Origin of the sequence: Amycolatopsis sp. 3B14 (assembly GCF_050958625.1) — a bacterium.
Lineage (GTDB): Bacteria > Actinomycetota > Actinomycetes > Mycobacteriales > Pseudonocardiaceae > Amycolatopsis_E > Amycolatopsis_E thermoflava.
The window spans coordinates 1-112,863 of record NZ_JBHZEN010000036.1 but is presented as its reverse complement, the minus strand read 5'-3'; the positions used below and the strand labels follow the sequence as shown (position 1 = coordinate 112,863).

The 112,863-nt window shown below is 71.1% G+C and carries 112 protein-coding genes (1 of these 112 only partly in view); 36 read left to right on the top strand and 76 right to left on the bottom strand.

From position 1 onward, the window contains the following. The 6 genes in view from ACCP09_RS21180 to ACCP09_RS21155 are tightly spaced (at most 33 nt apart) and all read right to left on the bottom strand, a layout consistent with a single transcriptional unit that may run on beyond the window. Nucleotides 1-228, bottom strand: partial view of an alcohol dehydrogenase catalytic domain-containing protein gene (locus ACCP09_RS21180; protein WP_433749320.1) — the 5' end (the start) only. It extends 876 nt beyond the left edge of the window; only the first 228 of its 1,104 coding nucleotides appear in the window; the start codon lies at nt 226-228; its stop codon lies off the left edge, out of view. After that, nucleotides 228-1,208: an ABC transporter ATP-binding protein gene (locus ACCP09_RS21175; protein WP_433749318.1), complete on the bottom strand. Its 981-nt coding sequence runs from the start codon at nt 1,206-1,208 to the stop codon at nt 228-230. The genes ACCP09_RS21180 and ACCP09_RS21175 overlap by 1 nt, the downstream gene beginning before the upstream one ends. Further along, nucleotides 1,208-2,191, bottom strand: coding sequence for an ABC transporter ATP-binding protein (locus tag ACCP09_RS21170; RefSeq protein ID WP_433749315.1), 984 nt, complete (start codon nt 2,189-2,191; stop codon nt 1,208-1,210). The genes ACCP09_RS21175 and ACCP09_RS21170 overlap by 1 nt, the downstream gene beginning before the upstream one ends. Beyond that, nucleotides 2,188-3,078 carry an ABC transporter permease gene (locus tag ACCP09_RS21165; protein WP_027930158.1) on the bottom strand — a complete coding sequence of 297 codons (891 nt, stop codon included), beginning with the start codon at nt 3,076-3,078 and terminating at the stop codon, nt 2,188-2,190. The genes ACCP09_RS21170 and ACCP09_RS21165 overlap by 4 nt, the downstream gene beginning before the upstream one ends. Next, a complete protein-coding gene (locus ACCP09_RS21160; protein ID WP_433749312.1) occupies nt 3,065-4,153 on the bottom strand; it encodes an ABC transporter permease in 1,089 nt (362 codons plus the stop codon). Before ACCP09_RS21160 ends, ACCP09_RS21165 begins: the two co-directional genes overlap by 14 nt. Nucleotides 4,154-4,186: 33 nt before the next feature. Then, nucleotides 4,187-5,779 carry an ABC transporter substrate-binding protein gene (locus tag ACCP09_RS21155; RefSeq protein WP_433749309.1) on the bottom strand — a complete coding sequence of 531 codons (1,593 nt, stop codon included), beginning with the start codon at nt 5,777-5,779 and terminating at the stop codon, nt 4,187-4,189. Nucleotides 5,780-5,970: 191 nt separating this feature from the next. On the opposite strand from ACCP09_RS21155, the gene ACCP09_RS21150 reads away from it, so the two are divergent. Beyond that, nucleotides 5,971-7,596, top strand: a complete 1,626-nt coding sequence (locus tag ACCP09_RS21150) for an AMP-binding protein (protein ID WP_433749307.1) — start codon at nt 5,971-5,973, stop codon at nt 7,594-7,596. 47 nt (nt 7,597-7,643) lie between these two features. After that, the gene (locus ACCP09_RS21145; protein ID WP_433749304.1) at nt 7,644-8,441 is read left to right on the top strand and encodes a sugar phosphate isomerase/epimerase family protein; all 798 of its coding nucleotides are present in this window, start codon (nt 7,644-7,646) and stop codon (nt 8,439-8,441) included. 105 nt (nt 8,442-8,546) lie between these two features. Here ACCP09_RS21145 and ACCP09_RS21140 read toward each other — a convergent pair whose 3' ends face one another. The 11 genes from ACCP09_RS21140 to ACCP09_RS21090 all read right to left on the bottom strand — a co-directional run bounded on the left by ACCP09_RS21140 (nt 8,547) and on the right by ACCP09_RS21090 (nt 20,329). Next, nucleotides 8,547-9,728 carry a flavin reductase gene (locus tag ACCP09_RS21140; protein ID WP_433749301.1) on the bottom strand — a complete coding sequence of 394 codons (1,182 nt, stop codon included), beginning with the start codon at nt 9,726-9,728 and terminating at the stop codon, nt 8,547-8,549. Between the two features lie 10 nt (nt 9,729-9,738). Further along, on the bottom strand, nt 9,739-10,080 hold the full coding sequence (locus tag ACCP09_RS21135) for a VOC family protein (RefSeq protein WP_027930164.1): 342 nt from the start codon (nt 10,078-10,080) through the stop codon (nt 9,739-9,741). After that, nucleotides 10,073-11,074 (bottom strand): phosphotriesterase family protein, encoded by a 1,002-nt coding sequence (locus ACCP09_RS21130; RefSeq protein ID WP_433749298.1) that lies wholly within the window; start codon nt 11,072-11,074, stop codon nt 10,073-10,075. Before ACCP09_RS21130 ends, ACCP09_RS21135 begins: the two co-directional genes overlap by 8 nt. Continuing rightward, a complete protein-coding gene (locus ACCP09_RS21125) occupies nt 11,071-11,874 on the bottom strand; it encodes an SDR family NAD(P)-dependent oxidoreductase (protein ID WP_433749296.1) in 804 nt (267 codons plus the stop codon). Before ACCP09_RS21125 ends, ACCP09_RS21130 begins: the two co-directional genes overlap by 4 nt. After that, complete coding sequence (locus ACCP09_RS21120; protein WP_433749294.1) at nt 11,871-13,595, bottom strand: hydantoinase B/oxoprolinase family protein; 1,725 nt, start codon at nt 13,593-13,595, stop codon at nt 11,871-11,873. The genes ACCP09_RS21125 and ACCP09_RS21120 overlap by 4 nt, the downstream gene beginning before the upstream one ends. Beyond that, nucleotides 13,592-15,697 carry a hydantoinase/oxoprolinase family protein gene (locus ACCP09_RS21115; protein ID WP_433749291.1) on the bottom strand — a complete coding sequence of 702 codons (2,106 nt, stop codon included), beginning with the start codon at nt 15,695-15,697 and terminating at the stop codon, nt 13,592-13,594. Before ACCP09_RS21115 ends, ACCP09_RS21120 begins: the two co-directional genes overlap by 4 nt. Nucleotides 15,698-15,708: 11 nt before the next feature. After that, a complete protein-coding gene (locus ACCP09_RS21110) occupies nt 15,709-16,542 on the bottom strand; it encodes a mycofactocin-coupled SDR family oxidoreductase (RefSeq protein ID WP_433749288.1) in 834 nt (277 codons plus the stop codon). Between the two features lie 16 nt (nt 16,543-16,558). After that, the gene (locus ACCP09_RS21105) at nt 16,559-16,981 is read right to left on the bottom strand and encodes an NUDIX domain-containing protein (protein WP_157360570.1); all 423 of its coding nucleotides are present in this window, start codon (nt 16,979-16,981) and stop codon (nt 16,559-16,561) included. Further along, a complete protein-coding gene (locus ACCP09_RS21100) occupies nt 16,974-17,813 on the bottom strand; it encodes an SDR family oxidoreductase (RefSeq protein WP_433749284.1) in 840 nt (279 codons plus the stop codon). Before ACCP09_RS21100 ends, ACCP09_RS21105 begins: the two co-directional genes overlap by 8 nt. 139 nt (nt 17,814-17,952) lie before the next feature. Beyond that, a complete protein-coding gene (locus ACCP09_RS21095) occupies nt 17,953-19,419 on the bottom strand; it encodes an MFS transporter (RefSeq protein WP_433749281.1) in 1,467 nt (488 codons plus the stop codon). 103 nt (nt 19,420-19,522) lie between these two features. Then, complete coding sequence (locus ACCP09_RS21090) at nt 19,523-20,329, bottom strand: MaoC/PaaZ C-terminal domain-containing protein (protein WP_433749278.1); 807 nt, start codon at nt 20,327-20,329, stop codon at nt 19,523-19,525. 103 nt (nt 20,330-20,432) lie between these two features. On the opposite strand from ACCP09_RS21090, the gene ACCP09_RS21085 reads away from it, so the two are divergent. The 4 genes from ACCP09_RS21085 to ACCP09_RS21070 are packed head-to-tail and all read left to right on the top strand — an operon-like array spanning nt 20,433 to nt 24,275. Further along, nucleotides 20,433-21,503: an LLM class flavin-dependent oxidoreductase gene (locus ACCP09_RS21085; protein ID WP_433749275.1), complete on the top strand. Its 1,071-nt coding sequence runs from the start codon at nt 20,433-20,435 to the stop codon at nt 21,501-21,503. Nucleotides 21,504-21,509: 6 nt separating this feature from the next. After that, a complete protein-coding gene (locus ACCP09_RS21080) occupies nt 21,510-22,631 on the top strand; it encodes a hypothetical protein (RefSeq protein ID WP_433749272.1) in 1,122 nt (373 codons plus the stop codon). Between the two features lie 4 nt (nt 22,632-22,635). Continuing rightward, nucleotides 22,636-23,397 carry an SDR family NAD(P)-dependent oxidoreductase gene (locus tag ACCP09_RS21075; RefSeq protein ID WP_433749269.1) on the top strand — a complete coding sequence of 254 codons (762 nt, stop codon included), beginning with the start codon at nt 22,636-22,638 and terminating at the stop codon, nt 23,395-23,397. After that, on the top strand, nt 23,394-24,275 hold the full coding sequence (locus ACCP09_RS21070) for an SDR family NAD(P)-dependent oxidoreductase (protein ID WP_433749266.1): 882 nt from the start codon (nt 23,394-23,396) through the stop codon (nt 24,273-24,275). The genes ACCP09_RS21075 and ACCP09_RS21070 overlap by 4 nt, the downstream gene beginning before the upstream one ends. On the opposite strand, the gene ACCP09_RS21065 is transcribed toward ACCP09_RS21070, so the two are convergent. The 5 genes from ACCP09_RS21065 to ACCP09_RS21045 all read right to left on the bottom strand — a co-directional run bounded on the left by ACCP09_RS21065 (nt 24,272) and on the right by ACCP09_RS21045 (nt 30,321). After that, nucleotides 24,272-25,357, bottom strand: a complete 1,086-nt coding sequence (locus tag ACCP09_RS21065; protein ID WP_433749263.1) for an alcohol dehydrogenase catalytic domain-containing protein — start codon at nt 25,355-25,357, stop codon at nt 24,272-24,274. The genes ACCP09_RS21070 and ACCP09_RS21065 overlap by 4 nt on opposite strands. Before the next feature lie 74 nt (nt 25,358-25,431). Then, a complete protein-coding gene (locus tag ACCP09_RS21060; RefSeq protein ID WP_433749260.1) occupies nt 25,432-26,931 on the bottom strand; it encodes a dihydrolipoamide acetyltransferase family protein in 1,500 nt (499 codons plus the stop codon). 14 nt (nt 26,932-26,945) lie between these two features. After that, nucleotides 26,946-27,947 carry an alpha-ketoacid dehydrogenase subunit beta gene (locus ACCP09_RS21055; RefSeq protein ID WP_433749257.1) on the bottom strand — a complete coding sequence of 334 codons (1,002 nt, stop codon included), beginning with the start codon at nt 27,945-27,947 and terminating at the stop codon, nt 26,946-26,948. Then, a complete protein-coding gene (locus tag ACCP09_RS21050; protein WP_027930177.1) occupies nt 27,944-28,888 on the bottom strand; it encodes a thiamine pyrophosphate-dependent dehydrogenase E1 component subunit alpha in 945 nt (314 codons plus the stop codon). The genes ACCP09_RS21055 and ACCP09_RS21050 overlap by 4 nt, the downstream gene beginning before the upstream one ends. After that, nucleotides 28,885-30,321: an MFS transporter gene (locus tag ACCP09_RS21045; protein WP_228685268.1), complete on the bottom strand. Its 1,437-nt coding sequence runs from the start codon at nt 30,319-30,321 to the stop codon at nt 28,885-28,887. Before ACCP09_RS21045 ends, ACCP09_RS21050 begins: the two co-directional genes overlap by 4 nt. A gap of 146 nt (nt 30,322-30,467) precedes the next feature. On the opposite strand from ACCP09_RS21045, the gene ACCP09_RS21040 reads away from it, so the two are divergent. Then, nucleotides 30,468-31,118, top strand: a complete 651-nt coding sequence (locus ACCP09_RS21040) for a TetR/AcrR family transcriptional regulator (protein ID WP_433749253.1) — start codon at nt 30,468-30,470, stop codon at nt 31,116-31,118. 4 nt (nt 31,119-31,122) lie between these two features. Here ACCP09_RS21040 and ACCP09_RS21035 read toward each other — a convergent pair whose 3' ends face one another. The 3 genes from ACCP09_RS21035 to ACCP09_RS21025 form a co-directional block, all read right to left on the bottom strand. Beyond that, entirely contained in the window at nt 31,123-32,334 is a 1,212-nt protein-coding gene (locus ACCP09_RS21035; RefSeq protein ID WP_433749250.1) for an acyl-CoA dehydrogenase family protein, read from the bottom strand. 9 nt (nt 32,335-32,343) lie between these two features. Then, entirely contained in the window at nt 32,344-33,360 is a 1,017-nt protein-coding gene (locus ACCP09_RS21030) for a phosphotransferase family protein (RefSeq protein ID WP_433749247.1), read from the bottom strand. A gap of 95 nt (nt 33,361-33,455) precedes the next feature. After that, nucleotides 33,456-34,031, bottom strand: coding sequence for a TetR/AcrR family transcriptional regulator (locus ACCP09_RS21025; RefSeq protein ID WP_433749244.1), 576 nt, complete (start codon nt 34,029-34,031; stop codon nt 33,456-33,458). Nucleotides 34,032-34,089: 58 nt separating this feature from the next. Between ACCP09_RS21025 and ACCP09_RS21020 the strand changes: the two genes are divergently transcribed. The 3 genes from ACCP09_RS21020 (at nt 34,090) to ribB (ending at nt 36,405) form a co-directional block, all read left to right on the top strand. Continuing rightward, on the top strand, nt 34,090-34,764 hold the full coding sequence (locus tag ACCP09_RS21020) for a Coq4 family protein (RefSeq protein ID WP_027930179.1): 675 nt from the start codon (nt 34,090-34,092) through the stop codon (nt 34,762-34,764). 1 nt (nt 34,765) lies between these two features. Continuing rightward, the gene (locus ACCP09_RS21015) at nt 34,766-35,056 is read left to right on the top strand and encodes a 4a-hydroxytetrahydrobiopterin dehydratase (protein ID WP_433749241.1); all 291 of its coding nucleotides are present in this window, start codon (nt 34,766-34,768) and stop codon (nt 35,054-35,056) included. A gap of 74 nt (nt 35,057-35,130) precedes the next feature. Next, a complete protein-coding gene (gene ribB / locus ACCP09_RS21010) occupies nt 35,131-36,405 on the top strand; it encodes a 3,4-dihydroxy-2-butanone-4-phosphate synthase (RefSeq protein WP_433749238.1) in 1,275 nt (424 codons plus the stop codon). A 4-nt stretch (nt 36,406-36,409) separates the two neighbouring features. On the opposite strand, the gene ACCP09_RS21005 is transcribed toward ribB, so the two are convergent. Genes ACCP09_RS21005 through ACCP09_RS20995 form a run of 3 tightly spaced genes read right to left on the bottom strand, consistent with a single transcriptional unit; the run spans nt 36,410 to nt 40,337 of the window. Further along, complete coding sequence (locus ACCP09_RS21005) at nt 36,410-37,618, bottom strand: cytochrome P450 (protein WP_433749235.1); 1,209 nt, start codon at nt 37,616-37,618, stop codon at nt 36,410-36,412. Continuing rightward, complete coding sequence (locus ACCP09_RS21000) at nt 37,615-38,808, bottom strand: LLM class flavin-dependent oxidoreductase (protein ID WP_433749232.1); 1,194 nt, start codon at nt 38,806-38,808, stop codon at nt 37,615-37,617. The genes ACCP09_RS21005 and ACCP09_RS21000 overlap by 4 nt, the downstream gene beginning before the upstream one ends. A gap of 14 nt (nt 38,809-38,822) precedes the next feature. Further along, nucleotides 38,823-40,337, bottom strand: coding sequence for an MFS transporter (locus tag ACCP09_RS20995; protein ID WP_433749229.1), 1,515 nt, complete (start codon nt 40,335-40,337; stop codon nt 38,823-38,825). Nucleotides 40,338-40,447: 110 nt separating this feature from the next. Between ACCP09_RS20995 and ACCP09_RS20990 the strand changes: the two genes are divergently transcribed. After that, complete coding sequence (locus ACCP09_RS20990; protein WP_228684685.1) at nt 40,448-41,233, top strand: SDR family NAD(P)-dependent oxidoreductase; 786 nt, start codon at nt 40,448-40,450, stop codon at nt 41,231-41,233. Here ACCP09_RS20990 and ACCP09_RS20985 read toward each other — a convergent pair. The 14 genes from ACCP09_RS20985 to ACCP09_RS20920 all read right to left on the bottom strand — a co-directional run bounded on the left by ACCP09_RS20985 (nt 41,221) and on the right by ACCP09_RS20920 (nt 55,151). Continuing rightward, nucleotides 41,221-42,132 carry an alpha/beta hydrolase gene (locus ACCP09_RS20985; RefSeq protein WP_433749225.1) on the bottom strand — a complete coding sequence of 304 codons (912 nt, stop codon included), beginning with the start codon at nt 42,130-42,132 and terminating at the stop codon, nt 41,221-41,223. The two genes, ACCP09_RS20990 and ACCP09_RS20985, sit on opposite strands and share 13 nt — an antisense overlap. A gap of 14 nt (nt 42,133-42,146) precedes the next feature. Next, nucleotides 42,147-42,881 (bottom strand): SDR family NAD(P)-dependent oxidoreductase, encoded by a 735-nt coding sequence (locus ACCP09_RS20980; protein ID WP_433749222.1) that lies wholly within the window; start codon nt 42,879-42,881, stop codon nt 42,147-42,149. Then, nucleotides 42,881-44,041 carry an LLM class flavin-dependent oxidoreductase gene (locus tag ACCP09_RS20975; protein WP_433749219.1) on the bottom strand — a complete coding sequence of 387 codons (1,161 nt, stop codon included), beginning with the start codon at nt 44,039-44,041 and terminating at the stop codon, nt 42,881-42,883. The genes ACCP09_RS20980 and ACCP09_RS20975 overlap by 1 nt, the downstream gene beginning before the upstream one ends. Nucleotides 44,042-44,120: 79 nt before the next feature. After that, nucleotides 44,121-44,606 carry a hypothetical protein gene (locus ACCP09_RS20970; protein WP_433749217.1) on the bottom strand — a complete coding sequence of 162 codons (486 nt, stop codon included), beginning with the start codon at nt 44,604-44,606 and terminating at the stop codon, nt 44,121-44,123. A gap of 98 nt (nt 44,607-44,704) precedes the next feature. Then, complete coding sequence (locus tag ACCP09_RS20965) at nt 44,705-45,313, bottom strand: TetR/AcrR family transcriptional regulator (RefSeq protein WP_027930187.1); 609 nt, start codon at nt 45,311-45,313, stop codon at nt 44,705-44,707. Nucleotides 45,314-45,387: 74 nt separating this feature from the next. Beyond that, nucleotides 45,388-46,845 carry an aldehyde dehydrogenase family protein gene (locus ACCP09_RS20960; RefSeq protein WP_433749213.1) on the bottom strand — a complete coding sequence of 486 codons (1,458 nt, stop codon included), beginning with the start codon at nt 46,843-46,845 and terminating at the stop codon, nt 45,388-45,390. Continuing rightward, nucleotides 46,842-48,002 (bottom strand): acetyl-CoA C-acetyltransferase, encoded by a 1,161-nt coding sequence (locus ACCP09_RS20955; RefSeq protein WP_433749210.1) that lies wholly within the window; start codon nt 48,000-48,002, stop codon nt 46,842-46,844. The genes ACCP09_RS20960 and ACCP09_RS20955 overlap by 4 nt, the downstream gene beginning before the upstream one ends. 18 nt (nt 48,003-48,020) lie before the next feature. Next, nucleotides 48,021-48,878 carry an LLM class F420-dependent oxidoreductase gene (locus tag ACCP09_RS20950; RefSeq protein WP_027930190.1) on the bottom strand — a complete coding sequence of 286 codons (858 nt, stop codon included), beginning with the start codon at nt 48,876-48,878 and terminating at the stop codon, nt 48,021-48,023. Further along, a complete protein-coding gene (locus ACCP09_RS20945; RefSeq protein WP_433749206.1) occupies nt 48,878-49,363 on the bottom strand; it encodes a nuclear transport factor 2 family protein in 486 nt (161 codons plus the stop codon). The genes ACCP09_RS20950 and ACCP09_RS20945 overlap by 1 nt, the downstream gene beginning before the upstream one ends. After that, nucleotides 49,360-50,199 carry a mycofactocin-coupled SDR family oxidoreductase gene (locus ACCP09_RS20940; protein WP_433749203.1) on the bottom strand — a complete coding sequence of 280 codons (840 nt, stop codon included), beginning with the start codon at nt 50,197-50,199 and terminating at the stop codon, nt 49,360-49,362. The genes ACCP09_RS20945 and ACCP09_RS20940 overlap by 4 nt, the downstream gene beginning before the upstream one ends. A gap of 2 nt (nt 50,200-50,201) precedes the next feature. Further along, nucleotides 50,202-51,752: a class I adenylate-forming enzyme family protein gene (locus ACCP09_RS20935; protein WP_433749200.1), complete on the bottom strand. Its 1,551-nt coding sequence runs from the start codon at nt 51,750-51,752 to the stop codon at nt 50,202-50,204. A gap of 27 nt (nt 51,753-51,779) precedes the next feature. Beyond that, nucleotides 51,780-53,285 (bottom strand): AMP-binding protein, encoded by a 1,506-nt coding sequence (locus ACCP09_RS20930; protein WP_433749198.1) that lies wholly within the window; start codon nt 53,283-53,285, stop codon nt 51,780-51,782. An 11-nt stretch (nt 53,286-53,296) separates the two neighbouring features. Next, nucleotides 53,297-54,355 carry an LLM class flavin-dependent oxidoreductase gene (locus ACCP09_RS20925; RefSeq protein WP_433749195.1) on the bottom strand — a complete coding sequence of 353 codons (1,059 nt, stop codon included), beginning with the start codon at nt 54,353-54,355 and terminating at the stop codon, nt 53,297-53,299. 25 nt (nt 54,356-54,380) lie between these two features. Further along, nucleotides 54,381-55,151, bottom strand: coding sequence for a hypothetical protein (locus tag ACCP09_RS20920; RefSeq protein WP_433749192.1), 771 nt, complete (start codon nt 55,149-55,151; stop codon nt 54,381-54,383). 145 nt (nt 55,152-55,296) lie between these two features. Between ACCP09_RS20920 and ACCP09_RS20915 the strand changes: the two genes are divergently transcribed. From ACCP09_RS20915 to ACCP09_RS20905, 3 genes are read left to right on the top strand one after another with little or no spacing between them, the layout of a single operon-like run. Further along, on the top strand, nt 55,297-56,457 hold the full coding sequence (locus ACCP09_RS20915; RefSeq protein ID WP_433749189.1) for a thiolase C-terminal domain-containing protein: 1,161 nt from the start codon (nt 55,297-55,299) through the stop codon (nt 56,455-56,457). Continuing rightward, on the top strand, nt 56,454-56,858 hold the full coding sequence (locus ACCP09_RS20910; RefSeq protein WP_037322474.1) for a Zn-ribbon domain-containing OB-fold protein: 405 nt from the start codon (nt 56,454-56,456) through the stop codon (nt 56,856-56,858). The genes ACCP09_RS20915 and ACCP09_RS20910 overlap by 4 nt, the downstream gene beginning before the upstream one ends. Nucleotides 56,859-56,890: 32 nt before the next feature. Further along, on the top strand, nt 56,891-57,544 hold the full coding sequence (locus tag ACCP09_RS20905) for a TetR/AcrR family transcriptional regulator (RefSeq protein ID WP_433749185.1): 654 nt from the start codon (nt 56,891-56,893) through the stop codon (nt 57,542-57,544). On the opposite strand, the gene ACCP09_RS20900 is transcribed toward ACCP09_RS20905, so the two are convergent. Continuing rightward, on the bottom strand, nt 57,545-58,294 hold the full coding sequence (locus ACCP09_RS20900) for an enoyl-CoA hydratase/isomerase family protein (RefSeq protein WP_433749182.1): 750 nt from the start codon (nt 58,292-58,294) through the stop codon (nt 57,545-57,547). Further along, the gene (locus ACCP09_RS20895) at nt 58,291-59,487 is read right to left on the bottom strand and encodes a thiolase family protein (protein WP_433749179.1); all 1,197 of its coding nucleotides are present in this window, start codon (nt 59,485-59,487) and stop codon (nt 58,291-58,293) included. The genes ACCP09_RS20900 and ACCP09_RS20895 overlap by 4 nt, the downstream gene beginning before the upstream one ends. A gap of 478 nt (nt 59,488-59,965) precedes the next feature. Here ACCP09_RS20895 and ACCP09_RS20890 point away from each other — a divergent pair, with 478 nt between their 5' ends. From ACCP09_RS20890 to ACCP09_RS20870, 5 genes are read left to right on the top strand one after another with little or no spacing between them, the layout of a single operon-like run. After that, complete coding sequence (locus tag ACCP09_RS20890) at nt 59,966-60,346, top strand: hypothetical protein (RefSeq protein ID WP_433749176.1); 381 nt, start codon at nt 59,966-59,968, stop codon at nt 60,344-60,346. Further along, entirely contained in the window at nt 60,343-61,359 is a 1,017-nt protein-coding gene (locus tag ACCP09_RS20885; protein WP_433749173.1) for an FAD binding domain-containing protein, read from the top strand. Before ACCP09_RS20890 ends, ACCP09_RS20885 begins: the two co-directional genes overlap by 4 nt. Further along, nucleotides 61,356-61,838, top strand: a complete 483-nt coding sequence (locus ACCP09_RS20880) for a (2Fe-2S)-binding protein (RefSeq protein ID WP_433749170.1) — start codon at nt 61,356-61,358, stop codon at nt 61,836-61,838. Before ACCP09_RS20885 ends, ACCP09_RS20880 begins: the two co-directional genes overlap by 4 nt. Next, the gene (locus ACCP09_RS20875; RefSeq protein WP_433749167.1) at nt 61,835-64,165 is read left to right on the top strand and encodes a xanthine dehydrogenase family protein molybdopterin-binding subunit; all 2,331 of its coding nucleotides are present in this window, start codon (nt 61,835-61,837) and stop codon (nt 64,163-64,165) included. Before ACCP09_RS20880 ends, ACCP09_RS20875 begins: the two co-directional genes overlap by 4 nt. A gap of 12 nt (nt 64,166-64,177) precedes the next feature. Further along, nucleotides 64,178-64,738 carry an SRPBCC family protein gene (locus ACCP09_RS20870; RefSeq protein ID WP_433749164.1) on the top strand — a complete coding sequence of 187 codons (561 nt, stop codon included), beginning with the start codon at nt 64,178-64,180 and terminating at the stop codon, nt 64,736-64,738. A gap of 96 nt (nt 64,739-64,834) precedes the next feature. On the opposite strand, the gene ACCP09_RS20865 is transcribed toward ACCP09_RS20870, so the two are convergent. From ACCP09_RS20865 to ACCP09_RS20725, 29 genes are all read right to left on the bottom strand, one after another. Next, on the bottom strand, nt 64,835-65,041 hold the full coding sequence (locus tag ACCP09_RS20865) for a hypothetical protein (RefSeq protein ID WP_433749161.1): 207 nt from the start codon (nt 65,039-65,041) through the stop codon (nt 64,835-64,837). Nucleotides 65,042-65,046: 5 nt separating this feature from the next. Then, complete coding sequence (locus tag ACCP09_RS20860) at nt 65,047-65,268, bottom strand: hypothetical protein (RefSeq protein WP_433749158.1); 222 nt, start codon at nt 65,266-65,268, stop codon at nt 65,047-65,049. Between the two features lie 114 nt (nt 65,269-65,382). Then, nucleotides 65,383-66,153, bottom strand: a complete 771-nt coding sequence (locus tag ACCP09_RS20855; RefSeq protein ID WP_433749155.1) for a maleate cis-trans isomerase family protein — start codon at nt 66,151-66,153, stop codon at nt 65,383-65,385. A 10-nt stretch (nt 66,154-66,163) separates the two neighbouring features. Next, nucleotides 66,164-66,991: a GntR family transcriptional regulator gene (locus ACCP09_RS20850; protein WP_433749152.1), complete on the bottom strand. Its 828-nt coding sequence runs from the start codon at nt 66,989-66,991 to the stop codon at nt 66,164-66,166. Beyond that, on the bottom strand, nt 66,988-67,269 hold the full coding sequence (locus ACCP09_RS20845) for a hypothetical protein (RefSeq protein WP_433749149.1): 282 nt from the start codon (nt 67,267-67,269) through the stop codon (nt 66,988-66,990). Before ACCP09_RS20845 ends, ACCP09_RS20850 begins: the two co-directional genes overlap by 4 nt. Continuing rightward, nucleotides 67,266-68,126: a nitrilase-related carbon-nitrogen hydrolase gene (locus ACCP09_RS20840; RefSeq protein ID WP_433749146.1), complete on the bottom strand. Its 861-nt coding sequence runs from the start codon at nt 68,124-68,126 to the stop codon at nt 67,266-67,268. The genes ACCP09_RS20845 and ACCP09_RS20840 overlap by 4 nt, the downstream gene beginning before the upstream one ends. Next, nucleotides 68,119-69,222: a hypothetical protein gene (locus ACCP09_RS20835; RefSeq protein WP_433749143.1), complete on the bottom strand. Its 1,104-nt coding sequence runs from the start codon at nt 69,220-69,222 to the stop codon at nt 68,119-68,121. Before ACCP09_RS20835 ends, ACCP09_RS20840 begins: the two co-directional genes overlap by 8 nt. Beyond that, the gene (locus tag ACCP09_RS20830; RefSeq protein WP_433749141.1) at nt 69,219-70,229 is read right to left on the bottom strand and encodes a 2,5-dihydroxypyridine 5,6-dioxygenase; all 1,011 of its coding nucleotides are present in this window, start codon (nt 70,227-70,229) and stop codon (nt 69,219-69,221) included. The genes ACCP09_RS20835 and ACCP09_RS20830 overlap by 4 nt, the downstream gene beginning before the upstream one ends. Before the next feature lie 27 nt (nt 70,230-70,256). Then, on the bottom strand, nt 70,257-71,048 hold the full coding sequence (locus ACCP09_RS20825; RefSeq protein ID WP_433749138.1) for an SDR family oxidoreductase: 792 nt from the start codon (nt 71,046-71,048) through the stop codon (nt 70,257-70,259). 2 nt (nt 71,049-71,050) lie between these two features. Next, nucleotides 71,051-71,245 carry a ferredoxin gene (locus ACCP09_RS20820; protein ID WP_433749135.1) on the bottom strand — a complete coding sequence of 65 codons (195 nt, stop codon included), beginning with the start codon at nt 71,243-71,245 and terminating at the stop codon, nt 71,051-71,053. Beyond that, complete coding sequence (locus tag ACCP09_RS20815; RefSeq protein WP_433749132.1) at nt 71,245-72,453, bottom strand: NADH-ubiquinone oxidoreductase-F iron-sulfur binding region domain-containing protein; 1,209 nt, start codon at nt 72,451-72,453, stop codon at nt 71,245-71,247. Before ACCP09_RS20815 ends, ACCP09_RS20820 begins: the two co-directional genes overlap by 1 nt. Beyond that, the gene (locus ACCP09_RS20810) at nt 72,453-73,070 is read right to left on the bottom strand and encodes an isochorismatase family protein (RefSeq protein ID WP_433749129.1); all 618 of its coding nucleotides are present in this window, start codon (nt 73,068-73,070) and stop codon (nt 72,453-72,455) included. Before ACCP09_RS20810 ends, ACCP09_RS20815 begins: the two co-directional genes overlap by 1 nt. Continuing rightward, the gene (locus ACCP09_RS20805; RefSeq protein WP_433749126.1) at nt 73,067-74,449 is read right to left on the bottom strand and encodes an aromatic ring-hydroxylating oxygenase subunit alpha; all 1,383 of its coding nucleotides are present in this window, start codon (nt 74,447-74,449) and stop codon (nt 73,067-73,069) included. Before ACCP09_RS20805 ends, ACCP09_RS20810 begins: the two co-directional genes overlap by 4 nt. A 28-nt stretch (nt 74,450-74,477) precedes the next feature. Further along, nucleotides 74,478-74,987: an aromatic-ring-hydroxylating dioxygenase subunit beta gene (locus ACCP09_RS20800; RefSeq protein WP_433749123.1), complete on the bottom strand. Its 510-nt coding sequence runs from the start codon at nt 74,985-74,987 to the stop codon at nt 74,478-74,480. Nucleotides 74,988-75,061: 74 nt separating this feature from the next. Continuing rightward, entirely contained in the window at nt 75,062-76,987 is a 1,926-nt protein-coding gene (locus ACCP09_RS20795; RefSeq protein WP_433749121.1) for an FAD-dependent oxidoreductase, read from the bottom strand. Between the two features lie 66 nt (nt 76,988-77,053). Then, the gene (locus ACCP09_RS20790; RefSeq protein WP_433749118.1) at nt 77,054-77,881 is read right to left on the bottom strand and encodes an SDR family oxidoreductase; all 828 of its coding nucleotides are present in this window, start codon (nt 77,879-77,881) and stop codon (nt 77,054-77,056) included. A gap of 35 nt (nt 77,882-77,916) precedes the next feature. Continuing rightward, on the bottom strand, nt 77,917-78,693 hold the full coding sequence (locus ACCP09_RS20785) for an SDR family NAD(P)-dependent oxidoreductase (protein WP_433749115.1): 777 nt from the start codon (nt 78,691-78,693) through the stop codon (nt 77,917-77,919). Then, nucleotides 78,690-79,496 carry an SDR family oxidoreductase gene (locus tag ACCP09_RS20780; RefSeq protein WP_433749113.1) on the bottom strand — a complete coding sequence of 269 codons (807 nt, stop codon included), beginning with the start codon at nt 79,494-79,496 and terminating at the stop codon, nt 78,690-78,692. The genes ACCP09_RS20785 and ACCP09_RS20780 overlap by 4 nt, the downstream gene beginning before the upstream one ends. A gap of 57 nt (nt 79,497-79,553) precedes the next feature. Further along, nucleotides 79,554-81,107, bottom strand: a complete 1,554-nt coding sequence (locus ACCP09_RS20775) for a purine-cytosine permease family protein (RefSeq protein ID WP_433749110.1) — start codon at nt 81,105-81,107, stop codon at nt 79,554-79,556. 306 nt (nt 81,108-81,413) lie between these two features. Beyond that, nucleotides 81,414-81,773 carry a putative quinol monooxygenase gene (locus ACCP09_RS20770; protein ID WP_433749107.1) on the bottom strand — a complete coding sequence of 120 codons (360 nt, stop codon included), beginning with the start codon at nt 81,771-81,773 and terminating at the stop codon, nt 81,414-81,416. 8 nt (nt 81,774-81,781) lie between these two features. After that, complete coding sequence (locus ACCP09_RS20765; RefSeq protein WP_433749104.1) at nt 81,782-82,834, bottom strand: Ldh family oxidoreductase; 1,053 nt, start codon at nt 82,832-82,834, stop codon at nt 81,782-81,784. Beyond that, complete coding sequence (acnA, locus tag ACCP09_RS20760; RefSeq protein WP_433749101.1) at nt 82,831-85,461, bottom strand: aconitate hydratase AcnA; 2,631 nt, start codon at nt 85,459-85,461, stop codon at nt 82,831-82,833. The genes ACCP09_RS20765 and acnA overlap by 4 nt, the downstream gene beginning before the upstream one ends. Continuing rightward, nucleotides 85,458-86,087, bottom strand: coding sequence for a 3-oxo-tetronate 4-phosphate decarboxylase (gene otnC / locus ACCP09_RS20755; protein WP_433749099.1), 630 nt, complete (start codon nt 86,085-86,087; stop codon nt 85,458-85,460). The genes acnA and otnC overlap by 4 nt, the downstream gene beginning before the upstream one ends. Then, nucleotides 86,084-87,313, bottom strand: coding sequence for a 3-oxo-tetronate kinase (gene otnK, locus ACCP09_RS20750; RefSeq protein WP_433749096.1), 1,230 nt, complete (start codon nt 87,311-87,313; stop codon nt 86,084-86,086). The genes otnC and otnK overlap by 4 nt, the downstream gene beginning before the upstream one ends. Then, nucleotides 87,310-87,918: an aspartate/glutamate racemase family protein gene (locus ACCP09_RS20745; RefSeq protein WP_433749094.1), complete on the bottom strand. Its 609-nt coding sequence runs from the start codon at nt 87,916-87,918 to the stop codon at nt 87,310-87,312. Before ACCP09_RS20745 ends, otnK begins: the two co-directional genes overlap by 4 nt. Nucleotides 87,919-87,994: 76 nt before the next feature. After that, nucleotides 87,995-89,083 (bottom strand): isocitrate/isopropylmalate dehydrogenase family protein, encoded by a 1,089-nt coding sequence (locus ACCP09_RS20740; RefSeq protein ID WP_433749091.1) that lies wholly within the window; start codon nt 89,081-89,083, stop codon nt 87,995-87,997. A gap of 30 nt (nt 89,084-89,113) precedes the next feature. Then, entirely contained in the window at nt 89,114-90,241 is a 1,128-nt protein-coding gene (locus tag ACCP09_RS20735; protein ID WP_433749088.1) for an ABC transporter ATP-binding protein, read from the bottom strand. Next, the gene (locus ACCP09_RS20730; protein WP_433749085.1) at nt 90,234-91,997 is read right to left on the bottom strand and encodes an ABC transporter permease; all 1,764 of its coding nucleotides are present in this window, start codon (nt 91,995-91,997) and stop codon (nt 90,234-90,236) included. Before ACCP09_RS20730 ends, ACCP09_RS20735 begins: the two co-directional genes overlap by 8 nt. A 29-nt stretch (nt 91,998-92,026) precedes the next feature. Further along, a complete protein-coding gene (locus tag ACCP09_RS20725) occupies nt 92,027-93,199 on the bottom strand; it encodes an ABC transporter substrate-binding protein (protein ID WP_433749082.1) in 1,173 nt (390 codons plus the stop codon). 157 nt (nt 93,200-93,356) lie between these two features. Between ACCP09_RS20725 and ACCP09_RS20720 the strand changes: the two genes are divergently transcribed. The 17 genes from ACCP09_RS20720 to ACCP09_RS20640 all read left to right on the top strand — a co-directional run bounded on the left by ACCP09_RS20720 (nt 93,357) and on the right by ACCP09_RS20640 (nt 111,094). Then, complete coding sequence (locus tag ACCP09_RS20720; RefSeq protein WP_433749079.1) at nt 93,357-94,049, top strand: GntR family transcriptional regulator; 693 nt, start codon at nt 93,357-93,359, stop codon at nt 94,047-94,049. A 17-nt stretch (nt 94,050-94,066) separates the two neighbouring features. Then, nucleotides 94,067-95,251, top strand: coding sequence for an MFS transporter (locus tag ACCP09_RS20715; RefSeq protein ID WP_433749076.1), 1,185 nt, complete (start codon nt 94,067-94,069; stop codon nt 95,249-95,251). A 110-nt stretch (nt 95,252-95,361) separates the two neighbouring features. Further along, nucleotides 95,362-96,438: an isocitrate/isopropylmalate dehydrogenase family protein gene (locus ACCP09_RS20710; protein ID WP_433749073.1), complete on the top strand. Its 1,077-nt coding sequence runs from the start codon at nt 95,362-95,364 to the stop codon at nt 96,436-96,438. Further along, a complete protein-coding gene (locus tag ACCP09_RS20705; RefSeq protein WP_433749070.1) occupies nt 96,438-97,811 on the top strand; it encodes an NAD-dependent succinate-semialdehyde dehydrogenase in 1,374 nt (457 codons plus the stop codon). The genes ACCP09_RS20710 and ACCP09_RS20705 overlap by 1 nt, the downstream gene beginning before the upstream one ends. Beyond that, nucleotides 97,808-98,230: a cupin domain-containing protein gene (locus tag ACCP09_RS20700; protein ID WP_433749067.1), complete on the top strand. Its 423-nt coding sequence runs from the start codon at nt 97,808-97,810 to the stop codon at nt 98,228-98,230. Before ACCP09_RS20705 ends, ACCP09_RS20700 begins: the two co-directional genes overlap by 4 nt. A 33-nt stretch (nt 98,231-98,263) precedes the next feature. Then, complete coding sequence (locus tag ACCP09_RS20695; RefSeq protein WP_433749064.1) at nt 98,264-99,559, top strand: CitMHS family transporter; 1,296 nt, start codon at nt 98,264-98,266, stop codon at nt 99,557-99,559. Between the two features lie 13 nt (nt 99,560-99,572). Next, nucleotides 99,573-99,869, top strand: coding sequence for an antibiotic biosynthesis monooxygenase family protein (locus ACCP09_RS20690; RefSeq protein ID WP_027930218.1), 297 nt, complete (start codon nt 99,573-99,575; stop codon nt 99,867-99,869). A 36-nt stretch (nt 99,870-99,905) separates the two neighbouring features. After that, entirely contained in the window at nt 99,906-100,787 is an 882-nt protein-coding gene (locus ACCP09_RS20685) for a GntR family transcriptional regulator (RefSeq protein ID WP_433749061.1), read from the top strand. A gap of 611 nt (nt 100,788-101,398) precedes the next feature. Continuing rightward, nucleotides 101,399-102,517, top strand: coding sequence for a LuxR C-terminal-related transcriptional regulator (locus ACCP09_RS20680; protein ID WP_433749058.1), 1,119 nt, complete (start codon nt 101,399-101,401; stop codon nt 102,515-102,517). Nucleotides 102,518-102,637: 120 nt separating this feature from the next. Continuing rightward, nucleotides 102,638-103,963: a cytochrome P450 gene (locus ACCP09_RS20675; RefSeq protein ID WP_433749055.1), complete on the top strand. Its 1,326-nt coding sequence runs from the start codon at nt 102,638-102,640 to the stop codon at nt 103,961-103,963. Continuing rightward, the gene (locus tag ACCP09_RS20670; RefSeq protein ID WP_433749052.1) at nt 103,960-105,177 is read left to right on the top strand and encodes an NAD(P)/FAD-dependent oxidoreductase; all 1,218 of its coding nucleotides are present in this window, start codon (nt 103,960-103,962) and stop codon (nt 105,175-105,177) included. The genes ACCP09_RS20675 and ACCP09_RS20670 overlap by 4 nt, the downstream gene beginning before the upstream one ends. A gap of 2 nt (nt 105,178-105,179) precedes the next feature. Then, the gene (locus ACCP09_RS20665; protein ID WP_433749049.1) at nt 105,180-105,497 is read left to right on the top strand and encodes a 2Fe-2S iron-sulfur cluster-binding protein; all 318 of its coding nucleotides are present in this window, start codon (nt 105,180-105,182) and stop codon (nt 105,495-105,497) included. 35 nt (nt 105,498-105,532) lie between these two features. After that, complete coding sequence (locus ACCP09_RS20660) at nt 105,533-106,642, top strand: NAD(P)-dependent alcohol dehydrogenase (protein ID WP_433749046.1); 1,110 nt, start codon at nt 105,533-105,535, stop codon at nt 106,640-106,642. Beyond that, entirely contained in the window at nt 106,642-108,096 is a 1,455-nt protein-coding gene (locus ACCP09_RS20655) for an aldehyde dehydrogenase (RefSeq protein ID WP_433749043.1), read from the top strand. Before ACCP09_RS20660 ends, ACCP09_RS20655 begins: the two co-directional genes overlap by 1 nt. Nucleotides 108,097-108,235: 139 nt before the next feature. Beyond that, nucleotides 108,236-109,030, top strand: a complete 795-nt coding sequence (locus ACCP09_RS20650; protein ID WP_433749040.1) for an enoyl-CoA hydratase-related protein — start codon at nt 108,236-108,238, stop codon at nt 109,028-109,030. Between the two features lie 15 nt (nt 109,031-109,045). After that, on the top strand, nt 109,046-110,182 hold the full coding sequence (locus ACCP09_RS20645) for an acyl-CoA dehydrogenase family protein (protein WP_027930225.1): 1,137 nt from the start codon (nt 109,046-109,048) through the stop codon (nt 110,180-110,182). 12 nt (nt 110,183-110,194) lie between these two features. Then, nucleotides 110,195-111,094 carry an SDR family oxidoreductase gene (locus ACCP09_RS20640; RefSeq protein WP_027930226.1) on the top strand — a complete coding sequence of 300 codons (900 nt, stop codon included), beginning with the start codon at nt 110,195-110,197 and terminating at the stop codon, nt 111,092-111,094. Nucleotides 111,095-111,544: 450 nt separating this feature from the next. Here ACCP09_RS20640 and ACCP09_RS20635 read toward each other — a convergent pair whose 3' ends face one another. From ACCP09_RS20635 to ACCP09_RS20625, 3 genes are all read right to left on the bottom strand, one after another. Further along, entirely contained in the window at nt 111,545-111,616 is a 72-nt protein-coding gene (locus ACCP09_RS20635; protein WP_433749371.1) for a hypothetical protein, read from the bottom strand. A gap of 29 nt (nt 111,617-111,645) precedes the next feature. Beyond that, nucleotides 111,646-112,011, bottom strand: a complete 366-nt coding sequence (locus ACCP09_RS20630; RefSeq protein ID WP_433749035.1) for a hypothetical protein — start codon at nt 112,009-112,011, stop codon at nt 111,646-111,648. Continuing rightward, nucleotides 112,008-112,863: phosphotransferase family protein (locus tag ACCP09_RS20625; protein ID WP_433749032.1), on the bottom strand; the 856-nt coding region annotated here is incomplete at its 5' end. The genes ACCP09_RS20630 and ACCP09_RS20625, both read right to left, overlap by 4 nt.

Below are 112,863 nucleotides of genomic sequence, written 5' to 3'. Positions count from 1 at the left end.
CACGCCCCGGCCGACCGCGTCGACGACCCCCGCGCTCTCGTGCCCCAGCACGACCGGCGGGCTCGGGTACAGCGGGTTCCGCCCGGACTGGACCTTGGCGTCGGAACCGCAGATCCCGGACGCGAGGATCCGGACCCGCACGTCACCCTCCCCCGGCTCGGCCACCTCGACGTCCCGCACCTCCAGCGGGGCGCCGAACTCGGTCAGGGTCGCGGCTCTCGTGCGCATCAGCTCTCCCCCGCGTGGTGGCACGCCACGAAGTGTCCGGGCGCCGACTCGCGCAGCTGGGGTTCCTCCGCCGCGCACCGCTCCGTCGCCAGCGGGCACCTCGTGCGGAAGCGGCAACCACTCGGCGGGTCGACCACCGAAGGCAGCTCGCGGGCGGCCGGCACCGGCCCCGGCGCGACCTCGGGATCGGGCACCGGCACCGACTCCAGCAACATCCGCGTGTACGGGTGGGCGGGCCGGGAGTAGAGGCTCTGGGTGGGCCCGATCTCGCACACCTTGCCGAGGTAGAGCACCATCACGCGGTCGCTGACCACCTTGATCACGCCCAGGTCGTGCGAGACGAACAGCACCGTGATCCCGTACTTCTCCTTCAGGTCCTCGATCAGGTTGAGGATCTGCGCCTGGACCGACACGTCCAACGCGGACACGGGCTCGTCGCAGATCAGCAGCTTCGGCTCCAGCACGAGGGCACGCGCGATGCTGATGCGCTGGCACTGCCCACCGGAGAACTGCCCGGGCCTGCGGTCGCCGACCGCCGTGGCGTCCAGCCCCACCGCGTCGAGCATTTCCGTCACCCGTGCCGACGCCGCCCGCTCGCCCCACACGCGGAGGCCTTCGGCCACGATGTCGCGCACTCGCCGCCGGGGGTTGAGCGCCGAGACCGGATCCTGCTGGATCACCTGCAACCGCTGCCGGACTCGCCGCAGACGGCGGCCGGCCAGGCCGGTGAGATCGACGCCATCGAACCGCACCGATCCCCGCGTCGGCGGCGGCAGCTGGAGGATCGCCCGCGCGGTGGTCGATTTGCCGCACCCCGACTCGCCGACCAGTCCCAGCGTCTCGCCCTCCCGCACGTCGAAGCTCAGGCCCGACACGGCGTGCGCGACCTTGCCGCGCGTCAGCGGATACTCGACGTGCAGGTCCTCCACTCGCAACAGCGCATCGCCCTCGCGCAGCGCCGCGGTTCCGGAACCGGCCATCAGGCGTCCCCCTTCCCGGCCGGGTTGTGACAGGCGACCAGGTGGCCCCCGCCGATGTCCGTCAACTGGGGAACCCGCTCGCGGCAGCGGTCCAGCGCATGCGCGCACCGTGGCGCGAACCGGCAGCCCGGTGGTGGGTCGACCAGGTCGGGCGGCCGGCCCGGAATGGCTTCGAGCCGGGTGTGCGGCGCGAACTCCACCCGCGGGGTCGACCGCAGCAGACCGTCGGTGTAGCGGTGCCGGACCGCCCGGAAGAGGTCCTTCGTCTCCGCCGACTCGACCATGCGCCCGGCGTACATCACCGCCACCCGGTCGGTGTGGCCGGCGACCACGCCGAGGTCGTGGCTGATCAGGATCATGGACATCCCCCGTTCCTGCTGCAGGGTGCGCAGCAGCTCGAGGATCTGCCGCTGGACCGTGACGTCGAGCGCGGTGGTCGGCTCGTCGGCGATGAGCAGCCGCGGCTCACACGACAGCGCGATCGCGATCATCACGCGTTGCCGCATGCCGCCCGACAACTCGTGCGGGTACTGCCGGAGCCTGCGCACCGGATCGGCGATGCCCACCTGGGCCAGCAGGTCCGCCGCGGCCTCCCGGGCAGCCTTGCGGCCGCGCCCCAGGTGCTGCCGTTGCGGGTCCGCGATCTGATCCCCGATGCGCCGCACCGGGTTCAGCGACGTCGCCGGGTCCTGGAAGATCATCGCCAGCTGCGGGCCCCACAACTTTCGGGCCTCGGCGGGCGGCAGGGAGAGGATGTCCCGGCCCCGCCACTCGATGCGCGATCCGGCACCGACCGACGCGGTGACGGGAAGCAGGTCCATCACGGTCCGCACCAGCACCGACTTGCCCGATCCCGACTCCCCGACGATGCCCAGGCACTCCCCCTCGTCGAGTTGGAACGACACGCCGTCCACAGCGCGCACCGCACCTCGCGGCGTCCGGAAGACGGTGTGCAGGTCGTGCACCGCCAGCAACGGGTTCACCGGACCTCCCCTGCGCTGCGCGGGTCCCAGTGCCGGCGCGTCCAGTCGCCGACGCGGTTGAGGGCCAGGACCGTCAGGAACAACACCGCGCCCGGGCCGAAGACGAGATGCGGGTGGTCGCGGAAGTCCTGCTGCCCGGCCGCGATCATGTTGCCCCACGTCGGTTCCGGTCGCTGGATGCCCAGCCCCAGGAAGCTTAGCGACGCCTCCGCCACGACCAGCACCGCGACCACGATGAAGGCGTACGACAACGCCGACAGCGCGACGTTGGGCACTAGTTCGCGGAACAGGATGCGCGACCCGCGCGCACCGAGCGCCCTGGCCGCGAACACGAACGGCCGTTGCGCGTAGACCATCGTGTTCGCCCGGGCGATCCGGAAGAACGTCGGCACCGCGAGCACGCCGAGCACGATCGTCGTGGTGCCCACCGCCGGATGGACGACCGAGGCGAGCGCCAGCAGCAGCACCAGTGGCGGGAAGGCCAGCAACGCGTCATTGCCGAGGTTGAGGACGCCGTCGACCTTGCCCCGGTAGTAGCCGGCCACCACGCCGAGCAGACCGCCGACCACCAGGCCCAGTGCCGCCGCGCCCAGCCCCACGACCAGTGACACCCGGGCGCCGAACACCACCCCGGTCAGCACGTCCAGCCCCTGCCGGTCCGTGCCCAGCGGATGCGCCGAGAACAGGTCGACGCCCTGCAGGATCGGCTCATCGAGGGCGCGAGCCGGGTCCCGCCCCTCGGGCAGCGGCAGGACGTCGGCCAGCGCCGCGGCGAACGCGACGATCCCGAGCCAGACCACGGCGGGCCAGACACCCAGGCGCGGTAACCGCCGCCACTTCGCTGTGGTGCCGGCGGTGGACGAGGGGGCGAAGTCAAGTGCGGCCATGACGTGTCCTCGGGTCAAGTGCGAGGTAGGCGAGGTCGACGAGCGCGTTGACCACCACGTAGAGCGTGGCGATCAGCAGCACCGCGGCTTGCAGCACGAGGTACTCCTTCTTGGCCACCGCGTCGACGATGAGCGTGCCCATCCCCGGCAGCCGGAAGATGGTTTCCACGATCACCGTGCCGCCGAGCAACCGGCCGAAGCTGATCCCGGCGACCGTGATGAGGGAGAACGACGACGGGCGCAGCGCCTCCTTGACCAGGATGTGCCGCACCGGCATGCCCTTGGCCCGCGCGGCGAGAACGAAGTCCTCCTGGAGAGTCGTGGCCATGTCGTTGCGCAGCAGCCGGGTCAGCTGGGCGCTTTCCACCAGCGCCAGGGTGAGCACCGGCAGGAACACGCTGCGCAGGTTGTCACCGATCCCCGCGGTGCCGATCCGGGCGAAACCCTGCCGCGGGAACGACGGAAGCACCAGGACCAGCACGATCCCGCCGGCCAGCACCGCCCCGGCCAGCGCCACCCGCCGCCACGGCGCGTTGCGATGGCGCCCGGCCACCGCCGCGTAGGCGATCGAGAACGCGGCGATGGCAGCCACACCCACGATCAGGCCCTTCACCACCCCCGGCCGGAACACCACGAAGAAGATCAGCAGCAGCGCCAGCAGGAAGCTCGGCACCGAGATCAGGCCAAATGACGCCGCGGTCGTGACCCGGTCGAACCCGCGCCCGAACCGATGGGCCGACCAGGACGCGACCGGCACGCTGATGACCAGCGACAGCATCGTGGCCAGCACCGCGATCTCGACGGTGACCGGTAGCCGGGCCGCGATCAGGTCGGCGACGTCCTGCACGGGCGGCACGAAGGTCCGCCCGAAGTCGCCGTGCAGCAGACCGCCGAGCCAGTCCAGGTACCGGGTCACGGCCGGGCGGTCGACTCCCAGCGCCGCCCGCACCTGCGCGTACTGCTCCGGCGTGCCTTCAGGTCCCACCACGGCGACCGCGGGATCGCCGGGCACCAGGTCGATGAGCACCGCCGTGCCGATGCTGACCAGGACCAGCACCGGCACGACGCGGAGCACGATCCTCGCAACTCCACCGATCATCGCCGGCCCTCAGGACCCGTCGCTGACGAAGGCCTTGTCGAACCGGACGATGCTGCCCCGGCTCAGCTGCAGACCGCCGACGCGGTCACGGTGGACGACGGACTCCTCGACCGCCGCCAGGTTGGCCGCGAAGGGGTCTGCGTTGAACGCCAGCTGCATCCGGCCCAGGACGGCCTTTTTCTCGTCCGTCGACGCCGCGGCCCGCAACTCGCCCAGCTCGTGGTCGATGTCCGGATTGCGGTAGCTGTAGTAGTTCGCGGGCGACGCGCTGTTGAGCTGGCGGTTGATCGACGCCCAGGTCCCTTCCGCGAAGAACTGCGGCCCCCACAGCGCGAGCTCGTAGTCCCGATCGACGGTCACCCGCTTGATGACGTCCTGCAGCGGCTGGGAGGTGTCCATGCGAACGGTGAAGCCGACCGATTCCAGTTGAGCCTTGACCGCGATGGCCTCGTTCACGCGTGTGGGCGTGTTGTCGGCGACCAGGCCGATCGTGCCGTCCCACCCGGCGGCCCGGCCCTGCGCGACCAGCTGCCGGGCGAGCGCCGGGTCGTGGGCCGGACCCTGCTCCCCGCCGTAGAGACCGGGTGTATCCGGGTGGACCAGCGCCGAAGTGGCCGGTGCGGTGCCGTTGAAGACGCGCTGGTTGACGCCCTGCGGGTCGACGGCAGCCACCACCGCCCGCCGCACGGTCAGGTTCGCGGTCGCCTTGCCCGCCGCGCTGTTCATGATCACGCCCTCGCCGTAGTTGATCAGCGTGGACAGGTCGTGGTACCCGGCCTGCCGGGCCTCGGCGATCACCTGCGGCTCCCGGAGGAAGGCCACGTCGAGCTCGCCGTTGGCCAACGCCTGGTAGGTCGCCTCCGCGCCGGCGACACGCACGAAGCGCAGCGTCTGGACGCACACCGGGCCACCCCAGTAGTCCGGTTTGGCCTTGAGCACGATCTCCTCACCAGGCGCGTAGCGCTCCACCTCGTACGGCCCGACGCCACCCCCGGCGGGGTTCTTCGCGAATCCGTCCGCACCGCGCTGCTGCACCACGCGCGGGTTGGTGATCATGCCGACGTCGGTCGCGAGCACGTGCGGGAAATCGGGGTACGGCGCGTTGAGCGTGAACCTGACCGTGTGCGGGTCGACGACGTCGACCGCGGAGACGACCGCGACCTCGCCCCGCGAGGCCTGGGCGTTGTCCGGCGCCTGGTGGCGCGCGATGCTGGCCTTGACGTCGTCCGCGGTCAGGGGATCCCCGTTGCCGAACTTGACGCCCGGGCGCAGCGTCAGGGTCCAGTGGACGAATCCGGCGTCCGGTTCGAGTGACTGCGCCACCCGCGGTTCGTAGGCCTGCTTGGTCGCGTTCCAGTCGATCAGGGTGTCGAACAACGCGGTGATTTCCGTGCCGCCGGTCACGGCGTTGCCCGGCTGTCCCACCGGGTCGAGCCCGCGTGGTTCGGAGTAGGTGCCCATCGTGACGGTCCCGCCGGCCCGGTCCGGCGTGCACGTGCCGTCTGCCGCGGCCGAGCCGCCGTCCTGGCCGCTCCCACACGCGGTGGCGAGTGTGACCAGTACTGCCCCCGAGAGTGCCGCGACGCTGCGTTTGCCTCTCATGGCTGCCTCTTCCTGTCAGCCGCCGAGCCCGGCGGCGCGGAGTTGAGCAAGCATGCGCTTGGTTGAGTAGGAAGAATCCGCGATGGAGGGCCGCGCGTCAACAGTCGCGACCCAAGCTTGACCTTGCCGCCGGGCCATCCGCCGCCTACGCTAACCAAGCGAGCGCTTGGTTTCTCGACGAGGAGGGCCGCTTGAAACCGATACCCAGCTGGGGAACCGTGCCGCGGATGCTGCGGGCGACCGCCGAGGAACGTCCGGACACCGTGGTCTGCCTCGACGGCGACGTCCGGCTCACTCAACGGGATCTTCGCGCATTCGCCGCGCGGGTGGCCAGGTCACTGATCGCACTCGGCGTCGGCCCCGGTGACCGGGTGGCGGTGTGGGCGCCCAACACCTGGGAGTGGGTCGTCACCGCGTTCGGGATCTGGGACGCCGGGGCGATCATCGTGCCGCTGTCCACCCGCGGCAAGGGCATCGAGACCGCCGAGCTGCTGCGCCGGACCGGGTGCTCGGTGCTGGTCACGACCGAGGGGTTCCTCGGCCGGTCCTCGGTGGACATGCTGGCCGAGGTCGCCGGTCCGGCGCGAGGCGAACTGCCCTTCGCGGACCTGCCGGAGTTGCGCCACGTCGTCGTGCTGGGCACCCCGCGCACCGGGCCGGGGCTGCTGCCCTGGCCCGAGTTCCTCGCCGCGGGCGAGGCCATCACCAGCGCCCACGCCGAGGATCGCGCGCTGGCGGTGGAACCGGGCGATCCGTTCGAGATCCTGTGCACCTCCGGGACTACCGGCGCACCCAAGGGCGTGGTTCTCGACGGCAGCCAGATCATGCGCGCCTACTGGGACTGGGCCGAGGTGATCCGGCTCGGGGCAGGCGACCGGTACCCGATCGTGAGCCCGTTCGCCCACGGGTTCGGCATCAACGCCGGGCTGCTGGTCTGCGTCCAGCGCGGCGCCACGATGGTGCCGGTCCCGGTCTTCAACCCCGACGCCGCCTTCGACCTCATCGAGGACAACCGGCTGAGCGTCCTGGCCGGACCGCCGAGCTTGTTCGCCCGCATGCTGGGCCGCCCCGACCTCCCGCGGCGCGACCTGTCGTCGTTGCGGGTGGCGGTCGTCGGCGCGGCCACCGTCCCGACCGAGCTGGTGCGCGCGATGCAGACGACCATGGGTTTCGAACAGGTCGTCAACGCCTACGGCCTGATCGAAGGTTCGTGCGTGACGATGACCCGGGCGGAGGACCCACCGGAGACGATCGCAGCCACCGCCGGGCGCCCCATGCCCGGCGTCGAAGTACGCATCGCCGGCGACGACGAGCAGCCCCTGCCCGCCGGGGAACGCGGCGAGATCCTTGTCCGTGGCTACGGGGTCATGCACGGCTACTGGAACGCGCCGGATCTGACCGCGGCCGCGATCAACGACGACGGCTGGCTGCGGACGGGCGACATCGGGGTGCTCGACGAGGCAGGGAACCTGTCCATCGTGGACCGGAAGAAGGAGATGTTCATCTGCAACGGGTTCAACGCCTACCCGGCGGAGATCGAGAACCTCCTGCTGCACAATGACGCCCTCGACCAGGTCGCCGTGGTCGCGGTCGACGACGCGACGCAGGGCGAGGTGGCCTGGGCCTACGCGGTGCCGGCGCCGGGCGCGGATCCCGACGAGGAAGCCGTCATCACCTGGGCCAGGAACACGATGTCGAACTACAAGGTCCCCCGGCGGGTGGTGTTCGTCCCGCAACTCCCGACGACGCCGAACGGCAAGATCGACAAGGCGAAGCTGCGCGAGGCGGCGAGGGCGAACCTGACACCGGCAACGTGAGGTTGCGAACGGCATCGACTCTCTGGATGGGCACAGTCGGTACGGCTGTGCCCATCGGTGAACGACTGCGCCTGGCGGCCGCGTGCGGCTACGACAGCACCTCCGCGCTTCCCACCGAAATTGCCAAGAACCCGCGCCGCTTGCGGACGCTCGCCGAGTCCCTGGGAATCGAGCTGATCGCGCTCGATCCCCTGGTCTCGTGGCTGCCGGACTGGGAGCCGCTTCCCGGGGCGTGCGGCGATTCCGTCCGGCAGGCCTTCATGACCGCCATGAACGGGCTCGACGTGAGCCGGGTTCTGCAGATCGCGGCGTCCTCCGGGTGCACGGGAGTGTCGGCCGTGGAGCCATACGGCCGGCGCGTACCGGTGGACCGGGGCGGTGTGGCGTTCGCAGCGCTCTGCGACCAGGCGGCCGAACACGGCCTCGTGGTGCGCCTCGAGCCGATGCCCTACAGCGGAATTCCCGACTACGAGTCGGCGTTGTCGATCATACGGGCAGCAGGTCGCGCGAACAGCGGGCTCGTCCTGGACACCTGGCACTTCTTCCGTGGCGGCTCCAGCCTGCCGTTGCTGGATGACCTTCCCCTCGAACACCTCGTGGTCCAACTGTCCGACGCCCCGGCCGCGCCGGAGCCCGACCTGTGGGCGGAAGCCTCGCAGCGCCGGTTGTTGCCGGGCGCGGGCGCGCTCGATCTGCGAGGCGTTCTCAAAGCTCTGCGAGAACGCGGGTTTTCCGGTCCGGTCGGGCCCGAGGTCGTCTCGACCGGCCTGTGGTCGTTGGGGGCCGCCGAAGCGGCCCGGCAGGCGGCTGCGGCCTGCCGGGCGCTGCTCGATGCATCGCCCTGACCGGGCGAGCCGGCCGCTCACGGCTCAGTGCGGCCGGCAAGGGGTCCGGTGGCCGCCGGGCGCTGGCGGGATCGCCCCCGTCAGGCGATCCCGCCGGCATGGTCGTCACCCGGCGGCCACCGGAGTCTTCGCGCCGATGCGGTCCATCACCTCGTCAGCCACCTCCGCGAGCGCGTCGCGGTAGCGGTGCACCTCCTCGACCGTGCTGGTCTCGGGGAGGCCGTACACGCTCAGGCTGATCGCGACCGCGCCGGTCTCGTCGAACACGGGGACCTGCACGTTCCGCACGTCGTACGCCTGTCCGGGCGCCAGCTCCGCCGGCTCGTACAAGCCACCCAGCGCGCTGATCAGGTTCCGCACCTGCTCCCGGCGTTCAGCCTCGGCGGTCATGCCCGCGCCGTAGGTGCGCGCGAGCTCCGCCTCCACCCGCGAGTGCAGGTCGCTCCCGAGACCGACCGACCAGCGACGACGGCGCACCCGCTCGAGTGCCGTGGCGAACTCGGCACGCTGCTCCGGGGACACGGTCGCGAGCCGCGCCGTGACCTTCTCCTCCGGTTCCCACGCGAGGTAAATCGCGCCGAGCGGCGGGACCAGCGGGATGCGCTGCCCCACCCGCGTCGGCGGGTGCGTCCCGTGCGGGCGGATTCCCGCGCCGGCCAGCAGCACGATCTCCTCGCCCGCGACCGTCGCCGCATTGCACTCGACGCCGAAGCGGTCGGCGATCCGTTCCATGCCCGGGCGGGCGAGATCGACCACCCGCAACTGATTGGCCAGCCCCGGTTCGATCGGCGCGGCCAGTGAGGCCGAGTGGAACCTGCCGTACCCGCCCTGGAAGAACACCAGCGGCAGGTCCGTACCCGGCGCCTCCAGGGCACGCACCCGGCCGAGCACGATGTAGTGGTCCCCCGCCTCGATCACCGACTCCAGGTCGCAGTCGATCCAGGCCAGCGCACCGTTCAGGACGGGGGACCCACTGGGCGCGGGCTGCCAGCTCAGGGCCGCGAACTTGTCCGCGCCGCGGGTGGCGAAGGTCCGGCACACGGTTTCCTGCTCGTGGGTGAGCACGTTGACGCAGAACCGTCCCGCCTCCCGGATCCGGGGAAAGCTCGTGGACGACTTGTCGGGCAGGAACGCCACCAGCGGCGGGTCGAGCGACACCGACGTGAACGACCCCACCGCCATGCCCGCCGGCTCACCCTGCGGGTCGATGGCCGTCACAGCCACGACCCCGGTCGGGAAGTTGCCCAGCACACGCCGGAAATGCCGGGGATCGAACGACTCCGCCATCACACCCACCTCATTTCGGGCCGTACACGACGAACGGGTTGCCCCACGGATCGGTGAGCACGGCACGGATCTCGTGCGGCCCCTCCGCCGGTTCACGCACCACCGTGGCGCCGGCCTCCGACAGGGCGCGCACCGCGGCGGGAACGTCGGTCACTTTGTAGGACGCCGCGGGCCGCCCCTGCGTCACGTCCTCCTCCGGGCCGGCCAGCGCCAGCGTCGCGCGGCCGCCGTCGAGCGCGGCATACCGGTCGCCGTCGGCGAACTTCAGCGGCAGCCCCAGCGCGTCGCGGTAGAACGCGACTGCCTTGGCCACATCGGTCACCGGGTACAGGACGTTGCCGATCTCAGTCATCTGCTGTGCCTTTCTGGTAGCCGCCGCCGTGCGCGAAGATCTCGCGCGGGTTGACGACGAGCATCTGGTCCACCTGCTCCCGGGTCACCCCGCGCGCCAGCAGCGCGGGCACCACGTCCTGGCTGATGTGCAGCCAGTGCCAGTTCGGGTGCTGCCTGCGGCGCTGCTCCGGATCGGACATGTCCGACCAGCACGACGTGTCGTGCGAGAGCACCATCCGGTTCGCGTGCCCGCGCCGGCACATCTCCACGACGATCTCGACCCGCTTGTCGAACGGGACGGTCTCCAGCCCGAAGCGGTCCATGCCGAGGTAGGACCCCGCCGCGACCAGCTGTTCGAGGTAGTCGAAGTCGTCGGTGTCGCCGCAGTGGCCGATGACCACGCGCGACAGGTCGACCCCCTCCTCGGCGAACACCCGCTGCTGGTCCAGCCCGCGCCGGGTGCCGGCGTGGGTGTGCGTGGTGATCGGCACGCCGGTGGCCAGGTGCGCCCGCGCGACCGACCGCAGGGTCCGTTCCACGTCGACGGTGAGACCGTCCACATCGGTCACGCACTTGAGCATCGCCGCCCGGATCCCGGTGTCCCCGATGCCCTCGGTGATGTCCCGCACGAAGTACTCGAACAACAGGTCCGGACCGCCGAGCGGTGCGCCGGGGCCGCGGAAGTGGAAGTACACCGGCAGCTCGTGCAGGACGTAGGCGCCGGTCGCCACGACGATGTTCACCTCGCTGCGCCGGGCGACCTCGGCGACCCGCGGCACGTACCGCCCGAGGCCGAACACGGTCAGGTCCACGATCGTGTCGACGCCGGCCGCCTTGGCCGCCGCCAGCCGCTTCACCGCCTCCTCGATCTGCACGTCCTCGTCCCACCCCGGGGCAGGCCAGTTCTCGCGCACCTCGGGGCTGGTGACGAAGACGTGCTCGTGCATCAGCGTCGTGCCGAGCTCGTCCACCGGCACCGGGCCGTTCGCGGTCGGCACCGTCGGCGCGCTCATCGCACGGTCTCCGGATGCACGATGTGGTTCTGCGCGTGCCACGGCTGGTGCGCCTGGAACCCGCCGTCCACGATGATGGTCTGGCCGGTGATGTACTTCGCGGCGGGCGAGGCGAGGAACACGATCGTCTCCGCGAGATCGCGCGGCTCGGCGAAATCGGGGACGAGCAGGTTCGCGTCGTAGGCCTCGAGCTTGTCCCGCGACAGGTTCTTGCGCGCCGTGGGACTGAGCACGAGACCGGTCGCCACGGCGGCGCACCGGATACCGAGCTTGCCGTGACTGGTGGCGATCGACCGGGTCAGCGAATACTTCGCCGCCATCGACGCCGCGTAGGCGACGTGCACGGTGTCGCCGCTGAAACCCGAGGTTGAGCCGACGTTGACGATCGACCCGCCCCCGCTCTCGATCATGACCGGGATCGCGTGCCGCGCGCCGTACACCGCGCCGTAGAAGTTGACCGCGAACGTCCGGTCCCAGTTCCACTCCGGCGTGCTGACGATGTCCAGGTCGGTGACGTGGATGTCGTGGTCGTAGACGACGGCGTTGTTGACCAGGACGTCGATGCGGCCGAACGTCGCGGCGGTCTCCTCGACCATCCGGCGCACCTCGTCCTCGACCCCGACATCGGCCACCACGGTGTGCGCCTGTCCCCCGGCCTCGGTGATCTCGGCCGCGGTCTGCTTGGCGCCGTCGCCGTTGATGTCGTTGACGGTCACCGCGTACCCGCGTGCCGCGAGCAGCAGTGCGGTCTCCTTGCCGATTCCCTGGGCCGCCCCCGTCACGATGGCCACCTGGTTCACGAGCGCCTCCTCGCCAGTGTCGCAGCCGTGTCGATTTCGAGGTCGTCACCGAGCACGACCCCGTAGGCGGACTCCGCGGCCGCGCGCGAGACCTTGCCCGCCAGCACGTCCGCGCGGACCGCCTCGGCGGGCCGGTCGTGCGGATCACCCAGGCCGCCGCCCCCGGTCGTCTCCACGACGAACGCCTCCCCCGCCCGGAAGGGCTCGTTGTTCACCTTCGACTCCAGGCGTTCCGTCACCCCGTCGGCGGTCAGCCGGTAGAACCCGCCCGGCACCCCGGGGCGTCCACCGTCGCGTCCCGGCGGTCCCGTCCGCAGGCGGTCCCCGCGGGTCGTGACGTAGGCGTCGGCGAGCAGCCGGAACACCGTGCGGGTGCCCAGACCGCCGCGCCACCGCCCGGCGCCGCCGGAGTCGGGCAGGTATTCCACCGCCTCCACCACGAACGGGCACCGCACTTCGACCGGTTCCACCTGCGGCACCGAGTTCCGGCCCAGTCCGAAGTGGACTCCGGTGGCGTCGGGGCCGTCCTTGCCGTGCCGCGCGCCGACGCCGCCGTACTCGTAGGCCAGGTGCACCCAGTAGGGCGCCTGCTGGGCGGCGATGGAGAACGGCTGCAGGATGCCCGAGGCGGCGATGGCCCGCTCGGGCACCGCGTCCGACATCGCCTGGAAGACCGCTTCCATGGCCGCGTAGGCCGGCAGGAACCGCCCGCCGCACGGGTAGGGCGAGGTGGCGTTGAGGAGGCTGCCCTCCGGCAGGCGCACGTCCAGCACCCGCAGGCACCCGTCGTTCATCGGGATCGTCGGATCGAGGAAGCAACGTGCGGCGAACACCGCCGCTGCCAGTGACTGCGACAGGCTGGCGTTGACCGCCGCGGCCACCTGGTCGTCGGTGCCGGCGAAGTCGAGCACCAGGCGGTCACCCTCGGCGGTGACCGCGACCTGCACCGTGTAGGACTGCCCGGGATGGATGCCGTCGTCATCGATCACGTAGGACGAGCGGTACTCGCCGTCCGGGAGCTCGGCGATGGCCGCCCGGGTCCTCGCCTCCGTGTAGGAGAGGTAGGACTCGACACCGGCGGCGAACCGGGCGGCACCGTGTTCCTCGATGAGGGCTTCCACGCGGCGGGCGGCCGTGGTCGCGCCCGCGATCAGGGCACGCACATCCCCGAGGACCTTCTCCGGTGTCCGGCTGTTGAGCGCGAGGATGCCGGTGATCGACTGCTCGAGCCCGTCCGCGGTGGCGATGCGCACCGGCGGGAGTTGCAGACCCTCCAGGAAGATCTCCGTGGCCAGCGAGGCCATGCCGCCCGCCGAGGCCCCGCCGATGTCGGACACGTGGATCAGCGTCGCGGTGAAGTACTCCACGGTTCCGTCCACGAACACCGGGCGGAAGATCAGCAGGTCGTTGGTGTGGATTCCGCCCTTGTAGGCGTCGTTGGTGACGAACACGTCGCCGGGCCGCATGGTCTCGACCGGGATGTCGGCCAGCAGGTAGGGCACCGCCACCGACAGGGCCATGCTGTTCATCAGCGTGGTCGCCATCGAGTGCGCGATGAGCCTGCCGTCCTTGTCCAGGATCGCGGCGGAGGCGTCCGAGCCCTCCACGATGAAGGTCGAGTAGGCCGACTTCACCACCACGATGCTGGCCTCTTCGGCAGCCACCACCAGGGCGTTGCGCAGCACCTCGGCGGTGAGGTCGTCGGCGATCACTCCGGTCATCGGGTGGCCTCCTTCCGGGTCAGAACCACGGTGAACGTCTCGTCGACCTGGGCCGACCAGTTCGGCGGGACGACGATCGTGGACTCGTGGTCGCCGATGATCGCCGGGCCGTCCACGCGGGTCCCCGGCGCCACGGCATCGCGGTCGAGCACCGGGGTCTCCCGGTACTCGCCGTACTCGGCGAACCACACTGGCCGGGTGCTCGCGGGAGCGCCGGTCCCGGCGGGTCGTCGCCCGAGCGGGACCCTCGGCACCTTCTTCGTCACCCGCACCCGGAAGCTCACCAGCTCGAGGGGGCCCCGAAGGGCGATGCCGTAGGCCTGGCGGTAGCTGTCGAAGAACACTTCCCTGAGCTCGCCGAACGTCTCGCCGGTGAGCGGCCAGGACGGCAGGTCGACCCGGATCTCGTGCGCCTGGCCGACGAACCGGACGTCGACCGACCGGCTCACCTCGACGTCACCGGCGTCGAGCGCCACCCCGAGGTCGTCCGCCGCGCTCCGTTCCAGATCGCCGAAGATCAGCTCCAGCTCGCCGAAGTCGCCGCGTGGCTCCGGCAGGACGCGGGTCACCACGCCGTCGGTGCTCAGGTCGGTGGCCAGCAGTCCGACCGCGGAGCCGACACCGCACGAGGGCGGCACGATCACGGTCGGGATGTCGAAGCGCTCCGCCACCCGGGCGGCGTGCATGGGGCCCGCTCCTCCGGAGGCGACCACCGCGAACCCGCGCGGGTCCACCCCGCGCTGCACCGTCACGACGTGCACCGCCGAACCCATCGTGGCGTTCGCGATCTCGTGGACGGCGTTCGCCGCCTCGGCCACCGACACGCCGAGCGGCCCGGCGAGCCGGTCGGCGACCGCCTTCTCAGCCAGTTCCGGGTCCAGCCGCATCGTCCCGCCGGCGAACGTCGCCGGGTCCAGGTAACCCAGCACCAGGTTCGCGTCGGTCACCGTGGGCTCGGCGCCGCCGAGCGCGTAGCAGGCCGGCCCGGGCGACGAACCCGCCGAGCGGGGGCCGACCCGCAGCGCACCGCCGTCGTCGACCCACGCGATGCTGCCGCCCCCCGCGCCGACCTCGGCCAGGTCGATAGCGGGGACCTTGATCGGCACCCCGGTGCCGGCGCGGCGGCCGCCGAAACTGCCCTTCCCGCCGACGTGGAACTCGTGGGTGATGTCGGGCACGCCGTCGCGGACCACGCACGCTTTCGCCGTGGTCCCGCCCATGTCGAACGAGATGACGTCACGGTGCCCGGCCGCGAGCCCGGTGAAGCGCGCCGCGATGACTCCCGCGGCCGGGCCGGACTCGATTGTGGCCACGGCCCGCCGCCCGGCCAGGTCCGCCGACATCACCCCGCCGCCGGACTCCATGACCTGCACCCGGCACCGCACACCGAGATCGGCCAGCCGCGCCTCCAGGCCGGCCAGGTAGGAAACCATGATCGGGCCGATATAGGCCGACATCAGCGTGGTGGTCGAGCGCTCGTACTCGCGCATCTCGGGCCAGATCTCCGACGAGGCCACGACCGTCGCTCCGGCCGGCAGCTCCTCGCGCAGGATCTCGGCCACACGGCGCTCATGGACCGGATTGGCGTAGGAGTGCAGCAGCGACACAGAGACGGAGCGGATGCCCCGGCTCGTGATCCGGCCCGCGATCGCCCTGACCGCGCCCTCGTCCAGGTCACGGAGCACCTTGCCATCCGCACCCACCCGCTCCGGCACCTCGAAGCAGTCCTCCACCGGGACCGGCGAGGCGGGCGGGTCGAAGCGCAGGTCGAACCGGTCCTCCTCGACCCGGGCGTAGCGGCCCAGCGGCAGCATGCTGCGGAACCCGAGCGTGGTGACATGGGCGACGCGCACGCCCTGCCCCTCGAGGATCGCGTTGGTGGCCAGTGTCGTGGCGTGCACGACGCGGCCGACCTGCTCGGGCCGCACCCCGGCGGCGTCCAGGGCCGACCGGACGCCGGTGACGATGCCCCGGGCCGGGTCGTCGTGGGTGCTCAGGGTCTTGGCCACCGCGGCCTGCCCGTCGGGCCCGGCGAGCACGACGTCGGTGAAGGTTCCACCGACGTCCACGCCGAGCGCGTAACTCTGGTCCAAGATGTCCACTCGGGTCGCTCCTACTTCGCGTTCATTCCGGCGTCGACCGGCAGGACGACCCCGGTGACGTACTTGGCCTCGTCCGACGCCAGCCACAGGACGGCGTGGGAGATGTCGCGGGGCTCCACCCACGGGATGGGCAACAAGTTGGTGGCGGTGAAGCTGTCTTCGACGTCGCTCTTGGCCGGATGCTCCAGGTCCGGCCGGAAAACGCGGAACGTGGTGTCGTTGATGATCATGTCGGTGTCGACGTTGCCGGGGTGGATCGTGTTGACGCGGATGCGGTGCTCGGCGAGTTCCATCGCCAGCGTCCGCGCGAGGCCGACAACCCCGTGCTTCGACGCGGCGTAGTTCCCGTAGTTGGGCACCCCCTTGAGCCCGGCGGCGGAGCTGGTGATGATCACGGATCCGCCCTCGCCCGTGGCGAGCAGGTGGGGAACCGCGGCCCGGATGGTGTGGAACACGCCGGTGAGATTCACGTCGATCGTGGTCTGCCACAGCTCGTCGGACATCTCCCAGAGCTTGCCCGGCATGCCGAAGATCCCCGCGTTGGCGACGACCACGTCCAGCCGTCCCAGCTCTGCCACCCCGTCGGCAACCGCCCGGGTCAGCGCGGCCCCGTCCCGCACGTCGGTTCGCGACGTCACGATGCGGCGACCGAGCTTCTCCACCAGCGCCTGGGTCTCGGCCAGGTCCGCCTCGGTAGCCCCCGGGAACGGCACCGTCGCCACCGGTCCCGCGATGTCGACGGCGATGATGTCGGCGCCCTCCTCCGCCAGCCGGACGGCGTGCGCCCTGCCCTGGCCTCGAGCCGCTCCGGTGACGAGTGCGACCTTTCCTGCCACACGTCCCATGACTGCCTTCCTTCCTTCAGCCGCAACCGAGTGCGCGGGCCACAGCCGGCATCCAGCGCACGATGGGGTAGGACTCCCAGCGCGGCGGCTCGATCCACAGCACGTCGTCGTTCTCCCAGTTGAGCGTCACCCGCGGGTGCGCGGTCTCGCACCGGTACGAGTGCACCCGCCAGAACCCGCCACGCGGGTCGGGCAGCCGGAGCACGGGACCAGCCACAAAGGACTCCAGATCGGCACGGCCCAGCCCCGTCTCCTCCCGCACCTCGGTCACCGCCTGCGCGACCGGCGGGGCGCCGGCCGGGACGAACCCGGTGACGCAGTGCCAGCGCCCGCGGTCGGACGCGACGGCCATACTGCGCCGCAGCAGGCACATCCGGCCGCGGTGAGTGAGCATCACCGCGACCACGTCGCCGCGCGGACCGATCACGGCGCTACCCACCCAGACCAGTCAACCGCTCGACCATGCGGCGGCGCAGCGAGTAGGGCGTGAACTTCGCGAGCCACGAAGCCACCACGTCATCGGCGCCGAGGCGCGTGCGCAACGGGGGCCGGGGACCATCCAGGACATCGCAGATCCGCAGGGACGCCTTGTAGCTCCCCCTGCTGTAGCGGCCCAGCCCGGTGAGCTTCGGTAGCGCGCGCTCGGCGAACCCGCGGTAGGCGCTCGACGGCGGAAGCACCGGCACGGTCGCCCCTCCGAAGCCCGTGTCGTGGTTGCCGGGCTGGAACACCACCACGTCGACCCCGAAGGGTCGCACCTCGATCGCGAGCGCCTCACACCAGCCTTCCAGCGCCCATTTCGTCGCCGCGTAGACCGAGAACATCGGGTGCGGAACGTTGACCGCGTTGCTCGACACGACCCCGATGCGCGCGGATCCGTCGGCGCGCAGCGCGGGCAGGACCCGCTGGGTCAGGTCCATGACACCCACGAGATTGGTCTCGAGCACGTGCCGGTACACCTCGGCGGGAAGGTCCTCGAAAAAGCCGGTGGTGGTGTAGCCGGCGTTGTGCAGGATCGCGGTGAGCCGTCCACCGGTGGCGTCGAGGAGGTGCCGTGCGGCCTCGGACCGAGAGGCTTCCGAGGCCACGTCGAGGGGCACGACCTCGAGGGCGGACTGCGGCGCGCCCACCCGGTCGGCCAGCTCGCGCAGACGGTCCTGTTTCGCCGTGTCCCGCATGGACGCGAAGACCTGCCACCCCCGCTTCGCGAGCATGACCGACACCTCGCACCCGAAACCGCTGGAAGATCCCGTGACCAGGATCGTCTTCATCGGCGCTCTCCCATCGCGACGGCGGGAACGGGACACACTCATTCTCAACCCAACCAAGCACTTGGTCAAGTGCCGATCCGGTGCGGACATGGGAAAGCCCGCCTGCCGCGGCGGCAGACGGGCCTTACCAGACGGTGGGTCAGTGCGCGGAGACCGCCGGCGCCTGCTCGACGGTTTCGGCCATCGCCTGCCTGCCGTGCCGCATCGCGATCGCGGCGATCAGGCCGGCCAGGCAGATCAGGGCTCCGAAGGCGTAGGCCCAGGTGAAGGCCGTGCTGCTGTAGATCGGAGAACCCTCCACCACGGTCAGCACACTCGACGCGAGGATGACGAACACCAGCTGGACCACCACGGCGGCACCGAGGGATCCGACCACCCCGACCGTTCCGGCGCTCACCGCCTGGTGTTCCGGCGGCACGGCCGTGACCACCAGGTTCGGCACCGCCGCGTTGAGCATGCCACCGCCGATGGCGAACACGAACCAGCCGAGCAGGACCTGCCAGGACAGACTGTGCATGAACGCCAGCAGCAGGCAGCCCGCGATACCGAAGACGAACGCGAACACCAGCGGGTTGCGGGCTCCGCGCCGGTTGGCGATGAAGCCGACGGCGAAGCCCATCAGCATCGAGATGACCGCACCCGGCGACGTGAACCACGCCAGCCCGCTCGCGTCCTGACCGAGGCCGTAGTCACTGCCGACCGACCGGGGCACCTGCACGACATAGGCCAGCAGGACGAACTGGAGCGCGATCACACCCTGCGCCGCGAACTGCGCGACCATGGTGGTCATCAGCGGCCTGCGCCGCGCGAGCGCGACGTCGACCAGCGGGAACCGCGCGCGCTTCTCGAATGCGACCCAGGCGCCGAACACCACGGCACCGCCGAAGAGGCAAGCCAGGGTCGCCCCGGAACCCCATCCCCACGTCGCGCCCTGGGAGACGCCGGTGAGCAGCAGGCCGATCGACGCGCCGAGGAGCAGCGCACCACCCCAGTCGATGCCCGACCGGACGCGCACCGGCGACTCGGGCACGACGAGCATCACCAGGAACCCCAGCACCACCGGGAACGCGGCGAGGAAGTAGAACACGCCGCGGTAGCTGAAGTTGTCGATGAGGAAGCCCGCGATGATCGGGGCGAGAATACCGGTGAGGCCGATACCGGAGGTGACCACGCTGACACCGATGGCGACCAGGCGGCGCGGGAAGATGTCGCGCATGATCGAGTAGGCCAGCGGCACGATCGAGATGGCCACGCCTTCCATCGCCCGCCCGATGAGAACCACGGCCAGCGACTGCGCGAACGCGACGGTCAGGGAGCCCACCGCCATCACGGCGATGGTGGCCAGCAGGACGCGCTTCTTGCCGTAGATGTCACCCAGCTTGCCCACCAGTGGTGCGGTGACCCCGCCGACGAGGCTGAACAAAGTGGACACCCACACGATGTCCGCCGTCTGGAGAGCGGCCGCCATGTGCGGTAGCGCGGGGGTTACCAGGTTGTAGGCGTACGCGGTCTCCTCCGACAGGAGCGTCAGGACGAGCAGGACACCGATCCAGTAACCCGTCGACCGCTGCTTGACCGCGTCCGGAGATTGTTCCTGATGGACCATCGAGCACTCCCTTGTGCGGGTCCGGCCGGGACTTCCCCGGCGTGTGATGGCGACCACCGTAAGCCGATCAAGTGATCGAATCAAGTGTTCGTTGCACTTGATTTCATCCGGCCCGGAAGGTCGCCCGGCCGGCCTTGAGCACGGTGGCACCATCCGTGAGCGCCTGGAAACGGACCGCGTTGTCCTCGGGTACCGGTTCGGCTTCGACCTCGAGCGTCCCGCCCGGCAGGACCGGAGCCGAGAACCGCGCCTCGATCGAAGTCAGATGCCACGGCTCGCGTTTCACGGCAGCGGAGACCTCTCGGGCCACCAGACCCAGGGTGCAGAGCCCGTGCAGGATCGGTCCCGGCAGAGCCGCCGCCCGGGCCGCCGCGGGATCGATGTGGATCAGATGCCGGTCACCGGTGAGCCGGTAGAGCGCGGCCTGCTGCGGCAGAATCGGCACCGCCGCCCGCCAGGCCGGCTCACCGAGGTCCCCGCCGGCCTGACGCGGACCAGGATCACCACCCCAGCCACCTTGTCCCGGCAGGAAGATCGAGTAGGTGGCCGTGAAGTACTCGCACTCGGCGATCACGTCGACCACCGCCGAGCGGCCCTTGTCCCAGATGCCGCCGATGCGGCCGGAGATCGGAAACCGCCCCGAGGGCGGCAGGGCGCAATGGACGACGAGAGACTGCGCGCCGTGCAGGGCCGACTCGGGCCGGAACACGCCGAGTTCACCGGCCGCGTCGGCCACCCACAGCCCCTGCGTCAGACCGAAGGTCGGCAGCACCTTGAGGTCGCGTTCGAAGACCAGGTCGAGGTCGTGTTCGCGGGCACCCACCGCGAGCGCGTAGAGGATCGCGTCACGTTCCCCGTACTCCGCGACCCGCGTGCCGAGATCCGTGCCGGTGAACTGCGCCAGTGTCATCGGAAAGTCCTTTCCGGGGCGGCTCGCGAGGGTTGAACCGGTGTCCCCGCTGCGGTAGCTTACTGACTTGAGCAAGCGCTTGGTATAGAGAGGGAGACCGCGGATGGCACCGATTCGGGTGGGGATGGGCTACGAACTGGAGGTTCGCGGCCGCTCCCGGAAGGTCGAGCAGCGCGCCTTCGAAAACGTGCTCGAACAAGTCGTGCTGGCCGACGAACTCGGCTACAGCACGGCGTGGTTCGTCGAGCACCACTTCACGCGGGGGTTCTCCCATTCCTCCGCGCCGGACCTGGTGCTGGCCGCCCTGGCCCGGATGACCGAGCGGATCCGACTCGGCCTGGGCGTGGTGCTGCTGCCGTTCCAGCACCCGGTGCGCACCGCAGAGCGGGTCGCCACCCTGGACATCCTGTCCCGCGGCCGCGTCGAGTTCGGCACCGGCCGGGGAGCGTCCCCACTGGAGTACCAGTCGTTCCAGCGGCCGTTCGAGCAGTCCCGGCAGCTGTGGGAGGACAACCTCGACACCGTGCTGCGGATCTTCGAGGCCGACGGCGCCCCGGTGACCGCCGAGCACGAGTACTGGAGCGTGCCCGACGTGGGCGTGTACCCGCGGCCGGTACAGGAACCGCATCCGCCGGTCTGGGTCGCGTCGACCTCGCTGGACGGGTACCTGCAGGCCGCCAAGCGCGGCTACAACCTGCTGGGCATGACGATGCTCAAGGGGCTCGACGACGTCGCCGAGGACATCGCCGCCTACCGCAAGGCTCTTTCGGACAACGGTTTCGACCCCGACTCCCGCCGGGTCGCGCTGATGATCCCGTGGCACGTGGCACCGACCCGCGAGGCGGCCTACGAGAACGCGGCCGACGCGATCATGTGGTACATGCGCCGCCAGGTGAACCTGGTCGCGCCGCCCGACTACTACGACGCGCGGCACGCCACGCACCGGGTGCTCGGGCAGGAGGCCGTGGGCCGCAGCGCCGAGGACGCGCTCGAGATCCTGCGCGACCACCACATGATCGTGTGCGACGACGTGGACGGCTCCCGCAAGGCGCTGCAGCGCCTCCACGAAGCCGGAGCCACCGACCTGATCTGCCAGTTCCAGGTCGGCGGACTGGCCCAGGAGCACGTGCTCGACACCATCAAGTTGTTCGCCTCCGAAGTGGCAGGGATGTAGGGACACATGACGACGAACCTGGCCGGCGCCGAGGCCGGCACGCTGACGTGGGGAACGCGGGCGGACCTCGCCGCCACCGTGCTCGACCCGTCGAAGGCGACCGGCCTGCTCGCGGGGACCCCCACCGCCGACATCGCGGTTCCCCTGGGGCCGGTCGCACGCAAGCACGCCCACCAGCTCACCAAGGCGACACTCGCCGATGCCGGTCTCGGCGCCGGGGACCGGGTCGTGGTCGCGCTCAACAGCGACGGCGACCTCGCCGGCGCCCGTGTCGCCGAGGCGGCCGCCGACATCGCCGAGTCCGCGATCTCGGTCGGTCCGAGGGGCCGCATGCGGCTGCTCGAAACGCTCGAACGCACCCGGTCCGATGTCCTCGTGGCGACTCCCACCGGGGTCGCCGACCTGCTCGCGCGGCTGCACCTGGAGTTCCTGGTCGACCCGCTCGACCTGGAACTCCGGCTGATCCTGCTCACCGGCGAGATCACCGACGACAAGACCCGACGGCACCTCGCCCGCGAGTTCGGGGCCACCGTCGTCGAGCTCTACACCGATCCGGTCACCGGCATCCCGGTCGCCCACCGCGACGACGCCGGACGGCTCGTCCCCGCCGAGCCCGGTCTGCTCGCCCTCGCGGCGCTGGACGACAACACCCTGCTCGACCCGCCAGTGCCCGGTACGCGCGCGGAAATCGTCGTCCGGCACACCTGGCACCCCGAACTGTCCACAGTGGCCATCCGGACCGGGCACGTGACCATCGCCGGTGAGGCCGGGGTGGTGCCCGCACCGCTGCACACGGTGGGCGAGTCGGTGCTGGTGCGCGGCCGCTGGCTGTCGCTCACCGCGGTCAGGAAGGCACTCGCCAAGATCGACGGCATCTCGCGGTGGCGGTTCGAGATCTCCCGGGACGGCACGCTCGACGCCGCCCTGCTGACGGTGAGCTTCAACCGGGACAGCCTCATCCGCAACGGCATGTGGAAGTCCCGGATCGAGCAGGCGCTCACCGCCCTGACCCCGGTGAAGATCGAGGTCGCTGTGGACGAGCAGGTCCAGGAGGAGCCGCTGCCGCCGGAGGTCGTGGACCATCGCGGGCACCACCTCGGAACCGACCGGTCGGCCCTCGCGCGGTAACGCGATGACGCCTGCTGACCTGGATGGCCGGGTCGCTGTCGTCACCGGCGCGGGGAGCGGGATCGGCCGGGCGACCGCGATCGCGCTCGCCGAGGCCGGCGCTGTGGTCGTGTGCACCGACCGCGACGGCGACGCCGCCCGGGACACCGCTGACAAAGCCGGAGCCGCAGCCAATGGCGTGCACCTCGACGTCACCGATCTGCCCGCGGTGCGGGCGCTGGTCGCCGACGTCACCGCACGGTACGGCCGTCTGGACGTCTACGCCAACGTCGCGGGCGCCGTCACCTCGCGCGGGCCGGTCGCCACGGTCACCGAGGACGAGTTCGACCGCGGAGTCGCGGTGAACCTCAAGAGCCTCGTGTTCGGCTGCCAGGCCGCGGCCTCGGTCATGGCGCGCGGCGGCTCGATCGTCAACGTCGGATCCGGCACCGTCGACGCGGCAGTCCCCGGTCTGGCGGCCTACAGCATCCCGAAGGCTGGGGTGCCGCAGCTGACGCGGAGCCTCGCGCGCGAGCTGGGCCCAGCGGGGATCAGAGTGAACGCCGTCTCCCCCGGCTACATCCTCACCGCCATGACCGGCGCCCATTTCCGCGATGCCGACGACGCTCGGCGGGTCGTCGAGGAGCAATCGGCGGCCATCCCACTGGGCCGGCCCGGCGAGGCCGCCGAGGTCGCCTCGGTGGTGGTGTTCCTGGCCGGCGACGGCGCCTCGTACATCACCGGCCAGGTGATCCGCGTGAACGGAGGCAGCGTGATGCCGCTGTGACGCCCCTGCCGATCCCACCGGTTCCCGATCACTGCTTTCCCGGGCTGGCCGGGCAGACCTCGGTCGTCGTCGGCGGGGCTGGTGGCGGCGTCGGGACCGCTGTGGTGGCCATGCTGGTGCGCTCGGGCGCGCGGGTGCTCGTTGCCGACAAGGCCGCCGACCGCCTCGCGCAGCTGGAGGACCGATTCGCCGAGGTCACCGGTGTCAGGGCGGACATCACCACCGACGAGGGAATCGGCGACCTGGAGCGGGCGATCGCCGCCACCACCGTGCATTCGCTCGTCAACGTGGTCGGCGGCGTGACCCCGGACGACATCGGCCACTTCCTCGACCTGACGCCGGATCAGTGGCGGCACAGCCTCGGGCTCAATCTCGAGTACGCCGTGCGGACCTGCCAGATCACCGCTCGCCGGATGGCGGTGGGGCGAGGGGGCGCACTGGTGAACCTGTCGGTCGCCGGCGCGCGGCGGGCCATGCCGTGGTTCTCCCCGTACGGCGCCGCCCGGAGTGCACTGGAGGCAGTGACGCGGACAATGGCCGTCGAACTCGGTCCACTCGGGATCCGCGCGAACAGCGTCGCCTGGGGACTCGTGGACAGCCCACGCGCCCACTCCGGCGCGGGTTCGGACGGCCGTCTGGAGCGCGACCTGATCCCGCTCGGCCGCCGGGGCGCGGTCGCGGAGGTGGCCGCCACGGTGATGTTCCTGCTCTCCGATCTGAGCAGCTACACCACCGGACAGAACCTGGTCGTCGACGGCGGCCTGTCGTTGCGCGCAGCGACCGACGGTCCGCACGACAACATCCCCGCCTTCCTGGAGCACGAACCCACCCGCCGGAAGTTGCGTGACACGTTCGAGCGGACCACCGGGCACCTCTAGGCGGGCAGGATCCCCGGCTCGGTGATGTCGTGCCGCACCAGGACCTTGACGTGCTCGATCGCATGCGCGTCGGCGGGACGGAGGGCGGCGAAGACGTCCGCGACGGCCTCGAGCCCGGCGTAGCCGGTGACGACGGTCGCCGGATCGAACCGGCCCGCCACGATGTGCTCGAACATCACCTCGAAGGCCCGGTACCCGGTCTCCCCCTTTCCCGGCCCGCCGACGAACTCCAGCGACACGTTGGTCAGGATGCCGACCACCGGGCGGATCGGGTCGGGCACCATGCCCGCGCCGACGATCAGGATGCGGGTGAACTTCGGCACCGTCGCCATCAGACGGTCCAGCAGCCCGCGTGCTCCGGCGGCCTCGATCACGTGCAGCTGCGTGTCCGCACCCGCGTTCGCCTTCCACACCGCGACCGGGTCTTCCCGCAGCGGATCGACCACGAAGTGCGCGCCACACTCGGACGCGATCGCGCGCCGCACGGGCGAGGGGTCCGAAGCCACGATCGGGTACACCCCGCGGTGCGCCAGTTCTACGACGGCACCGAGCCCGACCGGGCCGCACCCGGTCACGATCGCACCGTCCGCCGCGGTAGTGCCGGCCCGCAGGACGGCATTGACCCCCGTCGCCATCGGCTCGGTCACCGCCGCGTGCACCGGGGACACCGAGTCCGGGATCTCGAGGTGACCGTAGGCCTGGACGACCACCCGTTCGGCCAGTCCGCCCGGGTAGTCGGTGCAGTAGCCGACGGTGTGCGGAAGACCTTCCCGGTCCACCACCGCCGGCAGGACTACCAGCTTCTGGCCCGGCCGGTACCCGTTCACGCCGGTTCCGGTGCTCAGCACCTCGGCGGTGAACTCGTGGCCCAAGACCAGATCGCGGTCCGGGTCGAACATCTCACCGGGCACGTCCGCGTCGGCATGGGCACGGAGGAAATCGTCCGTGTGCTGCCAGGCCGACAGGTCGCTGCCGCAGATGCCGGTCGCGATCGGCCGCACCAGCAGCTGCCCCGGCCCGGGTTCGGGCTCGGGCACCTCCGCCACGACGAGTTCTCCCTTGCGCAGTACCGCTGCCCGCATCGGCTGTCCCTTCTCACGAGTGCTGGGGCCGGACGGCGGGCAGGCAGCCGACGCTCCACCCGCCGTCCGGAGTTTCACAGGTAGGCCTCGGCCGACCAGGTTTCCAGCTTGTGCTGGATCGCCTGCAGGGCGCGCAGTGCGGCGACCCCGTCGAACGCGCGGTGATCGAAGGTCAGGCCGAACCGCGCGACCGGGCGGATCGCGACGTACTCCTCGCCCTCGGGTGAGGTGACGGCCACCGGGGTGCGGACGATCGCCGGGATCCCGAGCGAGGCCACCTGCGGCCGGGTCAGGATCGGCGTGGCGGTCACCCCGCCCGCGCTGCCCGAGTTGCTGATCGTGATCGTGCCACCCGTCAGGTCGGCGGCGCTCACCTGCCGGTCACGAACGAGACGCGTCAGGTCCGCCATGGCGTCCCCGAGCGCGGGTGCCGTGAGGCGCTCGGCGTCCCGGATCACCGGGACCAGCAGCCCCTGCGGCGCGTCGATGGCGACGCCCAGGTTCACCGGACGCCAGCGCAGCAGGTGGTCCTCGGTGAAGGTGGCGTTCAGGTCCGGGTGCTCGGCCACCGTCGCGCACAACGCCCGCGCGATGAAGGGCAGGAAGCTCAGTTTCGTCTCACCCCGGGCGAGCCTGCGCTCGTTCACCTGCGCGCGCACCCGCGTCACGGCGGACATGTCCACGTCCACCTGGGCGGTCAGCTGCGGCGCGGTGCTCACCGACTCCAGGAGGTTGCGGGCGATGGCGCGGCGTTGCGGCGTCAGCGGGACGGCCTCGTGGGCGACCTCGTCATAGCCCCGGGGCAGCTCCACTCCCCCGCTGCGGACGGCCGCCGGGCGGGCCGGTTGCGGCGCCGGTGTGGCGGGCTGCGGCGCCGTTTCCCGCGCCGCCGTCGCGGCCTCGATGTCCTTGCGCGTCACCCGCCCGCCCGGGCCGGTGCCGTCGATCCGCGCGAGGTCCAGGCCGCGCTCCTTGGCCAGCTTCCGCACCAGCGGAGTGGCCGGTTTGCCGCGCCCGGCCACTGGTGCGGCGAACGCGGGCAGGGGCAGCCATCCGGCCCGGAGGACCAGGGACGCGTCCTCGGGTGGCTCGGCGACGGCGAGCGGTGCCGGCTTCGCCTCGGTGGCGCCGGGGGCGTGCCCGTTGACCGACGGTTCCGGTCGCACTGGCGCGACCGGCTCCGGCTCCGGCGCGGGCGTGGCGGCCGGCGCGGGTGCGGGCGTGGCGGCCGGCGCGGGTGCGGGCGTGGCGGCCGGCGCTGGTGCGGGCGTGGCGGCCGGCGCTGGTGCGGACCCGCCGCGGATCGCCTCGGCGATCTCGTCGTCGGTGGCCTCCGGCGGCGCGAAGCGGGCGATCACGGCGCCGACGGGCACCTCGTCGTTGATCTGGGCGACGTAGCCGACGAGTACGCCGGACACCGGTGACACCACTTCGGTGTCGACTTTGTCGGTCGACACCTCGCACAGCGGCTCGTCGGCCTCGACGCGGTCGCCGGGCGACCGCAGCCAGGAGGTCAGCACGGCCTGTTCCACCACACCCATGTGCGGCAGGTGGACATCGATCAGGGTCGTCATGGGAGATCTCCGGATCAGGCGCGAGCGAGCCGTCGGGCCAGCTCGACGATGTCGGTGACGCTGGGGAAGCAGAGGTCTTCGAGGAAGCGGCTGGCCGGGATCGGCGCGTCGACCGCGCCCAGCCGGGCCACCGGCGCCTCCAGCGCGTAGAAGCAGTGCTCCTGGATCAGCGCGGCGATCTCCGCGCCGGGGCCGGCGGTCCGGGGCGCCTCGTGCACGATCATCGCGCGCCCGGTCTTCGTCACCGAGGCGAGGATCGTGTCCCGGTCCAGCGGGACCAGGGTGCGCAGGTCGATCACCTCCAGGTCGATCGACTCCGCCGACAGCGCCTGCGCCGCCTCGAGAACGCGCGGGACCATGCAGCCGTAGCTGATCACGCTGACCGTGGTTCCGGGCCGCGCGATCGCGGCCTGGCCCAGCGGGATCACCAGGTCCGGGTCGGAGGGCACCGGGCCGCGCTTGAAGTTGAGCTGCTTGCTCGGGTAGTACAGCACCGGGTTCGGATCCCGGATGGCGGCCTTGAGCAATCCCTTGGCGTCCGCGGGATTCGACGGCACGACCGCCTTGAGCCCCGGGAAGTGCATGGGCAGCATTTCCATCGAGCCGGAGTGCTCCGGACCCGCACCACCGCTGGGGCCGATCGGCATGATGATCACGGCGGGCAGTTCGAACTGGCCGCCGTGCATGTGCCGCCACTTGCCGAGCTTCTGGAAGATCTCGTCACCGGCGATCAGGCTGAAGTCGGCGAAGCCGAGCTGAATCACCGGGCGCATGCCGGTCATCGCCGCGCCGGCGGCGGCGCCGACCATGAAGGCCTCGGTGATGCCGGTGTTGCGGACGCGTTCCAGGCCGAACTCCTCGACCAGGCCGCGGCCGCCGCCGAAGAAGCCGCCCATCGCCACGTCCTGCCCCATCAGGAACACGGTCGGATCGCGCCGCATCTCCTCCGCCAGCGCCGCACCCTGGGCGGCGTCGTAGCTGATCACGGCGGTGTCGGGCACCGTTTCCACGCTCATGCGAACACGTCCTTCAAGATCACGGTGGGGTCGGGGTAGGGGGCCGCTTCGGCCTCCTCGAGCGCGGCGGCCACCTCGTCACGGGCCTCGGCCACGATCTTGTCGGCCAGATCGCCGTCCACGCGGGAGCGCATGATCTCCAGCGGATCCCGGTAGTCCGCCAGGAAATCGGCGGGGCGGTACTGCTGGGCGTCGCCTTCCCAGTGGCCGCCCACGCGGGTCACCGTCGCTTCGATCAGCGTCGGCCCTTGCCCGGCCCGGGCCCGTTCCACGGCCTTCGCCACCGCGTCGTACACCGCGAGCGCGTCGTGGCCGTCGACGACCTCACCCGGAACGCCGTAGGCTGCGGCGCGTTCGGCGATCGTCTTGGTCGGGCTGACGTCCTCGAACCGGGTGGAGACCGAAATACCGTTGTTCTCGCAGAAGTAGATCAGCGGCAGGCGCCACACCGAGGCCTGCAGCAGCGTCTCGTGGAAGGTGCCGCGTGCCGAGGTGCCGTCGCCGAAGTCGGCGAGCGCCACCTGCGAGGTCCCCCGCATCTTCGCCGACAGCGCGGCGCCGGCCGCGATGTGGAAGACGCTGCCCAGGGAGGCACCCTCCCCCATGATGCCCAGCGACGCGTCGGCCCAGTGCGGAACGCCGGCGCCCTTGCCGCCGGTGGATCCGGTCGCCTTGCCGAGCAGGTCACCGATGATGGGGCCAAGCCCCATGCCCTTCGCCAGCGGCCAGGTCACGCCGCGCCCCTGGTAGAACAGGTAGTCGTCGCGTGCGAGCGCGGCGGCGGCGCCCGTCGCGGCCGCCTCCTGGCCCTTGCCCGGATGCCAGTACCCCGCGAAACCGTGGTCGCGGATGTGGACGGCCAGGGCGTCCTCCACCGCGCGGGCCCGCGCGATCGTGGTGAACAGCGCCACCGACAACTCGGTGCGGTCCACTGTGGTCATTGCCCCTCCTCGTGTGCTTTCCGCCTCGTTCCCGCGGCGAGGACCGCCACCACTGCCACCAGCGACAGCGCGGCGACCAGGATGAACGCGATGGTGTAGGACGATCCGGCGTAGATCGGCTGGCCGCCAGCGACGGCGACGACCTGCAGCGCCAGGACGATGAAGATGATCTGCACTCCGGCGCTGGATCCCAGGCTTTGCAACAGGCTCACCACACCGGCGGTCACCCCCTGCTGGTCCGGCGGGACCGCGGCGATCACCAGGTTCGGCACCGCGCCCATCGCAAGTCCGCTGCCGGCGCCGCTGATCAGGTACCCGGTCACGACCTGCCACGGTTCGCCGTGGAGGAACGCGAGCGCGACCGAGCCGACGGCCATGAGGGTCGCCCCGAGCACCAGCAGTCGGTGCGGGCCCAGCTTGCGGGCCAGCGCACCGATGGCGAAGCCGCCGAGCATGGTCGCCACTCCCGCCGGTACGAGGTACAGCGGCACGTCGCTCGCCGTCGCGTCGAACCCGTAACTGCCTGCCAGCGCCCTCGGCGTCTGCACCATCAGCGGGATCAGTACGGCCGCGGCCGTGACGGCCGTCATCACGGCCGCACCCGCGACCATCACCGTCCACACCGGACGGGCGCGGACCACCCGCAGGTCGACCAGCGGCTCATCGCCGCGCCGCTGGTGCCACCACCACAGCACGCCCGCGAGCACACCGCCGAGCAGGGGCAGCAGGGCCGCGAGGGACCCCCAGCCGTGCTCCGGGCCGAAGGTCAGGCCGAGCAGCAGCAACGCCACGGCTCCGCCGAGCAGCACCCCGCCCAGCACGTCGAGGCGAGCCGGCAGCCGCAGGGGCGACTCCGGCACGAGGACCAGCAGGGCCACGAGCGCGAGCGCCCCGAGGCCCGCCAGGAACCAGAACACACCCCGGAACCCGAAGTGGTCGATCAGGAAGCCGGACAGGAACGGGCCCGCCACGGTCACCAGCCCGATACCGGTGGTCGAGATGCTCGCACCCAGCGCGAGCATGCGGCCGGGCATGACGTCGCGCATCAGCGAGTAGGTCAGCGGGCCGGCGGCGATCATCAGGCCCTGCAGGGCGCGGCCGGCGAGGACGACGCCGAAGGTCGGCGCGAGGGCCACGACGATCGAGCCGACGATCATGGCTGCCGTCAGCCACACCATGACCTTCTTCTTGCCTCTGATGTCGGCCGACTTGCCCGCCAGCGGGACCGCGATGGCGCCCACCAGGCTGAGGATCGTGACGACCCAGCCGATCTGGGCCGTCTGGAACACGGCCGACATCTCGGTCAGCGCCGGCGTGACCAGCTGGAAGGACAGGGCCACGACCTCGGTCACGAACACGAGGACCGTGAGGACCGCGATCGCACGGCCGAGCCCGAGCTCGGCGGCGCGCACTGGGGCCTCGGGCGGCTGCACTGCCGTCAAGGATTCACCTCCGCTTCGTTGCGGAACCACCGGGAGGTGGCCTCGCTCACGGGCAGCCTATTCCGATCAACTGATCGAATCAAGTGTTCGGTTCACTTGCTCGGTAGACTGACCTGAATCCGGCACGAGGAGGACCGATGGCCCGGCGGAGTGGACCGCGCGACGGTGAGGCGACGCGCGCGGCGCTGGTCGACGCGGCGGCGAAACTGTTCGCCGAGCAAGGCGTGGACGGGGTATCGATCCGAGCCGTGAACACCGAGGCCGGGCTCGCGCCCGCGGCCGTGCACTACCACTTCGGCAGCAAGGACGCCCTGCTCAACGCCGTGCTCCTGCGGGACGGCGAGCCGGTGCGCGAGCGGATCCACGGCCTCGCCGAGGAGCTGGCGGCGCGGGAGACGGTCCCGACCGCGCGAGATCTGGTCGGGCTGCTCACCATCCCCTACCGGGAGCTGATCGAACGCGACCCCGAGCGAGCGGCGCGGTGGCTGGCGATCTGCGGGCAGCTGAGCCTCGCCCACGACGAACGCCTGCTCGGCACCGCACCCGCCACGAACAAGCTCCTGCACGAGCTCGTGTCCCGGGCTTACCCGGACGTGCCCGCCGACGAGCAGGAGCTGAACTGGAGCATCGCGGCCAACACGTTGATCCAGATGACGGCGCGATGGTCGTGGGCCATGGGCGGCGTCCCGTCGGAGGAGACCGAGCGCCAGCTGACGGCGCTGGCGGAGTTCGTGGCCGGCGGGCTGGACCACGCCATGGCTGTCGCCGCGGCGCGGTCCAGCGCCTGAACAGTCAGTCCGCCGGGCGGTGGCGGGCGAGCTCGCGCCGGGCCACCACCATGCGGTGCACTTCGTCCGGGCCGTCGATGAACCGCATCGTCCGCGCCTGGACCCACAGCTCGGCCAGCGGCGTGTCCTGCGACAGGCCCGCGGCGCCATGCACCTGGATCGCCTTGTCCAGCACCCATTCCGTCATCGCGGGCGCGGCGACCTTGATCGCCGAGATGTCGGTGCGCGCGGCACGCGCGCCTTCCCGGTCGATGAGGGAGGCGGCACGCAACACGAGCAGCCGGACCTGGTCGATGCGCACCCGCGCTTCGGCGATCCATTCCTGGATCACCCCTTGGTCGGCGAGCCCCGTGCCGAAGGTCTGCCGTTCGAGCGCCCGCCGGCACAGCAGTTCGAGCCCGCGCTCGGCCATCCCCACCATGCGCATGCAGTGGTGAATCCGCCCCGGCCCGAGGCGGGCCTGGGCTAGTGCGGTGCCCGCACCCTCCTCGCCGAGCAGCGCGGTCCGCGGCACCCGGGCGCCGTCGAACTCGACCTCACCGTGTCCGCCGCTCGCGCCGTGGGTGTAGCCGAACATCCGCAGCCCGCGCACCTTCCGCACCCCGGGGGTGTCCGCCGGCACGAGGACGATGCTGTAGCGCGACTTCGGCGGCGCGGCAGGATCGGACACCCCCATCACGACGAGCAGCTCGCACTCATCGGCCAGCAGCCCGGTCGACCACCACTTGCGGCCTCGCAGGACGTACTCGTCGCCGTCCCGTTCGATCGTGGTCGTGAGGTTCCCCGGATCGGACGAGGACACCCCGGGTTCGGTCATGCAGTACGCCGACCGGATGGCGCCGGCCAGCAGCGGGTGCAGCCAGCGCCGCTTCTGCTCGTCGGTGCCGAACAGGGCGAGCAGCTCCATGTTGCCGGTGTCCGGGGGCGCGCAGTTGAGCGCTTCCGGCGCGATCGCGGGACTGCGCCCGGTGATCTCCGCCAGGGGCGCGTACTGGACGTTCGTCAGCCCCGCACCGTGCTCGGGATCAGGCAGGAACAGGTTCCACAGACCACGCCGCTGCGCCTCGGCCTTCAGGTGCGCCATCACGGCAGGCCGCCGGTTGCCCGCGGCCACCTCGTCCGCGAACTGGTCCTCGACCGGGTAGATCTCCTCGTCCATGAAGTCGAGCAGTTCCCGCCGCAGCTTCTCGGTGCGCTCGTCGAAGGTGAAATCCACTGCCCCTCCTCAGACCAGGTCCAGGCCGCGCGACACGAGCGGCTCGACCATGTCGCCGATGCTGGCGAACCCCTCGCCGACGGTGAGCCCCTGAGCATGGCGGTAGTGGATGCCCTCGAGGATCACCGCGAGCTTGAAACACGCGAAGGCCTGGTACCAGGCGAAGTCGTCGAGACGCAGGTCGGAGCGGCGCCGGTACCGCTGGGCGAGCTCACCCCAGGACGGGTAGCCCTCGTGCGTCCCGGCGGTGCCCGCGATCGGGTTGTCGATCCCCCGCCAGCCTTCCCAGAACAACCACACCAGCCCGAGATCGGTCAGCGGATCGCCGAGCGTGGACATTTCCCAGTCCAGGACGGCGCGCAGCTCCGGGGCGCCGGACAGGTCGAAGATCATGTTGTCGAGCCGGAAGTCACCGTGGACGACCGCGCCGCGCTGGTCCGCGGGCACCGCGTTCGCGAGCCGGGTCGCCAGCTCGTCCAGTCCGGGCAGGTCGCGAGACCGCGAGCCCGCCAGCTGTTTCGACCAGCGCGCCACCTGCCTGCCCGCGAAACCGGCCGGGCGACCGAAGTCGCCGAGCCCCACCGCTCCGGGATCGACCGCGTGCAGCGCGGCCAGAGCGTCCACGTAGGCCTCCCCCAGCGCGCGACGCCGGGCGACCGGAACTGCCGCGAGGTCGGCATCGGTCCGCAGCACCGTGCCCGGGACGCGGGCCATCACGTAGAAGGATGGATCCGCGGAGGTGACCACCACCCGCGGCACCGGGAACCCGGCCCTGCCGAGGGCTCGCTGTACGCGTGCCTCACGGTCCATGTCGTGGGCGGTCGCCAACACGTGACCGAGCGGCGGACGGCGCAAGACCCACTCGGAGGCGCCGTCGGTGAGCACGAAGGTCAGGTTGCTGCGACCACCGGACAGCAGGTCCGCGCGGAGCGGGCCGGCCGGTTCGATGCCCGCCTCCCGGAACAGGCGGCTCACCAGCCCGAGGTCGATCGCCTCGGCGTGGTCCTGGAGGGGCGGGCTTGCCATGCGGATTCTCCTCGTCGAGACGCTTGTCCGATCAGTTGTTCAAATCATCTGATCGGATAGCGGCCTCGTCAAGCGGCCGCCTGGCACGTCACAGCTCACGACCCGGACACCAGGGCTTCCAGCACTGCCAGGACGGGCCCCGGATCCGCGCCGAGGACAACCGTCCGGTACATCGCGGCTCCCACGAGCAGATGCGTGAGGGCCTCCACGTCGTCCGGAACTCGTTCACCCCGCCCCCGCGCCCGCCGCGCGACCTCGCCGAGCGCATCGCGTGTCGCCGCGTCCACCCGCGCCACGAACCGCTCCCGGAGATCCCCGTCTCCCCGGGAATCCGCGATCAGGCCGCCGATCACCGCGGCGACCTCCGGCCTGCCGAAGTCGTCGGCGAACGCGGCGAAGATCGCTGCCAGATCGCCGCCCAGACTGCCCGTGTCGGGCACGACGAGATCGGGCGCTCCCGAGAACACGACGTCGAACACGAGTTCCGCCTTCGACGTCCACCGGCGGTAGAGCGAGTTCCGGCTGACGCCGGCACGCGTGGCGAGCGCGTCGAAGGTCAGCTTGCCGTACCCACCCTCACGCAGCAGTGCCAGTGCGGCGTGGCGGATGCGCTCGTCGACCTCGGGGCTGACCGGACGCCCGCGCCTGCGGCGACCTTCATCGCTTGACACGGCTCCAGCATATACGGAACATTCTGCTCACTAATTCGCGACGACGCGAGGAGCCCCCATGGATCACCGAGTGCTCGGCCACGCCCTCACGATGATCGACCGGCCCACGCCGGAGAAGGCGATGGAGCTGGACCGCATCCTCCGGGACGCACAGTCCGAAAAGGACCACGAACGGATCGAAAACATGTGGCGCGGCAGTGAGTACGCCGCCGAAGCGCTGCGCTCGCGCTACCAGCCGAAGCCGTGTGACATCACCGGACTCGCCCGCATGCCCGAAGACACCCTGGGTGGCGCCTACGGCAGACACATGACCAGGCACGGCCTCCGGCAGGACTTCTATCCGGAGGTTCCCCCGTCCGACGACACGCTCTACCTCCGGCAGCGGATCTACCAGACGCACGACATCATGCACACCCTGCTCGGCTACTCCACGAGCGTCGCCGACGAAACCGGGATCACCGGCTTCTACCTGGGCCAGCAGGACCGCTACCTGCCGGCGGAGGGAGGCCTGGCGATGATCCACAGTGTGATCCAGGAATCGACCGTGCTCCTGCACCACGTGCTGGCCGACCCCGAACAGGCGCGGCGACACCTGCACGAGCTCGCCACCGGATTCGCGCGAGGGCGCGCCGCCAAGCCGTTCCTGTCCTTCGCGCTGGAAGAGATGTGGGAGCGTCCCATCGCCGACGTCCGCGCCGACCTCGGCATCACCCCGCGGACCATGGAGGTCTGACGTGGCAGCGCTCCTGACCCCGGCGGCAGTCGAGTCCGCGCTCGCCCGCCTGCCCGGGTGGATCGCCGACAGCACCGGCCTGGAACGCACGATGTCGTTCGGCACGTTCCCGCTCGCGATCGAGGCGGTCAACCGGGTGGCGGAAGTGGCCGAGAAGATGAACCACCACCCCGACATCGACATCCGCTGGCGCACCGTCCGGTCCCGCCTCACCACCCACACCACCGGCGGCATCACCACGCAGGACGTCGAGCTGGCCGAAGCGCTGCAGATCCTCCTCGACGGCGCCTGATCCGACGTCTCCGGCTTTGACAGCGGGGCCGGCGGTGCGCCACAATCCAAGCAAGCGCTTGGTTGGAGGACAGCATGGCAACCGAACCGGCCGTCGTCGCCCTTCCCGGGCGCCGCGGATTCGACACCGTCCAGGCCGCCCTGGACGCCCTCGCCCGCGGCGGCATCGTGCTCGTGGTCGACGACGAGGACCGCGAGAACGAGGGTGATCTGGTGATGGCGGCCGAGTTCGCCGACGCGCGGTCGCTGGCGTTCTTCGTCCGGCACACCTCCGGGTTTCTCTGTGTGGCCATGCCCGCCGACCGCGCCGACCGGCTGGACCTCCCCCCGATGGTCCCGCCGGCCGCGAACGCCGACTCGCACGGGACGGCGTTCGCGGTGGCGTGCGACGCCGCCGAGGGCGTCAGCACCGGGATCTCGGCCGCGGACCGGGCGCGCACCGCCCGGATGCTCGCCGCGGAGACGACCCGTCCCGCCGACCTCAGGCGCCCCGGGCACGTGATGCCGCTGCGCGGCCGGCCCGGCGGTGTCCTCGAACGGCCGGGGCACACCGAAGCGACGGTCGACCTGTGCCGCCTCGCCGGGCTGTCCCCCGTCGGCGTGCTGTGCGAACTGGTGTCGGCGGATGGATCGATGGCCCGCAGGCCCGAACTGCTGGCCTTCGCGCGCGAGCACGATCTGCCGATCATCACCATCCGGCAGCTGATCGCCCACCGGCGACGCCACGGGCTGGCGGCCGTGGCCGTCACCACGATGCCCACGGCGGAGGGCACCTTCACGGCGCACGCCTACCGCGGCGTGGACGGCGCCGAGCACCTCGCACTGGTGATGGGCGAACCGGACAAGGCGCCGGCGCCGCTGGTCCGGGTGCACAGCGAATGCCTCACCGGCGACGTCTTCGGCTCCCAGCGCTGCGACTGCGGCGCGCAGCTGCGGCACTCGCTCCGGTCCGTCGCACGGGAAGGCACCGGCGTCGTGGTCTACCTGGGCGGCCACGAGGGCCGCGGCATCGGCCTCACGGCGAAGATGGCCGCGTACGCGCTGCAGGAACGCGGGTACGACACCGTCGACGCCAACCACGAGCTGGGCCTGCCCGCCGACCTCCGGGACTACACCGAGGCCGCCGCGATCCTCCACGACCTGGGCGCGGGACGGGTGCGGCTGATGACCAACAACCCGGCCAAGTGCGCCGCGCTGGAGTCCGGTGGCATCGGGATCGCCGAACGGGTGCCGATGCCGGCCGCCGTCACGCCGGACAACATCGGCTACCTGCTCACCAAGAACGTCCGGATGGGGCACCGGATCGCCGGGATCAGCGAGACCCGCGCGTACGGAACGGCCGGCGGCTGACGCCTCACCCGAGCCCGCTCCCCACGGTCATGGGGATCCGCTCGGCACCGCTCATCGCCGACAGCCCGGCGGGCACGGCCGGTTCCCCGGCCAGGGCGAGGCCCGGGAACCGGTCGAGGAACAACCGCAGGGCCTCGCTCATTTCGGTCCGGGCGAGCAGGTGCCCGAGGCACATGTGCCCGCCGACCCCGAACGTCAGGTGCCTCCCCGCGTCCACCCGGCGCAGGTCGAACCGGTCCGGGTCGGCGAACATCGCCGGGTCCCGGTTGGCCGCGAAGGTGTTGAGGATCAGCGCCGTGCCTGCCGGGATCGTCAGGCCGGCGTACTCGACGTCCTCGACCGCCTGCCGCAGCAGCACGTGCAGGGACGGTTCCAGCCGCATCGACTCCTCGACGGCCGCCGGGATCGCCTCCGGCGCCGCCCGCAAGCGCGACCACAGCCCGTGTTCCACCAGCAGTTGTATGGCCGACCCGAACTGGTACCGGGTCGTGTCGTGGCCGGCGAAGAGCAGGTTCAACAACGCCCCGCACAGTTCGTCCGGGGTCAGGGTGCCGGTTTCCCGCTGCGCGGCGATCACCGTGCTCACGAAATCGTCGCCGGGTTCCGCCCGTCGCCGTTCGATCAGCTCGCCCAGGTACTCGCGCAGGCCGCGGATCGCGGCGTCGATTCGCGCCATGTGCGGCTGGAGCGGGAACTTGGCCAGCAGCCCGAGGTCGACCGTCCAGCCGCGGAAGCGGGCGATGTCCGCCTCGGGCACGCCCATCAGCGCGCACAGCACCTCGATGGGGTAGATGTCGGTGAAATCGCCGACGAGGTCGAAGGGATCGCGATCGGTCAGCCGGTCGAGGAGACGGGCCGCGATCTCGCGCATCCGGGGACGCAGCCCCTCGATGCGCGGTCGCGTGAAGCCGTACTGCAAGGCCTTGCGGATCCGCGCGTGCCGGGGCTCCTCGATCATGGGCAGGGACGCCTGCGTGGCGTACCACATGATCTCCCCGGACGCGCCGAGGTCCCGGTAGTAGGACGGCCCCACGCTGTCCAGCCGGCGATCCACGCTCAGCTCGCGGCACGCGGCGTAGGTGATCACCTCGTACCCGCGCACCGTCCGCACGATCCACGACTCGTCCCGTGCGGCGGCGAAGGCAGCGGAGGGATCGCGCCGGCACTCGTCTCCCAGGAGGTCGAAGTCCGGCACGCTCGGGCCCACCGTCACGACTCCAGCGACCGGGAGGCGTCGTAACGTTGCTGCGCCCGCTGGTTGGCCGCGGTGAGCGCCTTCTGGAACTCGCCTTCCGACCCGGAGAACGTCCGCCAGTTCTCCACCCTGCGGGTGGCCGAATCCTGGAAGTGCGGCGCCACCTCGCGCGCGAACAGCTCGTAGGAGTCGAGCGTGTCCCGCGGACTCGCCCAGTCGAGCACCCGGATCAGGTGCGTGCCGTACCCGCCGGAGATCTCCTGCATGTACTCGATGTGCTCGATGACGTCCTCCGGCGAACCCACCACGCCCAGCTGCGAGGCGCGGAAGACGTCCAGCCAGGGCGCGTCTTCCGGCAGGCCCGATGTCTCGTACACGGCCTTGAGGAAGCTCGCGTCACGCAGCGCGTAGCGCGCCGCATGGTCGATGCCGTAGGCGACCTGCCGTTCGGCCTCCTCCCGCGTCGGCGCGACATGCACGCAGCTGACCAGACGCCAGTCGGCGCGGTCGGGTTCGCCGAAACCGTGTCGAGCGAGTTGTTCGGAGTACATCTCCCAGTGCTTGGCCAGCACCTTGCTGCCCGCCGGACTGGCAGCCGCCAGCGCCAGCATCGGCAGCCCGAACCGGCCGGCCAGGTTCGCCCCGGCCGGGGACACCACAGCGGTGACGGCGATCGGCGGATGCGGTCGCGTATAGGGCAGCATCTGCAGCTGCGCCCGCCGCAGTTCGAACCAGTCGGTCTTGCGGTCGATCACCCCGTCCTCGGTGAACAGGGCGAGGATCGCCTCCAGCGACTCCTCCATCCGCTCCCGCAGCTGCGTGTACTCCAGACCCATCATCGCCGCGTCCGACGGCAGCGCCCCGGGCCCGACCCCGACGATCAGCCGGCCGCGCGTGAGGTGGTCGAGCATCGTGATGCGCTCGGCGACCATCAGCGGGTGGTGGTAGGGCAGCGAGATCACGCCGGTGGCGAGCTTGATGTCACGCGTCCGCTGGGCCGCGGCCGCAATGAACAGCTCCGGGCTCGAGATGATCTCCCAGCCGCTGGAGTGGTGCTCACCGATGAACGCCTCGTCGAACCCGAGGCGGTCCAGGTGCTCGACGAACTGCAGGTCGCGCTCCAGGTCCCAGGTCGGGTTGTTCCCGGGTTTGTGCTCCGGCCCGAGGAAGACACCGAACCGCATCCGGCTCGACACACTGCTGGTCATCAGACTCCGATCCCTCAATCCATCACTCGCTCGGTCTGGTGGGCGCCGGCCGTGGCGTCCGCGCCGGTGCGCACACCCAGCACGTCCTGGCGCCGGCCGTGCGGCAGCAGGACCGCGAGCAGCAGGCTCACCAACCCACAGCCGGCGGCCACCGCGAAGGCCACCCGGTATCCGGTCTCGCTGTAGAACACGCCGCCACCGGCCTGGACGACGTTCGCCGTCAGCGCGGCGAAGGCGACCTGGATCAACACGACGGTGCCGATGTTCTGCCCCTCCAGCGCCATGATCGACGCGATCCCCTGCTGCTCCGGTGGTGAGGCCTGCACGACGAGGTTCGGCAGACCTCCGTACGTCGCACCCATGCCGGCACCGAACAACACGAGCAGACCGGCGACCTGCCACGCGTGGGAATGCCAGATCGCCAGGCCGAGCGCGGACCCGGCCAGCAACACCGCGCCGGTGATCATCGGCGTGCGGATGCCCCAGCGCGCGGCCTTGGCGCCGCACAGGAAGCCCGCGACGACCATGGCCGCACCGAGCGGCGAGAGGAAGTAGGCGACGCCGATGGCGTCACTGCCGAAACCGTAACCGCCGCCGACCTCACGCGCGGTCTGCAGCATGCTCGGCACGATCGACGACACGATGCCCGTGGCGGCGTAGACGGAGGCACCGAGCAGGAGCGTGGTCCACATCGGACGACTGCGCAGCAGCGGGAGGTTGATCAGCGGCTCGGGGAACGACCGGTCCCACCACAGCCATGCCGCGAAGCACACGACCCCGCCGATCAGCAGTCCGAGCACCGCGGGCGAACCCCAGCCCCACTCCGGGCCCTCCCCGAGCCCGAAGACCAGCGCGGCGCCGCCGAGCCCGAGCAAGACGGCTCCCGGCCAGTCCAGCCTCGCCTTCACGCGCAGCGGCGATTCGGGAAGCAGCGCCAGCACGGCCACGATGCACACGGCCTCGTAGATCGCGACGAACCAGAAGATCGACAACGCCCCGAAGGAGTCGATGAGCCACCCGGCGAGGAACGGCGCCAGGATGAACGTGATTCCGGAGCCGGTGAGGGTCACGGCGACTGCGAACGCGATGATGCGCTTCGGGAACACGTCGCGGATCAGCGAGTACGCGAGCGCCGGCGTGATGTAGAGCAGCCCCTGCAGGGCCCGGCCGACGATGAACAGCGCGTAGTTCGGCGCGAGCGCGGACAGGACCGCGCCGAGCGCCGCGAGCCCGGTGGCGACGAGCAGCATCAGCCGCTTACCGCGCAGGTCGGCGAGTTTGCCGACGACAGCCATCACCACGGCCGCGGCGAGGTTCGCGATGGTGATCGTCCAGCCCACCTGGTCGGTTCTGTAGTGCGCGGCGATCCCCGGAAGCGCGGTGGCCACCAGGTTGTATGAGAACGCCGCGAGTTCGGCGAGCAGCACGATGGCGAGCAGCCCGAGGACACGACGTGGCGTCCAGGTCCGGTCCACGCTGTGGTGGCCGGGACCGGCGGTGTCGGGGTGGGAAGACGATTCGGCGACCACTACGGACCTCCTGCGGTGCGTCGGTGCACTCCAGAGACTCCGGTCACACTAGACAACCAAGCGCTCGCTTGGCAAGGGGTGCTAGCGTTGCGGCACAAGGAGTCATCACAGTGGAAGGCGGGACAATGTCGGACTTCTCCGCCAGGACCGGAGCGGCGTTCGTCGCCGGCGGCACCGGTGGCATCGGCCAGGCGATCGTCCGCACGCTCGCGGCACGCGGCAGCGACGTCGCGTTCACCTACCGGTCGAACCACTCCGCCGCCGACGACCTGGCCCGCGAGGTCAAGGCCCTCGGCCGCCGGCAGAGTGCCCTCCGGCTCGACCTCGCCGACGAAGCGGCGACAGCCGACGCCGTCGGGCAGGTCGTCGCGGAGTTCGGCGGGCTGCACACCGTGGTGTACGCGGCCGGCCCGCACGTGCCGATGGTGCATCTGAGCAAGGTTTCCCCGGCCCAGTACCGGGCGCAGCTGGACGCCGACGCCGCCGCGTTCTTCAACCTCGCCCATGCCGCCCTGCCGCGCTTGCGGGAGAGCAAGGGCAACATCGTTGTCGTCACCACGGCGGCCACGCGCCGGTTCCCGGTGCGCGACGGACTGTCCTCGGGCACGAAGGGCGCGGTGGAGGCGGTCGCGCGGGCACTGGCGGCCGAGGAGGGGCGGTTCGGGATTCGCGTCAACTGCGTCGGCCCCGGCATGCTGACCGACGGCATGGCCGAGCGGCTGATCTCCTCCGGCGAACTCGACGACGCCGCCCTGGAGGTCACCCGCCGCAACATCCCGCTGCGCCGCTTCGGCGATGCCGAAGACATCGCCGAAGCGGTCGCGTTCCTCGCCTCGGACCGGGCCGACTTCATCACCGGCCAGTGCCTCGACGTCGACGGCGGCTACGGCGTCTGAACCGGGGCCGGTTCGAGGAACCGGCCCAGCACCGCGAGCAGCTCGGCGCGGATCCGGCGGCTGACCGACGCGCCGGGCTGCATCGCGGTGAACGCGTGCGGCACACCGGGCACGACGTGCAGTTCGGCTGCCACCCCTGCGGCCTGCAGGCGCAGCGCGTACTGCACGGCCTCGTCCCGCAGGCAGTCCGCCCCGGCGGCGAGCACGTACGCCGGCGGCAACCCGCGCAGGTCCTGGGCCACCGAGGGTGATCCCCACACCGGCGGGGCTCCGACCAGCGGTCCGAGGTAGTGGCCCCAGCACAAGCGCGCGTCCTCGGCGTTGAAGACCGGCGCCGCGGACAGCGCGGCCATCGACTCCGCGCCCATGGTCGCGTCCAGGAAAGGGCAGAGCAGGACCTGCCCGTTGATCACGGGACCGCCGGTGTCACGGGCGCGCAACGCGAGCGCCGCCGCCAGGCCCGCCCCGGCCGACATGCCCGCCACCACCAGGGGCGCCCCGGACGCGAAGTCCAGCAACGCGGCGTAGCAGTCGTCCAGCGCCGCCGGGTAGGGGTGCTCCGGGGCGAGCCGGTAGTCGACGGAGACGACCACCGCGCCGGTGTCGGCGGCGAGCCTGGCGCAGAACGGCTCGTCCTCATCCGGGTGTCCGATGCAGTACCCACCGCCGTGGATCCACAGCACGACGGGAGCCGCGTCGCCGGCACCGTCCGGCACGTACCGGCGAACCGGCACCGGATGCGCGGCGGCGACCGTATGGTCCGTCCTGGCGACGCCGTCCGGCCACGGCACTTCCGGCCACTCCGCACGCGCCTTCGCGCTCAGCTCCCGTTGCGCGGCCGGGTCGGCGAACTGCAGGGGCGGCATCGCCGCCAGGAACTCGGTGAATTCGGGATCCATGCGTATCCTTCCGATCATCCGGTGCCCGTGGCACCGCCATCGACGACCAACTCGGTTCCGGTGAGGTAGCTGGAGTCGTCGCACGCGAGGAACAACGCGGCTTGCGCCACCTCGTCCGGGCGGCCCGCACGGGCGAGCGGGGTGCCCGCCCAGTGGGCGGGGTCGGCCAGCACCTCCGCGGGCACGCTCTGCTCGAGCATCGGTCCCGCGATGGCGCCCGGGATCAGGCAGTTGACGCGGATGCCCTGGGCCGCGAGCTCGGCCGCGGCGACCTTGGTGAGGCCGCGCAGCGCCCATTTGGTCATTCCGTAGGCGCCGTGCCCGGGATAGCCCGTCGTGCCCGCGGTCGAAGACACGTTGATGATCGACCCGCCGCCGCTCATCCGCTTCGCGGCCGCGCGGATACCGAGGAAGGGCCCGTGCAGGTTGACCGCGAAGATCTGCCCCAGCCCGGACACCGACTCCTCCATCAGTGGCCGGGTCCAGTAGCGAGCCGCGTTGTTGACCAGGACGTCGAGCCGGCCGTGGCGCGCCAGGACACCGTCGAGGACCTCCTCCCACGCGGCCTCGTCGCTGACGTCCATGCGTGCGAACTCACCGCCGAAGCCGGCGGCCGTCGCGCGGCCACCGGTTTCGTCCACATCGGTCACCACCACGCGCGCGCCCTCACGCGCGAACAGGGCCGCCTCGGCGGCGCCCTGTCCGCGGGCGCCGCCGGTGATCACCGCGACCTTTCCGGCCATCCGCATCAGGCGCGCTTCTCCTTCGCGCGGAAGTGCGGGATGACGTGCTCGCCCCAGTTGCGGATGGTCTCCAGGCACACCTCCTGCGGGACGGTGCCCATCTGGATCAGGCACAGCACCTCGTCCACCCCGACCCGCTCCAGCTCCGTCACGTAGTCGATCGCGGTCTCCACGGTGCCGTAGGCGTGGTCGATGTTGTAGTTCGCCGACGCCAGCGAGCGCTCCGAGTACTGCGGAAGCTCGCCGCGGTCGTAGGCCGCTGCCCGCGACTCGGCGCGCTCCCGCATGAAGGCCACGTTGTCCTCGTTCACCGTGTCCCCCGTAGGCGGCTTCTCCCCGCCGAGATGCCAGTAGCCGATCGACTCACCGAAGAACCGCTGGCCGCGAGCGCCGATCTCCTTGGCCTGCTCGGCGTCGTCGAGCACGATCGTCGGGCACAACGCCACGAACTGGTCGTTGGTGACGTCGGAAACGAGCTTCTCCCCGGTCCGCGTCTCGCACCGCTCCCGGTAGAGCTTGTGCTGGTGCGCCACGCTGTCGAGTCCGGCGAACCCGAAGATCAGCGCGCCCACGCCGAGGTCGGCCGAGTGCACGACGGTGTCGGGCTTGGTGCTGGCCAGGTAGAGCGGCGGGTGCGGGCGCTGGATCGGGCGCGGCAGGATGCGCAGCGGCGCGTTGCCCTTCGGCGCCTGCAGGTCGAGCAGCTTGCCGTGCCATTCGAAGTCGTCCGAGCGCCAGGCGGCGCTCACGATCCGCAGGGCTTCCTCCACCTCGGCAGCCGTGCGCTCGGGATCCACGTTGCACAGCGCGGCCTCCTGGAGGGTGCCGCCACGCGCCGCACCGAGGTTCAGGCGCCCGTTGGACAGCACGTCGAGGAAAGCCGCCTTCTCCGCCACGCGGGTCGGGAAGTTGTAGTTGAACGGCATGCACACCGCGCCGTGGCCGATCCGGATGCGCGTGGTCTTCGCCGCGACCGTGGCGAGGAACAGCTCCGGAGCCGACATGTGGGAGTAGTGCTCGAGCCCGTGGTGCTCGACGGCCCAGATCCCGTCGAACCCCATCTGTTCGGCGAAGACGGCCTGCTCCACCGAGTCGAGGATCACCTGACGCTCCTTCTCCGGCGTCGGATCGGCGATCTGGGCCTCGAAGATCATCGAGAACTTCACGGGTCGTGCCTTTCTGTCGGTCTATCGCTTGCTTGGTTGCTGCGCGCAGGGAGATGCCCTGCCGGAATGCGGGGTGGGGTCAGGCCGCGCGCAGAACGCGGCGGCTGCGGGCCATGGTGTCGACGCGGCGGCCCAGCAGGGCAAGCCGGGCTGCCACGGTGACGTCGGCGAAAGCCGGTCCCCGCGCCGAGTGGACGATGTCGGCGGCGTCGACGCACACGCCGGCGCCGACCGGCAACCCGCCGTGCCTGCGAACCAGGAGCCGGACCTGGGTGAGGACCCGGGCTCCGTGCGCGAGGTCGGCCGCGACGGCGATCAGGCCGACGGTCCGTCCGTGCAGACGAGCCCGGGCCAGCGACTCGGGCACCCGGCCGGGAAGGTCGCCGTCCGGCCAGTCATCGCAGGCGATCAGGACCGCGTCCGGGTCAGACCGGTCGTCCGATGTGGACATCGCGGCGTCGAGAACCAGCGGCAGCGCCGGAGAGTCGCCGAGACACAGCGCGGAACGGGCGGCGACGGGAGCGCGCCGGGCGCGGACGGCAGGGATGTCGAGGATGGAGGTCATGGCCATCTCCCACTTCGCTGTAGGGGGCACGACCGATGTAACCGCGCTCACGCGCGGCGGTCAAGAGACTCAGAGTCTCTTTCTTTACCTAGATCGGTTCAGTCGGTCTCGAGCGCCGCGCTCCACATCCGGGTGAGCACCTCGAGGATCTCCCCGCGATCGACGTCCCAGCCGTGCAGCGACCAGCGCAGGAACATCTGCTGCAGCTGGCCGAACAGCAGCACCGCCCGCGCCTTGGCCTGCTCGGGATTCCAGCGCCCGCCCTTCTGCAGGGCGGTGCTCAGCATGTCGATGTCGCGTTCGAAGCTCGTCTGCTGCCGCTCCCGGACCGGATCCTCCAGCAGGGCCGCCTCGGTCACCGCGGCGGAGGCGATCCGGGTGCGCTCCCACACCCGCAACGTGGTGTCCAGCCATTGGGCGATGCGCTCGCGGGTGGGTTCCTCGGCCAGTTCGGCGAGCGCGGTGTAGACCGGCTCGTACTGCTCGTCGAGGTGCCGCAGCACCTCCATCACGACGTCGGCCTTCGACTTGAAGTGCCGGTAGAACGTCGCCCGGGTGGTGCCCGCGGCGGCCGTGATGTCCTCGATCGACGTGGCCACGTATCCGGTCAGCGAGAAGCAGTCCACGGCGGCCTCGGCGAGCCGCGACCGGGTCTGCTCGCGGCGGGCTTGGCGAGCACCGCCCTGTCGCGTCGCTTCCTCCGGCATCCGGCTCCCTCGTCTCGTCGGCTGGCCCTGCTCCAGCAAACCAAGACCGCCCGCGCGGACACAACCCGGCGGTCTCACCCGTGCTCGATCCACACGCTCTTGTGCTCCAGCCACTCGTCCAGCGTGTGCGGCCCGTTGGACGTCCGGTTGCCGCTCTCCTTCTGGCCGCCGAAGGGCAGCGCCCAGTGCAGCCGTCGGTAGGTGTTGACCCAGACCGTGCCCGCGCGCAGGCCCGCGATCATCCGGTGGGTGCGGGACAGGTCGTTCGTCCACAGTCCGGCCGCGAGGCCGTAGACCGTGTCGTTGGCCAAGTCCAGGGCATGGCTGTCCGAGGAGAACGGCAGCGCGACCGCGACCGGGCCGAAGATCTCCTCCTGGCAGACCCTCAGCCGGTTGTCCGGGGTCGCGAACAGCGTCGGCTCCACGAAGTAGCCCCCGGCCAACGGGGATGCCGGGTCGAACAGCTCCTTGCCGCAGCGCCCGCCGAACACCCGACGGGCGCCCTCGGCCTCGGCGAGGTCCAGGTAGCCGCGCACCTTGTCGTACTGCGTGTCGAACGCGACCGGTCCCATCGTGGTCTCCGGGTCGAGCGGATCGCCCAGCCGGATCGCGGCGGCCTGCCCGCGCAGCCGCTCCACGAACTCGTCGAAGATCGAGTCCTCGATCAGGATGCGTGAGCCCGCGATGCACGCCTGCCCGGCGCTGCCGGTGAAGATCCCGGCGGCCACGCCCGCCGCCGCCGCCTCCAGGTCGGCGTCGGCGAAGACGATGTTGGGTGACTTGCCGCCCAGCTCCAGCCCCAGGACCTTGAGGTTGGTCACCGACCGTTGGGTGATGCGGCGACCGGTCGCCGTCGAGCCGGTGAAGCTGATCTTCGCCACGTCCCGGTGCTCGACCAGGGCCTCACCGGCAGTCGCTCCCTCGCCGCACACGATGTTCACCGCGCCCCGCGGGATCCCCGCCTCGCTCAGGTGGCGGGCCGCGGCGAGGATCGACACCGACGCCCGCTCCGGTGGCTTCACGACGACGGTGTTGCCCGCGGCGAGCGCCGCCGACACCTTGGCCAGGAACATCGCCAGCGGCGCGTTCCACGGGATGATCACGCCGACCACGCCGAAGGGTTCGCGCACCGAGTAGGTGTGGGCGGCCGGTGAGATCGACACCGTTTCCGCGGTGATCGTCTCCGCCAGGCCCGCGTGGAACTCGATCTGCGCGGCACCACCGAGCACCGCGGGCCGCGCCTCGGTGCTCGCCCGGCCGTTGTCGGTGGCGTCGAGCCGCCACAGTTCCTCGGCGTGGTCGCGGACCGATCGCGCCCAGGACCGCAGGATCGCCGCGCGCTCCATCGGCGGGGTCGCGGCCCACCCCGGTGCCGCCGCCCGTGCCGCGGCCACCGCATCGTGCACGTCGAAGGCTTCCCCGGCGGGAATGCGGGCCCACACCTCCCCGGTGGCCGGGTTGACGCTGTCGAGCCACTGGCCGCCGCGGGCCGGGCGGAATTCGCCGTCGATGTAGTGGGGGTGGTCGCTCACGCGTGCTCCAGCCGCTCGATGATCGTCACGTTCGCGGTTCCGCCGCCTTCGCACATCGTCTGCAGGCCGTAGCGGCCTCCCGTGCGTTCCAGTTCGGCGAGCAGGGTCGTCATCAGGCGCGCCCCGGTGGCGCCCAGCGGGTGGCCGAGCGCGATCGCGCCCCCGTTGACGTTGACCCGCGACGGATCGGCGCCCGTTTCCGCCAGCCAGGCCAGGACCACGCTGGCGAACGCCTCATTCACCTCGAACCGGTCGATGTCGCCCAATTCCAGCCCGGCGCGCTCCAGTGCCGCCGCGGTCGCCGGGATCGGCGCGGTCAGCATGAAGATCGGGTCCGCGCCCAGGACCGACATGTGGTGGATCCGGGCGCGGGGCGTGAGCCCGTGCCGCTCCACCGCGCGTTCCGAGGCGATCAGCACCGCGGCCGCGCCGTCGGAGATCTGGCTCGACACGGCCGCGGTGAGCCGGCCGCCCTCGGTCAGGGGCTTGAGCTGCGCCATCTTCGATGTGCTCGTGTCCCGCCGCGGCCCCTCGTCCGCGGTGACCCCTGCCAGCGGCAGGATCTCGCCGGTGAAGCGGCCTTCGTCGGTGGCACGCACCGCCCGCCGGTGGCTCTCCACGGCGTAGGACTCCATGGCCTCCCGCGTGATGCCCCATTTCTGGGCGATGAGCTCGGCTCCGTGGAACTGGTTGACCGGCTGGTCACCGTAGCGTTCGCGCCAGCCGGCGGATCCACTGAACGGGTTCTCGAACCCGAGTTCCCGGCCCGCCTTGCGGGAGGTGCCCATCGGGATGGCGCTCATGTTCTGGACACCGCCGGCGATCACCAGGTCCGCGTTGCCGGACTGGACGGCCTGCGCCGCGAAGTGCACGGCCTGCTGGGACGATCCGCACTGCCGGTCCACGGTGGTGCCGGGCACGTGCTCGGGCAGGCCGGCCGCGAGCCAGGCGGTGCGGGCGACGTTGCCGCCCTGACCACCGACCGTCTCCAGGCAGCCGAAGATCACGTCCTCGACCGCGCCCGGATCCACGCCGGCGCGCTCGACGAGTCCCGCCAGCACGTGCGCGCCGAGATCCGCCGGATGGATAGCGGCGAGCCCGCCGCCCCGCCTGCCGACCGGGGTGCGGACGGCGTCGACGATGTAGGCCTCAGCCATGTGGTTGTCTCCCTTGCTTCACAGCGACGCGGCGAGCGCGGCCAGCCCGTCCAGACCGCGCAAGGTCGTCGCTTCGTCCGAGGTGGTCAGCCAGAACACGACCCGGTCGATGCCCATGTCCGCGTAGCGGTCCAGGGCCGCCGGGTGCGGGCAGGCGTTGAACAGCGTCACCGGGATGTCCGCACGCCCAGCGTCCCCGGCCCGCTTTCGCAGCTCCTCGACGCGCCGCGCGAGGACGGGCTCGAAGTCCTCGACGGCTCCCGGTGGCGGGTCGGTGACCTGGTCGGTGCCGGCCCGGTAAGGCATCCAGCCGTCGGCGAAGGCGACCACGCGCTCCAGCACCCGCGGCCCCATCCCGCCGAGCAGTACCGGGGGTCGTGGCCGCTGCACCGGCTTCGGCCACGACCACAGTGGACCGAAGCGCACGAACTCGCCGTGGTAGGCCGCCTCGTCCTGGGTCCAGATCGCGGTCATCGCCGCCAGCCGTTCGCGCAGCACGGCGAACCGGCGGCCGGGATCGGTGCCATGGTTGCGCAACTCGTCGGCGTCGGAGCCGGCTCCGACACCGAGCAGCAACCGTCCGCGCGAGAGCTGATCGAGGGTGGCGATCTGCTTGGCGAGCACGACCGGATCGCGCTGAGGCACCAGGCAGACGGCGGTGCCGATCCGTATCCGGGTGGTGGACGCCGCCACCGCGCCGAGCGTCACGAGCGGATCGAACACCGTGCGGTAGTAGCCGGGGCTGTCCGCGCCCACCGGAACGTGGGTGTGGTCGGGGAAGAAGACCGAGCCGAACCCCCGATCCTCGGCGGCCCGGGCGAAGCCGACCGGGCTGATCGAGTCCGCGGACGGGAAGAACTGCACGCCGGCCTCCATCAGGCCCGCTCCCAGCGCTGGGGCAGCACGTCGTCGCGCGCGGTCATCGGCTCCAGCAGGTGGCGGCTCAGATCGCCGAACAGGTCGTTGCCGATGCGCCGCTCGGTGAACCGCCAGCGGCCGTCCACTTTGGCGAACCGGTCGAGGTAGTCCCCGGCGATGACGGGCTGCAGCGGGAACGTCCCGGCGTGCTGGACCACGAGCACGGAGGAGTACGCGCGGGCGCGGTCCGGGCCGTCGTCGTCGACGAGGAGGTTGCTCACGATGTGCCGGGTCCGCGGGGTGCCGTTGGGGTGGACCCGCACGAACCGTTGCCACAGCGCGGTGACGGCGGCCGGGTCCCGCTGGGCGACCAGGTCCTCCCCCACGTAGAGGTCCGCATCGGCGAACAACTCGCCCAGCTCGGTGAACCGGCCGTCGTCGAGGTAGTACGGGTAGAGGTGGACAAGTCGCTCGATCTGGCGGTGGTCGTCGCCGCCGATCACGCCGTGTACCTCGCGGCCGAACCGGCGTTGACGTCGATCACCGAGCCCGTGATGTGCGGCGTGGCGGGTCCGATGAGGAACAGCACCGCCGCGGTGATCTCCACCGGCTCCAGCAGGGCGACCGGCTGGACGTGGTGTTCCCGGAGCAGCGCTTCGACGTCCTCCCACCCGGGCGCCGCCAGATCCGGCCGCAGCGCGCGGTAGAGCGGGTCGTTGTGCACCATCGGGGTGGAGGTGTTGCCCGGCGCGACCGCGTTCACCGTGATGCCGAACGGCGCGAGGTCCAGAGCCGCGGCCTTCACCAGGCCGATCACGCCCCACTTCGAGGCGACATAGGGCACCGAGCCCGGCACGGCCATCCGCGCCTGGTTGGACGCGGTTGCCACGATCCGGCCGTAGCCGCGCTCGATCATGTGCGGGGCGACCGCCCGCAGGGACTGGAAGACCCCGGTGAGGTTGGTCGCGACCACCTCGTCCCACACGGCCCGGTGGGCGTCCTGGATGGACCCGCCGCCGTGTACTCCGGCGTTGGCCAAGAGTACGTCGATCTTCCCAAACCGGTCGATCGCCGCGTCGACGGCCTTGCCCACAGCACCTTCGTCACCGACATCGCCGGTGAGCGCGAGCACGTCGCGGCCGTGGGCCCGCACGAGGTCCGCGCTCTCCGCCAGGTCGGCCTCGGTGGCGAGCGGATACGCGACGTGCGGCGAGTCGGCACAGCGGTCGAAGAGGACCACGTCGGCGCCCTCGCGCGCGACCGCCTCGGCGTGCGACCGGCCCTGCCCCCGCGCTCCCCCGGTGACGAACACGACCTGTCCGTCCAGCTGCCCGGCCATGCTCACTCCCCTCCGGCGAGGTGACCCCAGCGGTTCAGCACCTCGCGACGCAGCAGCTTGCCCTGCCCGCCGGACCCGTCGTTGGCGTGCGGCAGCTCGTCCGCCACCACGACGACGTCCGGACGCGACGGCGGCGGGAGCTTGTCCGCGACCGCCGACCGCACCACCTCCGGGTCGAGGTGGTGTTCCAGATCGGGGCGCACGACCAGCAGGATCTTCGGCTCGCCATCGGCGCCCGGGACGCCCACCGCGGCGGCCTCCGCGACGCCGTCCACTGCGGACGCCGCGTCCTCGACCTGGATCGGCAGGGTGAACGAGCCGCCGCGCGCGATCGCGTCGGCGCGACGGCCGAGCACCGACACCCGGCCCTGGTCGTCGACGAGGCCGAGGTCGCCGCCGGTGAACCAGCCGTCCCGGAGCGCTTGCCCGGTCACCTCGGGCTGCCCGTCGTAGCCGGCTGTGACATGCGGCCCCGCGAGCTGGATCTCCCCGATTTCCCCGGTGATCCGCCGCCCGTCGGCATCGACCACCCGGACGGCCCCGCCGGTGCGCGCCCAGCCCACCACGCCATCAGGCACCTCGTCGCGCCGCGCGATCACGCTGTAGGGCGCCTCGGTCTGCCCGTAGTAGCCGTAGAGGGCCAAGTCCGGCAGCCTCCGCCGGATCCGCTGCTGCAGCGACGGCAGGATCGGCTCACCGCCGAGCATCGCGACCCGCAACGAGGACAGGTCGGCGTTCTCGTGCCCCGGCGTGGACAGCAGTTCGACGAAGAAGCTCGGCGTCACGCTGATGTGTGTGACGCGCTCCCGCGGCACCGCGGCCAGGAACTGTTCCGGTCCGAACCCGTCCTCCAGCACCAGCCGCGCCCCACCCGCGAGCGCGGGCGCGGCCACGGCCAGGAACCCGATGCCCCAGATGATCGGCCCGGTACCCAGAACCGCGTCCCGTCCCAGCGGCACGTCCAGCCACAGCTTCTCCGCGATCGCCAGCCCGCCGGCGTGCGTGTGCACCACCGCCTTCGGCAGGCCCGTGGTGCCGGAGGTGAAGAACAGCGCGAGCGGATCGTCTCCCCCGGCCCCGAGAGCCGGCTCGCCGTCGCCCGCGGAGGCCGTGAGCGCGTCGAGATCAACCGAACCGCCGGCCGGGCCGCCCACCCGGATCCAGGTATCGATACCCGGGAGGCCTGGCCGCAGTCCGGCCACGAGGTCGTCGAACCGCGCGTCGTAGACGAAGGCGGTGGTGCGGCTGCGCTCCAGGACGGGCGCGAAGGTCTCCGCGGCCCAGAACGGGTTGAGCGCCGCCAGCACCGTCCCCAGCTTGGCCTGCGCCAGGTAGATCTCGGCGACGGACAACGGTGAGTCGAGCAGGGTGGCGACCCGGTCCCCGGGTTTCAGCCCCGCGGCGGCGAGTGCGTGGGCGCGGCGGTTGACCCGCTTGTTCAGCTCGTCGTAGGTGAGGTGATCGCGGCCGGCGAAGGTCACGGCGATGTCCTCGGGCGCCCGATCACGGTGGGCGGTCAGCACAGCGTGCCCGAAGTTGGCGTAGCGCGTCATTGCGTCTCTCCTGCGGTCGAACAGGTGTCAGGTGCCCGGGTATCCGCCGCCGCCGTACCGGGCGTCGAGCAGGTCGTAGTCGGGAGTGAACCCCCGTCGTGGGAGCTCCTCGGCGAAGATCACGGTCTTCGGCTTCTTGTAGGAGGCGACCTGGGTGCGCACGTGAGCGATCAGATCCTTCTCCGACACGCTCGCGCCGTCGGCGAGCACGACGATCGCGACGACGTTCTGGCCCCACACCGGATCCGGCCGTCCGATCACCCCCACTGCCTCGACGTCGGGATGCGTAGTCAGGGCGCGCTCGACCTCCGCCGGATAGACGTTCTCGCCGCCGGACTTGATCATCCGCAGCTTCGGCCCGAGGAAGCTGATCGTGCCGTCCTTTTCACGGCGGCCCAGGTCGCCGGTGTGGTGCCAGCCGCCGCGGAACTTCGCCGCGTTCAGCTCGGGCCGGTCGAAGTACCCGCTGAACACGTGCGGGCCGCGGGCCACGATCTCGCCCACCTGCCCGTCCGGCACCTCCTCGTCGTCCGGGCCGACGATGCGCACCTGCGCCAGTGGGCTCGGCCGCCCAACGTTGCCCGCGCCGTCCGTGCCGAGCCCGTGGTAGGTGAGCATCCCGGCCACCTCGGTCTGTCCGTAGCCGACGAACGAGCGTCCCCAGGGACTGGTGTCCGGTGTGATCATCGCGTTCCACGCCTCGTCGCCCGGCGCCGCCCGCAAGCTGGACAGGTCGTAGCGCCGGTCGGCGTTCGCCTTCACCAGCTGCGCGATCATCGCCGGGAAGAGCATCGCGGCCTGGCAGCGTTCCCGCTCGATCAGCCGGCACGCCAGCTCCGGGTCGAAGGTCGGCAGCACCACGTTCGTGCCACCGAAAACCAGCGTGGTCAGCGCGAACATCGTGGTGCCGATGTGGAAGAGCGGCCCGGAGTCCAGGCAGACGAAGCCCTCCTCGACCTGACGGACGACACCGAGCACCAGACTGTGCGAAACGAGCGCGCGCTGCGACAGCATCGCGCCGTGCGGGCGGCCGTCGAACGCCGCGGTGTACAGCACGAGGACCGGCGCGTCCTCGTCCACGTCCAGGCCCAGGGGGGTGGCGGGGTACTCCGCCAGCCACGCCTCGTAACCGTCGTCGGCGTTGTGGCAGACCCAGCGCGCGGTCGTCCCGCTCCGGAGTGGACCGAGCGCGGCGTCCAGCGGTCCCGACTCCCAGACGACCACCGCGGGCCTGAGGTCGTCGAGCACGAACTTCAGCTCGTCGCTGCTCTGCCGCCAGTTCGCCGGGCACAGCATGGCCCCGGTCTTGGCGCAGGCGATGAGCAGCTCGATGATCCGGAACGAGTTGACGCCCAGCCACAGGACCCGCTCCCCCGGCCCGGCACCGGCGTCGAGCAGGGCATGGGCGAGGCGGTCGGTGCGCTCGTCGAGATCGGCGTAGGTCAGCCGGTGGTCGCCGTCGACCAGGGCGGTGACGTGGGCGCGGCTGCGCCGGTGCTCCCGCACCACGTCGGCGAGGGTGAACTGGTGCATGGTGACGCCTTTCAGCGGAAGGCCGGGATGACTTCCTTGGCGAAGAAGGTGATGGCTCGCTTCATGTCCTCGAACGGCACGTGGCGCGTGCTGCCGAAGTCGCACATCAGGTGGCCGAAGCCGAACTCCTGGAGCATGGCGACCTGGCCGATGACCCGCTCCGGGTCGCCGATGACCTCCAGCTGCTCCCAGCGGAAGTCGGTGCCCACGCTGCCGCCCTTGAGGTAGCGGCCTTCCCAGAACTCGAAGCCCTTCGCGATCTCGCCCGTACGCGAGTCGATGGGGGCGCTCTTCTCGTTGAAGATGCGGGCGCGGTCGAACGTCTTCTCGAACGCCTCCTGGTCGGCTCGCGCCTGCTCCACCGTCGGGGCGAGCCACACCGAGCGGGACACGACCAGCTCGACGTCTTCGACGGCGTGCCCGGCCTCCGCGGCGACCGACCGCCACGTTTCGGCAGCCTTGTGCACCTTGCGGAACGGCGCCGCGGGATCGGCCAGAATGGGCAGGCCGCGCCGGGCGTAGCGCTCGACGGTCTCCGGGCTGACCGCCGCCACGTACAGCGGCGGATACGGCCGCTGCAACGGTTTCGGCGTCAGTTCGACCTCGCCCGTGCGGTAGAACTTCCCGTCGTGCTGGAACTGTTCGTTCCCGAGCAGGCCGGTGATCACCTCCAGGGACTCGTCGAACCGCTCGCGTGCCTCGGACAGCTCCTGGCCGAACCCGTCGAACTCGATGCTCTGGTACCCGCGGCCGACCCCGAGGTCCAGGCGGCCGCCGGAGAGGAGGTCGACCTGCGCGGCCTCTTCGGCGACGTGGACCGGGTTGTGCAGCGGCAGCACGACCACTCCGGTGCCGAGCCGGATCCGCTCGGTGCGGGCAGCGAGGTGGCTGAGCATCGTGAAGATGTTCGGGACCGTGCCGTAGTCGCGGAAGTGGTGCTCGGACACCCAAAGCCCGTCGAAGCCCAGCTCCTCGAGCAGTTCGGCGACCCGGATGTTGTAGTCGTAGACCTCTTTGATGCTGCGCTGCCGGTCGGGCCGGTGGAACAGCAGGAACGCGGAGAACTTCATCGCGCGGTGCTCCTCTTTTCCGTTGTCAGGCCTGCGAAGGCGCGAGCACCGAACCGGGGAACGGCGCGAGCAGCGTTTCCCGCCACGGGCCGTCCAGGTACTGCCGGGCCGTCTTGCGCCAGTCGAGCAGCCTCGGGTCGGCCTTCGCCTCGGCGTCCAGGCCGACGGCCGCGTCATACGCGCGCTGCGTCTCCAGGTGCGAGTCCATGTCGGTCCCCCAGAAGGTGACGACCTCGCTGTCGGACATCAGCACCTCGTACAGGCCGACGAGGCGGTGCCCGTGGTCGGCGAGGATGGGCGCGCGTTCCTCGCGGACGGCCGCCAGGTAGTCCAGCGCCGCGCCCGGCCGGACGTGGGCGACCTCGTGCAGGAAGAACGGCGCGGTGTACCGCTCGTCGCGCAGGGCCTGCAGATCCGGGGTGCCCGGAACGCCGCCCATCGGCCGGGAGAACGCCTTGTGCCTGAGATCGTCGATCGAGGACAGGAACAGCTCAGGCTTGACGTTGTCGTAGATGTCGAGCATCTGCCGCCAGCCACCCTCCCAGCCACCGTGGCAGTCCCACAGCGTGACCGCCTTGAACTGCTCGTGGCCGGTGATGCCGATGGCGTAGAACGCGCCGATCAGGTCGATGGCCCGCGAACGCACGGACAGCCCGGAGGTCAGCTCCGCGGAGGCGTCGCCGCGCTGCTCGTCCTCCTTCTTGTAGTTCACCAGCCACTGCAGGTATTCGCGCGGGTTGCGCGAGTTCATCGGGTGGAAGTACACCTCTTCGAGCAGATAGATCCCGCGCGCCACAGTCTCTCCCTCACTCCTACTTGAGCAATCGCTTGGTCAAGACTGTAAGGCCGGGCGCATCTGCCGTCAACAATCGCGCCCGTTGACAGCGGGACCGCGACGTTCGTACTGTCCAACCAAGTGCTCGCTTGGTGAAGGAGGTGCCGTGGCCGCGCTCCGCGACCGCGCCGCGATCGCCGGCGTCGGCTGGACCCCGTACTCGAAGAACTCCGGGGTGAGCACCCTGGAGCTCGCGCTCCGGGCGATCACCGCCGCTCTCGACGACTGCGGGCTCACCCGTGCCGACGTGGACGGCTTCGTCACGCATTCCGTGGGTGACGCGACGCCCGCGGCGGTCGTCGCCGCCTCACTCGGAGTGCCGGACCCGCACGTCCTGCTCGACCTGTGGGGTGGCGGCAGCGTCTCCGCCGCGACGGTCGGCGCGGCCGCGATGGCGGTGGCGAGCGGCCAAGCCGAAACAGTGGTGTGCTGGCGCGCGCTCAACGCGCGATCGGAGTTCCGCATGGGCGGCACCGGCCGGGCGGCGCCCACGCTCGTCGAGTTCCAGTACCAGGTCCCCTACGGGCTGCTGGCCCCGCCGCAGCAGTACGCCCTGGTCGGCCGCGCCTACCTCGACGCTTGCGGCGCCGGCGAGGAGGACCTCGGCCGAGTCGCCGTCACCCAGCGCCAGAACGCGTTGCGCAACCCACGCGCGATGATGCGCAAGCCGCTGTCGATGGACGAGTACCTCGCCGCACCCTGGATCGCCGAGCCGCTGCGACTGTTCGACTGCTGCCTGGAGACCGACGCGGCGATCGCCCTCGTCGTGACCTCCGCCGAACGGGCCCGGGACCTCCGGCAGCCGCCCGTGCTGATCAGCGGAGCCGCGACGGGCGGGGGCCACAGCCTGTTCTCCGGCGCGCGACCGGACCTGTCCGTCAGCGCGGCCGCCGACATGGCACCGCGTCTCTACGCAGGTGCGGGCATCGGCCCGGAGGAGATTCAGATCGCCGAACTCTACGACGCGTTCACCCCGCTCGTCCTGATGCAATTGGAGGACTACCGCTTGGCACCCCGGCGCGGCGCCGCCGACTTCGTCGCCTCCGGCGCCACCGCACTGGACGGCAAACTGCCCGTCAACACGCACGGCGGGCACCTGTCCGAGGGCTACCTGCACGGCCTCAACCACGTCGGCGAGGCCGTGACACAGCTGCGCGGCCAGGCCGGTGACCGCCAGGTGCCGGGCGCCGAGGTGGCACTGACAACGGGCCAGCCCGGCTACGTCTCGGGCACCACGTCGGCCCTGATCCTGCGAGCGGACCGATGACCCGCCCGCTCGCGGACCGCGACTCCACCGCGTGGTGGGAAGGACTGGCGGAGCACCGCCTGCTGCTGCAGACCTGCGGCGCATGCGGGAGGCATCGGCTCGTCGCCCGGCCCCTGTGCGCCTCGTGCGGTTCCTTCGCCTGGCGCTGGACGGAGGCGTCCGGCGAGGGCACGATCGCGAGCTGGGTCGTGTCGCACCGCGCCTACCAGCCCGACCGGACCGCGCCCTACACCGTGGTGATGGTCCGGCTCGCCGAGGGAGACGACCTGTTGCTGCCCGGCGGATGGACCGAAGGTGCGGACCTCGCGGTGGGCCTCCCGGTCCGCGCGACCTACCAAGATCTGCCCGGCGATCCACCCGCGGCACTGCTGCGGTGGCAACCTACCGGCGAGTCAACCTAGCACTTGCCCAAGCATGGGGGATACTGGCGACCATGGCAGCCACGAAACGCCAGGCGGGCAAGCCCGCCGCCCGAACGGGAGCCCGCGGCAACGGCAGCAGGGGCGGAGGGTCCGAGCGCCGCCAGGCGCTGGTCGACATCGCCGCCGAACTCTTCGCCGAGCGCGGGTTCAAGGCGACCACCGTCCGCGAGATCGGCGACGCGGCAGGGGTGCTCTCGGGGAGCCTCTACCACCACTTCGACTCCAAGGAGACGATCGCCGACGAGATCCTGTCCACCTACCTCGACGGGATCGTGCAGACCTACAAGCGGATCATCGACGAGCATCCCCGTCCCGGGGACGCACTGCGCGAATTGGTGCGCTCGGCGTTCGCCTCGCTGGGGCCCCACCGCGCCGCCATCACCATCCTGCAGAACGAGCGCAGCTACCTGGCCGAACTGCCCCGGTTCGCCTACCTGACCAAGATCGAGAACGACGTGCGCCGCATGTGGGTCAAGGTGATCGAGGCCGGGATCGCCGAGGGCACGTTCCGCGACGATCTCGACCCGAAGCTGACCTACCAGTTCCTGCGTGACGCGATCTGGGTGGCGGTGCGCTGGTTCACGCCGTCCGGGCGGCTCAGCGTGGACCAGCTCGCCGACCAGTACCTCAAGCTGGTGATGGAAGGTCTCGAGACCGGGCGCTGATCACCGGGCCGTGAAGCGCTCGATCAGCTCCCGCGCCTCGGGCGTCGTGACGGCCGCGGCGATGGTGTCGGCCTCGTCGGCCGCACTGTCCTGGCGCGCGGCCTCGAAGGACGACCGGATCAGCCGTTTGGCCTGGCCGAGCGCGGACGCCGGTCCGGTCGCGAGCGACGTGGCCAGCTCTTCGGCACGGCGGTTTAGCGCGTCGTCGTCGGCGACCTCGGTCACCAGACCCCAGTCGCGGGCCTCCTCGGCGGTGAGCGTGCGCCCGGTCAGGGCCAGCTCCAGGGCGCGCTGGGTGCCGACCGCGCGCGGGAGCAGGTACGACACGCCGCAGTCCGGGGTGAGGCCGATGCCGGAGTAGGCCATCCGGAACTTCGTCGACCGCGCGGCCACCACGACGTCGGCGTTGAGCACGAACGCCAGCCCCGCCCCGGCCACCGCGCCCTGCACGCCCGCCACGACCGGCTTGGGCAGCTCGGACAGCCGCCGCAGCGCGGCCTCCAGCTCGGAGGCCAGCTGGTGCAGGTACTTCGGCGGCTCCTCGGCGGCCAGGAACGACCGGACGTCCCCGCCCGCGCAGAACCGGGCTCCCGCCCCGGTCAGCAGCACCACCCGGACCTCATCGGACTCCGCAGCGGTCACGGCCTTCGCCAACGTCTGCGCAGTCGGCAGATCGACCGCGTTGGACACGTCCGGCCGGTCCAGGGTGATCCGCCCGACTCCCCCGCTCAGCTCCCAGCGCACGCTCACGCGACCCTCCGCAGCAACGCGACCAGCGCCTGCCCGCCGCCGATGCACATCGTCACCACACCCAGCTCCTGGTCGTTCCGCACGAGGTGCTTGGCCGCCCGCAGCGTCAGGATCGCCCCCGTCGCCCCGACCGGGTGTCCCAGCGCGATCGCGCCGCCGTAGGGGTTGGTCTTCTCCGGATCCAGCCCGGCGTCGCGGATCACCGCCACCGCCTGCGAGGCGAACGCCTCGTTCAGCTCCACGACGTCGATGTCGGCCGGCGTGGTTCCGGTCTGCGCGAACAGCTTGTTCAACGCAGGCACCGGCGCGTAGCCCATCAGCTCCGGTTCCATCGCCGCGGTCGCCACGGCCTCCAGCGCGACCAGCCCGGTCAGCCCTCGCTCGGCTGCCACGGACTCCCGTGCCAGCACCACCGCCGCCGCCCCGTCGTTGATGCCCGACGCGTTCCCCGCCGTCACGGTGCCGTCCTTTTCGAACGCCGGCCGCAGCTTCGCCAGCGCCTCCAGCGTCGTACCGGGCTTGGGGTGCTCGTCCTCGGTCACCGTCACCGGACGCCGTCCACCCACCTCGACCGGCACGATCTCCTCAGCGAAGGCCTCCTTCGCCGCCACCGAGGCCGCCCGCCGCTGCGACTCCAGCGCGAACTCGTCCTGCGCCTGCCGCGAAATCCCGTACTCCCGGGCGACGTTCTCCGCGGTCACTCCCATGTGGACGTTGTGGAACGGGTCGGTCAGCATCATCACCGTGCCGTCGGCCAGAGTCCGGTCGCCAAGCCGGTAGCCGGAGCGGGCGCCGAAGTCGTAGAACGGCATCCGGCTCATCGACTCGTCGCCACCGGCCAGCGCGAAGTCCCCCCCACCCCAGCGCATCTGCATCGCGGCCGACCAGATCGCCTGCAAGCCCGAGCCGCACAACCGGTTCACCGTGTAGGCCGGCGTCGTCACCGGCAGCCCCGCGGCCAGCGCCACGCGGCGCGCGTTGTAGGCGTCCGGACCGACCTGGCCGATGCAACCCATGACGACCTCGCCGATCGCTTCAGGTTCGACCCCAGATCGTTCGAGCGCCGCCTTCGCCGCCGTCGCACCCAGCTCGAACCCGGGCACGTCCTTGAACGCGCCACCGAAACTGCCCACCGGCGTCCGCGCGCCATCCAGCAGCACGATCCTGTCCTGGCCCATCCGCACCTCACTCACCCCGGGACTACCTCTCGCCAAATAGTAGGTCTTCCGACTATTTAGCGAGTGATAGCCGCGTCACAGTCCCGCGCAGTTCCCGCCACTGTGCATCTGGGTGCCGCGACCCGAGCTTCATGTTCCGTGCTCAATCCGGCTACTGCCTCCGCCCCTACGGCAGCTCGAACTGTGTCCGCCGGTAGAGCGCGTGTGCGTAATGGTCAATACGCCCCTCGGACACAGTTTCGTGGCAGATCTGCCACATCTGACGTACCAGTGCTTGAGTGCACTCCACCACCTGACTGCGGCATGTAGGCCGCGTCTGTGGGTCTCCTGGCGGTGGTCCTCGTGACCGGCGCCGTGATCAAGCCGGTCACCTTCCCGGAGGCTCCTCCGCGGCGCGGTGGTCACGCCGCCACCCGTCGAACGCTGCCACTTCCGGCGATCGCGGCGCCGGGCACGAGCCACCCCATCGGAGATCAAGCAGCTGGTCGAGCACGTGAAGATCAACGTAGTCCCGCGGCGCAATGCTCGCGGCGGACGCAGCGCCGGCGAACACCTCATCGCCGCACTGCGCTGCCTCTACCGCCACGCCGAAGACGACCGACTCATCGATCCAGCCGAGAACCCGGCCAGCAAGGTCGCCAAACCCCGCCGCCTGTTCTCCACCCGCCGCGCCGTCGCCGCCACCACCGGCAACGACCCGGCACTCGACAGCCTGCTCCTGCGCCTGCACACCGAAACCGCGTGCCGCCGCGCCGGCGCACTCGCCCTCAGCCCCCAACACCTCGACCCCGACCAATGCCTCATTTTCCTCCGCGAGAAAGGCGAAACGGTGCCTGCCCTGCTTCGGCGACCACTCGGCCCCCTCTTGACGTGACCGGCCGCACGATGCTTAGGTTGCGTGCATCCACAACTGGATACACTTATGAGTCCCACGTGGACCGCGTCACCCCGGGAGCGGCTCGGACGCGCCGTCCGGCACGGGCTGGCGCGGTCCATGCCGCATCGATCTCCCTGGGAGGGATCATGAAACCGCCGCCGCTGTCGTATCGTTCTCCGCGGACTGTCGACGACGCGCTGGACCTGCTAGCCGAGCACGGCGAGGACATGGCGGTTCTGGCCGGCGGGCAGAGTCTCGTGCCGCTGCTGAACATGCGGTTCGCCCGGCCCGCGTTCCTGCTGGACGTCAACGGGGTCGACGGGCTGAACCGGATCTCGATCACCGACGACGTCGTAACGCTGGGAGCCACCGTCCGGCTCGCCGCGGTCGAGCGCGACGCGCGGCTGGCGGAGGCGCTGCCGGTGCTGGGGACCGCCGCCGGTTACGTCGCGCACCCGCAAATCCGCAATCGCACCACTGTCGGCGGCACGCTGTGCCACGCCGATCCGGCCGCTGAATTCCCGACGATCGCGGTGGGGCTCGGCGCGCGGCTGCACCTGGTCTCGCGCTCCCGCGGCGCGCGAGTCGTGGCAGCCGAGGACTTTTTCCAGTCGGTATTCATGACCAGCAAGGAGCCCGACGAGTTGCTGGTTTCCGTCGACTTTCCCCGGCTGCCGGGCCACCGGATCAGCTACGCAGAGATCGCGCGGCGGCACGGGGACTTCCCGTTCGCCGGGCTGTTCCTGGCCACGCGGATGGAAAACGACGTCGTCACGGCGGCGCGCGCGTCGGCGGCGGGCGTCGCCGACCGTCCGGTCCGGCTACCCGGCTGCGAGGCGGCGCTGACCGGGAACCCCTTGTCCGGCCCGGCGATCGAGCAGGCGGCGGCGGCCGCGTCGGCCGAGATCGACCCGCCGTCGGACAACCACGGTTCCGCGGCGTTCCGCCGGGGCCTGATCCGCACCCTTGTCCGGCGACAGGCCAGGCAACACCAGGAGGTGGCCGCATGAGCGAGGAAACCCACACCGTGACCGCGATGGTCAACGGTGCCGAGACCACCGCCGACGTGCCGGCGCGCACACTGCTGAGCGACTTCCTGCGGCACGACCTCAATCTCACCGGCACGCATGTCGGCTGCGAGCAGGGCGTTTGCGGGGCCTGCACGGTGCTGGTCGACGGCGAGCCGATTCGGTCGTGCCTGATGTTCGCCGTCCAGGCCGACGGACGGCAGGTCGAGACGGTCGAATCGCTGGCTCAGGACGGCAAGCTGTCGCCGTTCCAGCAGGCGATGAAAGACGAACACGGCCTGCAATGCGGGTTCTGTACCCCGGGAATCCTGATGAGCGTGACCGCCGCCGAACGGCACGGGCAAGCCGTCGAAGAAACCGAAACCGAGGTGCTCGGCGGACATGTCTGCCGCTGCACCGGATACGTCGGGATCCGCTCGGCGATCCGCCGATGCTGGAGCGAAGGAGCGACGAGCGCATGACCAGCCACATCGGTGCCCGCATGGCGCGGGTCCAGGACGACCGCCTCCTGGCAGGCGACGGGCGCTACGTCGACGACCTCGACGAGACCGGCGTTCTGCATGCAGCGCTCGTCCGCAGTCCGATCGCGATGGGCGAACTGACCCGCTTCGACGCCACCGAAGCACGTGCCGTGGACGGGGTCGCCTTAGTGCTCGGGCCGGACGAGATCGCACCGCTGGTGGACGACGTCCCGCTGAGCTGGCTTCTTTACGGACAGCGGATTCCGGCCTGGCAGGTCGTCGACACCACGGTCCGGTTCGTCGGCCAGCCGCTCGGCGTCGTACTCGCGACCAGCCGGGCCGCAGCCGAGGACGCCGCCGAACTGGTTGACATGGACTTCGCCGAGAAGGCAGCCGTCGTCGGGATCGCCGGCGCCCGGGCCGCGGACGCGACGCTGCTCTACCCGGAGACCGGCAGCAACCAGATCGGCAGCTTCCATTTCGGCACCGCGGTCGAAGAACTCGAGGAGGTCTTCGCGAACGCCGAGCACGTGATCGAGCGCGACCTCGTCGTGCCGCGGATCAGCCACAGCCCGATGGAACCGCGCGGGCTGGTCGCCGAGTACACCAGGGCCACCGGCGAACTTCTGGTCGTGAGCAGCACGCAGGTGCCGCACCTCGTCCGGCAGGAACTCGCGCAGGCCCTGCGGCTGCGCCAGGACCAGGTGCGGGTCGTCGCACCGGACGTCGGCGGCTCGTTCGGGCAGAAAGCGTCGCTCGCGCCGGACGAGGCGATCGTGTGTCTCGCGGCGAAACTGCTGGGGCGCAAGGTCAAGTGGATCGAAGACCGGACCGAGGCACTGGTCGCCGCGTACCAGGGCCGCGGCACGTTCTCCCGGTCCCGTCTCGCCCTCGACGCCGAAGGCCGGTTCCTCGCACTTCACGCCGACCTCCACGGCGACGCCGGGGCGTTCTGCAGTTCCGGCACCGGTGGCACCGGCCCGTTCCAGGTGGCGGCGCTGATGCTGGAAGGCCCGTACCGCTACGACAAAGCCGGAGCGACCGTCACCGGCTGGTACACCAACGCCACACCCACCGCCGCCTTCCGAGGCTACGGCATGCAGGAAGGCACCTGGATCCGTGAGCGGCTCGTGGACGAAGCCGCCCGAGTGCTCGGCATCGATCCGATCGCGCTGCGGCACAAGAACATGCTCCGGTCCGATGCGCTCCCTCATCTCACCCACACCGGGGTGCCGTTCGACAACGGCGACTACCCAGACGTCCTCGCTCGAGCGGCGGCGATCGCCGAGCAGAAGCGGAAGCCCTCGACCGGCCAGATCCGCCACGGCGTCGGGCTGGCGTCGATGGTCGAGATCACCGCGTTCGCGCCGAGCGCGCTGCTGGAAATGTTCCACATCCATTGGAGCGGCTACGAAACCTCGACGATCCGGGTCAACGAGGACGGCACCGTCACGGTCTTCTCCGGCGTCACGAGCGTCGGCCAGGGCATCGAAACCGCGCTGACCCAGGTCGCCGCCGAACGGCTGGGCGTGCCCTGCGACTGGATTCGCGTCCGGCTCGGCGACACGGCAGTGACGCCCTACTCGAACATCGGCTCCCAGGCGAGCCGGGCGCTCGCGCTCGCGGGCGGCGCACTCTGGAACGCCGCGGACAAACTCGCGCACCGCATGCGCTCGCTCGCTGCCGCCTACCTCGACGTCGCCCCCGACCAGGTTCGCCTCGACGGCGGCACGTTCCATGCTGAAGGCGGCGCGTCGATGCCCTGGCGTGAAGTCGCCCACCGCGGCTGGCTGGGCTGGGGCCGCGGCGAATCGCCTACCATCCGGCTCGAGGAGACCGTCGAACTCGACCCGGCGAGCATCACCTTCGGGTACGCGACACACGGCGCGCAGGTCGCGGTCGACCTCGACACCGGCCAGATCAAAGTGGAGGATTACTGGATCGTCCATGACTCCGGCGTGATCGTGAACCCGACCATCGCCGAGGGCCAGATGCTCGGTGGGTTCACCATGGGGCTGGGCAGCGCCCTGCACGAGCAGGTCACCTACGACCCCAACGGCCAGCCGACCGCCACGACCTACCTCGACTACCTCGTCCCACTGTCCGAGGATGTCCCAGACGTGGTGCTGGAGCACGTCGAAACGCCGAGCGACCTGATCCCCGGCGGGTTCAAGGGCCTCGGCGAGAGCGGCACCATCCCTCCGCCGGCCGCGATCGGCAACGCGGTCGCCGCCGCCGTGCCGGAGATCGCCGAGCAGATCACCACCACTCCCCTACACCCGTCGCGCGTCTGGTCCTGGCTGGACGACGCGAAGCTCACCCGCTGACCGAAGGAAACCATGGAACTCCAGCACACCTTCCGCGTGCCGGCCCCGATCGAGCAGGCCTGGACCGCGCTGCTCGACGTCGACCAGGTCACCGGCTGCCTCCCCGGCGCGAAGCTGACCTCCTACGACGGGGAGACGTTCGCCGCAGCCGTCAAGGTGAAGATCGGCGCGATCCAACTCGCCTACGCCGGACAGGGCCGGTTCGTCGAACGGGATCCGGACGCGCGCCGGGTCGTCATCGAAGCGGCGGGCAAGGAACGCCGCGGCGGCGGGACCGTCGCGGCCACCGTGACCTGCGCGCTCGAAGCCGACGGCGGTGCGACCGTCGCAACGGTCCGCACCGACCTGACGATCACCGGGAAACCGGCCCAGTTCGGGCGCGGGGCGATCGAAGACCTCAGCGCAAGATCATCGACGAGTTCGCGCGGAACCTCTCCGCCCGGATGGCCGCCCCGGTCCCGCCTCCGGTCACACAGCCGGAACCGCGGCCGGAGAAGGACGACGCGCTCGATCTTCTCGCCCTCACCAGCCCGGCTCTCAAGCGAAACACGACCGCCGTGGGCGTCCTCGTGATCGCGCTGCTGCTGATCACGGTACTGCGCCGACGCCGCTGAGACAGATCGGGAAAGGGCCCGGCGGATGTTCCGCCGGGCCCTTTCTCGATCATGGTCAGCGGCCGACCCGGCCGCCCGGACGCGCCAGCCCGCGCACCCCCAGACCGCTGTCCACCGGCACCATCGTCCCGGTCATGGCGCGCGGCTGGTCCGAGGCGAGCAGGGTGAAGACCCCGTTGAAGTCGCTCAGCGCGGGCACCTCCTGCGTCGGCAGCGCCGCCGCCGTGCCGTCCAGCACACAGTCCGCCGGTTCCTGTCCCAACGCCGCTACAACGCAACCCCGCCAGAGGCGTGACAAGTCGCGAAAGAACCCGTGAGAATCACGCAACCCCACGAAGCAATGAGATGTGGCAACGCCGCTCGCACGCCGAGCAGCGGGGCCAGCACGTTGACGCCCATCATTTCGCCGAACGCGGCGGGCGGCGTCGCCAACTCCATCTCTTCCACAGGCTCGGCCCCGCCGTAGACCCCGGCATTGCCCGCGAACACGTCGAGCTTCCCCGCGCCGAGACCGCGGCGTCCACGGCGGACTGACTCACCGTCGGGTCGCGGACGTCACCGACGATCGGTGCCACCCCGTCCCATCCAGCAAGCCCATTGACGTCACGCACCCGCGAGCAGCAGGCCGGCGTCCGGGACCACCGGTTCGAGTCCGAGGGTCTTCAGCGTCTGCCACACCGTGGCCGTCGACGCCGACAGCACCGGGATGTCGAAGCGGTCCTGCACCGGCTGGATCGCGGACAGCGAAGGCATCTGGACACAGGCGCTGAGCACCAGCGCGTCCACCCCGCGAGTGTCCACTTTGGCCGCCAGGTCGAGCAGTTGTGCGGGATCGAGCCGGCCGACCTCGAGGTTGTCCGGCACGCCCAGCGAGATCGAATCGTGCACAGTGATGTCCTCGGCCTCGATGTAGTCACAGACCAGCTTGGTCAGCGACTCGACGTACGGCGTGATCACCGAGATCCGGCGCGCCCCGAGATGCCGCAGCGCGCTGATCAGAGCACCAGCCGAGGACAGCACCGGGACATCCGACACGGTCTGTGCCCGCGCGCACCCGGCGAGCCGGGCCTCGGACTCGCGGTGGTAGCCCGGGCCTTGCGCCATGATCGCGACCAGGCAGGCGTAGGCCATCACGTCGACGTCCGCGTCGCCGAGTTCGACCGCGCAACGCAGCGAATCGTCGTCCATCGACTTCAGCTCGGCCGGGGTCACGTGCTGCATGCGCATCCGGCTGGAGTGGAAGGTGAACCGGTCGGGCCGGATCGCTTCGCGGGCGTGCAGCATCGCCGGGATCTCGGTCTCCATGGTCGTGTTGGAACTCGGCACGATCAGGCCGACGCGGTGCGCGGCGGGACCGGACAGGGGGAAGGTCACGGGGCCTCTTTCACGGTTGGGTCTCCGACCTCGGCTCGTACACGAGGTTGGTGGTGGTGATGGCGGGCATCCGCGCGGCGTCCGAGCGGGCCCAGCCGACGCGGGCGGGCCGCGTGACGCGGCCCTTCTCGTCGTGGTCCAGGGTGATGCCCAGGCCGCGCAGCGCGAGCAGGATCGCGTCGAACCGGTGGTCCGGGTCGAAGTCGAGGACCAGGCCCAGCGCGGCGTCGAGCAGGTGGAATTCGAGGAGCTGGCGCACCAGCCCCGCGTCCCTGGCGGCGATCGCGGCCAGGAACGCCTCGTCGGTGCGCAGGATCTCCTCGGGCGCGCGCGGACGGGAGAAGTAGGCCCGCTGATGCCGGTAGATCATCACGTGCAGGGAGCGGGTCAGCTCGGCGATCGTCGGCGGGTACCGCACCAGGGCGACGTCGTGGAAATGCCGGTGCGCTTCCTGGAACTCCCGGGTGCGGTCGACCACCGCGGACATCCGGTCGAGGACCTCGCGCATCGCGTCCAGATCGGCCTCGGTGAACTCGCCCACGAGCGCGGCGATCACCGGAGGCTCGACCAGCAGCCGCATCGCGTAGTGCTGCTCGGTGTCCGCATTCGCGATCGGCGCCACCTGCATGCCCCGGTTGGCCTCGGACACGAGCAGCCCGTCCGCTTCCAGCCTGCGCAGCGCCTCGCGCAACGGGGTCCGGCTGACGTCCAGCTCCTCGGCCAGGTCCCGTTGGGACATCCGGGTCTTCGGCCCGTAGGTGCCTTCGATGATGCGTTCACGCAGCACCTGGTAGATGTCGTCGACGGTCGTGCCCGCCCGGACCTTCGCCTCGGTCATCCCGCGTCCCCCTGCTCTTCGTCGGCATGCGAACCCAGCCGCCGGGCGATCAGCTCGGTGAACGTCTCCGGAGTGAGTGTGGAGATGATCTCCAGCTGCATCGCGTCGAGCAGGACCCGGTGGCCGTGCCTCGGCGTCGTCACCTCGAGCCGCTCCCCGTTGCGCGTGCGGACCTTCTGGATCCGCACCCCGGTGAACTCGTTGGCGATGCCGATCGGCTCGCCGACCGGCTGCACCGTCTCGTCCTCCGGCGGGCGGGCGGCCTGCTCGTCGGTCATGACTCCCCTCCTTGGTTCGCGGAGATCGTCACCGGCTGCCGCGCGTAGGCTCCGGGACGGACCCCGCGCAGCACCGGGAGCTTCGCTCTCGTCCGGACCACCGTAGCGAGGTCGAGCCCGATCACGCGGCAGGCCAGCGGTGCGGTCCCCAAATCCGCGAGCACCTCGCCCCAGGGGCCGACTGCCAGCGCGTGCCCGTAGGTGGGGAACGCGTCGTCCGGCGAGCCCGCGACGGTCGCCGACGCGACCACGTAAGCCGCGTTCTCTATCGCCCTGGCCCGCAGCAACGTCTCCCAGTGCGCCGCTCCGGTGACCGCGGTGAACGCCGCGGGCACGAGCAGCACCTCCGCACCGGCCGCGGCGAGTGCGCGGAACAGCTCGGGAAACCGCACGTCGTAGCAGATCGTGAGGCCGACCGTGACGCCGCCGACGCGCAGCAGGACGGGCTGATCGCCCGCTCGCTCGACGCCGGACGCCTCGAAGGACTGGCCGCCGACGTTCGCGTCGAAGAGGTGGATCTTGTCGTATCCGCCGACGACGGTCCCGTCCGGGCCGAACACGACCGCGGTGTTCCGCACGATCCCGTCGTCGCCGATCAGCTTCGCGCCGCCGAGCACCACCGGGACCCGCGCGGCCGCCGCGGCCGCCCCGAGCCGGGCCAACTCCGGTCCATCGAGCCGCATCGCCGCGGCCCGCATTTCGGTGTTGGTCCCCAGCATCAGGCCGTTCTCGGGCAGCAGCACCAGATCTGCCCCGTCCGCCGCGCACTCGTCCACGAGGCGGCACGCGACGCCGAGATTGTGCTCGACGTCGCGCGTCGCGTGCCACTGCGTGAGGCCGATCCGGAGGCTAGTCATGGTCCGGGAGCAGCATGTTGACCACCGTCCATCCTCCGCCGGAGGCTTCCATCGGCTCGTAGGCGAACACATCGCCGCGAATCCCCGGCCCGGCGAGCGCGAGCATGATCAGCCAGTTCAGGAACTCGTACTGGCCGTGGCTGAGCAGCGCGAACGGTTCGAGGTCGGCCAGCTCGAGACCGCGCCCCTCCTGCAGCGCGCGGAGGATGTGGGTGTCGAACTCGACGTCCACGTGCCCGAAGTGGCCGGGGTCCAGCCAGTGCGAGAGACCGCCGGTGGCGAGGAACGCGATGCGTTTGCCGCTGCCGGCCACGACGTCGCGCAGGACCCGGCCGAAGGCCCGCGCGCCCCACGGGGAGAACGTCCGCGCCGGTTGCGTGATGATCGGCACGACCGGCAGGTCCGGCCGGGGAAGCACCTGGCGCAGGGGGACGATCAGGCCGTGGTCGAGCTGCACCTCGGGCGCGGGTTCGACCTCCAGTCCCGCCCCGCGCACCGCGGAGACGATCCGCTGGGCGAACTCCGGCTCGCCGGTCAGCGTGATGTCCAGGTCGGGCCGGCCGAAGAACTCCATCGACCCGGTGTGCTTCGCGGCGGTCCCGACGACGAACGCACCGGTTTCGAAGCTCTGGAAGTGGCAGTCCGCGGTGGTCAGCAGGAGGTCCGGTTCGGCCGCCGCGAGCGCCTTCCCGAGCCGGGCGTAGCTGTCCGACAGCCGGTCGACGCCGTCGGCCGGGTCGATCTCCGGCCGCGCCAGCAGGTCGGGCACGTGCGAGCAGCCGCCCGCGAACACCAGCCCGGCGGGCACGTCCGGGGCGGGCAGGGGCGCGTCGCTCAGGGTGAACGCGCCCGAGCTGGCCGAGTCGCCCAGGTCGGCCTTGAACCAGCGGCTGACCAGGATCGTGATCCCGTCGTTGACGCCCGCCGAGCGCAGCCGGTCCCGGTCGCCCTCGGCGATGCTGCGGGCCCAGCCCGCGTCGAGGCCGACTGAGTCCGCGACGCCTTCGGGGTCCGCCTGGAACGCCTCCAGCAGGGTCCGGTCACGGGCCAGCCGCAGAATCGCGGCTTCCAGCCCGGCCCGGTCCACGGCGCTCACGATTCCGCCAGAACGCCGTCGACGGTCATCGCTTCGCCGTCGATCTCGACCGTGCACCCGCGCATCGGGATGTCCAGGTGCGCCGGGGTTTCCCGGCCGGCGAACCGGTTCGGGCCGGTTGACCACATGAAGTTGCCCGGCGTGGACCGCAGTTCCTGGCCGTAGAGCGAACGCGGTTCGTAGACCTCGAACGCCGACCAGTTCGCGATCGGGTGCAGGCCCCATCCCATGTGGGACACCGCGTAGACCTCCGGGTCCTGCCAGGCCTCGAAGTAGTCGCGCAGCACCTGGGCGTCGAGCCCGCCGTCGATGCCGGTGATGAAGCCGTTCTCGATCGTGAAGGCGACCTCGTCGCGCACATACCGCTGCCACGGGATCAACGCGTCGCCGGGCTGCAGCACGATGGTGCCCTGCGCGCTGCGGTCGCGCGGGAAGCACGCGACGAACCCGCTCGGCCAGTGGTCCCACCGGCCGGGCTCGTCCACGTAACCCCACTGGTGGGTCACCGGCAGGTCGTCCCCGCTGATGTCCGCGACCAGGTCCGTGCCCGCCTTGCTGGTCACGCGCAGCTGCTCGCCCGCCTTCAGCTTGCGCCCGCCCGCTTCCACCTGCGCACGCAGCTCCTCGTCGCCCATCAGCCGTTCGAGGACCGCGGCCGGTTCGGCGACGAACAGCATCCGCTTGCCGTTGCCGGTGATCCGGGTCCTCACAGTCGAATGGATCAGGCCGCCGACGGTCACGTCGACGACGAAATCCGCCTCCCCCGCCGCGGCCAGCAGCGCCGGGACCTCCCGGCCGTCGCCCTGGTACGGCGGCAGGGTCGGCTCGGACAGGCTCGACGCGGTCAGCACGAGAGCGCCCGCGCCGAGGTCCTGCGCCGCGCCGACCGCGGCATCGACGTACTCCTGCTTCTTGCCGTGCTCGCTGATCACCGCGACGGTCTCGTCGGCGGTCAGCCGGCACCGCCGGAACTGGTCGACGAACAGCTGGCGAAGGGTCTTCGGCATGTGTTTTCCCTTGTCTACTCGAGGTTTTCAGATCGTTGCGCGCACCGCGCCGCCGTCCAGCGACAACGCGTGTCCCGTGGTGAACGCCGAGCGGGGCGAGGCGAGGAACGCCACGGCGTCGGCGACTTCCGACGGCTCGGCCCAGCGCCCGACGGGGATCGCGGAGACGACCGCGGCGATTTCCTCCTCCACGGTGGTCCCGTTGCGGGCGGCCTTCGCGACCGCGATGTCGCGCATCCGGTCGGTGGCCGTCGCGCCGGGGAGAACCTGGTTGACCCGCACGCCGGCACTGGCCAGTTCGACCGCGTACTGCTTGCTCAGCGACGAGATCGCCGACCGGAACGCCGCGCTCAGGCCTCCGCCCGCGGCGGGCTGGCGGACCCAGGTCGAGGTCAGGAAGACGATGCTGCCCTCACCGCGCTCGGCCATCTGCCGCGCCGCGGCGCGGGACAGCTGCACGGCCGGGCGCAGCAGCGTCCGGTACCCGGTTTCCCAGTCCTCGTCGGACAGGTCGAGCACCGGGCTGATCCGCGGTCCCGGCGTGTTGCTGACGAGGATGTCCAGCGCCCCGAGCGTTTCGCTCGCTTGCGCGACCAGTGCGGTGCCCGCGCCGTCCTCGGTGAGGTCCGCGGGCAGTTCCCAGACGCGATCCGGTGCCTGCGCCCGGAGCCGTTCGGCCGCGTCCTTGAGCGCAGGGCCCGGGCGCGAGCTGATCGCGACGCGGGCGCCTTCGGCGACGAGCCGCTCGGCGACCGCGTAGCCGATGCCTTTGCTCGCGGCGGTGACGAGGGCGGTCTTGCCGGCCAGTCCGAGGTCCATGCTCAGCCCTCGACCCGGATCGCGCCTTCGGGGCAGGCCGTCACCGCCGCGCGGGCCTGGTCCTCGTCCCCGGCGGGCACCAGGCCGTCGCCGATGACCGCGCCGAAGCCGAACTCGTCGATCTCGAACACGGACGGGCAGGCTTCGGCACACGCGCCGTAGCCCGAGCACTTGGTCGAATCGAGGAACGCTTTCATCAGGTGGCCCTTCCGGAAATAGATGGGGAAACCGGGATTTCGAGCAGCGGGAGACTGGTCCGGGCGAGGTTGGCGGCACCGTCCAGGAATGCGCACGCCCCCTTCCCCCGCAGGCTGGTCCCCCACCGCACCAGGTTGCCGAGGTCGCTGCCGTCGGCCGTGCCGTTGTCGATCCGCGCGAGCGCCGCGGCGATCGCGTCGGTGCCCTTGCGGCACACACCGCACTGCTGCGCGGACTCCTGCGCGTACCAGCGGGCCAGCCGTGCCGCCACCGTGCCGACCCGCTCGTCCGAGCCCAGCACGGTCACCGAGCCGCATCCGACCGCGGTCTTCGCTCCGGCCAGCGCGTCGAAACACCACGGCACGTCGAGCACGTCCTCGGGGCGTGCGATACCGGCGAACCATCCGCCCATCAGCAGCCCGGGAGCGTCCGCCGGATCGGTTTCCGCGCATGCGCGGAACAGTTCGCGCAGCGTCGGCCCGAACGGGACTTCGTACACACCGTGGTTTCCGTCCGCGCCGGTCAAGGTGATCAGTGCGGTGCCGGGCGATGATTCGGTGCCGTACCTGCGGAACGCGTCAGCGCCGTGGCGGGCGATCCACGCGGCGTGGACGAGCGTCTCGACGTTGCTGACCAAGGTGGACAGTCCCTCGACGCCCGATTCGAAGACCCGCGGCGGTTTGGCCGTCGGCAACGGCGGCCCGCCGTTGATCGCCCGGACGACCGCGCTCTCCTCCCCGGCCACATACCGGTGATCGACCACGAAGACCTCTACCCGGGCGGCGACCCCGGACGGCAACTCCGCCAGTGCGCCGCGGACGGCTTCGACGGTTTCGGGGTGCGACAGGTAGACGATCGCCCGGTGCGCGCCGAGCACGTCCGCCGCGACCAGCAACCCGTCCAGCACCGCGTGCGGCCGGTGAGTGAGCAGCCAGCGATCCTTGAACGACGCCGGTTCGCCCTCTTCTCCGTTGGCCACGACGACGCACCGATCGGCCGCGGCGACCGTCCGCCATTTCACCGCGGCCGGAAACCCCGCGCCACCACGGCCGCGCAGGCCGGAACGCTCCAGCTCCGCCAGCACCTTCGCGGGTTCCACCGTGGTGTAGGCACCTCGCTCGCGCTCCTCGGCCGCGCTCAGCCGGCGCGTCGCTGAAGCACCGATGACCAGCCGGGGCTCGATACCCGGATAGGTTGCCGTCCGCATCAGGCCGCCTCCAGCCGCTCGAAGAGGTCCGCGAGCGCGACGACATCGGCGTATTTCGCTTGCAGGTCGAACAGGTTCGCTTCGTGCGCGCCGGCGTGCCGGTCGCCGACGCACTCGCGGGGAACGACCGTGCGGTAGCCGGCCATGCAGGCGTCGACCACTGTCGCCCGGACGCAGCCGGATGTCGTCGCGCCGGCGACGATCAGGCTGTCCGCGCCGAGTGACACCAGCAGTGCGGGCAATCCGGTGCCGCCGAACGCCGATGCGGTGCGCTTGACGACCAGCGGCTCGTCCGGCCGCCGCGCAAGCCGTTCGTCGACCTCGACCGCTGCCGAGCCCTCTGCCAGGCAGTCGAGCGCGGGCATCTTCTGCCGCCACACGCGTCCTTCGACGCCGTCCGGCGCGAACGCGACCGTCGTGAAGACGACCGGCAGCCGCCTCGCGCGCGCCCGGTCGAGCAACGAGCGCGTCGCGGTGACGACCCCGGCGAGGTCCGCGCCGGGCGGGTAGGCGGGGTCGGTGAACCCGGCGACGAGGTCGACGACCACGACGGCCGGGCGAGCACCGATCCCGACCGTGCCGCCGAACAGCGCCGCGTCGTAGGCGTGCACGGTCATTCGTCCTCGAACTTCAGCGCGGGCCACGAGCCCGGCTCGGCGGTCATCATGTCGTGGTAGAAGCGGAACATGTTGCGCTGCACGCCTTCCTCGTACCGCGTCCAGTACACGGTGCCCGGCCCCGGCCATTCGCTCACCGGGTGCGCTATGCCGACGCCCGGCATACCCATCTGGTAGTTCAGCTTCATGCCGAGCACCTCCGCGGCGGTCGAGCGACCGGTGCGCGCGACGGTGATCCACGGTTCGGTGTCGTCCATCTCGAACGCACCGCCCATCGAGAACGTGCCGAGCCCGGCGCGGTAGGACCGGTCCTTCTCCTCGGCGGTCATGTTCTTGTAGCCCAGGAACCAGTTCCAGATTTCGAACTTCGACTCGCTGATCGGCTGCCACACCCGGACGGTGAGCACCGCGGTCGGCGGGTAGTGCGATCCGTCCTCGGTCATCGGCAACGCGAGGATGGAGAAGTTCGGGAAGACGTTGCCGACGAACACCCGCGAACGGCGGGCGACGTCGAGCTGGTGGTCGCTGATCCGGTCGCTGGTGAAGGAATTCGCGAGCCGTTCGGGGAAGCCGAAGAACCGCGGGCCGGGCTCGTGCTCGTCGGGCGCCATGGAGAACGACAGCGAATGCCCGGGCGAGGCCTGGATGTGGTAGCCCATCATGTTGGCGGCGAACGGAACCGGGAACGCCCCGATCTCCCAGACGGACTTGTGCAGGGTGCCCAGGTGGTAGTCGTCGCCGGAGAAGTTGTCCGCGCCGGACTTCCAGTTCGCGTCGATGACGAACCGCTGCGGCGCCCCGAGCACCTCGACGCCGTGCTCGTTGAGGCCGAAGATCAGGTCGAGGTACCAGGCCATGCCGCCGAGGTACTCCTTGAGCGGCGGCGCCGAGGGGTCGAGCGTCGCGAACACGAGGCCGTGGTAGCTCTCGACCTTCGCGGCGCCGACGAGGCCGTTCTTGGACTTGTCCATTCCGCCGAACGCGTTCTTCCACAACGGCGCGCCGACGAGATTGCCTTTGGTGTCGTAGGTCCAGCCGTGGTACGGGCAGCGGAAGTGCGACGTGTTGCCCGAATCCGCGCGGCAGATCTGCACGCCCCGGTGCCGGCACGCGTCGAACAGCACGTTGACGCCGCCGTCCTCGTCGCGCACGACGACGAAGTAGTCCTCGCCGATCTTGCGCAGGACGTAGTCCCCCTTCGCGACGATCTCGGACTCGTGCGCGAGATACACCCAGCAGCGGGCGAAGATGTTGCGCTTCTCGCGCCGGTAGAGCTCGGCATCGCCGTACAGCGTCGCCGGGATCTCGCCCGCCGGAAGCCCTTCGGCGAGTTCGGCCAGGATGCGGTCCGCCGTGGAGGGAGGGGTCGTCTGGGTCATCGCGGCATGCCTTCCGTGGGGGGCCGGATCAGAAGAAGATGGACAGGTTGTGCGTGCCGATGGCGGTGAGGTCGAGCAGCACCCGCCGCTCGAGCAGGCGCAGGACGCCGTCCTCGCGGCGCAGTGTGTCCCAGCGCTCGCCGGCCAGCATCTGCGGAACGACTGCGTCCTGCCTGGTGCGGTAGACCAGCAGGTTCGTCCGCGCCCGGACCAGCCCGTCCGCGTCCTCGCGGACCCGCAGATTGGTGACGAAGTGCCGGATCCGCGACGGCGGGTCCTCGGCCCAGGCGTACTGCGTCTCGTTGCGCGCGACCCGGGTTTCCAGCGACCCGTAGCGCTCGTCGAGGTGGTAGGTCCCGTCGACCCAGCCCGCCCCGCGAGCGCGTTCGACCGTCTGCCGCAACGGAACTTGGTACACGATGTCCTTGCTGACCATCGTCTCGAGCCACTTGCGCTCGAAGCCGTCGTCGAGGAGCTCGGCTTCGGCGTACATCCAGTCGCGCGTCTCCGCGTGGAGATCAAGGGTGGGGCCACTCATGCGGATTCCCTTCGCCGGTTGCGGTCCACTCTAGTGGATACACTTTTGGATGCCAACCCTCACGGGCTGAGGAGTCAGAGCCGCCGCGCGACGAAGAACGAGCTGTGCAGGGCGTCGAGGACGCGCCCGGGCCGCTCCGCGGAACCGACCACGGACACGTCGATTCCCGCAGCGGCCACCGCCTCCGCCAAACCGGTGTCGCGCCGCTCCCGCCCGAGCGCCAGCACGACGAGGTCCGCCCGGATCTCGGCGCCGCCGGCCAGCACGACGCTGCCGTTCCGGATCTCGGTCGCCTCCGTGTTCAGCAGCACGGACACCCGCTCCTCCGCCAGGCGCGACGGCAGGTGAAGGACGTCGTAGACGACCTCATCGCCGGCCAGCAGCCGGTCGCCGCGTTCGACCACGGTGATGTCGGCACCCTCGGCCTCGGACAGGCGCAGAGCGGTTTCGACTCCCTGGAAGCCGCCGCCGACGACCACGATCCGCCGGCCCGCCGCGTCGGCGGCCCGCGCGTCCTGCGCCCGCACCACGTTCGCCCCGCCCGCGATGTCGCCGCCGAACCGCCGGTCCGCCGCGCCGGTCGCCAGCACCACGCCGTCGTATCCTCGCTTCGCCAGCGATTCCGCCGTCGCGGTCTCGTGGACGACCTTGACCCCGCGGCGTTCGACCTCGTGCACCAGGTGCCGCCGCAGCGCCGCGAGGTCCTGCTTCACCCGCGACCCCTCGGCGTGGTTGAGCAGGCCGCCGAGCCGGTCGCCCTCGTGGAGGGTGACTTCGTGGCCGCGATCGTGCAGCACCGCCGCCGCTTTCAACCCGGCCGGACCGCCGCCGACCACGGCAAGCCTGCGCGAGGTCGCGGCCGCGACGACCGGATAGCGGCCCTCCTCGCCCATGTTCGGGTTCACCGTGCAGCCGGTGCTGCGGCCGGCGTCGAGACCGCGGTAAAGGCACCCGTCGTTGCACCGGATGCACGGCACGATTTCGAGGACCCGGCCGGTCCGCGCCTTCTCCGCCCACGCCGGGTCGGCGAGCATCGCCCGGCCCAGCGACACGAAATCGGCGCTGTCGCTGGCGAGAATCTCCTCGGCCGCTTCGGGCGAGACCAGCGAGCCCGAAGCGATCACCGGAATGCCGACCGCCGCCCGGATCGCCTCCCATCCCCAGCGGTGCGGCTGGCGCGGCATGTCCCAGCTGCTGACCTCCCACTCCATCCGCGCGTGGTGACCGCCCGAAGCATGGATCACGTCGACCCCGCGCTTCTCCAGCTCCGCGCAGAGCGCGACGGTCTCCTCGCCGGTGATGCCGTCCGGCTCGTAATCGCTCACCGACACCCGGAAGCTCAACGGGAACTCGCGCGGAACCCGGCGCCGTACTTCCTCGGCGACCTCGAGCACGATCCGCCGCCGGTTCTCCGCGGAGCCGCCGTACTCGTCCTCGCGGTCATTCGTGTGCGGGGACAGGAAATTCGTCAGCAGGTACCCGTGTCCGGCATGCACTTCCACGAGATCGAACCGCGCCCGCCAGGCGCGCTCCGCGGCGTCGCCGAACGCCTGCACCACACCGTGGATCTCTTCGACGGTCATGGCCTGCGGCCGGTTGCCGTACTGCCGCTCGACGTAGTCCCACGACGAGGTCGACGCCGACTTCAACGGAGTGGTGCCGAGAAACTTCTGCCGTCCGCAATGCACCAGCTGGAGGCCGATCCGCGCGCCGGTGGACCGCACCTCGTCGGCGAGCCAGCCCAGCCCGGCGACGTGATCGCGGCGGCTGACGCCGGTCTGCCCGTGGATGGATTTGCTGGCGTCCTCGTCCACGTAGGTGTACTCGACCATGACCAGCCCGGCACCGCCTTCGCCCAGTGCGCGGTAGTGGTTCACGGTTCGCTCGGTCACCGTTCCGTCCGGGTTGGCCGTCGCGGTGGTCTGCGGCGATTTCACCACCCGGTTGCGCAGCGTGAGCGTGCCGATCCGGGCAGGGGCGAACAGGTGGGGGAACTCCATGGCATCTCCTCGTTCGGGCGGGGCGGAACACTCATTCGGGCCGGAAGGACAACGGCGAGGCCGCACTCACCTGCCCTCCCCGGTGAGCCGGTCGACGTCCAGGCGGTGACCACCCGAGGCCGCACCGATGCCGCGGATCCCGAAACCGCTGTCGGCCCACAGACACTCTCCGGTCACGACGCGAGCCCGGTCGGAGGCCAGGTAGACGAATCCCGCGCCGTAGTCCCACGGCTCGGGGACGAATCCGAGCGGGATCACCTGCTCCGCACCGGGCAGCACCGCGTCGACGGGTTGCTGGCCGAGGCTGCGGAGCCCCTCCATGCGCGTGCGGGCCACGCCGATCGCGACACCGTTGACCCGGATGCGCGGTGCCAGTTCCCAAGCCAGGCCACGGACGATCCCCGTGTCCGCGTGCTTGCTCGACACGTAGAGAACGCCGTCGTCGACTGCCCGGTAGCTCGCGATCGAGCAGCTGAACACCATCGCCGGATCGTCTGATCGCAACAACGGCCCCAGCGCGGCGCGTGCGCCCAGCAGGTAGCCCTTGACGTTGATGTCGAACATTTCGTCCACTGCAGATTCCAGCCGGTCCAACGGAATCTCGGACAGCAGCAGATTCCCCGCGCCGACACCGGCGTTGCCGACGAATGCGTCCAGCCCGCCGAAGCGCTCAGTCGTCGCCGCTACCGCGCGCTGGTTGTCGGCGAGCAGTTCGACCGATCCGGTCACGGTCAGCAGCTCGTCGCTGCCGAGTCCGTCCTCCAGCTGCGCGAGCCCGTCGGCATCCCGGTCGAGGACGGCGACGCGCGCTCCCTCGTCCAGATAGGACTCGACGATGGCCCGGCCGATGCCGTTGGCGCCCCCGGTGACCAGAGCGACCTTGCCGTCCAGCATTCCCATGTCCGTATCTCCTCCTCGAACGGCCCGTGTCAGGACGAGACCGCAGCTCCGTTGACGTCGATCACGGCACCGGTCAAAAAGCCCGCGCTGCGCGAAACCAGCGCCGGCACGAGGTCGCCGATCTCAGCCGCGCGGCCGAGGCGGCCGACCGGAATCCGCGCGGCGAGAACCTCCTCGCGCTGACCCGAGGAATCGAGGTAGTCCACCAGGTGCTCGGTCAGGATCGTGCCGGGATTGATCACGTTCGCGGTCACCCCGAGGTGCGCGACCTCCGAGGCGAGCTGCCTGGTGAATCCGACCAGACCCGATTTCGCCGCGACGTAGGCGGCCGAGTTGCCCAGCTGCGGTGCCGTGGCGGCGACCGTCCCGATGTTCAGGATCCGGCCCCAGCCGTTGTCGACCATGGGCGGCAGGAGGTCACGGCACACGAGAAACGGCAGAGTCAGGTTGAGCCGGATCTGGTCTTCCCACTCGGCGAGGGTGGTGTCGAGCGCCCGGGTCGGTTCGAGGAATCCGCCCGCGTTGTTGACCAGGATGTCCGCGCGCCCGCACTCCCGGAGCAGCTCTTGCCGCACTTCGGCCTCGCCGAGGTCGCCGGCGAAGCCGTGCGCCGAGGTCAGTCCCTCGTGACGGAAGGCGTCCACTGTGGCCGCTACGCCTTCGCGGGAGCGTCCGCAGACGAACACGCGTGCGCCATGGCGGAGCAACGCCCGGGCGATTGCCGCGCCGATCCCCTGTCGTCCCCCGGTGACGACCGCGGTGAGCCCGGTCAGCGAATGCGCGGAAGCCGCGTCGGGGGCGGTCACTGCGCGCCTTCGACGGTCACGCGTCCGCCGGGCCGGGCGATACCGCGGACGGCCAGGCCGCTGTCGGCCTGCACGAGGCTGCCGGTCATCACCCGCGACTCGTCCGACGCGAGCAGAACGAACACTCCCGCATAGGCGTCGACGTCGGGAATCTCTTGGAGCGGCAGCGCAAACCGCGTCCCGTCCAGGACCGAGTCGGTTGCGCCTTGTCCCAGCGCGGCGGTGCCCTTCAAGCGGGTCGGCGCAACGCCGGGCGCCACGCCGTTGACCCGGATGTCCGGCGCGAGTTCGTAGGCGAGTTGCCGGATGATCCCGAGCACTGCGTGTTTGGACGGCGTGTACAGCGCGCCGCCGCCGGCGGCGTGGGTGCTCGCGTACGAACCGGTCAGGATCACCGACCCCTTGGACTCCGTCAAGGCGTCCAGACATGCCCGGACCCCCAGCAAGGGAGCCAGCACGTTGACGCCGAAGAGCTCACCGAACGCTCGCGGCAGGTCATCACCCGGTACGGATTCCAACGGGGCGGCCCCATCGGTGATACCCGCGTTGCCCACGAAGCAGTCGATGCGCCCCCAGCGCTGCAGCGCGGCACCGGCGGCCTTCGTGTTCCCTTCCCAGGTGCTGACATCCGCCACCACGGGCGCCACCCGGTCACCGAAATCAGCCGTGCTGTCCGCCACGCTCGCCGAGATGTCGACCGCGACGACCCGCGCGCCCTCGCGGACGAATCTCGCCACCGTCGCGCGGCCGATGCCCGCCCCGGCCCCGGTGAAGACGACGACCTTGTCCTCCAGTACTCCCATGATCAACCTTTCCTTCGGCCAGGTCGCGAGTGGATTGATGAACGCTGCGCGCCGCGGTCAGCTCCGGCGGGCTGTCGCACAGGCGTCGCAGATCGGGGCGTTGGCTGCTCTCGGGTCCCGGTCCATCTCCAGCGCCACGTAGAACTTCTCGCAGCGGTGGCACTCGAGCCAGGTACCGCCCGGGTCCGCTACTTCGAGACGCGGATCGAGCCCGGACCGGGGCTCGCCGGTCCGTGTCTTGACCACGAGGGCGTAGCAGGGGACGCTCACCACAACGGTGGCCAAGGGGGCAGCCGCCTTGAGCCACGGGACCACCCAGGATGCCTCCGTCAGCAGGATGCCGACGGCCGACGACAGCACCCAGACCCCCAAGCCCCAGGTGACCGCGGGAAGGCGGCGGGCGCGGAACTCCGGTCCACGAGCCCGGTCCGACGGCACCAGCGCGTAGTGCGTCAGCATGATGCTGACCCAGCTGACGAAGAACACACCCTGCCACGCCAGCGCCGTCTGGAGGTAGCTGAACACGTCGGTGAGCATCATCAGGAACGCGAGGCCGGTCACCACGACAACCAGGACGAGCCGGTGGATCCGCACTCCGAAGACGGTGTTCAGCACGCGACGCAGATTGGAGGAAGCCTGGTAGTAGTTGAGGCTGTTGATCCTGGTCTGGGACACCACGATCAGGACGAGCCCGCCGACCCCGAGAGTGGCCAGCAGAGCTTGCACCACACCGGTTTCTGCTGTCGGGTCCTGCGGCAGGACGGCGCGGACCAGGAAGATCCCGACCACGCCGTTGACGGCGAACAGCCAGACGTAGAACGGCCAGGTGAACGACACCCGGCGGTGGAACTTCTGATCCTGGGGCCTGGCCAGCCGGGCGAAGTCGACGGTCGTCGGCATCGTCAGGTAGATGCCCATGTACAGGATCGCCCCGAGCAGCCAGCCGGGCAGAGCCCGGGCTTGGGCCGGCACGACCCCGGTGAACTCCAGCCAAGCGGTACCCGGGACCCTGACGGCAGCCACGACGACAGCGGCGACGATGCCGATGACGTACAACGGCAGCAGGATCGAATTCAGCCTGGCCATCCAGGTCTGGACACTGCCGAGCATCAGCGGCAGCATGCATACCGCGACGATCGCGTACCAGACACGGATGTCCCAGTCCGGCGTGTAGTGCTGGAAGGCGACGGCCAGCGTGCTGCTCTCGAAAACCGCGTAGTAGGTCGTGTTCGCGGCGATGAGCAGAGCCGTCAGCGATGCGCCGTAGGCCCCGAACATCCTTCTGGAAAGCAGCGTGCTGTTCAAGCCGCTGTGCATGCCCCACCGCGCGAACACGGCGTTGATCAGCGAGTAGCTCACCACCGACACGGCAATCGCGATCAGCGCGTCGCGGGTCCCGTACAGACTGCCGACCAGGGCTCCGTAGAACAACCAGACCATCGCGCTCAGCAGCGACCAGAAAGACATCGTCAGCTGCCAGCGGCCCACACGAGCAGTGACCGGGACGAGGTGGTTGCTGTAGTCGTCGGCTTGCTGTTCGGCGACCACGGTCGGGTCGTCGGTCGAGCGTGTCCGGAGGACCGGCAGCAAGGGGCTGTTGGCGGCTGGCATAGCGCCTCCCACAAAAGTGAACACAGAAGTGTATCCAATTCGGGTGAACCTAATCAGCTCCGTGCGGCATGTCAACCCTGAGGAGCCGGCGCCGACTACGCCGGTTCGGCAGCATCCGGAGACTGACAGCGAGAACGCGGCCGGGACACTGTCTGGGACGGCGTGCAGACACCAGTGCCGCGCAGACCCGTGGGCAGCACCGGGCATCTTCGCGGCGGGCGACATCCAGTCGAGAAACTGCCCGGTGGCGAGATCGTGGTTGCGGTCCTACCTGGCGTCCGTCCCGGGCGGCCCCGGCCCAGTCGTCTACCTGCGTCCAGCGCGTCCTGTGCTGTATCGGCAGCGCTCAGCGGCCCAGCGGGTTTCCGGAATATCACTCGGAAACACCGGTGACCCGAAGATGTTCACGTGGCCGCCGGGGCGGACGCAGCGCGCCGCGGCCTTTCGCCAGGTCGCGTAGTGCGGGGCGGCGCGGTGCTCGACTTCGAACGCCTTCTGGTCGCGGTAGATCTCGTACAGCAGGAACCGGTGCGGGTCCTCGGCCGAGCGGTGCACGTCGAAGCGGAGGCAGCCGGGTTCGTCGCGCAGGGTGGCGTGCGCGTTGGCGCGGATCGCGTCCAGGAATTCGCCGAGGTGCTCGGGGATCACGTCGAGCGTGACGATCACCGTGTACATCAGGCGGCCAACTCCAGGCTGAGACCGCAGCTCGCGGCGAGGGCATGCAGCTCCTCCACCGTCTTGGCCGGCAGCACCACACCGTCGCGCCGCCCGGCGGCCTCGGCGCGGGTTTCGATCTCGCCGGGGTGGAAGATCTCCGCAGCGCCCGCGGCCAGCGGCACGGCTTTGGTGCGGGCGATCAGGTCCTCGATGCGGCGGTCGAACTCCGCCGGATCCAGAACGGCGTCCACGCGGAGGGCGAGGACCAGGTGGCCGCAGCCGCTGCGCCGGTCCGGGACATAGGGGCCGGCGACGTCGGTCGCGTACGAGCTACCGGTCAGCACGCCGGAGAGCACGTCCATCATGAACGAGATCCCGTACCCCTTGTGCCCGGCCATCGGCGCGAGGATCCCGTCGATCGCCGCGCGCGGGTCGGTCGTCGGCACGCCGTCCGCGTCGATCGCCCACCCCTCCGGGATGCGCTCGCCGCGCTGCAACGCCGCGTAGATCTTCCCGCGCGCCACGCCGGTGTTGGCGATGTCGAGCACCACCGGACCGTGCGCGCCGCCGGGTGTCGCGATCGACCACGGGTTCGCGCCGACGGTCTTGGCGCGCCCGCCCCACGGCGCCATCGCGGGACTGCCGTTGGTGGTCAGGATGCCGACGCAGCCCGCCCGCGCCATCCGCCGCGTCCAGTACGCGGCGGTGCCGAAGTGGTTGCTGTTGCGCACCGCCACCACGCCGACCCCGTGCTCGCCGGCCCGCTCGACCGCCACGGCGCACGCGCGGTCGGTGACAACCTGCCCGATTCCGTCGTCACCGTCGAGCACGGCGACGGCCCCGAGGTCGGTGACGAGCCGCGGCTCGGTGACCGCGCGCATCACGCCGGACCGCAGCCGGGCGAGGTACCAGCCCAGCCGCAGCATGCCGTGCGAGGGGTGGCCCCACAGGTCGGCGGTGACGAGGCTGTCGCTGACCAGGCGCGCGTCCGCTTCCGGGACGCCCGCGGAGCGCAGGATGGCCGCCCCGGCGTCGGTGAGGGCGCCGGGGTCGACGCGGATGTCGTTCACAGTGGACCGTCCTCGGTGGTGAGCAGGGAACGCAGGACATAGGGCAGGATCCCGCCGTGCCGGTGGTAGTCCCGCTCCCGTTCGGTGTCGAGGCGCACCACCACCTCGAACGTCACGCCGTCGGCCTCCACCGTGGCGGTGCGCGGGTAACCGGCCAGGCCGCGCACGGTGAACCGTTCGTGCCCGGTGAGTCCGAGCGATTCGGCCGACTGGCCGGGGAGGAACTGCAGCGGCAGCACGCCCATCCCGATGAGGTTGGAGCGGTGGATGCGTTCGAACGACTCGGCGAGCACGGCCCGCACTCCGAGCAGGGCCGGGCCCTTGGCGGCCCAGTCGCGGGAGGAGCCGGAGCCGTAGTCCCGCCCGGCGAGCACGATCAGCGGGGTGCCGGCGTCGCGGTGCGCGAGGGCCGCCTCGTACACGCTGGTCACGGTGCCGTCCGGGGCGAGCGCGTAGCCGCCCTCGGTGCCGGGGACGAGCTGGTTGCGCAGCCGGACGTTGGCGAAGCAGCCGCGCATCATGACCTCGTGGTTGCCGCGGCGGGAGGCGTAGGTGTTGAGGTCGAAGCGCGGCACGCCAAGTCCGGTCAGGTACTGCCCGGCCGGCGTGTGCGGGGGGATCGCGCCGGCCGGTGAGACGTGGTCGGTGGTGACCGAGTCGCCGAGCTTGACCAGCACCCGCGCGCCCTCGATGCCGGTGACCGGGCCGGGGTCCGGGCGCATGCCGTCCAGATAGGGCGGACGGCGCAGGTACGTCGAGCCGTCGTCCCACGCGAAGGTCTCCCCGGCCGGCGCGTCCAGGTCCTGCCAGCGCCGGTCGCCGGTGAACACGTCCCGGTAGACCTCGGTGAACATCTCGGGCCGCAGCGACTCGTCGATGACCTCGCGGATCTCCGCCGCGCTGGGCCAGATGTCGCGCAGGAACACCGGTTCTCCCCCGGCGCCGGTGCCCAGTGGTTCGGTGAGCAGGTCGGTGTCCATCGTGCCGGTGAGCGCGTAGGCGACGACCAGCGGCGGCGAGGCGAGGTAGTTCATCCGCACCTCGGGGTTGATCCGGCCGTCGAAGTTGCGGTTGCCGGACAGCACCGCCACCACGGACAGGTCGTGCTCGGCGACCTCCCGCGACACCTCCGGGATGAGCGGCCCGGACGCGCCGATGCAGGTCATGCACCCGTAGCCGGTGAGGTGGAACCCCAGCTTCTCCAGGTACGGGGTCAGCCCCGCGCGGTCGAAGTAGCCGGTGACCACGCGGGACCCGGGCGACAGGCTGGTCTTCACCCACGGCTTGCTCGACAGCCCGGCGCGCACGGCGTTGCGGGCGAGCAACCCGGCCGCGACCATCACCGCCGGGTTGGACGTGTTGGTGCACGAGGTGATCGCGGCGATGACGACCGAGCCGTGGCCGAGCCGGTCCGCGGCCGGCTCCCGCGACACGACGCCCATCTCCGCGAGCGCCTGCCGGAACCCCGTTTTCGCCGCGTCCAGCCGCACCCGGTCCTGCGGCCGGCGCGGCCCGGCCAGCGACGGCACCACGGTGCCCAGGTCGAGTTCGACGGTCTCGGAGTAGCGCGGCTCGTGGGACGGGTCGTGCCACAGCCCCTGTTCCTTGGCGTAAGCCTCGACGAGCCGGACGTGCTCCGGGTCGCGCCCGCTGAACCGCAGGTAGCGGATGGTCTCGGCGTCGATCGGGAAGTAGGCGCAGGTCGAACCGAACTCGGGGCTCATGTTGGCGATGGTGGCGCGGTCGGCCAAGCTGATGGCGCCGACGCCGGGCCCGGTGAACTCGACGAACTTGCCGACCACGCCGTGCGCCCGCATCAGCTCGGTGATCGTGAGGACCAGGTCGGTGGCGGTCGCGCCCTCGCGGAGTTCGCCGTGCAGCCGCACCCCGACGACCCGTGGCACGAGCATCGACAGGGACTGGCCGAGCATCGCGGCCTCGGCCTCGATCCCGCCGATCCCCCAGCCGAGGACGCCGAGCCCGTCGACCATCGTGGTGTGCGAGTCGGTGCCCAGGCACAGATCGGGGTAGGCCCAGCCGCCGCCGGTCATCACGACGCGGGCCAGGTACTCCAGGTTGACCTGGTGCATGATCCCGGTGCCGGGCGGCACGACCGCGAAGTTCCGCAGCGTTTCCTTGCCCCATTTGAGGAACCGGTAGCGTTCGGCGTTGCGCCGGTACTCGATCTCGACGTTGCGGTCCAGCGCGTCCGGGCGGCCGAACACGTCCGCGATCACCGAGTGGTCGATGACGAGTTCGGCCGGGATGACGGGGTTCACCCGGCGCGGGTCGCCGCCGAGCGCGGCCATGGCGTGCCGCATCGCGGCGAGGTCGGCCAGCGCCGGGACGCCGTTGGTGTCGTGCAGGAAGATCCGGGCCGGGTGCAGGTCGACGGCGGTGTCGTGCACGTCCGGCGCGCCCCACCGCAGCAGTGCCTCGATCTGCTCGGCGGTGACGACGCGGCCGTCCTCGTGGCGGAGGAGGTTCTCCAGCACGATCTTCAACGTGACGGGCAGGCCGTCGGGGGCCAGTCCGGCGATGCGGTGGATGCGGTGGTCCACCCCGCCGACCGCGAGGACGCCTGCGGTGCCGAAGCTGTTCCGGCTGGGGAAGTTCGGGGCGGTCATCGGGTCTCCGCGGGGCGGAGCGCGGCGGCTTGCTCCGGCGTGAGGGGCCGGGTCGCGTGCCCGCGCAGGAGCAGGTGCAGGCGCGCCGTCTCTTCGAGTTCCTCGACGGCGTCGGCAGCGGCCGCGAGGTCGGCCCCGGCTACGACCGGTCCGTGGTTGGCGAGCAGCATGCCGTGGTGGCGGCGCGCGGTGTCTTCGGCGAGCGGCCCCAGCGCGGGGTCGCCGGGCGCGTGGTAGGGCAGCAGCGGCAGGGTGCCGACGCGCATCGCGTAGTAGGCGGTCAGCGGCGGCAGCACGTCGGCCGGGTCGACGTCGGCGAGGCAGGACACCGCGACCGCGTGGGTCGAGTGCAGGTGCACCACCGCGCCGGCGTCGGGGCGGGCGCGGTAGACCGCGGCGTGCAGGAAGGCCTCTTTGGACGGTCGTGGTCCGTCGACGTGCCGTCCGTCGGCGTCGATGACGGCCAGCGCGTCCGGGTCGAGGTCGCCCAGGCTCGCGCCGGTCGGGGTGACGAGGATCCGCTCACCCTGGCGCACGCTGAGGTTGCCGGTGCGGCCGAACGTCAGCTTCCGATGGAACAACGACGCGCCCAGGGCGGCGATCTGCGCGCGGATTCCGGTGCTCATCGCGTCGCTCCGTCCATCGCGCGGACCAGCAGGTCCGGCCGGCCGAAGTTGCCGGACTTCAGCAGCAGCGCCACCGGATCGTCGGTGGTCGTCACGCACCACGGCACCCCGTGGTCGGCCTCGTCGCCGACGACGACCTGCTCGACACCGAGCGCGGTGGTCACCGCGCCGGAGGTCTCCCCGCCGGCCACCGCGATCCGGCGGACGCCGAGTTCGACCGCGCGGCGGGCGAGCAGTCCGAGGGTCTCCTCCAGGACCTCGGCGATCCCCGGCCCTGTCGCCCGCTGCTCCGCCGGCGCGGACGAGTACAGCACCACCGGCCCGTCGCCGAGGTTGCGCTCCAGCCACTCCACCGCGACCGCGGCCAGCTCGGCCGGGACCGGGGTGGCGACCGGGTCGAGCCGGTGCCCGGGAAAACGGGCCAGCGCCTGGTCGAGCTGGCCGAGCGTGGCCGCCGAACAGCTGCCGGCGAGGATCACGCCCGGCCCAGGCGGGAGCGGGACGATCTCCGCCGCCCGCGCCGCTTCCGGCACGGCCACCCGGGCGATCGCGCCGGCCAGGCCCGCTCCCCCGGTGAGGAGCGGCCAGTCGCTCGTCGCGCGGGCGAGGGCGAGCAGGTCGGCCTCTTCGGTGGCATCGGCGACGACGTGGCGGACGTCGAGCCCGTCGAGGTGCTCCTGGACGAAGGCCGGGCCGCGCCGCACCGCGGTCAGCGGCAGCAGCCCGACCGGGTGCGGGGTCTGCCTGCCGAGCACGCGCACCAGGTTCGCGTCGGTCATCGGGGTGAGCGGGTGGTGGCGCATCGGGGAGTCCGACAGCAGCACGTCGCCGACGAACAGGTGCCCGAGGTAGGTGGTGCGGCCGTGTTCGGGCGAGGCCGGGCAGATCAGCGTGCGGCCACCAAGGACACCGAGGAGCGCGTCGGCGACCGGGCCGATGTTGCCCGCATCGGTCGAATCAAAGGTGCTGCAGTACTTGAAGTAGAACCGGGTGACGCCGAGCGCGGCGAGCCACCGTTGCGCGGCCAGCGTCCGCGTGACCGCATCGGCCGCCGGGATGCTGCGGGTCTTCAGGGCGACCACGACGGCATCACAGTCCGGCACGCCGGCCCGCTCGCCCGGAACCCCGAAGCGCAGGACCGTCCGCATCCCGGCGCGGCGCAGCGCGGCGGCGACGTCGCTGCCGCCAGTGTGGTCGTCGGCGATGCAGCCGAGCACCGGGCTCACGCGTGCACCTCCGCGCGCAACGCCCGCGCCGCGAGGTGGGGCGGACTGAGCACCGGCACCCCGAGCGCGGCCTCGACCGCGTCCCGCACCGGGGCGAGGGAGAACTGGCCGAGCACCACCAGATCCGTCTCCCCCGCCTCCCGCGCCGTCTCCGCGACCAGCTCCGCCGCCCGCGGGACGTCCCCCGCCGCCAGCGCTTCCCGCGCGCCGGCCACGACGCGACCGTCCACTGTGGTCCGCGGATCGAGGTGCGCACGCAGGCGGGCGACCGTGTCGCGGGTGCCCGCCTCGATCGGGCCGAGGACCACCACCCGCTCCGGCGCGAGCCGGGCCGCCTCCGCGAACAGCGCGCCGTCGGAGGACAGCACCGGGACCGGCAGCCCCGGCGCCGCCTCGTCGGCGACCGGCCCGTACATCGAGCAGCTCAGCAGCACCGCGTCCGCGCCGCCCTCGACGGCGTAGGAGATCAGCGCGCGCATCCGGCTCCGCAGCGCCGGGGTGAGCCCGCCGGCCCGCTCGGCGTCGCTGATCAGGGTGTCGTCGAGCAGGTTCCACCGGCGCGCCTCCCCGAACTCGTCGTCGAATGCGGTGGCTGCGGGCGCCATGGCGGCGGGGGTGGCGTGGACGAGGGCCACGAGGGGCTGGTGCCCGGTCACGGTCGGCCTTTCTGTGTGCGGGTGGTCAGGCGGCCTGGATGGCGTCCACGACGGCGTCGGTGAACTCCGTCGTGGACGCGGTCCCGCCCAGGTCACGCGTGCGGGTGCCGGCGGTGACGGTCGCGGTGACGCCGTCCTCGACGCGGCGGGCGGCGTCGGTCAGGCGCGGGTCGTCGTTCTTCGCGGCGAGCCACTGCAGCAGCATGGCGCTGGAGAGGATCATCGCGACCGGGTTGGCGACGTTGCGCCCGGCGATGTCCGGGGCGGACCCGTGCGCGGCCTGCGCCATCGCGTGGGTGTCCGAGGAGTTCACCGACGGGGCGATGCCGAGCGAGCCGGCGATCTCCCCGGCCAGGTCGGAGAGGATGTCGCCGAACATGTTCTCGGTGACGATGACGTCGAACTCGTCGGCCTTGCGGACCAGCTTCATCGTCATCGCGTCGATGTGGAAGTCGTCGACGGTGACGTCCGGGTAGTCGGCGGCCACTTCCCGGCACACCGTGCGGAACAGGCCGGTGGTCAGCTTCAGCACGTTGGCCTTGTGCACGATGGTCAGCTTCTTGCCGCGCGCCTGGGCGAGCTCGAACGCGGTGCGGGCGATCCGCTCGGTGGCCGCCCGGGTGATGATGCCCATCGCGATCGCCACGTCCGGGGTGGGCATGAACTCGCCGGTGCCGGCGTGGGTGTTGCGGTCGGCGTAGAAGCCCTCGGTGTTCTCCCGCACGATCACCAGGTCCGTGCCCTCGACGACGGCGTTGCCGCCGGGGAACGCCTTTGCCGGGCGGATGTTGGCGTAGAGCTGGAAGTGCTTGCGGATCGTGCCGCTCGGGTTGAGCTGCGAGCGGTGCGGCTCGGGGTAGGAGACGCTGTCGTGCGGGCCGAGCAGCCACGCGTCGAGCCCGGCGAGGGCCTCCAGCGTCGCGGCCGGGGTGTGCGCGCCGTGGGTCTCGATGGCGGCGGCGCCCAGCGGCAGCTCGGTCCACTCGACGGGATCGAGGCCCGCCGCGTCGAACGCGGCGTCCAGGATCGCCACCGCGGACGGCACGATCTCCGGTCCGATGCCGTCGCCGTGCAGGACGCCGAGCCGGTAGCGGCGGTTCGGGTTGCTGGTCATGTCGGGGTGTGCGCCTTTCGGTACGGGGTTTCAGACTTGCAGCGTGAGGAGGTCTTCGGCGTCCTCCGAGGGGACCACGGCGTCGGCGTAGAGCAGGGCCGACTCCGGGGCGAAGGTGAGGCCGACCCGCCCGGACAGCCCGGGGCGGGTGCTTTCGACCTGCACCACCTGGTTGCCCAGGCGCACGTCGTACTCGTAGTGGGAGCCGACGTAGGAACGGGTCAGGATCTCGGTGCCGAGCAGGTTCGCGGCGTCGGCTTCGCGGTCGGCGGGCAGGACTTCGAGCTTCTCCGGCCGGATCGCGACCGTGACCTGCCCGCCGGCGCCCACCTCGACCGGGGAGGCGACGGTCACGACCTCGCCCCCGGCGTCCAGCCGGACGTCGGTGTGGCCGTCGGCGCGCCGCTCGACGGTGCCGCGCAGGAAGTTGCAGCGGCCGACGAACGCGGCGACCGCCGCCGCGGCGGGCTGCTCGTAGATCTCGTGCGGGGTGCCGATCTGGAGCATGTCGCCCTCGCTCATCACCGCGATCCGGTCGGACAAGGCCAGCGCCTCGTCCTGGTCGTGGGTGACGTAGACGGTGGTGATGCCCAGGTCCTCCTGCAGGCGCTTGAGCCAGGCGCGGGCCTGCTCGCGCAGTTTGGCGTCCAGGTTGGACAGCGGCTCGTCGAGCAGCAGCACGCTCGGCGAGTACACCAGTGCGCGGGCCAGCGCGACCCGCTGCTGCTGGCCGCCGGAGAGCTGGTGCGGGTAGCGGTACCGCAGGTGGGCCAGGCCGACCTTGTCCAGCGCGTCGGTGATGCGCCGGTCCTGCTCGTCCTTGCCGATCTTGCGGATCTTCAACGGCATCGCCAGGTTGGCGGCGATGGTCATGTGCGGCCACAGGGCGTAGGACTGGAAAACCATGCCGAGGTTGCGTTCCTCGGGTGTGCGGAACACCTTCCGCGCCACGTCGACGAACACCTCGCCGCCGACGCTGATGCTGCCGCCGGTCGGCCTCTCCAGCCCGGCGATGCAGTTGAGCGTGGTGGATTTGCCGCAGCCGCTGGGGCCGAGCAGGGTGAAGAACTCGCCGTCGCGGATGGTGAAGTCGACGCCCTTGAGCACGCTGGTCGTGCCGAACGTCTTGTCGAGCTGGTGGACGCGGACCTCAGGCATCGCGGTGCCCCTTCATGAGTAGCCGGGCGAGGCCGACGAATACGGCGGTGATGGCGATCTGGACGGTGGCGAGGGCGGCGACCGAGCCGGTGTTGCCCTGCACCCAGAGTTCGAGCATGGTCGTGCCGATGACGTTGGAGTCGGCCGAGGCGAGGAACACCGCGGGCGAGTACTCCTTGAGCATCGTGACGAAGGTGAGGATCATCGCGCCGGCGAACGCCGGGGTGAGCAGCTTGCCGAGGACTCGGGTGAAGGTGCGCACCCAGTCCGCGCCGGACACGCGGGCGGCGTTGTCGAGCTCCTGCCCGATCTGCATCACCGACGGCGCGATCGAGCCGAACCCGGACGGCAGCGCCCGCAGCCCGAAGCCGACGACCAGCACGGCGAGCGTGCCCTGGACGAGTCCGCCCATCCCGAACGGCAGGTAAGCGAAGGCCCAGAACAGCCCGATGCCGATGATGATGCCGGGGATGGCCTGCGGCGCCAGCGCGAGGTACTCGGCCAGCCGCCGGAACCGGAAGGTGGACCGTTTGGACACCAGCACCGCCAGCGTGGCGACGAAGCTGACCACGACCGCGCCGACCGCGGCGACGATCAGGCTGTTCACAATGGACTGGACGTAGGCGGCGAATCCGAACACCCGCTCGTAGTTCGCGGTCGTCGCCGTCTGCAACGGGTTCTGCAGCGGCGTGAAGACCCGGGTGAAGGACCGGAACACCAGCCCGCCGATCGGCAGCAGCGCGCCGAACACCACGTAGACGGTGATGGCGGCGACGCCGATCCACTTGATCCAGCCCAGTTCGAGCCGCCGAGGCCGGGTGGCCTTGCCGCGCACCGAGACGAACCGCTGCGCCTCCTTCAGCAGCTTCGCCTGCACCGCGACCAGGCCCACGGTCACCAGCAGGATCAGCACCGAAGCCGCGCCGAGCACCCCGTAGTCGGGATTGATCGACTGGAGGCCGTTGGTGTAGAGGAAGGTCGAGAACACCTTGATGCCCACGGGCTGCCCGTAGAGCAGCGGCACGCTCAGCGTCTCCACCGACATGCTGAACACCAGGATGGAGCTGTAGACCATCGGCGGGCGCAGCATCGGGATGACGACGGAGAACAGGATCCGCAGGGGCTTGGCGCCGCAGACCTGCGCGGCGCTTTCCAATGAGGCGTCGGCCTTGCCCAGCGCGTTGGCGCAGAACACGTAGGCGATCGGGGCCAGCGCCACCGCCTCGGTGATGGCCATGCCGGGGATCGAGTACAGGTTCCACGGCACGGTGCCGATCCACTGGCGGACCTGGGTGCTCACGAACCCGGCCGGGCCGTAGAGCGTGATCCAGCCGAAGCCCAGGATCAGCGAGGAGATGAAGAACGGCCACTGCATGGCCGCGGCGAACCCGCGCCCGAAGGGCAGCCTGGTGCGGACCACCAGCACCGCCATCGGCACCGCGATGAGCAGCGTCAGCACGGTGGTGAGGACGGCGAACATCAGCGTGTTCAGCACCACCGTGCCGAACCCGGCCTCGGTGAACAGCCGGACGTAGTTGGCGGGGGTGAAGATCCCGCCGGCCTCGTAGAGCGGGCGGTCCAGGACGGACTGGATCAGGGTCGGCACGACCGGGGCGAGCACCAGCAGGGCGAGCAGGGCCAGCACCGCGTACTGCACCCACAGTTCGCGGCGCGCGCCGAGCAGGCGGCGGTACCGCGGGGCGGGCGGTCCGGGCCGCGGCGGGGCCGCCCGGTCCGGTTCGGTCAGGGTCGTCATGTCGCGTGGTCTCCGATTCCTCGTGCGGGTCAGCGACCCAGCAGCCCGTCCCAGCGGCCGACGAACTCCTCGACCTCCTGCTCCGGGGTCAGCTCGTACTTCGCGACGATCACGTTCTGCTGCCCGACCTGGTCCACGACCTCCTGGTACGTGCGCAGACCCGGCGCGGCGGTGACGTCGGGCCGGTAGGACGTCAGGCCGCCCTCGGCGACCGCGCGCTGGCCCTCCTGGGAGAGCACGAAGTCCAGGAACAGCTTGGCGGTGTTGCTGTGCGGCGCCTTCGGGGTGATGCCGATGCCGCGCGGCAGGACGACGGTGCCGTCCTTGGGGAAGGCCACCTGGAACAACCCGCCGCTGTCCTCGACGACCGGGTAGGCCGGGGCGCCGGAGATGAAGAACCCGGCGACGTACTCCCCGGCGAGGATCTTCTCGGTCTGGGTGCCCGACGAGGTCTCGGGCCGGGCCATGGGCAGCAGTGTCTCCAGGTCCTGCCACGCCGTCGGCACCGAGTCGGTGAAGGTGTGCGAGACGGTGAACCCGAAGGCGCCGTTGACGTCCCGGGTGGTGATCTTGTCCTGGAACTTGGCCGGGTCCTGGCGCACCATCGCGGCCAGGTCGGACAGGCTGGTGGGCGCGCGGTCCAGCAGAGAGGTGTTGTAGGCGATCGTCATCGGATCGGTCGCCATCGTGTAGACGTTCGGCATGAGCTGGGCGAAGTCGGTGAGCTTCGGCAGTTCCGGCGAGGTGTAGTCCAGCAGCCGGCCCGGCTGGGACGCGTACTCCGCCCACGCCTGGGCGGCGTTGGACACCAGGACGTCGGCGGGCGAGCCGCCGGTCGCCTGCTCGCTGAGCACGCGCTGGAAGACCTCGTCGCTGTCCAGGTTGTTGGCCTGGATGTTGGTGATCCACGGGTACTTCTTCTGGAAGTCCCGGAAGACCGGGGCCCAGTTCTCCTGGTCGGTGTTGGAGTAGATGGTGAGCGTGTCGCCCTCCGCCTTGGAACCCTGGATGATCTGCGAGTAGTCCGCCGGGTAGTAGGCCGGGACCTGCTCGACGGCGATCGGGTTCTCCGCCGCCTGCTCCCCCGTGCTGCCGCCCCCGCACGCGGCGGTGGCGCCGAGCACGACCGCCGCACCGACGGCCACCAGGGCCCTGGCCCTGTTTCCCACGCGTGTGCCGGTCACTGCCGACGTTCTGGTCATCCGAAGCTCCTCGAAGCGATAGCGACACTGCTGTCGCGACAGACTCTGAAGGTTATAACCTACAACCGTCAAGTCCCAATCTGGCCAAGCGAAGGAAAACGGCCTGCTGTCCGCGCGCGGAGGGTGTGGTAGGTTATAACCGTCGAAAGGGGGCGCCGTGGCGGAGCCGGCTGAGCTGTACGCGACGAAGAGCGATTACGCGTACATGGTCCTGCGCGAGAAGATCCTGTCCGGGGAGTTCGAACCGGGCGCGGTCCTCAACCAGGCCATCCTCGCCCGCACGATCGGCATCAGCACCACCCCACTGCGGGAGGCGTTGCGCCGGCTGAAGTCCGAGGGCCTGGTCGACCTGGGCGCGCACAAGGACGCGAAGGTCACCGAGCTCTCCGGCGAAGAGGCCCGTGACCTGCTGGAGATGCGCCGGTCGCTGGACCCGCTCGCGGTCGCGCTGGCGGCCGAGCGCCGGACCCGCACCGACATCCAGAACATCCGCGAGGCGGTGCGCGGCGTCGAGCCGCTGCGGTCCAACCCCGGCTACGTCGACCTGATCGCACACCGGCGCTTCCACGTCGCGCTCTACACGGCCTCGCACAACGAACTGCTGATCCAGACACTGGACAGCCTGTGGGACAAGGCCGACCGGTACCGGCGGCTCGGCCTGCAGGTCGAGCGCAGCCAGGAGGAGCGCGACCAGAAGCACGCCGAGCACCTCGGCCTGGTCGACGCCATCGTCGCCGGCGACGCCGACGCCGCGTCGACGATCATGCTCCAGCACATCGACACCAGCCTCGGCGCGAAGGCCGCGTCCCGGCTCGGCGTCTCCCCCGCCGCCACCCCGCGCGGCGTCTGAGGAGTGACCGCCGACCGATGAGCCCGCGTTCTTCCCGCGCGGCGCTCGCGGCGCTGCTCGCCTGCACGGTCTTCAGCCAGACCGGCCTCAACCTCGCCCGGCCGCTGATCTCCTACCGCGCGATCGCGCTGGGCGGCGACGGTTTCGCGATCGGGCTGATCACCGCCGCGTACGCGGTGCTGTCCCTGACCGTCGCGTTGCCGCTGGGCCGCTACACCGACCGCACCGGCCGCACCGGCGCCGTCCTGCTCGCCGGCGCCGCGCTGCTGGCCGCCGCGCCGGTCCTGCTGGCGCTGTCGACGTCGCTGGTCCTGGTCGGCGCCGCCGCCGCGGCGCTCGGTTTCGGGCACATCGTCTTCATGGTCGGCGCTCAGGGTTACGTCGCCAGGGCCTCCGGTGACTCCACTTTGGACCGTCACTTCGGACTGTTCACGGCCGCGGTGGCCGCCGGGCAGATGTTCGGGCCGCTGGGCAGCGGGCTGGTGCTAGGCGGGGCGACCGGTCCGGAACTCCTGCGCCCGGCGGCCACCGCCGCCTTCGTCGCGGCCGGGTGTGCCGCGGCGGCGCTGCCCGCCGCGGTGTGGCTCAGCCGGGCCCGGACCGCCGCCGCGCCGGAGCGGCGCGACGTGCCCAGCGCGTTCACGATGATCCGCAGCCGCGGCATGGTCGCCGGCCTGTTCGTCAGCCTCGCGCTGCTCAGCGCGGTCGACCTGCTCACCGCCTACCTGCCGCTGATCGCCGAGGAACGCGCGATCCCGCCGTCCGTCGTCGGCCTACTGCTGGCCCTGCGGTCGGCGGCCTCCATCCTGTCCCGGCTGAGCCTCGGCGCGCTGGCGGCCCGCTGGAGCCGCCGCGCCCTGGTCACCACGAGCGCGGCGGGCGCGGGCCTGGCTCTCGCGGTCGTGGCGGCGCCCGGGACCGGCGCGCTGGTCATGGGGTTCGCCCTGGTGGCGGGCGGGTTCCTGCTCGGCATCGGCCAGCCGCTGACGATGACCGCGGTGGTGAAGTCGGTGCCCGGTCACGCTCGCGGAGCCGCGCTGGCGCTGCGCCTGTGGGCGCCCCGGCTCGGCCAGGTGGCGATGCCGTCCGCGGCCGGTCTCGTCGCCGGCGCGCTCGGCGCCACCGGCGCGTTGTGGCTCGCCACGGGCGTTCTCGCCGCGGCCGCGGCCTCCACGCGGGCGACACCGGGCGAGCAGTCCTGATCATTCTTGGTACATCACTCTTGTAAAAAACCAGACCGCGCTCTAGGGTTCCGTCAGACGCCCCGCCTGACGCGGCGAATTCCCACTCACCCTTGGAAAGGACGCGACACGTGCAGATCCTGGTGCTGCCCGGGGACGGCATCGGCCCCGAAATCACGGCGGCCACCCTGGACGTCCTCACGGCCGCCGACCGGCTGCTCGGGCTCGGCCTGGAGTTCGAGACCCGCGACATCGGCCTGAAATCGCTGGCCGACCGGGGCACCACCCTCCCCGCCGAGGTCATGGAGCGCATTCCCCAGGTCGACGGCGTCCTCCTCGGCCCCGTGTCGCACTACGACTACCCGTCCCGCGCCGAGGGCGGCATCAACCCCTCGGCCGAGCTGCGGACGGTGTTCGAACTGTTCGCCAACGTGCGGCCGTGCCGCTCGCACGCGGACCTGTCGATCCTGCGGCACCCGATGGACCTGGTGATCGTCCGCGAGAACACCGAGGGCTTCTACTCCGACCGCAACATGCACGCCGGCAGCGGCGAGTTCATGCCCGATCCGGACCTCGCCATCTCGCTGCGCAAGATCACCGCGAAGGCGTCCGAGCGCGTCGCGCGCGCGGCGTTCGAGCTGGCCCGCGGCCGCCGCCGCAAGGTCACCGCGGTGCACAAGGCCAACGTCGTCAAGCTGTCCGACGGGCTGTTCCTGCGCGAGGTCCGCAAGGTCGCGGCCGACTACCCCGACGTGGAACTCGAGGAGCTGATCGTCGACGCCGCGGCGGCCCTGCTCATCCGGCGGCCGCACACGTTCGACGTCATCGTCACCACCAACATGTTCGGCGACATCCTGTCCGACGAGGCCTCGGAGCTGTCCGGCAGCCTCGGCCTCGGCGGGTCGGTCAACGCCGGGCACGACATCTGCGTGGCCCAGGCGCAGCACGGGTCCGCCCCGGACATCGCCGGGCAGGGCGTGGCCAACCCGACGTCGCTGATCCGGTCCGCGGCGATGCTGCTCGACTGGCTGGGCCGCCGCCACGCCGAACCGCGGCTGGTCAAGGCTGGCGAGCTGGTGGACGCGGCCGTCGACAACGTGCTCGCCGACCCCGCCACCCGGACCCGCGACATCGGCGGCACCCTCGGCACCGCCGAGTTCGCCGCCGCCGTGACGTCCACTCTGGACAAGACTGGAGTCCCGTCCTGATGATCGTTTCGACCGACCCGGCCACCGGCGCCGAACTGGCCCGCTTCACCCCGCACACCGCGGCGGAGGTGGACGCCGCCCTCGACCGAGCCGTCGCCGCTCAGCGCGAGTGGCGCGTGCGCCCGATCACCGAGCGCGTCGAACTCCTGCGCGCGATCGCCCGGGTATTGCGCGACGGCAAGGAGAAGTACGCCCGGCTCATCACCGCCGAGATGGGCAAGCCGGTCACCGAGGCCGAAGCCGAGATCGAAAAATGCGCGATCACCTGCGAGCACTACGCCGAGCACGCGCCGGACTACCTCGCCGACCGGCCGGTCTCCTCGAACGCCACCGAGTCCGCGGTCGTGTACGACCCGCTCGGTGTGGTCCTCGCGATCATGCCGTGGAACTACCCGTTCTGGCAGTTCTTCCGGTTCGCCGCGCCCGCGCTCGCGGCCGGCAACGGCGCGATCCTCAAGCACGCCAACAACGTGCCGCAGTGCGCGCTCGCCGTGGAAGAGGTGGTGCGTGAAGCCGGCGCGCCCGACGGCCTGTTCCGGACCCTGCTGGCGGAGGTGCCCGTAGTTGCCGACCTGATCGCCGACGACCGCATCGCCGCGGTGACGCTCACCGGGTCCACGGAGGTCGGCGCGATCGTGGCCGCCCAGGCGGGCGCGGCGCTCAAGAAGCAGGTGCTGGAGCTCGGCGGGTCCGACCCGTTCATCGTGCTCGCCGACGCCGACCTCGCCGCCGCGGCCGCCACCGCGGTGCGGGCCCGGTTCATCAACAACGGGCAGAGCTGCGTCAACGGCAAGCGATTCCTGGTCGAGGAAGCGGTCGCGGACGAGTTCGCCGAGGCGTTCACCGCGGCGGCCGCGGCGCTGCGCATCGGCGATCCCGCCGATCCCGCCACCGAGATCGGCCCGATGGCCCGCGCCAACCTGCGGGACGCCCTGCACGACCAGGTGCAACGGACCGTCCAGGCGGGAGCGACCGTGCGCACCGGCGGCGCACCGGTCGACGGGCCCGGGTTCTTCTACCAGCCCACCGTCCTCGACCACGTCCGGCCGGGCATGGCGGCCTTCGCGGAGGAGACTTTCGGCCCGGTGGCCGCGATCGTCCGCGTGCGCGACGCCGAAGAAGCGCTCACCCTGGCCAACCAGACCGAATTCGGGCTCGGGGCCGCGCTGTGGACCCGCGACCTCGACCGGGCCCGGGAGTTCGCCCGGCGCATCGACGCCGGCGCGGTGTTCGTCAACGGCCTCGTCGCCTCCGACGCCCGCCTGCCCTTCGGCGGCATCAAGAAGTCCGGCTACGGCCGGGAACTCGGCGCGGAGGGCATCCGCGAGTTCGTCAACGTCAAAACCCTGTGGATCGGACCGGTGAAACCATGACCAGCCAGGACAGTTGCTTCCCGCCTGCCGTCCTGCGCCCCGCGGAGCTGCACGCGTTCTCCCGCGGCGGCGGCGCGAGCACGATCCCGCTGGTGACCGGCGCCCGCGGCGCGCGGGTGTTCCTCAACGGGCAGACCCTGTTCGAGGGCGGCGCGGGCATCCCGCTGCACACGCACAACTGCCCGGAGAGCGTGGTGATCCTGGACGGCGACGCCATCGTCGAGATCGACGGCGTCGAGCACCACCTCACCCGGTTCGACACCACCTACGTCCCGGCCGGGATGCCCCACCGGTTCCGCAACGCCTCCGCCACCGCGCCGATGCGCATCCTGTGGACCTACGCCTCGGTCGACGCCACCCGCACGCTGGTCGAGACCGGCGTGACCACCCGCGTGGACGCCGAGCACCGCACTTCCTGAACCTCCCCTCCCCTCGCCCATGGAGAAGCAACGATGCTTGCCGTCCTCGGCTTCCTCACCCTCGGCACCTTCATGGTGCTGGTCATGCGGAAGTACGCGACCGCGTTCGTCGCGATCATCGCCGCGCCCGTCCTGTTCGCGATCGTCGCCGGCCGCGGCGCCGACCTCGGCGACATGGCCGTGGACGGCATCGAGACCGTCGCGCCGACCGCGGTCCTGCTGCTGTTCGCGGTGCTCTACTTCGGCGTCATGATGGACGCCAAGCTGTTCGACCCGGTCTGCCACGGCATCATCCGGCTCTCCAAGGGCGATCCGGTGCGGATCTGCGTGGGGACCGCGGTGCTGTCGCTGCTGGTCGCGCTGGACGGCGACGGCACCACCAGCTACATGATCATCTGCTCGGCGTTCCTGCCGATCTACCGCCGGATCGGGATGAACCCGCTGGTGATCGCCGCGATCGCGACCATGAGCCTCGGCGCGATCTCCGGGTCCACCCCGTGGGGCGGCGCGGCCACCCGCGCCATCTCGGTGCTCCACCTCGACGCCGCCACCTACTTCGTCCCGCTCATCCCGACCCTGCTCCTCACCTCCGCGCTGATCGTCGTGATCGCCTACTTCCTCGGCCGCGGCCAGCGCAAGCGGATCGACGAGAACGTGCTCGCCGACGTCGCCGCCGAACTGGCCGGGCAGGAGCGCGACCGGTCGGCGCTGCGGAACTGGCGGCTGTGGGTCAACGCCGGCCTCACCGTGCTGCTGCTCGTGCTCCTGGTCGCCGGGGTGGCCCCGCTGGTCACGTTGTTCATGGCCGGGTTCGTGATCGCGCTGCTGGTCAACCACCCCCGGCTCGCCGAGCAGGGCGAGGTCGTCAAGCGGCACGCCGCTTCCGCCGTGCCGGTGGTCATGCTCGTGCTCGGCGCCGGGATCTTCACCGGCATCCTGTCCGAGACCGGCATGGTCGACGCGATGGCCAAGGCGCTGCTCGGCGGCGTCCCGGACGGCCTCGGCAACCTGATCCCGCTGTTCACCGCGCTCATCGGGCTGCCGTTGAGCTTCTTCATGTCCAACGACGCCTACTTCTTCGGTGTCCTGCCGGTGCTGGCCGAATCCGCGAGCCACTACGGCATCGCGCCCTACGAGATCGCCCGCGCCGGGGTCGCCGGCCAGATGCTGCACTCGATCGGGCCGGCGTCGGCGCCGCTGTGGGTGCTGCTCGGGCTGGTCAAAAAGGACCTCGGCGAGTTCCAGCGGTTCGCCCTGCTCCGGGTGACGGTCGCGTCGCTGGGCATGATCGTGTTCACGGTCGCCACCGGGGCGATCACCCTCACTTGAAAGGAGACCGCGCATGGTCACCGAGATCGCGCACATCCGGGTCCGTCCCGGCGCGGAGGCGGCGTTCGAAGCGGCGGTCGCGGAGGCCGTCCCCTTGTTCCGGGCCGCCGAGGGCTGCCACGGGGTCCGGCTGGTGCGCAGCGTCGAGGTCCCGTCGCTCTACCGGCTGCTCGTGGAGTGGGAGACGGTCGAGCACCACACCGTGACGTTCCGCGGCTCGGCCGGGTTCGCGCGGTGGCGGGAGCTCGCGGGCCCGCACTTCGCGGCGCCGCCGGAGGTCGAGCACGTCGCGGACGTGCTGGAGCCGTAGTCTTGTCCTGACCGTCGCAGGAGGGGGACAACGGTAGTGGCGCCGACCGCACTCACCCGCCAGATCGCCGCGCGCATCGTGGACTACATCCGGACAGAGCAGGCGCCGCCCGGGACCCGGCTGGTGGAGCGGACGCTCGCCGAGCACCTGCGGGTGTCCCGGTCCCCCGTCCGCAGCGCGCTGCGGCTGCTCGAGGACGAGGGCGTGGTCGGCGTCGCGGAGCGGGGCGGCTACACGGTGCTGCGGCCGGTCGAGGAGCTGCCCACGCCGGCGGCCGACGACGACACCGAGGAGCTGTACCTGCGGATCGCGGCCGACCGGCTGGACGGCAAGCTACCCGACCGGGTCACGGAGAACGGGCTCGCCCGCGACTACGGTCTGACCCCCGGGCAGCTGGCCCGCATCCTCCGGCGCATCAACGCGGAGGGCTGGATCGAGCGGCTCCCCGGGTACGGCTGGGAGTTCCAGCCCATGCTGACCTCCCTGCGGTCCTATGAGGACAGCTACCGGTTCCGGCTGGCGATCGAGCCGACCGCGATTCTGGAACCTAGCTTCGCCCTGGACCGCAAGGCCGTGGAGGCCGTGCGCGATCAGCAGCAGGAACTCGTCGACGGCCGCATCTGGACGGTCAGCAACGCGGAGCTGTTCGACCTCAACAGCACCTTCCACGAGACGATCATGGAGTGCAGCGGCAACACGTTCTTCATCGACGGCCTCCGGAGGGTCGACCGCCTCCGGCGGCTGATCGAGTACCGCCGGTCACTGGCCCGCGACCGCGCGATCATCCGCTGCCGCGAACACGTCGAGATCGCGGACCTGCTGCTGGCCGGCGAACGGCGCGAGGCCGCGGACGCCCTGCGCCACCACCTCGGCACCGTCGGCGCCGAAAAGGTGACCAAGAACCGACCCGGTGGCTAGCCCTTCAGGCGCGGGAACAGTGCCTGGCAGTTGTCGCGGTCGGGCGATAATCAACGGTTCTTGACTTGACGGAGGCGCACAGGTCGGCGAAGTGCCAGATTCGCGAGGCGCCCCACATGCAGACGCTCGCCGCGGAGTGGAGGCTGCTGCCGTCGGCCTGTCGATCTGACCGTCGCGAGTGGCGACTTCGGGCCAGACCCTCTCCCGCAGCCGGCGGGAAGCGCGAGCACCGGGAAGACACAGCACGGACAACGCCAGACTATGGCCCGTCCGCGATCTCCCCGGCCAGGCCCAGGTTCCTTGGTTCGCTCGCCGCGATCTGCGCCGGCACGGGACCTACCTCCATCTCGCAAGCCCGACGCGCTGCTGCTCGACAACCTGGCGGGGAAGCCCGGCCTCCTCGAACCCGCGCGGCCTTCCTGGCTGCCGGTGAGCTCGGTTCATCGCGAATCTTCGAGGGTCGGCGGGTCCGTCTTCCACTCCCTTGCGGGGTATTTACCTCCCCCTCCGGGGAGGAATTTTTCACGGCGACGTGTCTCTCGGGCACCCACCGGGTGACAATCGGCCGAACAGAGCAGTGCGCCGCTCTGCACACGAACGAGGAGACGGTTGTGAACAGTGGTGTTCCGTCCGGTCCCGTCCGCGCGGCTCTCGAACCGGCCGACGACGTGGTGCGCCGGTCCCGCGACATCCTGCAGGTGGTGGCAGCGGTGACCGGGGAGCCGGTTCTCGCCAGCGCCCGCGATCTACCCTCGGCCGAGACCGGGTTGCGCGCGGCGGAGCACATCCTGCTCCGCGAGCTGGCGGCGGGCGGCGGGAGCGAGTCCACCCGGCTCGCGGCCCTGCTGGCCCAGGTCGGCGGCACTCTGGCGGCGGTACGGGACGGCAGGCTCGCCGTGCGCACCGCCGCGATGGGCGACCTGCACCAGTGCCTGGCCCGGCTGCGCGGCGCGAGCACGCTGCACGAACTGGCGCAGCAGGTGCCGGCCGAACTGCATCGCCTCGGGTACCGGCGCGCGTTGTTCTCCCGCCTGTCCGGGCCGGCGTGGAGCCCGCGCTCGGCCTACACCCACGACGACCCTCAGCTGGCCGAAGATCTGGTGCGCATCGGCACCGCCGTGCCCGGGCAACTCGGCCGCGAACTGCCCGAGACCGAGGTGGTACGCACCCGAACCCCGGTGCTCGTGGACGACGCCCAGCACAACCCACGGGTACACCACCGGCTGATCAACCTGGCCCGCACACTGGACTACGTGGTCGCCCCCCTCGTGACCCGGGGCGAGGTGGTCGGCCTGGTGCACGCGGACCAGCATGTGGAACACGACCACGTCGACGAGTTCGACCTGCGCCTGCTCGGCCTGTTCGCCGAAGGCCTGGGCTGCGTGTTCGAGCGGGTCGTGTTCGCCGAGCAGCTGCGGCTGATGCGGGAGCGGATGCGGGAGGTCGACGACCTGCTCGACGGGTACCCGGTCGCGCCCCAGCCGCAGCGGCCACGTCCGGTGGATCCGCTCGAGAAGTACGAGGGCCCCTTCGCCGAGCTGACCCGCCGGGAACTGGACGTCCTGCGCCACCTGGTGCTCGGCGAGAGCAACAGCCAGATCGCGGCCGCGCTGTTCGTCTCCCCCGGCACGGTGAAGACGCACGTCAAGAACGTGCTGCGCAAGCTCGGCGTCTCCAACCGGGCCGAGGCGACCGCGCGCTACCACGAGCTGATGCAGCGGCACCGGTAAGTACTACGGGGAGAGAACCGGGAGAGAAATCTCTTCCTCCGGGGTGATGCACGACACGTCGCACTGGCCCAAAGATTGGACCGAACGCGCAACGATGCCGTCTTCCCCGGAGGAACTCACATGACCACTACGCCCGAACTGTCCACGCGCCCGATCCCGGACGAGATCGCGAGGCAGGTCGTGCTGCCGGAGGGCCACCGCCACGACGGGCCGCTGTTCGAGGCCTACCGCTGGCTGCGGGAGAACAACCCGCTGGGCCAGGTGAAGGTCGAGGGTTACGACCCGGTCTGGCTGGTGACCAAGCACGCCGACATCATGGAGATCGAGCGCCAGCCGCACGTGTTCACCAGCGGCGGTGGTGACGAACCCGGCTCGCACAACCCGATCCTGCAGAACCAGGCCGGCGACGCCTTCACCAAGCAGCTCACCGGCGGCAGCCTGCGCATCCTCGACACGCTGACCTACCTGGACCCGCCCGAGCACACCGAGATCAAGGACATCGCCAACGACTGGTTCCGCCCCGCGAACCTGAAGAAGTGGGAGGACCGGATCCGGGCACTGGCGAAGGAAGCCATCGCCAAGTACCTGCGCAGCGGCGCCAACGACATCGACTTCGTCCAGGAGTTCGCCCTCTACTACCCGCTGCACGTGATCATGAGCCTGTTCGGCGTCCCGGAAGAGGACGAGCCGCGCATGATGACGCTGACGCAGGAGTTCTTCGGCACCGCCGACCCGGACGCGCAGCGCGAGGACGTGGAGCCGCTGACCCCGGAGGCCGCGGCGCAGCAGTGGTCGGCCGCGATCGCCGACTTCTACGCCTACTTCGACAAGCTGGTCGAGGACCGGCGGGCGAATCCGCGCGACGACCTGGCGACGATCATCGCGCGGGCGAAGGACGGCAACGGTGAGTACTACCGCAAGGAGTTCGCCTACGGCTGGTTCATCGCGATCGCGACCGCGGGCCACGACACCACGTCGAGCACGATGGCCGGCACGATCGAGGCGCTGGCCCAGTTCCCCGACCAGCTCGCGCAGGTGCAGGCCAACCCCGCCCTGATTCCGGACCTGGTCAACGAGGGCCTGCGGTGGGTCTCGCCGGTCAAGCAGTTCACCCGTCAGGCCACGCAGGACTACGTGCTGCGCGGGCAGCAGATCCGCACCGGCGACCGGTTCATGCTGCTCTACCAGTCGGCCAACCGGGATGCCGACGTGTTCGACGAGCCGGACACCTTCCGCCTGGACCGCAAGCCCAACAAGCACATCGCCTTCGGCTACGGCCCGCACATGTGCATCGGCCAGCACCTGGCCAAGCTCGAGCTGCGGATCATGTTCGAGGAGTTGCTGCCGCTGATCAACAGCGTTCAGGTGACCGGCGAGCGCAAGTCGGTGGTGACCAACTTCGTCGGGGGGCTGAAGAAACTGCCCGTGCGCCTGGAGCTCAAGTGAGCCGCGTTCTGATTGTCGGCGCCGGTCACGCCGGCGCCACACTGGCCGGCCTGCTGCGGCAGGCCGGCCACCGGGGCCCGGTCGAACTCTTCGGAGACGAGGTGGACCTGCCCTACCACCGGCCGCCGCTGTCCAAGAAGTTCACCGGCGGCGAGCTGGAGCAGTGGCTGCGGCCGCCGGAGTTCTACCGGGAACAAGACATTACGGTCCGGCTCGGCGAGCCCGTCACCACGATCGACCGGGACGGGTGCCGGGTGCGCACCGCCTCGGGCGAGTTCCACCGCTACGACCACCTCGTCCTGGCGACCGGAGCCGAGCCACGGGCCCTGCCCGTGCCCGGCGCGGATCTCGCCGGTGTGGTGTCGCTGCGGACACTGGCCGACGCCCGGATGTTGCGCACCTGCATCGACGAGCGGCGCAGTCTGGTCATCGTCGGTGGCGGCTACATCGGGCTCGAAGTCGCCGCGGTCGCCCGGTCTTGTGGCGTCGAGGTCACGGTCGTCGAGCGCGAAGACCGGGTGCTGGCCCGCGTCGCCAGCCCGCGGCTGTCGGAGATCCTGGCCGCCCACCACCGGGAGCAGGGCACGCGGATCGTCACCGGGGCCGAGGTCACTCGCATCGACGGCGCAGGCGGGCGGGCGCGGGCGGTCGTGCTCGGGGACGGAACAACGATCCCGTCCGAGGCGGTGCTGGTCGGTGTCGGCGCGGTGCCCCGCGACCGGCTGGCCGCGGACGCGGGACTGCTGTGCGCGCAGGGCGTCGTCGTCGACGAGCACGCCCGCACCAGCGACCCGCGGATCCTCGCGATCGGCGACGTCACCCGGCGGCCCCTGGCCTCCGGCGCTCTGGTCCGGCTGGAAAGCATCCCGAGCGCCACCGAACAGGCCAGGCAGGCGGTCGCCACCATCACCGGTGCGGCACCGGTGGCGGCCGAGGTGCCGTGGTTCTGGTCCGATCAGTTCGACCTCAAACTCAAGATCGCCGGCCTCGTCCCGGCCACACCGAGCACGGTGCTGCGCGGCGATCCCGCGACCGGCCGTTTCGCGCTGTTCCACCACCATGGCGGCACCGTCACCGCCGTCGAATCCGCCAACTCACCCGGCGAGTTCATGGCGGGCAAGAAGTTCATCGCCTCACGGGCGCGCATCGATCCGGACCGGCTGGCCGACGCCTCGGTCCCGCTGCGCGACGTCGTCCACCAGTACGGAGCCTGACAATGCCCAAGGTCACCTACGCGCTGCCCGACGGAACCACGCACACCCTCGACGTCCCGTGTGGACAGAGCGTCATGGACGGTTCCGTGCGCAACAACCTGCCCGGCATCGTCGCCGAGTGCGGCGGCAGCTGCTCGTGCGCCACCTGCCACGTCTTCGTCGACGAAGGCGGCGCGTGCTTCGACGAGCCCACCGACGAGGAGCGTGAGCTGCTCGAATACGCCGAAGGCGCGCGCCCCAACTCCCGCCTGTCGTGCCAGCTGATCCTCAGCGACGCCTGCGAGCACGTGCGCGTCACTGTCCCCGACACCAACGGCTGATTCCCTCCCTCCCCCACGGACAAAGGAGTCCTCGCATGGACATCACCGCCGCGGTGGCCACCGAGATCGGTGGCACCTTCGAGCTGCAACGACTCACCCTGGCCGATCCCGCACCCGGCGAGGTCGTCGTCGAGATCGCCGGCGTCGGCCTGTGCCACACCGACCTGGCCGCCAAGGACGGCCATCTGCCCTTCCCACTGCCCGGCGTCTTCGGTCACGAGGGCAGCGGAGTGGTCACCGCGGTCGGCGACGGCGTCACGAAGGTCGCCGTCGGCGACAAGGTGGTGCTCAGTTTCGACAGCTGCGGCGAGTGCCGCGAGTGCCGCCGCGACGAGCCCGCCTACTGCCAGAACTTCATGGCCTATAACTTCGGTGGCGCCCGGCAGGACGGCACCAGCCCGCTGACCCGCGAGGGCGAGCCGGTCGGATCGGCGTTCTTCGGGCAATCCTCCTTCGCCACCCACGCCCTGGCCCGGGAACGCAACGTGGTGAAGGTGCCCGACGACTCGCCGCTGGCGGTGCTCGGCCCGCTCGGCTGCGGGGTGCAGACCGGCGCGGGCGCGGTGCTCAACTCACTGGACTGTCAGCCGGGTGAGTCGCTGCTCGTGCTGGGTGGCGGTTCGGTCGGGCTCTCGGCGGTGCTGGCCGGTGTGGTGCGGGAGTTGAACCGGATCATCGTCGTCGAGCCCCACGCCGCGCGCCGGGACCTCGCGTTGTCGCTGGGCGCCACGGACGTGATCAACCCGGCGGACGGGCCGCTGCCCGAGCAGGTGCGGGCGATCGTGCCCGACGGGGTGGACCACGCGATCGACACGACCGGGATCGCCGCCGTCCTGCAGGACGCCATGCTCGCGCTGGCCCACCGCGCGAAGGTCGGGATCATCGGGGTGCCCGCCGACCCCGAGGCCGCGCTCGCGCTGAACCTCATCCAGGCGCAGGTGCTGGGTGTGCGGGTGATGGGCATCGTCGAGGGCGACAGCGACCCCGACGTGTTCGTCCCGCAGCTGCTCCAGCTGCACCGCAGCGGGCGTTTCCCGTTCGACAAGCTCGTCACCACCATGCCGTTCAACCGGATCAACGAAGCCGTCGCCGCCCAGCACCGGGGCGACGCGGTCAAGATCGTGCTCGTGCCCGAGGAGTCCTGATGACCATCGACTACGACCGGCTCTACCTCGCCGGCAACTGGACCGCGCCTGCGACGCGGCAGCGCATCGACGTGCACTCGGCCGGCACCGAAGAGCTGATCGGCAGTGTTCCCGAAGCCGCTGAGTCCGACGTCGACGACGCCGTGGCCGCGGCGCGCCGCGCGTTCGACGATCCGGCGGGCTGGTCCCGCTGGGAGCCGCGGCGGCGCGCCGAGGTGCTCGAACGGTTCGCCGTCGCGCTGGAAAAGCGCGCCGGGGAGACCGCCCGGCGGGTGACGATCCAGAACGGCATGCCGATCTCACTGGCACAGCAGTTCGAAGGCGGGTTCCCGCCGGTGCTGCTGCGGTACTTCGCCGAGCTGGTCACCCGGAACCCGCAGGAGGAGACCCGGCCGGGCATGCTCGGCGGCAGCTCGCGCGTCATCCGGGAGCCGATCGGAGTCGTCGCGGCGGTCGTGCCGTGGAACGTGCCGCAGGCGATCACGTTCCTCAAACTGGCGCCCGCGCTGGCCGCGGGGTGCACCGTGGTGCTCAAGCCCGCCCCGGAGACGGTGCTGGACGCGATGCTGATGGCCGAGGCCGCGGCGGAGGCCGGGCTTCCCGAGGGCGGGCTCAGCGTGGTCCCGGGCGGCCGCGAGCTGGGCGCCTACCTGATCGCGCACCCGGGCGTGGACAAGGTGTCGTTCACCGGCTCCACCGCGGCGGGACGGTCGATCGCCGAGACCTGCGGGCGCCTGCTGCGGCCGGTGACGCTGGAACTGGGCGGCAAGTCCGCCGCGATCGTCCTCGACGACGCGAACCTCGCCGAAACCATCGAGAGCTTCTTCGCGGCCACGCTGCTGAACAACGGCCAGATCTGCTGGCTCGGCACCCGCGTGCTGGCTCCGCGGTCGCGCTACGGCGAGGTCGTGGACACCATCACCGACCTGGCCCGCTCGCTCGCGGTCGGGGACCCACTCGACGAGGGCACCCAGGTCGGGCCGCTGGTGTCCGCCCGCCAGCGGGACCGGGTCGAGTCCTACATCGCCAAGGGGCTCGGTGAGGGTGCGCGCCTGACCGCAGGCGGCGGGCGGCCGTCCGGGCTCGACCGCGGCTGGTTCGTGGAGCCCACGGTGTTCGCGGACGTGGACAACCGGCACACGATCGCCCAGGAGGAGATCTTCGGCCCGGTGCTGTCGGTGATCCCCTACACCGACGAGGACGAGGCGGTGGCGATCGCCAACGCCAGCGAGTACGGGCTGGGCGGCAGCGTATGGACGACCGACCCCGGCCGCGGCGAATCCGTCGCCCGGCGGGTGGCGTCGGGAACGATCGGTATCAACGCCTACGCCAACGACCCGACCGCGCCCTTCGGCGGCATCAAGTCCAGCGGCATCGGACGGGAGCTGGGGCCCGAGGGCCTGCACTCCTACCAGGTGTTCAAGACCATCTACCTGGACCCTCCGAAGGGGTAGGCGACCTCTCCCCTAAGGGGTAAACGGCGGCGGCACCCTTGATAACGCTCGTTCACAGACCTAGATTCGGGACAACGCGAGCGCGCCACGGGTGCCGCCGCCGTGTTCTTCTCACACTTCGAAAGGATCTCGGGTCACCATGGACGACTTCACCGACATCACGTACAAGGTCGACAACGGCCTCGCGTGGATCACGATCAACCGGCCCGAGCGGTACAACTCCTTCCGCGCCCGCACCGTCGACGAGCTCGTCAAGGCGTTCAAGAAGGCGTGGAACAGCAACGAGGTCGGCGTCATCTGCCTGACCGGCGCCGGCGAGAAGGCGTTCTGCACCGGCGGCGACCAGAAGCAGCGCGCCGAGACCGGCGACTACGGCCCGTCGGACTCCGGGCTGTTCGAGATCGACGCCCTGCACCACGTCATCCGTGACGTGCCGAAGCCGGTCATCGCCGCGGTGAACGGCTTCGCGATCGGCGGCGGGCACGTGCTGCACGTGCTGTGCGACCTGACGATCGCCGCCGACACCGCGGTCTTCGGCCAGAACGGCCCGCGCGTGGGCTCGTTCGACGCCGGGTTCGGCACCGGCTACCTCGCCCGCATCCTGGGCGAGAAGCGGGCGCGCGAGGTCTGGTTCCTGTGCCGCCGCTACACCGCGGCCCAGATGGAGAACTGGGGCCTGGTCAACAAGGTCGTCCCCGCGGCCGACCTGCAGAACGAGGTGCGCGCCTGGGCCGACGAGATCCTGGCCCTGTCCCCCACCGCACTGAAGGTGCTCAAGCAGTCCTTCAACACTGACACCGAGCAGTTCGCCAGCGTCGGGCAGATGGCCTACTCGCACCTGAAGATCTTCGGCGAATCCGCCGAGGCGCAGGAGGGCATCAAGGCGTTCAACGAGAAGCGCAGCCCGGACTTCTCCGCCTTCCGCGGCAACTGATAACGGCCGTTCACGATGAAGTTTACCCCCGAACAGGATGAGTTCGCCGCCGCGGTGCGCGCGTTCTGCGACCGCGAGTGCCGGACACTCGCCCAGCGGGACGCGCTCACCGCGGGCGGCACCCTCGCCAACAGCCCGGAGATCCTGCGCAAGCTCGCCGCACACGGCTGGCTCGGCGTGTCGATCCCGGAGGCCTACGGCGGAGCCGGGGCCGGCATGGTCGACGAGTGCCTGTTCCTCGAGGAGACCTCGCGGGGCCTGGCGCCGATCACGGCCTACTCGACCGGGCTGACCGCCGCGCAGACCTACCTGCGTTACGGCACCGAAGAGCAGAAGAAGGACATCCTCGGCGGCATCTGCGCCGGCGAGATCGAGGCGATCGCGCTGTCCGAACCCGGGGCGGGCTCCGACCTGGGCTCGGTGCGCATCAAGGCCACGCTCGACGGCGACCACTACGTGGTCAACGGCCAGAAGACGTGGACCTCGGCCGCGCACATCGCCAGGCACATCCTGCTGCTGGCCCGCACCGACCCGGGCGGGACCAAGCACCAGGGCCTGACGTTGCTGATCGTGCCCACGGACACCCCCGGCCTGGAGATCCGCGGGATCCAGACCATGGAACCGCACACGGTCAACGACCTGTTCTTCACCGACGTGCGGATCCCGGTCGCGAACGTGGTCGGCGAAGCGGGACAGGCGTGGAAGCACCTCATGCGCGGCCTGTCCGTCGAACGGCTCATCATCGCCACCATGTCGCTGGGCGCGGCGCAGCGGTCGCTGGACGACGTGCTGGCCTACGTCAAGGAGCGGGAGCAGTTCGGCCGCCCGATCGGCAGCTTCCAGGCCATCCGGCACCGCATCGCCGACCTGGCCACCGAAATCGCCTACGCCAAGGCGTTCGTCTACGACGTCGCCGCGCGGATCGACGCCGGCGAGGAGGACCAGCTGGCGCGGGAGGGCGCGATGGCGAAGCTCAAGTGCACCGAGATCGCCAAGCACACCGCGCTGGAGGCGATGCAGATGATGGGCGGCTACGGCTACGCCCGCGAATACGGCATGGAAGGCCAGGTGCGCAAGGCACTGGCCCCGCCCATCTACGGCGGCACCAACGAGATCCAGCGCGAGATCATCAGCAAGAGCCTCGGGCTGTAGAGAGGGACACGCATGGCATCGACGAGGAAGTCCGTGTTCGCCCCCGACCTGCTGGCGGGCAAGCGGATCCTGATCACCGGCGGCGGCACCGGCCTCGGCCGCGGCGTGGCCCGGCACCTGGCCGACCACGGCGCGCAGGTGCACCTGTGGGGCAGGCGGGAAGCGGTGCTGGCCGAAGCCGCCGCGGAAGCGGGCAAGCCGGGCACGGTGCACTACCAGACCGTAGACGTCCGCAAGGCCGAGCTGGTCGACGCGGCGATGGACGAGATCTGGGCGTCGCACGGGCCCCTGACCGGGGTGATCAACAACGCCGCGGCCAACTTCATCGCGCCGACGAAGACGCTGAGCGCCCGCGGGTTCGAGGCGGTCAGCTCGACGGTGATGAACGGGTCGTTCAACACCACCCACGCCGCCGGCCGCCGCTGGATCGAGCAGGGCCTGCCGGGCGTGGTGCTGTCCACGCTGACGACGTGGGTGTGGAGCGGGTCGGCGTTCGTGGTGCCCTCGGCGATGGCCAAGGCCGCGGTGCACGCGATGACGATGTCACTGGCCGTCGAGTGGGCCAGGTACGGGATCCGGCTCAACGCACTGGCCCCCGGCCCGATCCCGACGGACTACGCGTGGGAGATGCTCAACCCGACCGACAAGAGCGCAGTGGGCGCGACCCAGGCCGACCAGGTGCCGATGGGCCGCATGGGCACGGTCGAGGAGCTGGCGAACCTGACGATCTTCCTGCTCTCCGACGCCTGCGACTACCTGACCGGCGAGACGATCGCGATGGACGGCGGGCAACGGCTCGCCGGGCCGGGCACGTTCGCCGGGCTCACGTCGCTGTCCGATGAGGACTGGGCCGAGATCCGCGCGAAGAGCCAGGCCGCGAGCGCGGCGGCGAAGGCGCAGCGCAACGTCTGAGCGCACAAGGGAAGGGGCCGCCTCGGCGGGTGGCCTCTTCCCCTGTGTCACCGTCCGCAGACATAACCGCCACTCGGATCGGGGGCCGCAGTCACCGACGACAGGGAACCGCCCAGAGCGCGGCCGTGATCGCGCGCCCTGCGGAGCAGCACGCGGGTCACCTGGCCGTAGCCCTCCGGGCGAGTCGCGAGGTTGCTCGCGTGGTAGCTCAACGACTCCGGCGGGCATCACAATGGAGTCGATCGCCTGCAGCTCCTGGTACATCGGCAGCCGGATCGGCGGAGGGCGCGAACCGGTCGAGGTCGTCGAATCCCACGCGCACACCCGTCAGATCACCGGTGAGAGCGCCGAGATAGTCCAGCGGACCCGCGTGGTCGAGCGTGTCGCTCAGCGGCACCACGCCCGCCTTCGGCACCCGCCCGAAGGCCGGTTTCAGACCGGTGACGCCGTTTAACCGGCGGGCATCCGGATGCTGCCCGCGGTGTCCGTGCCGAGTGCGCCGAACACCATGCCCGAGGTCACGCCACTGCCGCACCCCGAGCTGGACCCGCCTAGTGCTCGGGGTTCCAGGCGTTGCGGGGCAACGGGAACGGCTTGACCACATCCGGCACGCCGCGGGTGAACTCCATCGGGGCGAGCCTGCCGAGCACCGTCCCGTCCGCGCGGGTGAGGCGCGCGACCGCCGGGGCGTCACCGGCCGCCCAGCCCGGATCGAGGACCAGGCTCTGCGCGGTCGTTCGTGTCCCGTCGCAGCGGCGAGACGGGCGTCGGCCTGGCGCGCTGCGGCCCGGGCGTAGGAACACCCCCGACGTCGCGTCGACGGCGTCCGCGCGGGCAATCGCCTCTTCGGACGGCTGCGGGCCCGACACCCGTCCGGCCCGCAGGTCCGCGCTGGCGGACATGATCGTCCGCGTCACGACGCCACCTGCTCCGCCCCTGTCAGGAAAGACTTCACCATCCCGGCGTCGGCGTAGTACTCGTCGCCCACGCCTTGTACCGCGCGGCGGCGGCCGTACTCGTAGAGCACCGCGAGCTTCCACAACGCCAGCGCGGTGTACCAGTCCAGGGTGGACAGATCCCGCCCGGTCGCCGCCGCGTACCGCTCGGCCAGCTGCTCCCGCGTCGGATAGCCGTCCTCCAGCACCGCCACCCCCAGGTCCTCCGTCGGTGTGCGGGGCTGCCCGGCCACCGGCCAGGACGCGAGGAAGTAGCCGACGTCGAAGAGCGGATCGCCGAGGGTGGCCAGCTCCCAGTCGAGCACGGCGAGGATCCGGCCCGGCGGGTCCGGCGCCACGATCACATTGCCCAGGCGGTAGTCGTTGTGCACGATCGTCGCGCCCGCCTCCGGCGGCACGTGCGCGGCGAGCCACGCGTCGATCCCGGCGAACTCGGCCGGCGGCTTGCCGTCGGCGTCCGCGATCAACCTGCCCATGCGGCGGAAGTGGCGCGCGTTGAACCCCTCCGGCCGTCCCAGGTCGGCCAGGCCGCGCGCCCGCCAGTCCACCGCGTGCAGCGCGGCGAGCGTGTCCACCAGGGATTCCCCGATGCGGCGCCGGTCCGCAGGCGTGCTCAGCGCTTCCGAGGTCCGCTCGGTGATCACCGGGCCCTCGACGTAGCTCATCACGTAGAACGGCACGTCGATCACCTCCCCCGCCTGACCGACCGCGAGCACGTCGGCCACCGGCACGTCCGTCCCCGCCAGTGCCCCGATGAGCTTCGCCTCGCGCAGCATGTCGTGCGCGCCCGGCGGGATCGGCGGGGGGGGGGGG

Excerpts from the sequence above, each read along its gene's own strand:
- ACCP09_RS21140 (WP_433749301.1), bottom strand. The coding sequence starts at position 9,728 with ATGGCGGAGTCGTTCGATCCCCGGCATTTCCGGCGTGTGCTGGGCAAC.
- ACCP09_RS21075 (WP_433749269.1), top strand. The coding sequence starts at position 22,636 with ATGACGCCTGCTGACCTGGATGGCCGGGTCGCTGTCGTCACCGGCGCG.
- ACCP09_RS20690 (WP_027930218.1), top strand. The coding sequence starts at position 99,573 with ATGGTCACCGAGATCGCGCACATCCGGGTCCGTCCCGGCGCGGAGGCG.
- ACCP09_RS20645 (WP_027930225.1), top strand. The coding sequence starts at position 109,046 with ATGAAGTTTACCCCCGAACAGGATGAGTTCGCCGCCGCGGTGCGCGCG.
- ACCP09_RS20715 (WP_433749076.1), top strand. The coding sequence starts at position 94,067 with ATGAGCCCGCGTTCTTCCCGCGCGGCGCTCGCGGCGCTGCTCGCCTGC.
- ACCP09_RS20820 (WP_433749135.1), bottom strand. The coding sequence starts at position 71,245 with ATGAAAGCGTTCCTCGATTCGACCAAGTGCTCGGGCTACGGCGCGTGT.
- ACCP09_RS21165 (WP_027930158.1), bottom strand. The coding sequence starts at position 3,078 with ATGGCCGCACTTGACTTCGCCCCCTCGTCCACCGCCGGCACCACAGCG.
- ACCP09_RS20730 (WP_433749085.1), bottom strand. The coding sequence starts at position 91,997 with ATGACGACCCTGACCGAACCGGACCGGGCGGCCCCGCCGCGGCCCGGA.
- ACCP09_RS21095 (WP_433749281.1), bottom strand. The coding sequence starts at position 19,419 with ATGGTCCATCAGGAACAATCTCCGGACGCGGTCAAGCAGCGGTCGACG.
- ACCP09_RS20640 (WP_027930226.1), top strand. The coding sequence starts at position 110,195 with ATGGCATCGACGAGGAAGTCCGTGTTCGCCCCCGACCTGCTGGCGGGC.
- ACCP09_RS21080 (WP_433749272.1), top strand. The coding sequence starts at position 21,510 with ATGACGACGAACCTGGCCGGCGCCGAGGCCGGCACGCTGACGTGGGGA.
- ACCP09_RS20655 (WP_433749043.1), top strand. The coding sequence starts at position 106,642 with ATGACCATCGACTACGACCGGCTCTACCTCGCCGGCAACTGGACCGCG.
- ACCP09_RS20790 (WP_433749118.1), bottom strand. The coding sequence starts at position 77,881 with ATGCTGGACGGCAAGGTCGCTCTGGTCACCGGGGGCGCCAACGGCATC.
- ACCP09_RS21090 (WP_433749278.1), bottom strand. The coding sequence starts at position 20,329 with ATGACACTGGCGCAGTTCACCGGCACGGATCTCGGCACGCGGGTCGCG.
- ACCP09_RS20745 (WP_433749094.1), bottom strand. The coding sequence starts at position 87,918 with ATGGCGCCCGCAGCCACCGCATTCGACGACGAGTTCGGGGAGGCGCGC.
- ACCP09_RS20740 (WP_433749091.1), bottom strand. The coding sequence starts at position 89,083 with ATGACCAGCAACCCGAACCGCCGCTACCGGCTCGGCGTCCTGCACGGC.
- ACCP09_RS21135 (WP_027930164.1), bottom strand. The coding sequence starts at position 10,080 with ATGACTGAGATCGGCAACGTCCTGTACCCGGTGACCGATGTGGCCAAG.
- ACCP09_RS20845 (WP_433749149.1), bottom strand. The coding sequence starts at position 67,269 with ATGACCGACGAGCAGGCCGCCCGCCCGCCGGAGGACGAGACGGTGCAG.
- ACCP09_RS20830 (WP_433749141.1), bottom strand. The coding sequence starts at position 70,229 with ATGCCGAAGACCCTTCGCCAGCTGTTCGTCGACCAGTTCCGGCGGTGC.
- ACCP09_RS21000 (WP_433749232.1), bottom strand. The coding sequence starts at position 38,808 with ATGACCAGCAGTGTGTCGAGCCGGATGCGGTTCGGTGTCTTCCTCGGG.
- ACCP09_RS20675 (WP_433749055.1), top strand. The coding sequence starts at position 102,638 with ATGACCACTACGCCCGAACTGTCCACGCGCCCGATCCCGGACGAGATC.
- ACCP09_RS20965 (WP_027930187.1), bottom strand. The coding sequence starts at position 45,313 with ATGCCGGAGGAAGCGACGCGACAGGGCGGTGCTCGCCAAGCCCGCCGC.
- ACCP09_RS20980 (WP_433749222.1), bottom strand. The coding sequence starts at position 42,881 with ATGCGGATGGCCGGAAAGGTCGCGGTGATCACCGGCGGCGCCCGCGGA.
- ACCP09_RS21020 (WP_027930179.1), top strand. The coding sequence starts at position 34,090 with ATGGATCACCGAGTGCTCGGCCACGCCCTCACGATGATCGACCGGCCC.
- ACCP09_RS20805 (WP_433749126.1), bottom strand. The coding sequence starts at position 74,449 with ATGACCCAGACGACCCCTCCCTCCACGGCGGACCGCATCCTGGCCGAA.
- ACCP09_RS21130 (WP_433749298.1), bottom strand. The coding sequence starts at position 11,074 with ATGAGCGCGCCGACGGTGCCGACCGCGAACGGCCCGGTGCCGGTGGAC.
- ACCP09_RS20795 (WP_433749121.1), bottom strand. The coding sequence starts at position 76,987 with ATGGAGTTCCCCCACCTGTTCGCCCCTGCCCGGATCGGCACGCTCACG.
- ACCP09_RS20840 (WP_433749146.1), bottom strand. The coding sequence starts at position 68,126 with ATGACTAGCCTCCGGATCGGCCTCACGCAGTGGCACGCGACGCGCGAC.
- ACCP09_RS20925 (WP_433749195.1), bottom strand. The coding sequence starts at position 54,355 with ATGAAGTTCTCCGCGTTCCTGCTGTTCCACCGGCCCGACCGGCAGCGC.
- ACCP09_RS20665 (WP_433749049.1), top strand. The coding sequence starts at position 105,180 with ATGCCCAAGGTCACCTACGCGCTGCCCGACGGAACCACGCACACCCTC.
- ACCP09_RS20725 (WP_433749082.1), bottom strand. The coding sequence starts at position 93,199 with ATGACCAGAACGTCGGCAGTGACCGGCACACGCGTGGGAAACAGGGCC.
- ACCP09_RS20800 (WP_433749123.1), bottom strand. The coding sequence starts at position 74,987 with ATGAGTGGCCCCACCCTTGATCTCCACGCGGAGACGCGCGACTGGATG.
- ACCP09_RS20775 (WP_433749110.1), bottom strand. The coding sequence starts at position 81,107 with ATGCCAGCCGCCAACAGCCCCTTGCTGCCGGTCCTCCGGACACGCTCG.
- ACCP09_RS20910 (WP_037322474.1), top strand. The coding sequence starts at position 56,454 with ATGACCCGCCCGCTCGCGGACCGCGACTCCACCGCGTGGTGGGAAGGA.
- ACCP09_RS21040 (WP_433749253.1), top strand. The coding sequence starts at position 30,468 with ATGGCCCGGCGGAGTGGACCGCGCGACGGTGAGGCGACGCGCGCGGCG.
- otnC (WP_433749099.1), bottom strand. The coding sequence starts at position 86,087 with ATGAGCACCGGAATCCGCGCGCAGATCGCCGCCCTGGGCGCGTCGTTG.
- ACCP09_RS20780 (WP_433749113.1), bottom strand. The coding sequence starts at position 79,496 with ATGGGAGTACTGGAGGACAAGGTCGTCGTCTTCACCGGGGCCGGGGCG.
- ACCP09_RS20650 (WP_433749040.1), top strand. The coding sequence starts at position 108,236 with ATGGACGACTTCACCGACATCACGTACAAGGTCGACAACGGCCTCGCG.
- ACCP09_RS21060 (WP_433749260.1), bottom strand. The coding sequence starts at position 26,931 with ATGACGACCCTGATCGATGTCCACCTGCCGCACATGGGTGTGGTGGAA.
- ACCP09_RS20970 (WP_433749217.1), bottom strand. The coding sequence starts at position 44,606 with ATGACCTCCATCCTCGACATCCCTGCCGTCCGCGCCCGGCGCGCTCCC.
- ACCP09_RS21050 (WP_027930177.1), bottom strand. The coding sequence starts at position 28,888 with ATGACCACAGTGGACCGCACCGAGTTGTCGGTGGCGCTGTTCACCACG.
- ACCP09_RS20875 (WP_433749167.1), top strand. The coding sequence starts at position 61,835 with ATGACCAGCCACATCGGTGCCCGCATGGCGCGGGTCCAGGACGACCGC.
- ACCP09_RS20735 (WP_433749088.1), bottom strand. The coding sequence starts at position 90,241 with ATGCCTGAGGTCCGCGTCCACCAGCTCGACAAGACGTTCGGCACGACC.
- ACCP09_RS20930 (WP_433749198.1), bottom strand. The coding sequence starts at position 53,285 with ATGCACCAGTTCACCCTCGCCGACGTGGTGCGGGAGCACCGGCGCAGC.
- ACCP09_RS20985 (WP_433749225.1), bottom strand. The coding sequence starts at position 42,132 with ATGGATCCCGAATTCACCGAGTTCCTGGCGGCGATGCCGCCCCTGCAG.
- ACCP09_RS20850 (WP_433749152.1), bottom strand. The coding sequence starts at position 66,991 with ATGACCGAGGCGAAGGTCCGGGCGGGCACGACCGTCGACGACATCTAC.
- ACCP09_RS21065 (WP_433749263.1), bottom strand. The coding sequence starts at position 25,357 with ATGCGGGCAGCGGTACTGCGCAAGGGAGAACTCGTCGTGGCGGAGGTG.
- ACCP09_RS21120 (WP_433749294.1), bottom strand. The coding sequence starts at position 13,595 with ATGACCGGAGTGATCGCCGACGACCTCACCGCCGAGGTGCTGCGCAAC.
- ACCP09_RS20700 (WP_433749067.1), top strand. The coding sequence starts at position 97,808 with ATGACCAGCCAGGACAGTTGCTTCCCGCCTGCCGTCCTGCGCCCCGCG.
- ACCP09_RS21175 (WP_433749318.1), bottom strand. The coding sequence starts at position 1,208 with ATGGCCGGTTCCGGAACCGCGGCGCTGCGCGAGGGCGATGCGCTGTTG.
- ACCP09_RS21085 (WP_433749275.1), top strand. The coding sequence starts at position 20,433 with ATGGCACCGATTCGGGTGGGGATGGGCTACGAACTGGAGGTTCGCGGC.
- ACCP09_RS20940 (WP_433749203.1), bottom strand. The coding sequence starts at position 50,199 with ATGGCCGGGCAGCTGGACGGACAGGTCGTGTTCGTCACCGGGGGAGCG.
- ACCP09_RS20815 (WP_433749132.1), bottom strand. The coding sequence starts at position 72,453 with ATGCGGACGGCAACCTATCCGGGTATCGAGCCCCGGCTGGTCATCGGT.
- ACCP09_RS21100 (WP_433749284.1), bottom strand. The coding sequence starts at position 17,813 with ATGAAGACGATCCTGGTCACGGGATCTTCCAGCGGTTTCGGGTGCGAG.
- ACCP09_RS20955 (WP_433749210.1), bottom strand. The coding sequence starts at position 48,002 with ATGGCTGAGGCCTACATCGTCGACGCCGTCCGCACCCCGGTCGGCAGG.
- ACCP09_RS21030 (WP_433749247.1), bottom strand. The coding sequence starts at position 33,360 with ATGGCAAGCCCGCCCCTCCAGGACCACGCCGAGGCGATCGACCTCGGG.
- ACCP09_RS20810 (WP_433749129.1), bottom strand. The coding sequence starts at position 73,070 with ATGACCGTGCACGCCTACGACGCGGCGCTGTTCGGCGGCACGGTCGGG.
- ribB (WP_433749238.1), top strand. The coding sequence starts at position 35,131 with ATGGCAACCGAACCGGCCGTCGTCGCCCTTCCCGGGCGCCGCGGATTC.
- acnA (WP_433749101.1), bottom strand. The coding sequence starts at position 85,461 with ATGACCGCCCCGAACTTCCCCAGCCGGAACAGCTTCGGCACCGCAGGC.
- ACCP09_RS20880 (WP_433749170.1), top strand. The coding sequence starts at position 61,356 with ATGAGCGAGGAAACCCACACCGTGACCGCGATGGTCAACGGTGCCGAG.
- ACCP09_RS20695 (WP_433749064.1), top strand. The coding sequence starts at position 98,264 with ATGCTTGCCGTCCTCGGCTTCCTCACCCTCGGCACCTTCATGGTGCTG.
- ACCP09_RS20870 (WP_433749164.1), top strand. The coding sequence starts at position 64,178 with ATGGAACTCCAGCACACCTTCCGCGTGCCGGCCCCGATCGAGCAGGCC.
- ACCP09_RS20935 (WP_433749200.1), bottom strand. The coding sequence starts at position 51,752 with ATGACGCGCTACGCCAACTTCGGGCACGCTGTGCTGACCGCCCACCGT.
- ACCP09_RS20905 (WP_433749185.1), top strand. The coding sequence starts at position 56,891 with ATGGCAGCCACGAAACGCCAGGCGGGCAAGCCCGCCGCCCGAACGGGA.
- ACCP09_RS20705 (WP_433749070.1), top strand. The coding sequence starts at position 96,438 with ATGATCGTTTCGACCGACCCGGCCACCGGCGCCGAACTGGCCCGCTTC.
- ACCP09_RS20950 (WP_027930190.1), bottom strand. The coding sequence starts at position 48,878 with ATGGAGGCCGGCGTGCAGTTCTTCCCGTCCGCGGACTCGATCAGCCCG.
- ACCP09_RS21155 (WP_433749309.1), bottom strand. The coding sequence starts at position 5,779 with ATGAGAGGCAAACGCAGCGTCGCGGCACTCTCGGGGGCAGTACTGGTC.
- ACCP09_RS20825 (WP_433749138.1), bottom strand. The coding sequence starts at position 71,048 with ATGGACCTCGGACTGGCCGGCAAGACCGCCCTCGTCACCGCCGCGAGC.
- ACCP09_RS21110 (WP_433749288.1), bottom strand. The coding sequence starts at position 16,542 with ATGGGACGTGTGGCAGGAAAGGTCGCACTCGTCACCGGAGCGGCTCGA.
- ACCP09_RS20660 (WP_433749046.1), top strand. The coding sequence starts at position 105,533 with ATGGACATCACCGCCGCGGTGGCCACCGAGATCGGTGGCACCTTCGAG.
- ACCP09_RS21055 (WP_433749257.1), bottom strand. The coding sequence starts at position 27,947 with ATGAGCGTGGAAACGGTGCCCGACACCGCCGTGATCAGCTACGACGCC.